The following is a 115053-nucleotide window of genomic DNA, read 5'->3' as shown; positions in this document are numbered from 1 at the left end:
GCAATAGGAAGCAATAACGCGGCAGCAACAGACAAGCCACCAGTCAATGCCGCGCTGCCACCAAGAGCAAGAGAAGCGCCAACACGTCCGGCTAGAAACTTTGGAGCATTCGACGCGAATCGCATTGACGCAGGAACAGAGATAGCACGACCACCAACATTCAGCGATGCAGTGGTTCTGACGGTATTACCAACTAGACTAGAGCCGTTTGCAGCGTTGCCTAAATTAAAAGTGCCAGCAGATCCGCCGACACTAGTGGGACTCCAGCCAACGGGAGGAGCCAATTGTGCGTAGCCAGCTATACACGCCCCCGAAAACGCACATGCGGCCAGAATTACCAACGCCCGCAAATAAGCCATACAGCCCCCAAAACACCGATGAAAGCAGCATAAAACTCAGGTGTTGCCATCATTACCCCCATCACCAATATGGAAGACAGTACGCGCAATGAACATCAAGCCATAAACGACGATCCAGACTCCACCGACCATCCAGCCGAGAGCGAGGCCGTCAGAAGCCTGCAGCAAGCCGCACGGCTGGGCCTCGAATGTGCTGACAACTTCGATCAGCGGGCCACCAGAAACCGGGCGAAGGCCATAAGTAATGGCAGTTGGATTTATTGACCTAATCTCCACAACATGGGCCGAGCCGCCCTGCTGAACAACATTGCCAATCTGTGAGCTAGCAACCGTTTGAGCAGCTTGCAACTGAGTCGGGTAGCACACCGCACCCACTTGATAAGAGGGCATTACAAACTCCGAGATTTAATAAAACGGTGAGCAAACAACGCAACACGCGCAGAAAGCACCGCCGCTGATACCCAGGCGGCATTAATGCCCATTTCGATCAACAGCGGTGCTATCAGATGCATTACAAGTCCCAGCGGATCACAGACCCTTGCGGATGAACTTGAATGCGTAGACCGCGACGATTGCCGCCAGGACGATGCCTGCGACCTTCAGCGCATCCGTCGAAAGGCTGCTGAGCGCGGTTGTGACCTCGGTAGGCAGCTCGGCATGTGCCGTGCTGATGGCACCAGCGACAATCGCGGGAATCGCGATGGCGCGAACGGCCAGAGTACGTGGAACGAGTTTCATGGAAGACCCCTTGAAAACGATGCGGGATTGCATCGTCTAAACCACGGCAAGCCATGGTCTAGGCGCTGAAATCACAGCGAGTAATCAGGCCTTGGGAGCAGCGGGCGCCGCTGCAGATTGACGAGCTGGAGGCACAGGGACAAGGTTGGTCAAAACGCTGACAACATCGCCCTTGTTGTCACCAAAGTCGGGTACTTGGAGAGCGAAGGAAGCCGTGAAAGTGCCCTTCACGACAACTGCCTCGAGCTCACGAGGCACGCGCAGGCGGCCGACAGTCTCGAGCTCACCGTCATCGTTAATCAACGCGACACGGGCCACCTTAAATTCGTAAGGCTTCTGAGTTGAGGGATCAATCTTGCGAGAGAAAACCGATTCGGTTTTCAGGATTTGGATGATGCTGGTGAATGCCATGTGTGTGCCTCTATTGGCTGTGTACGAGCGACAGTGCTCTGCTCTACCCCGCATGCGACGTAGAGAAGAGCGCTGTCACGGTGCATGCCCCACGGATTGCGCCGAGCTGGCCGACTCGGAACTGTCCCGAGAGACTTGCCCGGGGGCATGCAAAGCAGGAACACAACGCCAACCTTGTGACTCATGTCCAACGGGGCACAAACTGCGAAAGTCGGGCACGAAAATGGCCAGCGCAAGCGCAAGACCTAAACCACCGAGGATCAGAGGGACGTCCAACCTCATACGGAGATGCCCCCCACCTGGTCGACCTGGTCTGGAGCCGCCAGGCGCACGGCCAGGCACTTTTGACCAGGTGGAGGACAAACAGACGATCGAGAACGAAAAGGCATGCTGGCGGCTCCTGTTGCTTACGACACACCAGGCGCAAACCTTGAAACGTGGGCTCTTTCACATGCACATGCGCATGACGCCAACGGCCTAAGCCGCCACCCCTGGGAACGCCCTATTCGGACTCGGGGTGCAGTTCGCTTGCCTGGTCAAACTCAGGAGCCGCGTACCTAGCTCGCCAGCTCCGCACATCTCTGGGCGGGTGTCCTAGCCGCTTGCGCGGGCGGGAAATGCTCCTGTTCCAACCCCGCCGCCGCTTCTGGCAGTAGCCCCAAGGGGCGCGACGAGATCGAACTATGTAATCACAGTGATTACAGGCAGCACGGTATCATGTAAGCACGGTCATTACAACAGTAAGCACCGTGATTACTCAGCTTTTTTTATGAGGTAGCCATGCAAACAACACTCAACCTGCTGGACAGGGCGCTAGAAGTGAAGACTGCTGCCGAGTGGTCCAGGCTGATAGGCGTACCGAGAGCGATCTTCACGACAGCGAAGACTCGCGGGAACCTCAGCCCCGTGGTTGCAGGGGAAGTAGCCGCCGAGCTTGGCGAAGACCCCCAGCGCTGGATAGTGATAGCAGTCATGGAGACTGCTAAAGAGAGCGCATGCAAAACCAAGCTTATGAAACGACTCAAAAAAGTGACATCGCTTTAATGATGTAATTTCCAGAAATGACGTCCACGTTTCGCCACGTTGCCTTGATCGGGAAGTACCACGCTCCCAGCGCAAGCGCCCCGTCCGAGAATGCCAGCAACGCGCTTGAGCGCATTGCGGACTTCCTCAGGCGCCAGGGCTGCGAAGTCGTGCTTGATACCCAATCGGCCCTGCACGCAGGGCTCACAGACTACCCCACCCTCGATGTCGATGGCCTGGGCAGGCATTGCGACCTGGGCCTGGTCGTCGGCGGCGACGGCACCATGCTCGGCGTGAGCCGGCACCTGGCGCAATACGGAACGCCCCTGATCGGGGTGAACCAGGGCCGCCTGGGCTTTGTCACCGACATTGCGCTGGAGGACTTCGAGGCCACGCTCACGCCCATGCTGCAGGGCGAATACGAGGAGGACCTGCGCCCCCTGATGTGCGCCCGCGTGATCCGCGACGGCCAGTGCGTGTTCGAGGCCCTGGCCATGAACGACGTGGTGGTCAACCGCGGCGGCACCTCGGGCATGGTGGAGCTGCGCATCGAGGTGGGCGGCCGCTTTGTCTCCAACCAGCGCGCCGACGGCCTGATCGTGGCCACGCCCACGGGCTCCACGGCCTATGCCCTGTCCGCTGGCGGGCCGATGATGCATCCGTCCATACCCGCCTGGGTCATGGCCCCCATTGCGCCGCACAACCTGTCCAACCGCCCCATCGTGCTGTCCGATGCCAACGAGGTCACGATCGAGGTCGTGGCCGGGCGCGATGTCAGCGCCAATTTCGACATGCAGTCCCTGGCCTCGCTGCAGCACGGCGACCGCATCCTCGTGAGCCGCGCCCACCACAGCGTGCGCTTTCTGCATCCCAAGGGCTGGAACTACTTCGCCACGCTGCGCAAGAAACTGGGCTGGAACGAGGGAGGCGCCTGACCATGGCGCTCAAGCGCATCGTTCTGCGCGACTTCGTGATCGTGCAGGCCCTGGATCTGGACTGGCATGCGGGCTTCACCGTGCTGACCGGCGAGACCGGCGCCGGCAAATCCATCCTGATCGACGCATTGCAGCTGGCCCTGGGCGCCCGCGCCGACGCCGACGTGGTGCGCGAAGGCTGCACCCAGGCCGACATCTGCGTGGAGTTCGACGGCTGCGCGCGGCTGCGCCCCTGGCTGGAGGCCGCAGGCCTGGCCTGCGAGGACAGCAGCCTGCTGCTGCGGCGCACGGTGGACACCCAGGGCCGCAGCCGCGCCTGGATCAACGGCACACCAGCCACGGCCACGCAGCTGCGCGCCCTGGGTGAGCAGCTGATCGACATTCACGGCCAGCATGCCTGGCAAAGCCTCACGCGGCCCGACGCAGCACGCGCGCTGCTGGACGCCTATGCGGGCATCGACAGCCGCGAGGTCCAGGGCTGCTGGAGCCGTTGGTCCCAGGCTCGGCAGGCGCTGCAGCATGCGCAATCCGCCCAGGACAGCCTGCAGCGCGAGCGCGAGCGGCTGCAGTGGCAGATCACCGAACTCGACAAGCTGGCCCCGCAGGCCGACGAGTGGGACGAGCTCAATGCCCAGCACACGCGCCTGTCGCATGCCCAGACCCTGATCGACACCGCCCAGACCACGCTGCAGATGCTGGAGGACGACGAGGCCGGCGTGATCACTCCGCTGGGCCGCGCCAGCCACCTGATCCAGAACCAGGAGCACCTGGAGCCCGACTTCCAGAACATTGCCGACGTGCTGGCCTCATGCATGGCCCAGGCGCAGGATGCGCGCCATTCGCTGCAAAGCTATCTGCGCCGCGCCGACCTGGACCCCGAGCGCCTGGCCGAGCTCGATGAGCGCCTGTCGCTGTGGATGCAGCTGGCGCGCCGCTACCGCCGCACGCCCGATGAATTGCCCGCGCTGCTGGCCGGATGGCGCCAGGAGCTGCAGCAGCTGGACGCCGCCGTGGACATCGAGGCCCTGCACGCTGCCGAGCAATCCGCGCAGCAGCATTACCAGGCCAGCGCCCGGGTGCTGTCGCAGCAACGCGCCCTGGCTGCGCCGCGCCTGTCGCGCGCCATCACCCAGGCCATGCAGGGCCTGGGCATGGAAGGCGGCCTGTTCGAGGCCGCCCTGTCCACGGCCGACTCCCCCGGTGCCTTTGGCGTGGACAGCGTGGCCTTTCTGGTTGCCGGCCATCCTGGGGCCAGCCCCAAGCCGATTGCCAAGGTGGCATCGGGCGGCGAGCTGTCGCGCATTTCGCTGGCGATTGCCGTGACCACCAGCGAGCTGGGCGAGGCAGGCACGCTGATCTTCGACGAGGTGGACTCGGGCGTGGGCGGCGCCGTCGCCGAGACCGTAGGCCGCCTCATGCACGCACTGGGCCGATCGCGGCAGGTGCTGTCCGTCACCCATCTGCCGCAGGTTGCCGCCTGCGCCGACCAGCACTACCTGGTGGCCAAGCAGCGCGCCAGGCAAGGCACGCTCAGCACCGTGCAGCCGCTGGACAGCGCCGCACGCGAGGCCGAGCTGGCGCGCATGCTCGGTGGCGAGCGCCAGTCCGAAACCACGATGGCCCATGCCCGCGAGATGCTGGCCATGGCGCGCCAGGCACCTGCACCCCGCCCACCCCCGCGACGGGCCGGCCGGCAGCGGCCACAGACCGATGCCGACCGCACACGGTCCAAGCCGGGACGCGCGGCCAACGGCGCGCGCAACACCAATGGAGGCTGATGCCATGTCGCTTGAGATCGTGCTGATCACCGGGATGTCCGGATCGGGCAAATCCGTCGCCCTGCATGCGCTGGAGGATGCCGGCTACTACTGCGTGGACAACCTGCCCCCCGAGCTGCTGTCCGCCTTCGTCGAACTGGAGCATGGCCGCCACAGCAACAAGGTGGCCATTGCCATGGATGCGCGCAGCGCCGGCGGACTGCCCCACCTGCCCGGCCAGCTGGAACGACTGCAGCGCCAGGGCGTCGTGCCCCATCTGGTCTTTCTGGACGCCACCACCGGCACCCTGGTGCGGCGCTTCTCCGAAACCCGGCGCCGCCATCCGCTGTCGCAGGGGCCGGTCGCCGAAGGCCGCCGCGCCCTGGTGCAGGACATAGAAACCGAGCGCGAACTGCTGGGCGACCTGCGCGAGAAGTCGCATGTCATCGACACCAGCCACCTGCGCTCGTCCCAGCTGCAAAGCTATATCAAGGAGCTGATTGCGGCCCCGGTGGGCCAGATGACCCTGGTCTTCCAGTCCTTCGGCTTCAAGCACGGCCTGCCCTCGGATTCCGACTATGTGTTCGATGTGCGCATGCTGCCCAACCCGCACTACGAACCCCAGCTGCGCCCGCTGACCGGCATGGACGCGCCCGTGGCCGAGTTCCTGCGCCAGCAGCCCGGCGTGGACCAGATGCGCCGCGACATCCAGCAGTTCCTGGAATCCTGGCTGGACATGATGGCCAGCAACCACCGCAGCTATGTCACCGTGGCCATCGGCTGCACGGGGGGCCAGCACCGCTCGGTCTTCCTGGTCGAGGAACTGGCGCGGCACTTTGCCCCGCGCTGGCCCACGCTGTGCCGGCACCGCTCGCTGGACAGCCGGCCCACGCTCAAGCCTGCCGACTTGCTTGCGCACGACGTCTGAGCGCCAGGCCCCGCCTCCGGAACACTGCGATGCAAGGTTTGCCGATGACGAACGCTCCGCGTGTGTTGCTGGTGGAGGACGACCCCGCCATCGCGCGCACCGTCTGCTATGCGCTGGAGCGTGACGGCATCGCCGTGCGCCACTGCCTGCAGTTGGCCGATGCACGCGCGCAATGGCAGGCACAGCCGCCCGATGCCCTGCTGCTGGACGTGGGCCTGCCCGATGGCAACGGCCTGGACTGGTGCCGCGAGCTGCGCCAGGCCGGCGCCGCCGTGCCGCTGCTGGTGCTCAGCGCACGCGGCGAGGAAATGGACCGCGTGCTGGGCCTGGAGCTGGGCGCCGACGACTACCTGACCAAACCCTTCAGCCCGCGCGAGCTGGTGGCCCGCACCCGCGCGCTGCTGCGCCGTGCGCAGCGCCTGCAGCCCGCGCCTACGGCCAGCGCAGCGCCGGCCGATGCCCTGTTCAGCATCGATACGCAAGGCCAACGCGTGCGCATGCAGGGTGTGCCCCTGGAGCTGACGCGGCGCGAGTACCAGTTGCTGCGCTGCCTGCTGGAGCGCCCCGGGCGCATCCTCAGCCGCGAGTTCCTCCTCGACAGCATCTGGGGCCAGGACAGCGACAGCACGGACCGCACCGTGGATACGCACGTCAAGACCCTGCGCGCCAAGCTGCGCGCCCAGGCGCCGCAGCAGGACTTCATCACCACCCACCGCGGCATGGGCTACAGCCTGACGCTGCCGGGCTGAGCCACCGCAGCACGCCATGCGCCTCGGACTGCGGCTGTTCTTCGCCTTTTTCGTCATCAACGGCCTGGCCGCATTCTTCGTGCTGCGCGTCTTCATGGTCGAGGTCAAGCCCAGCGTGCGCAAGGTGACCGAGGACACGCTGGTCGAGACCGCCTACGCACTGGCCGCGCTGGCCAGCGACGACATGGCCAGCGGCGTGCTGCAGCAAAGCCCCGCCGACAGCCGCTTCGCGCACCACATGCAGGCCTATGCCAACCAGACCGTCAAGGTCTGGATCTGGGACACGCGCAAGACCAGCCTGGATATGCGGGTCACCGTCACGGACCAGAAGGGCCTGGTGCTGTTCGACTCCGCCGGCCTGGACCAGGGCGCCGACTACTCGCGCTGGCGCGACGTGTACCGCACGCTGCGCGGCGAATACGGCGCACGCACCACGCGCGAGGTGCAGAACGACGAGGCCAGCAGCGTCATGTATGTCTCGGCACCCATCATGGTCGATGGCCGCGTGGCGGGCGTGCTCACCGCCTCCAAGCCCGCCCACTCGGTGCAGAAGATCGTGGACAGCGCGGAAAGCAAGATGCTGCGCGGCGGCCTGCTGTTCCTGCTGCTGTCGGCCGGCGTGGGCTTTGCCGTCACCTGGTGGCTGGTCATCCATGTGCGGCGCCTGCGCAGCTATGCCCAGCAGGTACAGGCGCCCACGCTCAACGAGGCCGCCTCCCCCACCACCGCCCCCCCCATGCCCGAAGCCCCGCGCATGCCTGGCGAGCTGGGCGAACTGGCCCGCGCCATGGAGAACATGCGCAGCCGCCTGGAAGGGCGCGACTACATCGAAGGCTATGTGCGCGCCCTCACGCACGAACTCAAGAGCCCCGTGGCTGCCATCCGTGGCGCAGGCGAGCTGCTGCAGGAAGACCTGCCCCCGGCCGACCGCGAACTGTTCGCGCGCCAGGTGGTGGACCAGTGCCAGCGCCTGCAAAACCTCGTGGACCAGTTGCTGCGCTTGAGCCAGCTGGAGCAGCGCCGCGCCCTGCACCCGCACACGGCCTGCAGCCTGCAGGCCTGTGCCGAACAGGCCATGGCGCAAGTCCACAGCGCAGCGCACCAGCGCCGCATCCAGCTGGTTCTGCACGGCCAGGACAGCAGCGGCCCCTGGGAGCAGGACCTGGTGGTGCTGGCCCTGAGCAACCTGCTGAGCAACGCCATCGACTTCGCCCCCGAGGGCAGCAGCATCCACGTGGACCTGGAGCCCGGCCGCGTCAGCGTGCGCGACCACGGCCCCGGTGTACCCGAGGCCCTGCTGGGCCGGCTGGGCGAGCGCTTTTTCACCACCCCCCGCCCCAACGGGGAGCGCAGCGGCACGGGCCTGGGCCTGTCCATCGTGCTGCGCATCATGCTGCTGCACGGCGGCAGCATGCAGGCCACCAACGCCCAGCCCGGGCTGCGTGTCACGCTGAACTGGCCACAGCGGGCACACTGACGCCCACCCCCTATCGGCCCTGCGAATCCGACTTCACACCCGCTTCACACACTTCATTCCGGCCACACAGCCCCCGCCCAGACTGCGTCCACGATCAACGAACGGGATGTGGAATGAAGAACCGACTGCTTGCCAAAGGCGTGGCCCTGCTGGTCATGCTGGGCCTTTTGATGCTGGGCCTGGGCCTGATACACGACGTGGTGCGGGACCGCATACGCAACCGCGACAACGCCGTGCAGGGCGTGGTCGCCAGCCTGGCTGGCCGCCAGACGCTGATGGGCCCGGTGCTGGTGCAAAACTGCACCGAGACCACGGGCTTGGAAAAAGGCAGCAAGACCGAATGGACCACGCGCCAGTTCCAGCGCATGCTGCTGCCCGACCAACTGCGCCACCAGGCCACCGCGCGCATGGAGGAGCGCTCGCGCGGCCTGCACCAGGTCAGCACCTATGCCATGCAGGACAGCATCAGCGCCAGCTTCACGAACGCCGCCCAGTACCTGGAAAAGCCCTCCATCGACACGGCGGCCAACCAGACCGTGCGCTGCGGCGCACTGCGGGTGGCGCTGTCGCTCACCGATCCGCGCGGCATACGCTCGGCCACCATCGAAGCCGATGGCAAGAGCCTGGACGTGGGCCCCGGCACATCACTGGAGCGCTACTCGCAGGGCCTGCAGGCGGAACTGGCGCCGGCCCTGCTCAAGAAGGACGGGCCCCTTGAACTGAAGATTGCCCTGGAACTGGTGGGCACCGAAAAGCTGGCCTTCGTGCCGCTGGGAAGCCACAGCCAGGTCCAGTTGTCGGCCGACTGGCCCCATCCCTCGTTCGGTGGAAGCTTTCTGCCCAACCGGCGGGAGATCAGCGACAAGGGCTTCGAAGCCAGCTGGAACCTCTCGGCCCTGGCCTCGTCCGCACGCCAGTCCTTCACTGACCAGCAGCCGCTGTGCCAGCCTGGCCGCCGCGACATGGAGGAATACGCGGCCACCGCCCATGCCCCCAACAGCGGCCCTTGCCTGGAATCGCTGGATACGGACTTCGTGGACCCCATCAACGCCTACTCGTTGAGCGACCGCGCCACCAAGTACGGCCTGCTCTTCGTGGTGCTGACCTTCGTGGCCGTCGGCCTGTTCGAGGTGCTCAAGCAGCTGCGCGTGCATCCCATCCAGTACCTGCTGGTGGGATCGGCGCTGTGCAGCTTCTTTCTGCTGCTGATCAGCCTGTCGGAGCACATGGGATTTGCCAGCGCCTACGGCATTGCCGCCTCGGCCTGCGTGCTGCTGCTGGCCTACTACGCCAGCCACATCCTGGGCAGCCTGCGCCGCGGCCTGCCGTTTGCGGCGGGCATCGCCGCCCTCTACGGCCTGCTGTACGTGCTGCTGCAACTGGAGCAAAGCGCGCTCATCGTGGGATCGATCGCGCTGTTCGCGGTGCTGGCCCTGATCATGGTCTGCACGCGGCATGTGGACTGGTATGCCTTCGGCCGGCAGGATGGCGACCGCGGCGGTGAAGACGCGGGCACCCCACCCACCGTGGGAGCGCTGCAGCCATGAGCACCATCACCGCCATCAGCGATATCCGCAGCCCGGACAATCAGGCGCTGGAGCGCCAGCGCTGCGAGCAGGCCTGGCAACAGGCCGTGCAAAGCGGGGACCGCCATGCCCTTGGCTCACTGCGCCTGCACATTGCCGACGCCACCGCACGCGCCAGGCGCACGCCCGGCGCGCGGGAACAGTGGCTGGCCTGGATGCTGCTGCGCTGCGCCCTGCTGCTGCCGCGCCGCAGGTTCTAGCCAGCCGGGCCGGCCGTGGCCTCAGCCCGCAAATTGCGCATCCAGCAGCTTGCGCACGGGGGCTGGCAGGCCCATGTCGGCCCAGGCCCCGGCATCGGCCCAGCAGCCCTGGCCGTCCGGCGTGGCGGCATCGATGCCGCCGCCCTGCACGCGCACGCGCACCGGATGCAGGTGCAGATCGCGGTGGGTGAGCACATGCAGAAAGGCGGGCAGATCGGTCCAGTCCAGGGCCGCCGTTCCCGGCCAATGCTGTGCCACCGCCTGCTCCAGCGCCTCGCGCCCGTTGCACACGGGCGGCGCATAAAGCCCCGCCCAGATGCCCTGCTGCGGACGGCGCTCCAGCCAGACGCGGCCTTGCCCGTCCACGGCGATCAGCAGCCACCAGGCCTCGGAACTGCGCTTGAGCTTGCGCGTTCGCACGGGATAGTTTTCGGGATTGCCAAAGCGCGCCGCGCGGCACTGCGGCTGCAGCGGACAGACCAGGCAGCTGGGCTTGCGCGGCGTGCAGATGGTGGCACCCAGGTCCATCAGGCCCTGGGTATAGCGGGGCATGGCCTGCTGCAGGTCCTCGGTGGGGCATAGCTGCTGGGCCAGGTCCCACAGTTCGCGCTCATTCCTGGCAACGGCCAGATCCGCATCGAAAGCCAGCACGCGCGTGAGCACGCGCCGCACGTTGGCATCGAGGATGGGCACACGCTCGGAAAAGCAAAAGGAGGCGATGGCGCCCGCCGTGGACCGGCCTATGCCGGGCAGCGTGGCCAGATCCTCGGCCCTGCGTGGAAAGGCACCACCCCAGTCCTGAACCACGGCCTGGGCACAGCGGTGCAGGTTGCGCGCGCGGCTGTAGTAGCCCAGGCCACTCCACAGCGCCAGCACCGCGTCCTGCGGTGCGGCCGCCAGGCTGGCGACATCGGGGAAGGCATCGAGAAAGCGCTGGTAGTAGCCCAGCACGGTACTCACCTGGGTCTGCTGCAGCATGATTTCGGAGAGCCAGACGCGGTAGGGATCGCGCGTCTGCTGCCAGGGCAGGTGATTGCGTCCATGCGACGCCTGCCACTGCACGACGGGCGTGGCAATCGAGGGAAAGGTCAAGATATCAAGCAGTCAGTGAGGTTTCCTGTGCAGCCTTTGCCAGGCCGGGGAAGGCGGGCGTGGGCGACAGGGGTTGCAGCAGTTCCATGGTGGCCTGTCCCAGCTGCAGCTGCAAGGCCGTGAGCTGTTCGTCAGCGGTCTCGATCTCGGCAATGCGTTCCACCAGGCCCGAGGCCGCATTCTGGATGCGGTCCACCGCTTCGATGCGGCGGGCAAAGCTGCGCTTGCGCTCCTTCAATTGGGCATCCAGCTGGGCCGTGGCGGATTTGCTCCACATGTCCACGTCGTTGGCCGCAGACTCGAACACCGTGCGCAACCGCATCGCCAGCGCCTTGATCAGGCGCTGCGCAAACGCAGGATTGCTGCGCCTGAGCGCGTGGCCCAGGCCCAGGTACTGGGTATAGCTGGCCTCGATGCGCTGCAGGTCGCCGCCGAACTCGGCCAGTTCCAGCTGGGCCGGAGCCTGCAGCGAGAAGCCGAACTCGGCATTGAGTTCCTTGAAGGTCGCGCCCAGCATGGACTGGATCTCTCCGGCCTGCGCCTGGGCGCGGGTCGCCACGGTGCGCAGGCGCTCGAAGGTTTCGGCATAGACCTTGCGGGCGCCCAGCTTCAGGCCGCGCTGCTCCAGCGCATCCTTGAGATCGACCAGCTCCTGCTTGAGCGCGCTGGAGCCCAACTGGCGGAAGATGTCGCGCAGCATGCGCATGTGCACCAGCCGCACAGCCTGGATCCTGGCGGCGCTGGCATCGAAATCCTGCTGCTCGCTCTCGATGCGGTGGCGCATGGAGGCGATGACGCTGGCATTCTTGCCGCGCAGGCTGCGCAGCTCGGCCATCTGGTCGTCCAGGTCGCGGCGGCGGATGTTGAGCACGCGCTCCACCTCGACCTGCAACTGCTGCACATTGGCCCTGACGGCCGTCTGCAGCACCTTCTGGCGCTGGCCCATGATGCCCTCGGCCAGCATGTTCTCGAAAACGGGCAGTCCGCTGGCCTGCAGCAGCGCATCGTTGCTGGAGACCTTGGCCACCAGGCCCTTTTGCGCCGACACGGGCAGCACCCGCTCCATGGGCAGGCCCAGCATCTGTGCCGACTCCTGGCGCTGGCGCTGCAGTTGGGCCTGCACCTGCGACGCGGAACTCAGGCTGTCCCAGAGCGTGTCTATCTTGTTGAGCACCACGAGGCGGGAGTCGGCCAGCGCATGCTGGCCCGAAGCCACATCGGGCGGCAGCACATGGTCGCGCCAGATGGCCAGATCGGACTTGGTCACGCCGGTATCGGCCGCCAGCACGAAGACCACGGCATGGGCCTGGGGGATCAGGTTGACGGTCAGCTCGGGCTCGGCGCCCACGGCATTCAGGCCGGGCGTGTCCAGAATGACCAGACCCTGCTTGAGCAGGGGATGGGGCATGTTGATCAGCGCATGGCGCCACATGGGCACCTCCACCAGGCCCTGCTCATCCACGAAGGGATTGCCGCCCTGGTCCTCGTCATGCCAGAAGCCCCAGGTCCGCGCCAGTTCCACGGAAACCTTGCGCACTTCGGCCACCTTGGCCAGCGTGTCGGCGATCTGCTGGGCATTGTTCACGTCGAGCGGCAGTTGCAGCCAGGCCTCGGGACGGGCGCGCCACTGGCCCAGGCTTTCCAGCGATTCGCGCGTATCGATGGGCAGCAGGCGCAGGCTGGGCTGCAGCTCGGCTTCCCAGCCCAGCTCGGCGGGGCACATGGTCGTGCGCCCTGCGCTGGCCGGCATGAGGCGGCGGCCATAGTGGGCGAAGAAGACCGCATTGATCAGCTCGGACTTGCCGCGCGAGAACTCGGCCACGAAGGCCACCATGACCTTGTCGCCACGCACCTGGGCTTCCAGCCGCTGCAGCCGCTCCTGCACCGCGACATCCAGCAGCTCCTGGGACTGCAGCCATTCGCGCAGCGCATGCAATTGCTGCGCAAAGCCGCGGCGCCATGCGCCGTGCTGGTCGAATTGCTCGTTGAATGATGGTCCCACGTGTTTCCCCCGCCATTGCATCGCCAATGTCTGCCGATGCCTAGTGATCGCCTCGACATTGCGCCGCAAGCGTGATGCCTGTTCTCTTCAAAATATAGCACCGTCGCCCCGTTTTGCCTGCTGCGGCGCCCCAAGGCCGGCCCCTGGAGCGGGGGGATTAAGGACAAAATATCGTTTATTTACAAATGAAACAATATTTCACCATCAATCTGCGGCGGTTGGTGCCTGAAATTTACAGAAACAGGCGTTTTCTGCAAGTGCTTCGCGGGACCTGCCGCAATGCAGCCGCAACAGGCGTTACGAGACGTTGAGAATTCGCTCCGTTTTTTGAAGCGATCATCCCGCCTTCTGGCACCGCGCGCAGAAGTAGGTGCTGCGCTGCCCCTGGCGCAGCATTTGCACGGGCGAGCCGCAGTGCGTGCAGGGCAGGCCTTCGCGGCCATAGACCTTGGCCTGCAACTGGAAGTGGCCGGCCATGCCGTCGGGCGCGGAGAAATCGCGCAGCGTCGTGCCGCCCTGCTCCACCGCCAGGGCCAGCACGCGGCGGATCTCCTCGAACAACCGGCGCACCTTGCGCGGCCCGACCTCGCAGGCCGGCTGCGTGGGCGCGATGCGCGCCATGAACAGCACCTCGGACGCATAGATATTGCCCACGCCCACGACCACGCTGCCGTTCAGCAGCAATTGCTTGATGGGCGTGCGGCTGGCCTTCAGGCCGGCCCGGAAGGTTTCGAACGAGAAACTGTCATCCAGCGGCTCCATCCCCAGATGGTCCAGCAGCCTGCGCGCCCAGGGATCGCTCTCGGCCGCCACATACATCACCGCGCCAAAGCGCCGCGGATCGTGCAGCCGCAGCAGGCCCTTGCTGGTCTGCAGGTCGAAATGGTCATGCGTCCCTGCAGGCCCCAGCGGTGCTTCATGGGGGGCCACGAAACGCAGGCTGCCCGACATGCCCAGGTGCAGCATCAGCAGGCCCTCGCTCAGCTCCATCAGCAGATACTTGCCGCGTCGGCGCACGCCGTGCACATCGCGCCCGGCCAGCTGCTCGGGGGCAATGCCCAACGGCCAGCGCAAGGGCTTGCCCAAGGCCACGGATTCAATGCGCGCTCCGGCGATCTGCGCGGCAAAAGCGCGCCGCGTGACTTCTACTTCTGGCAATTCAGGCATGCGATCCGGGTTGTGCTGTAGTTGTGCGAAATGTGGTCTGGGCTTCGATTATTATGGTTCGATGGATCATCGCCTTCGCCTTCAGGGACTTGCCGTGGCAGCAGCCCTGGCCATGGGTTCCGCCACTGCCTGGGCACTCCCGGGCAAGACCGCAGCCACCATCGAGACGGAATCCCCCGAACCTCCCTCGTCCGCCGCCGCCTCTGCGGAGGACGATCGCGCCGCCCTCAACGCCGAGCTGTTCTACGAGATCCTGGTCGGCGAGATCGCCGCCAGCGAAGGTGCGCTGGGCGACGCCCAGGCCATGATGATGGAAGCCGCTCGCACCAGCGGCAGCGAGCAGCTGTACCGGCGTGGCACCGAGCTGGCGCTGCAGTCGCGCTCCGGCGAGCGCGCACTGGCCAATGCCCGCGCCTGGCTGGACGCCTTTCCCCAGTCCCGCGACGCCAACCGCTTCGTGCTCCAGATCCTGGTGGCACTGAACCGCATCGCCGATACCGGCACCTATCTCAAGCGGGAGATCGAGGCCACGCCTGCGCCCTCCAAGCCCGCCACCTACCTGGGCATCACCCAGCTCTACAACAACGCCAGCGACAAGGCCCTGGCGGCCGATGTGGTCGAGCAGGCCATGGCGGGCGAGACCGACAACCCCGCCAGCGGCCCCCTTGCCTGGGCCACCATCGGCCACATGCGCCTGGGCGCCGGGCAGAAGGCTGCCGCCATGCAGGCCGTGCAAAAGGCACAGGCGCTGACACCCGATACCGGCCCCGTGGCCCTGCTGTCCATGGAGCTGCTGGAAGCCGGCATGCCCGAGGCGGAGCCCATCGTCAAACGCTACCTGGCCAAGAACCCTTCAGCCCAGATGCGCATGGCCTATGCCCGCGTGCTGCTGGGCCAGCAGCGCCTGGACGAGACCCGCCAGCAACTGGTCTCCATCACCGTGGATTCCCCCGACTACGCCGAAGCCTGGGCCACCCTGGCCGCGCTGCAGCTGCAGTCCAACGACGTGGATGCAGCCCAGGCGTCCACCGAGCGCTTTGGCAAGCTCGTGCCGCAGATTCCCGCCGGTGTGGCGCGCAGTGCAGCCCAGTCCCAGTACTACCTGCTGCAGTCCCAGATTGCAGAAAAGCAAGGCAAGTTCGCCGAGGCCGACGCCCTGCTGCGCCGTATCGACGACGCGCCTAACCTGCTGAGCGTGCAGGCGCGCCGTGCCGCCCTGCTCGCGCGCCAGGGCAAGCTCAAGGAAGCCCGCGCCCTCATCGAGGCCGTGCCCGCCAGCGGCCCCAGCCAGCAGCGGCTCAAGCGCCTGGCCGAAGTGCAGCTGCTGCGCGATGCCAATCAGAATGCCCAGGCCTACGCGCTGCAGGCCGAGTTGCAAAAGCAGGACCCTGAAGACGCCGAGCTCGCCTATGACACCGCCCTGCTGGCGGAGCGCATTGGCAAGCATGACGAAATGGAGCGGTTGCTGCGCGGCATCATCGCGCGCCAGCCTGATTTCCAGCACGCCTACAACGCGCTGGGCTACTCCTTCGCCGAACGCGGCATCCATCTGGATGAAGCCGAAAAGCTCGTCGGCAAGGCGCTGGAAATGTCGCCCGGCGACCCCTTCATCACCGACAGCCTTGCCTGGGTGAAATTCCGCCGGGGCGACCTGGACGAAGCCCTCAGGCTGCTCGAAAGCGCCTACGCATCACGCCCCGACGTGGAGATCGCCGCACACCTGGGCGAAGTGCTCTGGGCCAAGGGCGATCGCGAACGCGCGCAGAAGATCTGGCGCCAGGGCCTGGCCACCAGTCCCGACAACACGACCCTGCGCGAAACCCTGCGCCGCCTGGGCGTCTCGCTTTGAGCTACCGCGCCGTGCTCGGGTTGCCGCATCCCGCCCTTGCACGCCGGCAGCTGTGCGCCACGGCGGCCGCCGCCGCACTGCTGGCCCTGGCCGGCTGCGCCCTGCCACCCCGCCAGCTGCAGGCCGATGCAACTGCACCCGCCGCTGCAGGCCACTGGGCGGGCCGGCTGGCCCTGCAGGTGGAAGATGCGCAAAACCAATCCTTCAGCGCAGGCTTCGAGCTGCTGGGCACCCCCCAGCGCGGCGAGCTGCTGCTGTTCACGCCCCTGGGCTCGACACTGGCGCGCCTGCTCTGGGAACCGGGACAGGCAAGCTTGCAACAAGGCGAGGAGCGCAAGACCTCGGACTCGCTGCCGGCACTGGTGCAGGAGCTGACGGGCAGCGATCTGCCCATTGCCGCCCTGTTCGACTGGCTGCAGGGCCGGGCCACCGCAGCCGCAGGCTGGCAGGTCGACCTCTCCCGCATGGAGCAGGGCCGCCTGTCCGCCCGGCGCAATGACCCACAGCCGCCGGCCGTGCTGCGCATCGTGCTCGACACGCCCTGATTTCCGCCGGGCGCGCCTGCTCCATCCCCACCTGCCGCCCCTGCCTCTTTTTCCTCATCCTCTCCAGCCCATGCGCTCGCTCCACGACGTGCCGGCTCCGGCCAAGCTCAACCTGTTCCTCCACATCACCGGCCGCCGCGCCGATGGCTATCACCTGCTGCAATCGGTCTTCATGCTGTTGGACTGGCATGACACGCTGCATTTCGACAGGCGTGGCGACGGCCAGATCAGCCGCGAGGACCTGTCGGGCATGGCACTTCCTGCCGACGATCTCATCGTGCGGGCCGCACGGGCCCTGCAGCAGGCCACCGGCTGCAGCGCGGGCGTGCACATCGGCGTGGAAAAGCGCCTGCCGGCGCAGGCCGGAATGGGCGGGGGCTCGTCGGATGCGGCATCGACCCTGATCGCACTGAACCGCCTGTGGCAGTTGAACCTGACGCGGCGCGAGCTGCAGCGCATTGCACTGGACCTGGGCGCCGATGTGCCCTTCTTTCTGTGCGGCAACTCCGCCTGGGTGGAAGGCATAGGCGAGCACATCACGCCACTGGAACAGGCCCACGCCCTGCCGTCCCAGCGGTTCGTGGTGATCAAGCCCGAGGCGGGGCTGGAGACCCTGTCCATCTTCCGCGACGCAACCCTCAAGCGCGATCATGCCCATGCTACAATCGAAGACTTTGCTGCAGATCACTATGGCTTTGGCCAAAACGACTTGCAGCCTGTCGCCGAAAGGCTGCAGCCTGAAGTGAAAAAAGCCATCGATTGGCTAAACTCACTAAAACTGCATGCTAAAATGACGGGCTCAGGAAGTGCAGTATTTGCACCACTGACGCAAACGATTGACTTAAAGGATGCCCCTGGCGCCTGGAATGTCAGAGTTTGCAGCAATCTGCAGGCCCATCCTCTCAAGGATTGGCTGAAAGATGAAAGTTTATAGGCTGTCTGCCTGCGGCAGAAGGCCTGTGTAGGGGAGTCGCCAAGTTGGTAAAGGCACCGGATTTTGATTCCGGCATGCGAGGGTTCGAGTCCTTCCTCCCCTGCCAAACGTCTTTCGCGTCAAGGCAAACCCATCGTACTGGGGCGCTCAATGCATTCACATCATCCTGACATCATGGTCTTCACCGGCAATGCCAATCCTGGCATGGCCACTGAAATCGTTCAGCACCTCGGCACCACGCTGGGCGCAGCCGACGTGGGTCGTTTCTCCGATGGAGAAGTCGCCGTCGAGATCAAGCAGAACGTGCGTACGCGCGACGTCTTCGTCGTGCAATCCACCTGCGCACCGACCAACGACAACCTGATGGAACTGCTGGTCATGGTGGACGCGCTCAAGCGTGCATCGGCCGAGCGCATCTGCGCGGTGATTCCCTACTTCGGCTACGCCCGCCAGGACCGCCGCCCGCGCTCCACCCGCGTGCCGATCACGGCCAAGGTCGTGGCCAACATGCTGCAGGCCGTGGGCGTCGAGCGCGTCCTGACCATGGACCTGCACGCAGACCAGATCCAGGGCTTCTTCGACATCCCCGTGGACAACATCTATGCCACGCCGGTGCTGCTGGGCGATCTGCGCCAGAAGAACTACGAAGACCTGATCGTCGTCTCCCCTGACGTCGGCGGCGTGGTCCGCGCACGTGCGCTGGCCAAGCAGCTCGGTTGCGACCTGGCCATCATCGACAAGCGCCGCCCCAAGGCGAATGTCTCCGAAGTCATGCATGTCATCGGCGACATCGACGGCCGCAACTGCGTGATCATGGATGACATGATCGACACCGCCGGCACGCTGGTGAAGGCGGCCGAAGTGCTCAAGCAGCGCGGCGCCAAGAGTGTCTATGCCTACTGCACGCACCCGATCTTCTCGGGTCCGGCCATCGAGCGCATCGGCAACGGCAACGCCCTGGACGAGGTCGTGGTGACCAACACCATCCCCCTGAGCGCCGAGGCACAGGCCTGCGGCAAGATCCGCCAACTGTCCGTGGCCCCCCTGATTGCCCAGACGATCCAGCGGATTTCCACCGGTGATTCGGTGCTGAGCCTGTTCTCTGAATAAAATATCGGCCCCTGTGGTCGGAACCCAGCAAACCTCCTTCGGGAGGTTTGCGCGTTCCGGAGTGGTTTCAGGACCACCCCGGGACACCGCAAGAGCAGCCTGGTCCGCATCGGACAGGCGTTCTTTTATCAACGGATGAGGCTGGTCGCGGTCCATCCATCTAGGAGTTAGTTATGCAATTCGTCGCTTTTGAGCGCGCCAAGCAAGGTACGGGTGCGAGCCGCCGTCTGCGCAATTCGGGCAAGGCCCCTGGCATCGTCTACGGCGGTGCTGCCGAAGCCCAACTGATCGAAATCGATCACAACGCCCTGTGGCACGCCCTGAAGAAGGAAGTGTTCCACTCCAGCATCCTGGACATGGAAGTCAACGGCCAGACCTCCAAGGTCGTGCTGCGCGACGTGCAATTCCACCCCTACAAGCAGCTCATCCTGCACGTGGACTTCCAGCGCGTTGACGACAAGACCAAGGTTCACCTGAAGGTGCCGCTGCACTTCGAAGGCATGGAACAGTCCCAGGCCGTCAAGGTCGAGAACTGCACGATCACTCCCCTGGTCCATGAACTGGACGTGGTGTGCATGCCCGCCCAACTGCCCGAGTTCATCACCGTGGACCTGAGCGGCCTGACTTCCAAGTCCACCCTGGGCCTGCAAGGCGTCAAGCTGCCCAACGGCGTGAAGGCCGTGGTGCGCGGTTCCAACAAGAACCCCGCCCTGATCTCCATCAAGCTGCCCGAAGTGGCTCCTGATGCATCGGCAGCTCCCGTGGCAGCCCCGGCCGCTCCGGCCAAGAAGGGCAAGAAGTAATTCTTGGCTTTCCCTTGCGGTGGCCCCGGCTGCCGCAAACCTGCAAAAGGCCCACCTCGCGTGGGCCTTTTGCATGGGGAAGCACCCTCGCCCGCCTGCTGCGGCCGCCATGGAGATAATCGCCCGATGATCAAATTGTTTGTCGGCCTGGGCAACCCCGGGCCGGAGTATGAGGACACCCGCCACAACGCGGGCTTTTGGTGGATTGATGCGCTGGCGCGCGAGCTCAAGGTCCATCTGGTGCCCGAGCGCAGCTACTTCGGCCTCATGGCCCGTGCCAGCGTGCGCGGCGAGAACGTCTGGCTGCTGCAGCCGCAGACCTTCATGAACCTGTCGGGCAAGTCGGTGGGCGCGCTGGCGCGCTTCTTCAAGATCCAGCCCGAGGAGGTCCTGGTGGTCCATGACGAACTGGACTTCGAGCCCGGCCAGGTCAAGCTCAAGCGCGGCGGCAGCCACGGTGGCCACAACGGCCTGCGCGATATCCATGCCCAGCTGGGCTCGGCCGACTACTGGCGGCTGCGCATCGGCATAGGCCATCCGGGCCACAAGGCCGAAGTCGCCAACTGGGTGCTCAAGAAGCCCGCACCCGACCAGCGCCAGCTGATCGAGGACAGCATCGCCCACTCCCTCAAGGCCTGGCCCGAACTGCAGGCCGGCAACATGGACAAGGCAACCTTGCTGATCCACACCACCAAGCCGCCGCGCCCCAAGCCTGCACGCCCGGCCACGGCCGAGAGCGACAAGGGCTGAACGTTCAGGAAGAAGCGGGAGCCTGGGACTGCAGACGCAGGTACTTCTGCATCAGCGTCTCGCGGTCTTCCACATGGGCGGGATTCACGGGAATGCAGGCCACCGGGCAGATCTGCACGCACTGGGGCTCATCGAAATGGCCCACGCACTCCGTGCACTTGCTGTGCTCGATCTCGTAGTACTCCTCGCCCATGGAGATCGCATCGTTCGGGCACTCGGGCTCGCAGACATCGCAGTTGATGCATTCGTCGGTGATCATCAAAGCCATGGCAGGTCCCTCGCAAGTGCCAGCCACGCTCCTCCGGGCCGGGCGGGCCCATGCGCCCCGAAGGGGCCTTGCAGCAAGGTGGCATCAGTCATCTCGCCATTATCCTGTCCGCCACATAAGCATGGAGGCTGCACGGGCAAGCCCGGCGCCCTGAAATCGATGGCCGCGTCCCCGTCCATCGGGGCCCTGCCGCTTCAAAGGCCGCTATGCTGCGCGCATGGGCCGTGCGCAGTACCATTCGGGCCCTTCCAAGAACAACCCACCCACTCCGCCGACGTGACCGCCACCCACCCTGCCGAGGCCGATTGCCCATGAGCATCTTTCTGCTCAAGCGCCTGCTGATGCTGGCAGCCACGCTGCTGGGCGCATCGGCCGTGGTTTTCGGCGTGCTGGAAGTGCTGCCCGGCAATGCCGCCCAGACGCTGATGGGCCCCGATGCCGCGCCCGAGGCGGTGCAGGCGCTGGCCGTGCAACTAGGGCTGGACCAGCCGGCCTGGCAGCGCTACCTGCAGTGGCTGCAGGGGCTGCTGCACGGCGACATGGGACTGAGCTACGCCTACAGCACGCCGGTCAGCGAGCTGGTGCTGGAGCGGCTGGCCGTCACCGTGCCGCTGGCCGTGATGGCCATGCTCATCACGACCGTGCTGGCACTGGCCGCCGGCATCTATGCCGCCTCGCGCCACAACCGCTGGGGCGACCTGGGCATCATGGGCCTGGCACAGGTCGGCATCGCCATCCCCAATTTCTGGTTTGCCATCCTGCTGATCCTGGTGTTCTCGGTGAAGCTGCAATGGTTTTCCGCTGGCGGCTTCCCCGGCTGGAGCGAGGCCGACGGCGGCGGCCCGCTGCAGGCACTGCAGGCGCTGCTGCTGCCGGCCATCTCGCTGGCCGTGGTGCAGGCGGCCATCCTGGCGCGCATCACGCGCTCGGCCGTGCTGGAGGTGCTGCGCGAGGACTTCGTGCGCACGGCCCGCGCCAAGGGACTGTCGCGCCGTGCCGTGCTCTGGGACCATGTGCTGCGCAACGCCATGATTCCCGTGCTCACGGTCATGGGCCTGCAGTTCGCCCAGCTGCTGGCCGGCACCATCGTGGTGGAGAACGTGTTCTACCTGCCGGGCCTGGGCCGGCTGATCTTCCAGTCCATCGCCAACCGCGACCTGATCGTGGTGCGCAACTGCGTGCTGCTGCTGGCGGCCATGGTGGTGGTCATCAACTTCATCGTGGACGTGCTGTACGCGGCCATTGATCCGCGCATCGAGGCCAGCGACGTATGAGCCAGCCGCACAGCCCTCCTTCGCCCCCGCCCTCCACCTCGCCAGCGGGCCACCGGCCCACGCGGGCCGTCACCCTGGGCGCGCCCGCCGGAGCGGGCCGGCGCATGCTGGGCCACCGCAGCTTCCTGCTGGGAGCGGTGCTGACCGCGCTGCTGCTGCTCACGGCCCTGCTGTCTTTCTGGTGGACGCCGGGCTCTGCCTACGACATGGACATGGACGCCAAGCTGGCTGCACCGGGCGCCCTGCACTGGCTGGGCACCGACGCCTATGGGCGGGACGTGGCCTCGCTGCTGTTCCTGGGCGCGCGCAGCTCCATCCTGGTCGGCGTGATTGCCGTGGGCATCGGGCTGTCGATGGGCGTGGCGCTGGGCCTGGTCGCGGCAGCCTGCAGGGGCTGGGTGGAAGAGGCCATCATGCGGCTGGCCGATTTCAGCTTTGCCTTTCCCGCGCTGCTGTCGGCCATCATGCTCACGGCCGTGTTCGGCGCGGGCATCGTCAACGCCATCATTGCCATCGGCATCTTCAACATCCCCACCTTCGCGCGCATCACGCGGGCATCGGCCAAGGCCGTGTGGGCACGCGAATACGTGCTGGCCGCACGCGCCTGCGGCCATGGCCGCGCCAGCATCACCTGGCGCCACGTGCTGCCCAACATCCTGCCGGTACTGGTGGTGCAGGCCACCATCCAGTTCGCGCTGGCCATTCTGGCCGAGGCCGCCCTGTCCTATCTGGGCCTGGGCACGCAGCCGCCCCAGGCCTCCTGGGGCCGCATGCTCAGCGAGGCGCAGACCCTCATGTTCCAGGCACCGCTGCTGGCCGTGTGGCCGGGCCTGGCCATTGCGCTGTCGGTGCTCGGGCTCAACCTGCTGGGCGACGGGCTGCGCGATCTGCTCGACCCGCGCCTGTCGCGCCAGCGCTGAGGAAGGCACGCGCCCATGCCCCTGCTCGAAGTCTCCGGCCTCACCATCACCTTGCAGACCCCGCGCGGCCGCGCGCGCGCCGTGCAGAACCTGGAGTTCATCCTGGAGCGCGGCGCCACGCTGGGCCTGATCGGCGAGTCGGGCTGCGGCAAGTCGCTGACCGCCCTGGCGCTGATGGGCCTGCTGCCCGAGCATGCGCAGGTGGACGGCAGCATCCAGCTCAACGGCAAGGAGCTGCTGGACATGGACGAGAACGCGCTGTGCCGCCTGCGCGGCAACCGCATGGCCATGGTGTTCCAGGAGCCGATGACGGCGTTGAACCCCGTGCACGGCATCGGCCGCCAGGTGGCCGAGCCGCTGCGCCATCACCTGCGCCTGGGCCGCCAGGCCGCGCGCGCGCATGCGGTGGCGCTGCTGGAGCGCGTGGGCATTGCCCGTGCGGCCCAGCGCTATGACGACTATCCGCACCAGTTCTCGGGCGGCCAGCGCCAGCGCATCACTATCGCCATGGCCCTGGCCTGCGGGCCCGACCTGCTGATTGCCGACGAACCCACGACGGCGCTGGACGTGACCGTTCAGCAGCAAATCCTGGACCTGCTGCAGGAACTGGTGGCCGAGCATTCCATGGCCCTGCTGCTGATCTCGCACGACCTGGGCGTGATCGCGCAGAACGTGGAGCAGTTGCTGGTCATGTACGGCGGCAGCGTGGTCGAAAGCGGCATGACCGAGGCCATCTTCGCGCGCCGCGCCCATCCCTATACGCGTGGCCTGTTCGCGGCCAGGCCCCAGCTGGACCTGTCCGCCCCAGGCAGCCTGCCGCCTGCACGGCTGCCCACCATTGCCGGCACCGTGCCCGAGCTGGTGGACCTGCCGGCCGGCTGCGCCTTCGCGGGCCGCTGCAGCTTCACCGAGCCGGCCTGCCACAGCGAGCGCCCGCGCCCCGTGGTACTGGAGCGCCCGCAGCGGCCCACGCCCGCATCCCTGCAGGCCTGGGCACAGCCGCATGTGGTGCGCTGCCTGCGCCCCGAGGCCATTGCACAGGGCCTGCCTGCACAGGAATGCGCATGACAGGGCACCCCCTCCAGGCGCCACCGGTCCAGACGCCACCGGCCTCCGATGCACCCCTGCTGCAAGTGACAGGTCTGGCCCGCAGCTACCAGCTGCCGCGCCGGTCGCTGTGGCGCGCGCCGGAGCAGGTGCATGCGCTGCGCGGCGTGGATTTCACGCTGGCGGCGGGGCGCAGCCTGGGCGTGGTGGGCGAGTCGGGTTCGGGCAAGTCCACGCTGGCACGCCTGGTCATGGCGCTGGACACGCCCAGCGCCGGCAGCGTGCGGCTTCTGGGCCAGGATCTGCACAAGTTGGACCGCCAGGCACTGCGGACGGCACGCCGCGACTTCCAGATGGTGTTCCAGGACCCCTACGGCTCGCTGGACCCGCGCATGACGGTGGAGCACATCGTCTGCGAACCCCTGCTCGCCCAGCCTGCGTCGCCCGAACGCAGCGCCCGGCGCGACCTGGCCCGCGCCACGCTGGAACAGGTCGGCCTGCGTGCGCAGGATCTGGACAAGTACCCGCATGAGTTCTCGGGCGGCCAGCGCCAGCGCATCGCCATTGCGCGGGCATTGATCACACGGCCCCGCCTCATCGTGGCCGATGAGCCCGTGAGTGCGCTGGACGTCTCGGTGCAGGCCCAGGTGCTGAACCTGCTGCAGGATCTGCAGCAGCAGCTGGGCCTGTCCTATCTGTTCATCAGCCACGACCTGGCCGTGGTCCAGCACCTGTGCGACGACGCCATCGTGCTGAGCGAGGGCCGCATCGTCGAGCGCGGAGCGCCGCAGCAGCTGTTCCACGCCCCGCAGCACCCGTATACGCAGGCCCTGGTCCGGGCCGTGCCGCGCATCGCCCTGCAGCACCGGGCCTGAAAGCTGACGGCCGCCCGCGCGGACCAGGCCCCCAGGGCCACGCACCCGTGCGCCGTGGTGTAAAAACACTGCTGCAGGCCGCAGACAGCGGCCCGAGAACCATCTGCAAGAATTTCCGGAGACCTGTTCATGTTCAACCGCCGTTCCCTGCTGGCCAGCTCCGCTGCTGCCGGCCTGCCCCTGCTGATGCCCTGGCCTGCGCTGGCCCAGAGCCGCAAGGACAGCATCACGCTGGCGATGACGCTGGAGCCCCCGGGGCTGGACCCCACGGCCGGCGCCGCATCGTCCATCGGCGAGATCGTGCTCTACAACCTGTTCGAGACGCTGACCAAGATCAACCCGGACGGCAGCGTCTCGCCGCTGCTGGCCGAGAGCTGGGAGGTCTCGCCCGACCTCAAGACCTACACCTTCCGCCTGCGCAAGGGCGTGAGTTTTCAGAACGGCGAGCCCTGCAACGCCCACAGCGTGAAGTATTCCTTCGACCGGGCGGGCGACGACAAGAGCACCAACAAGGACAAGCGGACCTTCGCCTCCCTGTCCACGCGCGTGGTGGACGACCACACTGTGGTCGTGATCAACAAGGACATCGATCCCGACTTCCTCTTCGTGCTCGGCCAGGCGACTTCCATCATCGTCGAGCCCAAGAGCGCGGCCACCAACGCCACGCGCCCCGTGGGCACGGGCCCCTACCAGTTGGGCAACTGGAGCAAGGGCGCCTCGGTCACGCTCACGGCCTGGCCGCAGCACCGCATGGCCTCCGGCCTGCGCATTCGCCGCGCCAGCTTTCGCTTCATCTCGGACCCTGCGGCCCAGGTCGCTGCGCTGCTGGCTGGCGATGTCGATGCCTTCCCGCGCGTGACGCCGCGCAGCGTGGCCCAGTTCAAGGCCAACGGGCGCTTCCAGGTCGTGGTCAGCGGCTCGCGCGCCAAGACCATCCTGGCCATGAACAACGCACGCAAGCCCCTGGGCGACGCGCGCGTGCGCCGCGCCATCGCCGCGGCCATCGACCGCAAGGCCGTGATCGACGGCGCGGGCGACGGCTACGGCCTGCCCATCGGCAGCTACTACGTGCCCACGGCCTTTGGCTACGTGGACACCACGGGCATCAACCCCTTCGACGTGGAAAAGGCCAAGGCGCTGCTGGCCGAGGCCGGCGTCAAGACCCCGCTGGAGCTGACCATGACCCTGCCGCCCACGCCCTACGCGCGCCAGGGCGGCGAGGTGATTGCCGCGCAGCTGGCCAAGATCGGCATCCGCGCCAAGCTGCAGAACGTCGAATGGGCGCAGTGGCTGTCGGGCACCTACACCCTCAAGAACTACGACCTGACGCTGATCTCCCATGTCGAGCCCTTCGACCTGGGCAACTTCGCCAAGCCCGATTACTACTGGGGCTACCAGTCGTCCCAGTTCAACGAGCTGTACGACAAGATCAAGAACGCCTCGCGCCCCGCCGACCGCTCGCGCCTGCTGGGCGATGCCCAGCGCCTGCTGGCCCAGGATTGCGTGCACGCCTTCCTCTACACGCCGCAATGGGTCACCGTGGCCAACAAGAACCTGCGCGGACTGTGGAAGGACATGCCCATCTTCGTCAACGATCTCTCGGCACTGTCCTGGGCCACCTGAACCGCGCACCGGCTGAGCCACAGGCGACAGGCGCGCCGGTGGCCCCGGTCCACACTGCGGCAGATCTGCCGCTGAAACCGCCATCCTCGAGGAAGCCGCGATGACTGGAACGACACAGGCCCTGCACGACCTACCCGCCCATGCGCTGCTGCGCGCCTACCGGGAGCGCAGCCTCTCGCCCGTCGAGGTCATGCACGAGCTGCTGGCCCATGTGCAGCGCTGGGAGCCGGCCCTGGGCGCCACCTACCTGCTGCGCCCCGAGGCCGCCCTGGCCCAGGCACGCGCCAGCGAGGCCCGCTGGCTGCGCGGCGAGCCGGCAGGCCTGCTTGACGGCGTCCCCGCCACGGTCAAGGACAACATCGCCACGCGCGGCGACCCCACGCCCGTGGGCACGGCCGCCATGCCGCAGGTCGCGGCCCCGCTGGACGCACCGCCCGCAGCGCGCCTGCGCGAAGCGGGCGCCATCCTCTTCGCCAAGACCACCATGCCCGACTACGGCATGCTGTCCTCGGGCCTGTCCTCGCTGCACGGCAACACCTTCAACCCCTGGGACCTGGACAAGACGCCGGGCGGCTCCAGCGCAGGCGCGGGCGCCGCTGCGGCGGCCGGCTACGGGCCGCTGCATGTGGGCACGGACATTGGCGGCTCCATCCGCCTGCCCGCAGGCTGGTGCGGCATCTTCGGCCTCAAGCCCAGCCTGGGCCGCGTGCCCATCGACCCGCCCTACACCGGCCGCTGCGCCGGCCCCATGACGCGCAGCGTGGCCGATGCCGCGCTGATGATGCAGGCGCTGTCCCTGCCCGATGCGCGCGACAGCATGGGTCTGCCGCACCAGGACATTGCCTGGAGCGGCTTCGACATGGACCCCGCCCAGGTGCGCGGCCTGCGCATAGGCCTGCTGCTGGATGCCGGCTGCGGCCTGCCCCTGCAGCCCCGCGTGCGTGCCGTGGTGGAGCAGGCTGCGGCCTGGCTGGAATCGGCCGGCGCCCATATCGAGATCATCCAGCCCTGGCTCACCCGCGACATGCTCGACGGCCTCGACCATTTCTGGCGTATGCGCTCGCATGTGGAAATGCAGTCGCTGCCGGACGCCCAGCGCCGCGTGGTCCTGCCCTTCATCCGCGACTGGGCCGACAGTGCCGGGTCCATCACCGCCACCCAGCTGTTCGTGGCAAGCCAGCAGTCGCACCTGCTGCGCGTGGCCACGGTGCGTGCCACGGCGGCCTTCGACTATGTGCTGTCGCCCGTGGCGCCCATCACGGCTTTCCCGGCCCACCTGCCCAGCCCCACCAACGACCCGCTGCGACCGCTGGAGCACATTGCCTTCACCGTGCCCTACAACATGTCCGAGCAGCCCGCCGCGTCCGTGCCCTGCGGGCATGACGGTCAGTTGCCCATTGGCGTGCAGATCGCGGGCCGCCGCTTTGACGACCTGGGCGTGCTGCGGCTCAGCCGCGTGCTGGAGCAGCTGCGGCCGCCGCAGCCTGCCTGGCCACAGCCCCTGCCTCCGGGCCAGGGCACTGGCGACAGCGAAGACGGGGCACAGGCGCGGGCACGAGCAGTGCCGGCTACTCCAGCCTGATTCCCGCATCCTTGACGATGCGCGCCCAGCGCGGCAGGTCGCGCGCCATGGCCGCTGACAGCTCCTCGGGCGTGCCGCCCACCGGGCGCAGCCCCATGGCCGCCAGGCGGCCGCTGAGTTCGGGCGAGGCCACGATGCGCCGCACCTCGGCCGAGAGCTTGTCCACGATGGGCCGGGGCGTTCCCGCCGCCACGAAGGTGGCGAACCAGCCATTGGCCTCGAAGCCCGCCAGCCCCAGCTCGGCAAAGGTGGGCACATCGGGCAGCGCCGGATGGCGCTGCATGCCGGTGATGGCCAGGATGCGGATCTTGTCGGACTTCAGGTGCGCATTGGCCGAAGACACGTCGATGAAAGCCGACGACAGCTGCCCGCCCAGCACATCGTTGACCAGCGGTGCCGCGCCCTTGTAGGGAATCAGCGCCAGATCCAGCCCGGCCCTGGCACGCAGCAGTTCGCCATGCATGTGCGAGGAGGTGCCGTTGCCGTAGTTGCCGTTGCTGTACTTGCCCGGATGGGCCTTGACCAGGGCGATGAACTCCTGCAGCGTCGTGGCCGGCACGTCGCGCGGCACCACGAACAGGTCCGAGGACAAGGCCACCTGCGATACGGGGGCAAAGTCCTTGAGCACGTCATAAGGCATCCTGGCGTACAGCGCAGGCGCCTGGATCATGGCCGTGATCCCCAGCAGCAGCGTATAGCCATCGGGCGCCGACTTGGCCACCACATCGCCGCCGATGATGCCACTGGAGCCCGGCCGGTTCTCCACCACCACGGGCTGGCCCCAGGCCTGGCTCAGTTGCTGGGCAATGATGCGGCCGATGATGTCCGTGCCGCCACCCGCCGGATAGGGAATCACCATGCGCAGCGGCTTGGACGGATAGGCACCGCCTGCCGGCTGTGCAAAGGCGATCGGCGATGCCGTTCCCAGGGCAGCGCCCAGTGAGGCGCTGGCAGCGCATGCCAGCGCTGCCCGCAGGCAGCCGCGTCGGCTCGATTCCATGGCTTGTCTCCTTGTCCTTCGGTGCTCCGCCCTCGTTGGCGGGGCGGTGTGCCCTGCCGCAGTGGCAGGGTCCATGGACAGTGTGGCCACCGGGCCTTCAGCCACCAATCGCCGATCGTCTCAAAATGATTGGCAAAAAAGATCAGCGGCCGCGATGCTGGGCCTGCCGGTAGGCGCCCGGCGGCAGGCCGGTCCAGCCCTTGAAGGCGCGGTGAAAGGTGCTGGCCTCCGCAAACCCCACGCGGGCCGCAATGTCGGCCAGGGTCAGATCCGGGCGGTTCAGCAGTTCGATGGCGGCGTCGCGGCGCAGGTCGTCCTTGAGGGATTGGAAGCCCAGGCCTTCGTCGCGCAGGCGGCGGCGCAGCGTCTGCGGTGTCATGGACAGCGCGGCGCCCACCTGCTCCAGCGACGGCAGCTCCCCCGCCAGGTCGCGGCGCAGCAGGCGGCGGATGCGCTCGCCCAAGCGCGTGCGGTCGCGGTAGCGGATCACCAGGCCCATGGCCGCCTGGTCCAGGAATTCGGCCAGGCTCTCCGGGGTCTGCACCACGGGCAGCTCCAGCCAGCGCGCATCGAACTCCAGCCCCGTGAAGTCGCGGTCCCGCTGCAGCGGCGCCAGGAACAGGCGCTGCGCCTCCGTGCCATACGGCATGCTGGCTCCGGCAGGCGCGCACACGCCCGTCAGCTCAATCCTGCGCGACACCAGCCAGGACATGACGCCATAGCCCAGAAAGCAAAAGGAACGCTCGGCATAGGCCAGCGGCGCATCACGCTCGCGCAGCGACACCATGGCGATGCGGGCCACGCCATCCACCACCTGCAGCCGGGGAGCGAAGTCGCGCAGCACCAGGCGGTAGAAACGCAGCCCGCCCTGCAATGCCTCGCCCAGCGTGCGGCAGGGCAGCATGGTGCGGCAGGCCTGGGCAAAACTGCCCACGGGCAGCGGATGGCGGCACAGGCCCCACAGCTCGTCGCGGCAGACGCGGCGCAGCACGCGGATCAGCGCCGCGTACTGCGCCTGGGTCACGCGCGACAGCGGCGCATCCAGCAAGGCCGGCGCAATGCCGGCGCGGCGCAGGATGGCTGGCACATCCATGCCATTGCGCTGCACGCCCTGCACGATCTGCAGGACCTGGGCAATGGCAATGGTGTGGGCCGTGGTCTGTGGCATGGGCTTGGTGGAGACGGCGTCAGATGGGCAGGTCAAGGCCTGCCCGCCATTGTCTCCATCAATGGCCCAGATATCGATCCAGGAATCCCAGCACCCGCTGCTCGTAGGGCTGGGGCGCGTAGTCGTACAGGTCCACATGCGCGGCGCCTTCCACCATCCACAGCGCCTTGGGTTCACGCGCCGCATCGAACAGCTCGCGCGTTTCTGCGGGCGTGGTGTGCCTGTCCTGCAGGCCGGCCGCGATCAGCACGGGAGCGCCCAGCGCCTTCACATGGTCGATGGGACGCAGTTGCGCCAGCTCCAGATGCAGGCGCAGCGGCAGCTGCCACGCCAGCAAGGGCGTGACCACGTCCGCCAGCCAGCCGATGTGCGCGCGCACGCGGTTGTCTATGGCCTGCCGGATGTCGGGGAACACCGACTCCAGCACCACCGCATCCGGCCCCGGCGCCACATGGGACAAAAGCAGGGCCGCACCGCCCAGCGATGTGCCGATCACCGCCACTTTCTCGCCAGGCAGCTGCTGCCGCACATAGGCCATGGCGGCACGCACGCCTGCGCCTTCGACCATGCCGAAGCTGATGCGCTCGCCACTGCTTTCGCCGTGCGCGGGCAGGTCGATCAGGCAGACGGAGTACCCCTGCCGATGGAGCATGCGCGCACGCGCCAGCATGGCCAGCCGGTCTGCGTACACGCCGTGCAGCAGCAGCACGGCACCATGGCCCGGCTGCCCCTTGGCGAACCAGCCCCGGACCTGCCCGCCCTCGTCGGTGGGCAACTGCAGCGTCTGGACCGGCCAGTCCGCAGGCGGCGCGCCGACAGGCTGGTGGTCCGGCTGGCTCAACAGGCTGCCCACCAGCCAGGCCGCCACCATCAGCAGGGCCAGTCCGGACAATCCCGCCATCAGCAAGGCGGCAGGCCATGAAAGATTGCGCAATCGGGAAAGCATGGCGTGGACTGTGCCACGGCCCGGCCCTTGCGCCGTGGCCCGCAGCGAAAAGCAGAGTATTCCTAACGCTGCACCAGGGCCAGCCGCACGGCCATGCCCAGAAAGACCAGACCGGCCACGCGGTTGAGCCAGTTCTGGGCGCGCACGGAGCGCTGAAGCAGCACGCCGAACCAGCCCGAACAGCAGGCGATGGCGCCGAACACCAGCAGCGCCGCCAGCATGAACACGCAGCCCAGCACCATCACCTGGGTGGCCACGCTGCCGCGCGCGGGGTCCGCGAACTGCGGCAGAAAGGCCAGGAAGAAGATCAGCACCTTGGGATTGGTGAGGTTCATCACCACGCCACGCCCCACCCAGCGCAGCGCCCGTGCGGGGGTCAGCGGGTCGGCTGCGCCGGCCTGCGGCATCTCGCCCGGCCGGGCCACGGCGCGCAGCGCGCCCCAGGCCAGCCAGGCCAGATAGGCCGCGCCGCACAGCTTGATGGCGGTGAACAGCAGGGGCGATGCAGCCACCAGCGCCGCCAGGCCCAACGCAACCGCCGCCGTATGCACCACCAGCCCCAGGCACAGGCCCAGCACCACGCACAGCCCCACGCGCCAGCCGCGCTGGGCCGATTGCATAAGCACAAACAGGTTGTAAGGCCCCGGGCTCAGGCCCAGCAGCACGGCCACGCCAAAAAAGGCCAGCAGGGTTTCAAAGGTCGGCATCGCTTCTCTCTTTTCGATTCATCGCATGTTCCAGCGCGGCTTGGGTCAGGCTTGCGCCGTGACGATCCAGCCTTCCAGCGGGTCCAGGTCGTGCGGCAGCCCGTAGAGCGCATCGCCCTGCGCATGGCGGGCCGCAGCCCAGGCGGCCTGCAGCATGCAGATCACGGCGTCCAGCCGGTCTCCGCTGCCGTCCGCCAGCAACTGGTTGCGGGTTTCTTCGCCATCAATCTGCAGGCGCAGCGCCAGCGGGTTGTCGCCGCTCTCCAGCGCCGCCAGCAATTGCACGTGCGCCTGATGGCGTTCGGGCGTTTGCCGTGCGGGCTCGTCGCTTTTGTAGCTGCGGCGGCCGATCACGGCGCGCGCCAGCATGCCCGGGTAGGCTTCCAGCGCCACGCGGCGCGCATCGCCTTCGCCTGGCCGTTGCAGGCCCGGCAGATGCACGCCGGCCGCGCGCAGCAAGGGCAGCCCGGCATGCAGCATGTAGGCCACGGGCGGGTTCACCCATTTCATGGAAGGGCTGGCACCGGCAGGCCCGTCCGTGGCGCGGTGCGCGAACTTGCCGCCTGCGGGCCGCGCCGCGCAAAAGGCCCTGAACTGCTCGCGTATGGCCTGGCGCGTGAGGCCGGCGTAGTGATCCATGCAGGCCGCCCAGTCCATGGGCCAGGCGAGTTGCTCCACCAGTTCGCGCGGCAGGCCAAAAGGCAGGTCGAATCCGCCCACCCAGGCCGACTGCGCCGACTGCGCCGAATCGGCGGGCCGGGCCAGCCAGGCGGCCCATGCGTCCAGCGAGGCGAACTCCAGCAAATCCTGCAGGACCACCGTGTCGCCAGCCAGCAGACGGCCCAGGGCCATGGTGATGGGCTTGCGCGCCGTAGGCCGGCTGCTGAAATCGCAGCCCAACACCCGCATTGCAGCCATGGTGCTCAGCCCAGGCCCAGCGCCGTCACGCCGACGGCAATGCACACCGCGCCCGCAATGCGCGCCAGGCGGTCGCCTTCGCGCAGCATGTGCCCGCCGATCAGCGCCGCGAACAGCATGGAGACTTCGCGCGCAGGCGCCACGTGCGACATGGGCGCATCCTGCATGGCGTAGAGCACCAGCACATAGGCGATGGGACTGATCAGCGCCACCAGGGCCGCGAAGCGCCACTGCGTGCGCCACAGGCTGCGCGCAGTGGGCAGGTCGCGCAGCACCACGGGAGCGAGGAGGAATACGCGCACGAAGTTGCCCATGTAGTCGATGAGGATGGGCGACATCAGCAGCATCTTCACGCCGTAGCCGTCCACCACGGTGTAGCTGGCGATGAAGGCGCCCGTCAGCAGGCCGTACCACAGGCCCAGCCGCAGCCGCTCGCGCGCTTCGGGGTCATGGCGTGCGCGCAGCAGGCCGGGGCCGCCCGCGATCAGGAACACGCCAACCACCACGCCGGCAATGCCCAGCACGCCCAGCGAGGAAATCCGCTCCCCCAGGAAGACCACCGCCACCATGGACGACAGCAGCGGCCCCGAGCCGCGCGCCAGCGGATAGACCACGGTGAGGTCCGCGCTGCGGTAGCCGCGCAGCAAGGTCACGTAGTAGGCCACGTGCAGCAGGCCGCTGGCCAGCACCACCAGCCATTCGTTGCGCCCCCATGTGGGCACCACATCGCGCCCCACCCACCAGCCCAGCGGTGCCCAGATCACCATCATGATGACCGAGGTGAAGAAGGCGAAGCGCGAGTCGCCGCCCGCCTTCTTGGCCACGATGTTCCAGCCGGCATGGATGAGGCCGGCAATGATGATCAGGGCAAAGGCTTGCAGCGACATGGGCAGGTCCGGGGAAAGCGGGGGCTCGGGCTTGGCGCGGGAAAGAAAAAAGGCCGCGCACTGCGCAGCCTGGGGTCTTGTCTGAGGCGTCCGGGGACGCCACCCCGGGGAGTTACCTGCGGCTGGACACCAGCGAGAGGAACTCGCGGCGCAGTTCAGGATTGGTGAGGAAGGCGCCGCGCATGACGGAGTTCAGCATCTTGCTGTCCATCTCGCGCACGCCGCGCCAGGACATGCAGAAGTGCGAAGCCTCCATGACCACGGCCAGGCCGTCAGGGCGGGTCTTGTCGAGGATCAGGTCGGCCAGCTGGATGATGGCCTCTTCCTGGATCTGGGGGCGGCCCATGATCCAGTCCACCAGCCGCGCGTACTTGGACAGGCCGATGACATTGGTGTTCTTGTTGGGCAGCACGCCGATCCAGATCTTGCCGATCACCGGGCACAGATGGTGGCTGCAGGCGCTGCGCACCGTGATCGGGCCGACGATCATCAGCTCGTTGAGGTGCTCGGCGTTGGGGAACTCGGTGATGGCGGGCTGCGCCACATAGCGGCCACGGAACACCTCGTTGACATACATCTTGGCCACGCGGCGCGCCGTGGCGCGCGTGTTGTGGTCGTGCGTGGTGTCGATGACCATGCTGTCGAGCACGCCCTGCATCTTGTCCTGGACTTCGTCGAGCAACAGCTCGAGTTCACCGGGCTCGATGAATTCGGAGATGTTGTCGTTCGCATGAAAGCGCTTTTGCGCCTGCTTCAACCGTTCGCGGATCTTGACCGAGACGGGGGTGCCCTCGGCCTGGCTGTCTTGTTTCATGTCGACGAGTTCTCTGAACATGGCTGGCATGGTAACAGCGAAACCCGCGGCATGGCACGCAAGGGATTTTCCACCCAAACGCAGGTTCTGCCCGCGCTGAAAGCTATCATTTAAATAGCAAAAGAATGGCTTGTGTGACAGAACCCGGGGCTAGAGGCGGAATTCGGCAATCAGCGGCAGATGGTCGGACATGCGCCACCAGATGCGTCCCTTGGGCACATGCAGGCCCAGCGGGGTGAGGCCGCGCACGTAGACGTGGTCCAGCTGGGCCAGCGGCAGGCGCGAGGGATAGGTGGGCACGCTGGGCAATTCGTCGTATTCGTACAGGCCGAAACCGCCAAGCATGCGCTTGATCTGGCCACCCCAGTCGTTGAAGTCGCCAGCTACCACCACGGGCGCGCCGGGCGGCACCTCGCGCTCGATGAAGCGCTTGAGCTGTGAGACCTGGCGCACGCGGCTGCCGGGGATCAGGCCCAGGTGCACCACGATGGTGTGCACGCGCCGGTTCTGCACTTCCACCTCCACATGCAGCAGGCCCCGCTGCTCGAAGCGGTGGTCGGAGATGTCCTCGTGCTGGTGGCCCACCACGGGCCAGCGGGTGAGCAGCGCGTTGCCATGCTCGCCATGGCGCGTGTAGGCATTGGTGCGGTAGACGGCCTCGTAGCCCAGGGGAGCCAGGTACTCCGCCTGCGACACCTGGGGCCAGCGCTCGAAGTAGGCGGCCTCCTTGTGGTTCATCTTGCGCACTTCCTGCAGGCAGACGATGTCGGCATCGAGCTGCTCCACAGCGTGTCCCAGGTTGTGGATTTCCAGGCGGCGCACGGGACCCATGCCTTGCACGCCCTTGTGGATGTTGTAGGTCGCGACGCGCAGTATGGACGGGCCGGGGTCCACCTCGTGGGAGGATTTCACGTTGTCAGTCATAGGCGGTCAGGAACACAGGGATCGGGATCAGTCCAGCTCCAGTGAAGCGAATCGCGGCAGCATCAGGATGGCTTCCGCATTGGACGGGGAGTAGCAGCGCTCGGCAGCGTCATGCCAATGATGCCAAGCAGATGCGGTATGTTCCCTCGGATTCAAGAACACAGGGGTGTAGGACGGAATCCGCAGGCCGAAAACCCTCTCGCGGTTGTGCCATACACCGGGCGCATAGCGGTGCTGCCAAGCCGGGTAGATGGTGTAGATGTTCTCCAGCGCCCAGTCCTGCAGCAGGCAGCCGGGCGCCTCGGGATCGATGCCGGTTTCTTCCCGCACCTCGCGCACTGCGGTCTCGCGCCAGGACTCGCCTTCATGGTCCTTGCTGCCCGTCACCGACTGCCAGAACTCCCCGCCCTCAGGCGCCGGTGCCGTGCGGCGCATCAGCAGCACCTGCCCGTCATCGCGGTAGATGACGACCAGCACCGATTCAGGGATCTTGTAGCCTGGCATGGCAGGCATCAGCCCTTGCCCTGGACCGCTTTGGTCGCCACGGGAGGCGGCAGCTCCTTGGCCTGCAGCGCGCGAACCTGATGCACGAGCTGGTTGTGCGCATCCAGAAAGGCGGCGGCGATGACCTTGCCCTCGTTGGTATTGCTCCAGCCCGCGCCCGCCGCGCCCAGGCGGCCCAGCACCATGCCGCCCACGCCCAGATCGGTGGTGCGGGCGGCGCCCGTGGCAGCGGCCACCTGCTCGGTGGTTTCGTTGTCCGACAGCAGCAGCGCGGTCTGCGCCTCCTTGAACTTGACCTGCTCGACCATGCCGACCAGCCCCGCGATGTCCCGCAGCACCGGAATCATGGCAACCACGCCGGCCAGGCCCCGGCCCGCGTCCTGCTCGCTGAAGGTCAGGCTGGGCGTCAGCGTGTATTGCGCCTCATAGCCACGGCCCTTGCGTACCGTGGAGTTCTCGCGCAGCACGCCGGCGTTCTTCAGGTCCTGCTCCTGCACCGTGCCGCGCAGGCCCGCGCCCCGGTCCACCACACGAAAGCACCCGCTTTGCTGGGCCAGCAGCTTGATCAGCGGCACGGGCGAGGCGGGCAGCTGGTAGCCCGACCCCATGACGTAGCCGTTGGGATTCTCGGCCAGGGCCAGCGTGGCCACGGGCGCGTCGCAGCGCACGAGTTCGCGCGAGCCATTGTTCGCGCCCAGGGGCCCGGCGGAGCCGGTGATCTCCGAGCCGCCCTGCCCCAGCTCGGTCTTCTTTTCCCCGCAGCCGGACAGGCCCAGCCCTGCCAGCACAGCCAGCGCCACCGATGCAATGCCTTGAAAACGCATGAAAGCTCTCCGCAAAAAGAAAAACGGCAGAAGCTGTGCCAGCTTCTGCCGTCCGTATCAAGCCGCCAGGCCCGGTCCTCAGCCCTGGGTGGCCGCCAGCGGGTTGCGCAGGCGGATGTGCAGCTCGCGCAGCTGCTTTTCGTCCACGGGCGAAGGTGCCTGCGTCAGCAGGTCCTGGGCGCGCTGGGTCTTGGGGAAGGCGATCACGTCACGGATGGAGTCGGCACCCGTCATCAGCGTGATCAGGCGGTCCAGGCCGAAGGCCAGGCCACCGTGCGGGGGCGCGCCGTATTGCAGCGCGTCCAGCAGGTAGCCGAACTTGGCGCGAGCGTCTTCGGGCGAGATCTTGAGCGCGTCAAACACCTTGCTCTGCACGTCGGCGCGGTGGATACGCACCGAGCCGCCGCCCAGTTCCCAGCCGTTCAGGACCATGTCGTAGGCCTTGGCCAGGCAGTTGGCCGGGTCGGTGACCATGAGCTCCTCGTGGCCGTCCTTGGGCGAGGTGAAGGGATGGTGCACGGCCGCCCAGCGGTCGTTTTCCTCGTCGTGCTCGAACATGGGGAAGTCCACCACCCACAGCGGCGCCCAGCGGTTCTCGAACAGGCCGTTGGCCTTGCCGAATTCGCTGTGACCCACCTTCAGGCGCAGCGCGCCGATGGAGTCGTTGACGATCTTTTCCTTGTCGGCGCCGAAGAAGATGAGGTCGCCGTCCTGTGCGCCCGTGCGCTTGAGGATCTCGGCAATGGCCGCGTCATGCAGGTTCTTGACGATGGGAGACTGCAGGCCATCGCGGCCCTTGGCCACTTCGTTGACCTTGATCCAGGCCAGGCCCTTGGCGCCGTAGATCTTGACGAATTCGGTGTACTGGTCGATCTCGCCGCGCGAGATCTGCGAGCCGCCGGGCACGCGCAGCGCGACCACGCGGCCGCCCTTGGTCGTGGCGGGGGTGGAGAACACCTTGAAGTCCACGTCCTTCATGACTTCGGTCAGTTCGGTGAACTCGAGCTTGACGCGCAGGTCAGGCTTGTCCGAGCCGAAGCGGAAGGCCGCATCCTGGTACGTCATCATCGGGAACTCGCCCAGATCCACGTCCAGCTGGGTCTTGAAGACCTCGGTGATCATGCGCTGGAAGATGGCGCGGATTTCCTCTTCGCCCAGGAACGAGGTCTCGCAGTCGATCTGCGTGAACTCGGGCTGGCGGTCGGCGCGCAGGTCTTCGTCGCGGAAGCACTTGGTGATCTGGTAGTAGCGGTCGTAGCCGGCCACCATCAGCATCTGCTTGTACAGCTGGGGCGACTGCGGCAGGGCGAAGAACTCGCCATCGTGCACACGGCTGGGCACCAGGTAGTCGCGCGCGCCTTCGGGCGTGCTCTTGCCCAGCATGGGCGTTTCGATGTCGATGAAGCCTTCCTTGTCCAGGAAGTTGCGCACCTGGATGGCCGTGCGGTAGCGCAGCATCATGTTGCGCTGCATGTAGGGGCGGCGCAGGTCCAGCACGCGGTTGGTCAGGCGCACGGTCTCGGACAGGTTCTCGTCGTCCAGCTGGAACGGGGGCGTGACCGAGGCGTTGAGCACGTTCAGTTCGTGGCACAGCACTTCGATCTGGCCGCTCTTGAGCTTGTCGTTGGTCGTGCCTTCGGGACGTGCGCGCACCAGGCCCTTGACCTGCACGCAGAACTCGTTGCGCAGGCCTTCGGCGGTCTTGAACATCTCGGCACGGTCGGGGTCGCAGACCACCTGCACATAGCCTTCGCGGTCGCGCAGGTCGATGAAGATCACACCGCCATGGTCGCGGCGACGGTTCACCCAGCCGCACAGGGTAACGGTTTCGCCCATCAGGGCTTCGGTCACTAGACCGCAGTAATGGGAGCGCATGGCCATGATGAAAAGCTTCCTGCGCCCGGGATGGGCGCGACAGTTTGTTATTTGGATTCCGCGGGCAGTGTGAGATCCGGAGGAGTCACCACGCCCATCGAAACAATGTACTTGAGCGCGGCATCCACGCTCATTTCCAGCTCGATGCAATCGCTCTTGCGAACGATGACGAAATAGCCGCCCGTCGGGTTCGGCGTTGTCGGCACGAAGACGCTCAGGTATTCGTCACGCAGATAGGCGGCGACCTCTCCGCTGGGCGAGCCGGTGACAAAGGCCACGGTCCAGACGCCTTCGCGCGGCCACTGCACCAGCACGGCGGTGCGAAACGCATTGCCACTGTCCGAGAAGACGGTGTCGGACACCTGCTTGACGCTGGAATAGATGGAGCGCACTACGGGAATGCGGCTGACCACCGCATCGCCCCAGGAGACAAGCTTGCGGCCGATGAAGTTGCTGGCCGCAGCGCCAACCACCAGCAGGATCAGCAGCGTGAGCACCACACCGAAGCCGGGAATGTGGAAACCCAGCAGCCGGTCCGGATGCCAGGCCTCGGGCAGGATGGCCAGCGTCTGGTCCAGCGTGCCGATGATCCAGTTGAGCACGCCCAGCGTGATCACCAGAGGAACAATCACCAGCAGGCCGGCGAACAGCCATTTGCGCAGAGCGGACATGAGAAATGCAAGCCTTGATTAATGGCCCGTGGAGGGTGCGGGAGCAGATGCGGGGGCCGCAGCAGGCGCAGTTGCCGCAGGTGCGGCAGATGTATCCGAGGCCTGGGTGTCTGCCGCTGGAGCCGGCGTGGCGGCGCTCTTGCTGCCGCTGTTCTTGAAGTCGGTCGCGTACCAGCCCGAGCCCTTGAGCTGGAAGCCGGCAGCCGTCAGCTGCTTGGAAAAGGCCTCGGCACCACAGGCCGGGCAGGTCGTCAGCGGAGCATCCGAGATTTTCCGCAGCACGTCCTTGGCATGACCGCAGGAGCCACACTTGTATGCATAAATAGGCATGGCGCTAATGCTTATACGAGAGAAGATGCAAAACTTTCGATTATAGGCATCCGCCTGATACTGCGGCTGCCTTGCCCCCAAAGGCCCAGGCCGGAAAGCCGCAAGCCGCATGCATCAGTCGGTACCTGATGGCCCGAAATGCAAAATGCCAGTCGCGGGGACTGGCATTCCATCAGGGCGGTGCCGGCCCCGCTGCCGGGGCGCCTGCCGCATCCATGGTCAGCGCCGTGCCCGGCGCCGCTGCATCCCCATACCGGCCAGCATGACGGCAAGGCCCATCAGCACCAGGGCGGGCACCCCGGTGGCGGGGACCGGCTCCGGCGTCAATGCGGCAGCAACCACCAATTCCTGATCCCGCGAATTGTTGGCCGGCTCCGGGTCCGTGGTTCCACTGACCGCCGTCACGGTGGCTGTCAGGCTGCCCTGCGTGGTGGGCGTGAAGCTCACCGTGCAGGAAATGCTGGCACCCGAGGCCAGCGGCGCGCCTGTCGGCACAGCAGGCGTGCATGAGGTGCTGGCACCTGCCGGCAACCCTGCGATGGAGCAATTGGTAAAGGCCGCCGCATTGGGGCCGGCATTCGTGCAGATGAACGATCCCTTCACGGGAACACCCACGTTGGCGGTGGCCGGCAGCGTGACGCTGGTGGCCTGCATGTCGGCCCGCTCCACGGGGTTGAAGGGGTGGGCCTTGGTGTTGTTGGCCGGCACCGGATCCACCGTGCTGCTGCTCGCCGTCACCAAGGCCGCGATGGTGCCCGTTGTGGTGGGCGTGAACTGCACTGTGCAGGCGATGCTGCCGCCCGATGCCAATGGCGAGGCCGTGGGCACGCTGGGTGTGCAGGACGTGGTCGCCCCGGCTGGCAGGCCGGAGATCACGCACGAGGCCGCCGTGGCCGCACTGGGGCCGGCATTGGTGCAGCTGAAACTGCCGGACACCGGCACGCCCACCGTCATGGTCAGGGGAAGCGTGATGGCGCTGGCCTGCATGTCGGCACGCTCCCCGGGGCTGTAGGGGCGCAAGATCGTGTTGTTGGCAGGCACCGGGTCCTGCGTGCCACTGCTGGCGGAGACCAGGGCCGTGAATGCCCCGCCCGCTGTGGGCGTGAAGCCCACCGTGCAGTCGATGCGGGCGCCCGAGGCCAGCGGCGATCCTGTAGGTACAGCGGGAGTGCAGGACACGGACGCGCCTGCGGGCAGACCTGAAATGGCGCACGAGGCTGCCGCCGCAGGGCTGGGCCCCGCGTTGGTGCAGCTGAAGCTGCCGGATGCTGGCGTGCCCACCGCCATGGAGGCCGGCAGGGTCAGCTCCGTGGCCCTCATGTCCGCCGACTCCCCTGGGTTGTAGGGGAAGGACATCGTATTGTTGCTTGGCACCAGATCTGTCGTTGCACTGCCGGCCGTCACCAGTGCCGTGATGGTGCCCGTGACAGCAGGCGTGAAGCCTACCGTGCAGGCGATGCTGTCGCCTGCGGCCAGCGGCGATCCTGTAGGAACAGCGGGAGTGCAGGACACGGAAGCGCCTGCCGGCAGACCTGAAATGGCGCACGAGGCTGCCGCCGCAGGGCTGGGTCCCGCGTTGGTGCAGCTGAAGCTGCCGGATACCGGTGCCCCCACCGTCATGGACGGCGGAAGATCAACGCTGGCGGCCTGCATGTCGGCCGCTGGCGCAACCGCCAGCACAGCCAGTGTGGCCGGCTGGTTCAGGCCAATAAGACTGAGGTTGGAAGAACCGTTGGTGAAGCTGCCTGTCGCGGTCGGGCGCACGTCGAGGCTCACCTCGCAGAAGGCGGCGCCCTGGGCCAAGTCTCCGTTGGACACGGTCACGGTGCTGCCGCCTGCTGCCGCCTGCACGGTCGTGCCGGGGCAGGTGGTGCTGGCATTGCCCTCGACGACCAGTCCTGCAGGCAGGTTGTCGGTAAACGACCAGCCTCGCTTGCGCAGCAGATCGGTCGTATTGGTGATGGTCATGGTCAGCCGGGAGACCTGGCCGAGTTGGATGCTGGCAGGCGAGAAGGCCTTGTCCAGCTGCGGCGTCACGTCGATGATCTGCGCGTTGTCGATCGACGAATCGTTGCCCATGGAGCCGGTCTGGTCGTTGTGCAGAACAAACCCGACAGAGGCCCCGCTGAAGAGCAGTGCCCCCGGAGAAGTCACCGTCTGGGCCACAGCGGTCTGGGTGTCGGCAATACCGATAGGTGTTGTATTGAATGACTGTCCACCCACGCATGGATTGATCGCGTTCGTGGAGATGGGCAGTTCCGTACCAGCGTCATTGATCAGGGAAAAACGCAGCAGCGGGGCGATAAATGCCGACGAGCAGAAGGTCGCCACCACATCGGTACGGGCAGTGAGGAATCTGCTGCTGGCGCTTTGTGCAATATTGGTGGCGGTGCGAAATGCAATTGCGCCAGCAGGAAAGGTCCCATTCGCTGTAAGCATTGCCATGACATGGTTCTTGCTTGCAGCCGCCGCACTCTGGCCCTGATAGCGCCCGGCGACCTCGGCCATCTGCTGCAGGTTGTTCCAATTGCCTTGGTCCGAGCAGGCCGCAATCATCACCGTCGAATCTGGAGCCTGGCTGAAGGACGTCACTATGCCATTGCACTGGTTGGCGCTCATCCGGTACAGGGGGTCGGCGGTGTACGTCTGCCCCGCAGGGTCCGCGCCCTGGTAGGCCAGCAGATCCCGCCCCTCCGTGGTGATGGGGGGTGTCTGCGGGTTTTCGAAATCCTCGCTCCAGACAATGACCGGCGCGACTGGGATCCTCGGCGCAGCCATTGCCACCTGGCCGCACAGGGCTGGCACAAGCAAGGCGCCTCCAAGCCACCTCCATCGGAACCGGACGCCGGCAACAGGCCGCTGCTTCAGCTGGCGAGCCCTCGCAATCAGTTTGAGTGTTTTCATGACGGTGCTTCCTCCCAAGCGTTTGCTATTCGGAGGTCCGCCGTACTGTCAGGACCTGTGCTTCACACCACCCAAGTCGGCATTCCGGGTCCTCCACAATCCCAGCCGCCGACTATATAGTTAATAACTATTGATGATTTTCATCAATTGTTTTTGCAAATGATGGTGTGACGGCGCTTACCTTTCGGGGCTGAACTCAAGAATGTCTGCGCTGCGATTGGCCAGCCACTGGGGTGCCAATGACCCGGCCACCATCCCCGTCACAGCCGCCAGCAGTCCCGCCAATTGCTGCGGAAATGCCTCGTGCAAAGCCGGCGTGGCCATGAAGACCACCCACACGCCAATGCCCAGTGCCACGGCGCAAATGGCGCCCTGCGTGGTGGCGCGCTTCCAGTACAGCCCGAAGACCAGGGGCACGAAGGCGCCGACCAGCGGCACCTGGTAGGCGCTGGAGACCAGCTCATAGATGGGCGTTCCTTCCATCTTGATCGAGTAGGCCAGCACGCAGATGCTGAAGACGAGCACGCTGATGCGCATGGCCAGCAGCATTTCCCGGTCGCTGGCCTGGGTGCGGAACTGGCGCCAGATGTTCTCGGTGAAGGTCACGCTGGGCGCCAGCAACGTGGCCGAGGCACAGGACTTGATGGCCGACAGCAGCGCGCCGAAGAACAGCACCTGCATGACGAAGGGCATCTTGTCCATGACCAGGGTGGGCAGCACCTTCTGCGGGTCCTGCTTGAGCAGTTCCGCTGCCTCCTGCGGCATGATGATCAGCGCGCTGGCCACGAGGAACATGGGTACGAAGGCGAAGCAGATATAGGCCGAGCCACCGATGACGGTGCCGCGCGTGGCAGCCTTCTCGCTGTGGGCCGACATCACGCGCTGGAACACGTCCTGCTGGGGAATGGAGCCCAGCATCATGGTGATGGCCGCGCCAAAGAAGAAGAGGATCTCATGCCAGCTGGGCTCGGGCCAGAACTGGAACAGATCGCGGCTCACGGCCAGGTCGATGACCTTGCCGGCACCGCCAGCCATGTCGCTGGCAAACCAGGCCAGCACCACCAGGCCGACGACCAGGATGATCATCTGCAGGAAGTCCGTCACCGCCACCGACCACATGCCGCCGAACAGCGTATAGGCCAGGATGGACACCACACCGATGGCCATGCCCATGGAAATGCTGACCATGCCGCCCGACAGCAGGTTGAACACCAGGCCCAGGGCCGTGACCTGGGCCGAGACCCAGCCCAGGTAGCTGAGCATGATGATCAGCGAGCAGACGATCTCGATGGACCGGCCATAGCGGTGGCGGTAGTAGTCGCTGATGGTCAGCAGCGTCATGCGGTAGAGCTTGCCCGCGAAGAACAGGCCCACCAGGATCAGGCACATGCCCGCGCCGAACGGGTCTTCGACCACGCCGCGCAGGCCGCCCTCGATGAACTTGGCGGGCACGCCGAGCACGATCTCCGAGCCGAACCACGTGGCAAACGTGGTGGTGATGATCATGTACATGGGCAGATGGCGCCCGGCAATTGCGAAGTCGGCCGTGTTCTTGACCCGCCTGGCCGCCCACAGGCCGATGGCGATGGTCACGAACAGGTAGGCGATCACCATAGAGAGCAGCACGCTGGCACTCCTGTTTCAAAGTGGGAAAAGGGAGAGGTCCGGAAACCCGTCAGTGTTCTCAGTACCAGCGCAGCCGCACCGCCAGTTGCAGCAGGATCAGCGCTATGACAAAGCCGATACCGGCGCTGACGATGGCCTGCAACAGGCGGTTGGTGAGCTTTTGCTGCTGCAGCAGCTCCTTGAGCAGTTCGTCGTGCTCGCCGGAGTTGCGCGTGAGCCGGCGATGGATCAGGCGCGGCAGCTCGGGAATGAGCTTGGCATAGCGCGGCGCCTCGGCCAGCAGCTCGCGCCACAGCCGTTGCGGGCCCATCTGGTCCAGCATCCATTTTTCGAGGAAGGGCTTGGCCGTGCTCCACAGGTCCAGGTTGGGGTCCAGCTGGCGCCCCAGGCCTTCGATGTTGAGCAGCGTCTTTTGCAGCAGCACCAGTTGCGGCTGGATCTCGACTTGAAAGCGGCGCGAGGTCTGGAACAGGCGCATCAGCACCATGCCCAGCGAAATCTCGGCCAGCGGACGGTCGAAGTACGGCTCGCAGACGGCGCGGATGGCGGCCTCCAGCTCGTCCACGCGCGTGCTCGGCGGCACCCAGCCGCTTTCGATGTGCAGCTCGGCCACGCGCTTGTAGTCACGGCGGAAGAAGGCCGTGAAGTTCTGCGCCAGGTATTCCTTGTCGTACTCGGTCAGCGTGCCGACGATGCCGAAGTCCAGCGAGATGTAGCGCCCGAAGGTCTCGGGCTCCAGGCTGACCATGATGTTGCCCGGGTGCATGTCGGCGTGAAAGAAGCCATCGCGAAAGACCTGGGTGAAGAAGATGGTCACGCCGTCGCGTGCCAGCTTGGGGATGTCCACGCCGGCTTCGCGCAGGCGCTCGACCTGGCTGATGGGCACGCCGGTCATGCGCTGCATGACCATCACGTCGTTGCGGCAGAAATCCCAGTACACCTCGGGGATCAGCACCAGGTCCAGCCCTTCCATGTTGCGGCGCAGCTGCGCGGCGTTGGAGGCTTCGCGGATCAGGTCCAGCTCGTCGTGCAGGTAGTTGTCGAACTCGGCCACAACCTGGCGGGGCTTGAGGCGCTTGCCGTCGGCCGACAGGCGCTCGACCCAGCGCGCCATCATGTGCATCAGCGCCAGGTCCTTGTCGATCACGGTCTTCATGCCCGGACGCAGCACCTTGACGGCCACGTCGCGCTGCACGCCGTTGCGGTCGCTGATCACTGCGAAGTGCACCTGGGCGATGGAGGCGCTGGCCACCGGCTCGCGCTCGAAGCTCACGAAGATCTGGTCCAGCTTCTTGCGGAAGGCGCGCTCGATGGTGTCCACCGCAATCTGCGAATCGAAGGGCGGCACGCGGTCCTGCAACCGGGCCAGCTCCTCGGCCACGTCGGGCGGCATCAGGTCGCTGCGCGTGGACAGCACCTGGCCGAACTTCACGAAGATGGGCCCCAACTCCTCCAGGGCCTCGCGCAGGCGCTGGCCGCGCGGCTTGTCCAGCCGCCGGCCCAGCGTGAGCACCGCGCGTGCGCGGCGCATCCAGGGATGCTCGAAGCTCGACAGCACCAGTTCGTCGAGTCCGTAGCGGAACACCACCCAGAGGATGGTCAGCCCGCGAAGAAACCGGCTCATGGCTTGTCGTTCTCGAAACCGGGCAGGGATACCACGGGGGAACCAACGGGCGCGCTGGCGGGCGCTGCCGCACGTGCGGCCTCGGGGGCGGGGGCATCGGCATCGGGCTTGCCGGCCATGCGGGCGCCCACGAACTGGCGCAGCGCCTGGGCGGCGCTGCGCGCGACCTTGGCCACGGTGTGCGCGGGCGCATCGCCGATGATGCGGGCCAGGTCTTCCTCCACGTCCCATTCGACGTGGTCCACCAGCCAGTTGATGTCTGCGGCCAGTTGCACGTCGCCCTCGATGCGGATGGAGGGCTTGTCGCCGCGCAGGGCCACCTGGGCCAGGGCCAGCGGGGAGGTCTCGGTGACTTCAAGCAGCAGGTCGGGCTGCGCGCCTTCGGGCGCCACGTTGAACAGGCCGGCGGGCGTGATCTGCAGGGCCATGGAGTAGCCGCGCCACTGCACGCGCGCCACGCGGCCCTTTTGCCGCACGAGGCGCTCCATCGCCTCTTTCTCCTGCATCAGCACATGGTTGAGGAACAGCACGAGGCGCTGATGCACCTCGCTGACCAGCCATTGCGGCGGTTGCGGACCGGCCATCACGCGTTCCATGAGACCGTTCAGAAAAGAAAAAGGGGACTGTGTTGCCATAGTCCCCGATTATTCCCGAAGTGAGAGGATGCGGCCGACGCAAATCCGGTCGAGACAAGTGGCCAGCCCATGGCATGACCCCCTGTCGCATCCCTGGCTTGCGCCGGTCCTCTGCAAATTACTGCAGTGCCTGGACGCCAGCGACCAGCCAGCCGCTGCTGCCGCTCTTGGGCTTGGTCATGTTCCAGACCTCGCGGAAGGGCGTGGGGCCTGCCGAGGCGTCCTCGCGGATCATTCCCGAGAATTCCACGCTGGCCATGTAGTCATTGCCCAGATCCTCGATGCCCAGCAGTTGGGCATCGATCATGACCACGTCGGTCTGGTTGGGCTGGCCAGGGCGCTGCACCTCGCGCTCGCTGAGCTGGCCACGGATCTCGGTCAGCATCTCGTCGGTCATCATGGCGCGCAGCGAAGCGATGTCCGAGCGGTCCCATGCCGATTGCAGGGTGACGAAGTTGCGCTTGGCAGCCGTCAGGAAGCCTTCGGTATCGAAGCCTTCAGGCACACCCCAGTTCTGCGAGCCTGCCAGGGCAGAGCCGATCTGCACGCCGGAACCCGAGGCCAGGGCGGCCGGCTGGTGGTTCTGCTCCCAGGGACGGGCCGAGGCGTCGTTGCCGACCTTCTCGGGGTTGTACTGGCGTGCCAGCGGTGCGCTGTCCACGTTGCCACCCATGTTGCCCGCGCCCGCAGGGGCCGCGTTCTGGAAGGCGAAGGGGCTGGACGATGCCTGCTGCGCGCCGGCCGCTGCACGGCGCGAGCGCATGACCATGCCCACCACGACCATGATGACCAGGGCCAGCAGGGCGATCAGCAGGAACTGGCCGAAGGCGGCGCCCAGACCCAGCGAGTGGGCCAGCCATGCCAGACCCAGGCCGGCGGCCAGGCCGCCGAGCATGGCGCCCCAGGGCTTCTTGGCCGGAGCGGCTGCAGGCGGCGTTGCAGGCTTGCCCGCAGCGTTCTGTGTGGCGGCGTTCTGCGGCGGCGTGTTCTGCGCCGGCGCGCGCGTAGCTTCACGCTGCGTCACATTGCTCGACTGCTTGCCCACCGATCCGCCACCGCCCATGCGCTTGGCGTCGGCCGTGCCGTGGACCACCACCAGCATCGCGACCAAGACCATAGACCATAGCTTTTTCATGTCATCTCCTCGAATAATCGTGTTGCCGTCACCTCGCCGAACGCCTCACGCGCTCAGCACTTGATTCCCACATGCAGAGCCGCAATGCCGCCCGTCATGTTGTGATAGTCCACATGGCCGAAGCCGCATTCCTGCATCAGGCGCTTGAGTTCCTCCTGGCCGGGGTGCATGCGGATGGATTCGGCCAGATAGCGGTAGCTGGCGTCATCGCCCGCCACGAGCTTGCCCATGGCCGGAAGAATCTTGAAGGAGTACCAGTCGTAGGCTTTCTCCAGGGGCTTGGCCACCTTGGAGAACTCCAGCACCAGCAGCTTGCCGCCGGGGCGCAGGACACGGTTCATTTCCTTGAGCGCCGCATCCTTGTGCGTCATGTTGCGCAGGCCGAAGGCCACGCTGACCAGATCGAAATGGTTGTCGGGAAACGGCAGGGCCTCGGCATCGCAGACCATGGTGGGCAGGATGACACCCTTGTCGATCAGGCGGTCGCGGCCCACGCGCAGCATGGCTTCGTTGATATCGGTGTGCACCACCTGGCCGGTGGAGCCGACCTTCTTGGCGAAGGCCAGGGCCAGATCGCCCGTGCCACCCGCGATGTCCAGCGCCTTGTCGCCTTCCTTGAGGTTGGCCACCATCACCGTATAGGCCTTCCAGGCACGGTGCAGACCACCCGACATCAGGTCGTTCATGACGTCGTAGCGCGAAGCGACCGAGTCGAACACGCCGCGCACGCGGCTGGCCTTCTCGCGCTCGTCCACCGACTGGAATCCGAAATGTGTGGTGCTCATAACAACGATGCTAAGCAAGCAGTAGTAATGCGTACAGCGACAACCCCGTGTGGCCACGGGCTTTGCCGGGCAAGGGTTATCAAGAACAAACAGCTTGAAACGCCTTCAAACAAAGACTTTCAAGCTATTTTAAATATAGCACCACCCCCAATAACCCTGTGCCGTACAGAGGTCCGGAATGTGGTGCGAGGGGAACGGCGCCATACAGCGCGCACCCGTGCGCGGCGTCAGTGGCTGCCGCAGCCGTGTCCGCCGCCGCTGGCCTTGCCGGGCATGGGCGTGTCGCGGTCCATGCCGGACTCCTGCAGCCGGTCCAGGTACTGCGCCCAGAACTCGTCCTGGCGGCGGCCCAGTTCGTAGAGGTATTCCCAGGTGTACAGGCCGCTTTCATGCCCGTCGCTGAAGAAGGGCTTGATGGCGTAGTTGCCCACGGGCTCGATGGCCGTGATGGACACCTCGCGCTTGCCCGTCTGCAGCACTTCCTGGCCCGGGCCGTGGCCCTGGACTTCGGCCGAGGGCGAGTACACGCGCAGCAGCTCGAAGGGGATGCGAAAGCTTGCGCCATCGGAGTAGGCGACTTCCAGCACACGCGATGCGCCGTGCACGGTCAGGGCTTCGGGGGTTGGGGTGTCAGGGGTCAGGCCGGCCATGCGGTGCTCCTCATTCAGTGGCGGGGTGCTGCTGCCAGGCATCGAGTGCCTGGACCAGCGCCGTATCTATGGCGGGCAAGTGCGCTGCCACCTCGGCCTCGCGCTCGCCATTGCGCGGGCGCTGGGCCGGGGCCCAGACCGCGCCCGGGAAATGGCTGTCCCAGTCAAAGCGTGCAATCACATGCCAGTGCAGGTGCGGCACCATGTTGCCCAGTGCCGCCAGGTTGATCTTGGCCGGCGCAAGGCGCTCACGCAAGACGCGCTCGACCACGACCACGGCATCCATGCAGTGCTGGCGGTCGGCGGCGTCCAGGTCGGAGAACTCGGCCGCATGCGCATTCCAGACCACGCGGTAGAAGGCTGGAAAGCCCTCTTCCTGCGCGCGGATAACTCGCAGGCGCCGGCCGCGCCAGACGGGCAGGCCGCCTTCTTCGGCGCACAGGGGGCAGGTTGCAGCCGTAGCCATCACACCAGCACCCGTTCGATGCCGCCAGCGTTGGCGCGCTGCACGTACTCGGCCATCCAGTTCTCGCCCAGGATCTGGCGCGCCATCTCGACCACGATGTAGTCGGCTTCCAGCAGGCCGTTGTTCATATCGCCACCGTAGCGCGACAGGCCCTGCAGGCAGCTGGGGCAGCTGGTGAGGATCTTCACGTTGTCCTTCTCGGCCAGGGCGCCGCTGGCGCGCAGCGCGGCCTCGCCCTTCTTGAGTTCCTCTTCCTTGCGGAAGCGGATCTGCGTGGAGATGTCGGGGCGCGTGACGCCCAGCGTGCCCGATTCGCCGCAGCAGCGCTCGCTCTTGACCACGCCCTCACCCACCAGCGCCTTGACGGTCTTCATCGGGTCCTGCAGCTTCATGGGCGAGTGGCAGGGGTCGTGGTAGAGGTAGCCCTCCTTGCCCTGCAGCGTCACGCCCTTTTCCAGCAGGTATTCGTGGATGTCGATGATGCGGCTGCCCGGGAAGATCTTGCCGAACTCGTAGCCCTGCAACTGGTCGTAGCAGGTGCCGCAGCTGACCACCACGGTCTTGATGTCCAGGTAGTTGAGCGTGGTGGCGACGCGGTGGAAGAGCACACGGTTGTCCGTGATCATCTTCTCAGCCTTGTCGAACTGGCCGCTGCCGCGCTGGGGATAGCCGCAGCACAGGTAGCCGGGTGGCAGCACGGTCTGCACGCCAGCATGCCAGAGCATGGCCTGGGTGGCCAGGCCCACCTGGCTGAACAGGCGCTCGGAGCCGCAGCCAGGGAAGTAGAACACCGCCTCGGTGTCCGCGCTCGTGGTCTGCGGGCTGCGGATGATGGGCACGTAGTCCTTGTCCTCGATGTCCAGCAGGGCGCGCGCCGTCTTGTTGGGCAGGCCGCCCGGCAGCTTCTTGTTGACGAAGTGGATCACCTGCTCCTTGAGGGGAGCGCGCCCCACCGAGGCGGGCGGACGCTGGGTCTGCTTCCTGGCCAGGCTGTGCAGCACGTCGGAGGCCAGGCGCTGGGCCTTGAAGCCCACGCCGACCATGGCCGAGCGCATGAACTTGATGGTGTCCGGATTGGTGGCGTTGAGCATGGCCATGGCCAGCTTGTTGCCGGGCCGGAAGCTCTTCTTGTCCATCTTGCGCAGCAGGTTGCGCATGTTCATGGTCACGTCGCCGAAGTCGATCTTCACCGGGCAGGGGTTGAAGCACTTGTGGCAGACCGTGCAGTGGTCCGACACGTCCTCGAACTCCTGCCAGTGGCGCAGCGACACGCCGCGGCGCGTCTGCTCCTCGTAGAGGAAGGCCTCGACCAGCAGCGAGGTCGCCAGGATCTTGTTGCGCGGGCTGTACAGCAGGTTGGCGCGCGGCACGTGGGTGGCGCACACGGGCTTGCACTTGCCGCAGCGCAGGCAGTCCTTGACCGAGTCGGCGATGGCGCCGATGTCGCTCTGCTGCATGATCAGCGACTCGTGCCCCATCAGGCCGAAGCTGGGTGTGTAGGCGTTGGTCAGGTCGGCGAACATCAGCGATTCGCGCGGCGAGCGGCCGTCATGGCTCTGGCCTACCACGGCCTGCAGCTTCTCGTTGCGGATCAGCTTGCCCTTGTTGAAGCGGCCTTCGGGGTCCACACGCTGCTTGTAGGCGGCAAAGGGCGCCAGCTCGTCGTCGCTGAGGAATTCCAGCTTGGTGATGCCGATGCCGTGCTCGCCCGAGATCACGCCGTCCAGATGGCGTGCCAGCACCATGATGCGCGCCACGGCCTCATGGGCGGTCTGCAGCATCTCGTAGTCGTCGCTGTTGACCGGAATGTTGGTGTGCACGTTGCCGTCGCCGGCGTGCATGTGCAGCGCCACCCAGACACGGCCCTTGAGCACGCGCTGGTGGATGGCGTTGACTTCGGCCAGCAGCGGCTGGAAGGCCGCGCCCGCGAAGATCTGGGCCATGGGCGCCTTCAGCTGCGTCTTCCAACTGGCGCGCAGCGTGTGGTCCTGCAGCTGCGGGAAGAGGTTCTCGACATCGTCCAGCCAGCCCTGCCACAGCGTGCGCACGTCGGACACCAGGGCCTGGGCCTGCTGCACGCGGTCCTCCAGCAGCTCGGCCGAGGGGATGTCGCCCGCATCGTCCTGCTTGCCCAGCGGCAGGTCGCCGTGCTGGAAGAAGTCCGTCAGCGCGTCGCACAGCTTGAGCTTGTTGCGCAGCGACAGTTCGATGTTGATGCGCTCGATGCCGTCCGTGTACTCCCACATGCGCGGCAGCGGGATCACCACGTCTTCGTTGATCTTGAAGGCGTTGGTGTGGCGCGAGATGGCGGCCGTGCGCTTGCGGTCCAGCCAGAATTTCTTGCGCGCCTCGGCGCTGACGGCCGTGAAGCCTTCGCCGTTGCGCGAGTTGGCGATGCGCACCACCTCGGCGGCCACGCGGGCCACATCGTCGGCGTTGTCGCCGGCAATGTCGCCCAGCAGCACCATCTTGGGCAGATGGCCGTTGCCCTTCTTGCTCTTGGTGGCGTAGCCCACGGCCTTCAGGTAGCGGTCGTCCAGGTGCTCCAGGCCGGCCAGCAGCACGCCCGAGCGCTTTTGCTCGGCGAACATGAAGTCCTTGATCTCGACGATGCTGGGCACGGCGTCCTTGGCGTTGCCGAAGAACTCCATGCAGACCGTGCGCGTGTGCTCGGGCATGCGGTGCACCACCCAGCGCGCGCTGGTGATCAGGCCGTCGCAGCCTTCCTTCTGGATGCCGGGCAGGCCCGACAGGAACTTGTCGGTCACGTCCTTGCCCAGGCCTTCCTTGCGGAATTTCTGGCCGGGAATGTCTAGGCGCTCACTGCGGATGGGGGTCTTGCCGTCTGCCTCGAAGTACTGCAGCTCGAAGCTGGCCATCTCGGCGTCATGGATCTTGCCGAGGTTGTGACCCACGCGCGTGACTTCCAGCCACTGCGCATCGGGCGTGACCATGCGCCAGGACACCAGGTTGTCCAGCGCCGTGCCCCAGAGCACGGCCTTCTTGCCGCCCGCATTCATGGCGACGTTGCCGCCGATGCACGAGGCCTCGGCCGATGTGGGGTCCACGGCGAAGACGAAGCCCGCGCGCTCGGCCGCATCGGCCACGCGCTGCGTGACCACGCCGGCTTCGGTGAAGATGGTGGGCACCTCATGGTCCACGCCGGGAATGCGGCGCATCTCCACCTCGGTCATGGCTTCGAGCTTTTCGGTGTTGATCACCACGCTGCGCCAGGTCAGCGGGATCGCACCGCCCGTGTAGCCCGTGCCGCCGCCGCGCGGAATGATGGTCAGGCGCAGCTCGATGCAGGCACGCACCAGGGCGGCCATCTCGGCTTCGGTATCGGGGGTGAGCACCACGAAGGGGTATTCGACGCGCCAATCGGTGGCGTCCGTCACGTGGGCCACGCGCGACAGACCGTCGAACTTGATGTTGTCCTTGGCCGTGTGGCGGCCCAGGCTTTTCTGCACGCGGCGGCGCAGTTGCTCGGCCTCGACGAAGGTGGCGTTGAACTCATGCACGGCGCGGCGCGCCGCATCCACCAGCTGGCCCACCAGCGCATCGCGCACGGGGTCCTGCTGCGGAGCACGGCGCTTGTCGATCTCGCCCAGGCGGTGCTCCAGGGCCTCCACCAGCGACTTGCGGCGGTCGGGACTGTGCAGCAGGTCATCCTGCAGGTAGGGATTGCGCTGAACGACCCAGATGTCCCCCAGCACCTCATAGAGCATGCGGGCGGAGCGGCCCGTGCGCCGCTCCTGGCGCAGCTGGTTGAGCACATCCCACATGGACGTGCCCAGCAGGCGGATCACGATCTCGCGATCGGAAAACGAGGTGTAGTTGTAGGGAATCTCTCGCAGACGTGCAGGTTCGGCAGCCTGTGCCTGCAGGGCTGCCAACGCAATCGGTACATTCATGGGGTAGACCGTGTCTGGCGCTCTCGGGGCGCCGCTAAGCCAAGTGGGAGCGCAATTTTAAGCGAGCGCCCCGAGGATGCGCTTCCCACGGGGCTCTGGACGGCGCGCCGTCTTGGCCCGCGAAGCCAGCCCTCGCCAACGTGGCGGGATCTTGCGGAGCCCGGTGAAGGTGTCTTATACAGAAAGAGCACAAACGAGCCAATACGAACAACCCGGCTTTTGAAACGAAATGGTATTGACCTAAAATAGCGCCGCTTCGCGTGTCATTTTTTGTCACACGACTGACATACGGGACCAGCGGCTCACCGGGTTTGGCCTGTAGTGCGGTACGAAGCATCCGAAAACAATGACACAGACATGTCATGCCCCTGCCTTACCGTGGCAGCGGTCTGAAACCGTCACCGAACTAGAGGAGTCCTCATGCAACTGAAGCAACTGGCCATGGCAGCCGCGATCGCGGCCACCACCATCTCGGCACAAGCCCAAACCGAAATCCAGTGGTGGCACTCGATGAGCGCAGCCCTGGGCGACTGGGTGAACGACCTGGCCAAGGAGTACAACGCCAGCCAGACCCAGTACAAGATCGTGCCGACGTACAAGGGCCAGTATGACGAGTCGATGACAGCCGCCATCGCCGCGTTCCGCGCTGGCAACGCGCCTGACATTCTGCAGGTCTTCGAAGTGGGCACGGCCACCATGATGGCCTCCAAGGGCGCCGTGGTGCCCGTCACCAAGATCATGAACGACGGCGGCTTCAAGTTCGACCAGGGCGAGTACATCTCCGCCGTGGCCGGCTACTACACCGCCCCCAACGGCCAGATGATGAGCTACCCGCTCAACAGCTCGACCACCATCTTCTACTACAACAAGGACGCCTTCAAGAAGGCAGGCCTGGACGAGAACAAGCCGCCCAAGACCTGGCCCGAAGTGTTCGCCGCCGCCGAAAAGCTCAAGGCCTCGGGCCACCGCTGCGCACTGACCACGAGCTGGATGAGCTGGACCCAGCTGGAGAGCTTCTCGCTGTGGCACAACACCCTGTACGCGACCAAGAACAACGGCTTTGACGGCACCGATGCCAAGTTGGTGTTCAACTCGCCGCTGCACGTCAAGCACTTCGAGAACCTGGCCAAGGCCGCCAAGGATGGCAGCTTCGTCTACAAGGGCCGCGGCAACGTGCCTGACGCCGCCTTCGCTTCCGGCGAGTGCGCGATGATCACCGGCTCCTCCGGCCTGTATGCCCGCGTGGTCAAGGAAGGCAAGTTCGCCTTCGGCCAGTCGCAACTGCCCTACTACGCCGATGTGAAGGGCGCGCCCCAGAACACGGCCATCGGCGGTGCCTCCCTGTGGGTGATGGCCGGCAAGAGCGCCGAACGCTACAAGGGCGTGGCTGACTTCTTCAACTTCCTGAACAACACCAAGATCCAGTCCGCCAGCCACCAGCGCACCGGCTACCTGCCCGTGACCACCGCTGCGTACAAGCTGACCGAGGCATCGGGCTTCTACGAAAAGCATCCCGGCACCGACACCGCCGTGACGCAGATGATCCGCAAGACCACCGACAAGTCGCGCGGCATCCGCCTGGGCAACTTCGTTCAGATCCGCACCATCATCGATGAGGAAACCGAACAGATCTGGACTGGCAAGAAGACTCCCCAGCAAGCCCTGGACACCGCTGTCACCCGTGGCAACGAGCAACTGGGCCGCTTCGCCCGGGCCAACAAGTAATCCTCCCATGTGATCTGCGGTGTGGCCGCTGCGCAGGCAGCCCGCACCGTGCATCACAGGCCCGCAACCGGCGGCCCCACGGCCATCCGGTTTGCGGGCTGTTTTGTTCTACCGAGTTCCGTCATGGAAAAACGCGTTCTTTTTCGATCCGCCTGGCTGCCTTGGTTGCTGATAGCACCACAGATGGTCATCGTGCTGGTCTTCTTTTTCTGGCCTGCAGGCCAGGCCATCGTGCAGTCGTTCCAGGCGCAGGATACGTTTGGCTTCTCCACCGAATGGGTGGGGTTTGCCAACTTCCAGCACCTGCTGGATGACCCTGCCTACCTGGCCTCGTTCAAGACCACGGCCATCTTTTCCGTGCTGGTGGCGGTGTTCGGCATTGCGCTGTCGCTGATGCTGGCCATCTTTGCGGACCGCGTGATCAAGGGCGCGCTTGCCTACAAGACCGCCTTGCTGCTGCCCTATGCCGTTGCGCCCGCCGTGGCGGGTGTGCTGTGGGTGTTCATGTTCTCGCCGTCCATCGGCGTCGTGGCCTATGCGCTGCGCATGATCGGCTATGACTGGAACCACCTGCTGAACTCCGGCAACGCCATGACGCTGATCGTCATCGCCGCGATCTGGAAGCAGATTTCCTACAACTTCCTGTTCTTCCTTGCGGGCCTGCAGTCCATCCCCAAGTCGCTGATCGAGGCCGCCGCCATCGACGGCGCGGGCCCCATGCGCCGCTTCTGGGACATCCAGTTCCCGCTGCTGTCGCCCACCACCTTCTTCCTGCTGGTGATGAACGTGGTCTACGCATTCTTCGACACCTTCGGCATCGTGGACGCCACGACCCAGGGCGGTCCGGGACAGGACACCTCCATCCTGGTCTACAAGGTCTATCACGACGGCTTCAAGGCCATGGACATGAGCGGCTCGGCTGCCCAATCCGTCGTGCTGATGGTGATCGTGGTTGCACTGACCGTGATCCAGTTCCGCTATGTTGAGAAGAAAGTGCAGTACTGATCATGGTTGAACGCAGTCCCCTTCTCTCCTTTTTCTCGCACCTGATCATGGTGCTGGGCGTGGTCATCGTCGGCTTTCCGCTGTACCTGGCCTTCGTGGCCTCCACGCACACGCCGCAGGACATCATCCAGGTGCCCATGCCCCTGGTGCCCGGCAGCAACTTCTGGGAAACCTACAAGGCCGCGCTGTTCGGTGGCTCGGGCCCCGGCTCCAGCGCGCCCGTGGCACGCATGATGTGGATCAGCTTCGTCTCGGCCATGGTGATCACCGTGGGCAAGATCGCGATCTCGCTGCTGTCGGCCTTCGCGCTGGTGTACTTCCGCTTCCCGTTCAAGAAGATCTGCTTCTGGCTGATCTTCGTGACCCTGATGCTGCCCGTGGAAGTGCGCATCGGCCCCACCTACGAAGTCGTCTCCACGCTGGGCATGCTCAACAGCTACGCCGGCCTGACGATTCCGCTGATCGCCTCGGCCACGGCCACCTTCCTGTTCCGCCAGTTCTTCCTGACGGTGCCGGACGAGCTGGTGGAGGCCGCCCGCATCGACGGCGCAGGCCCCATGCGCTTCTTCAAGGATGTGCTGGTGCCGCTGTCCAAGACCTCGATCGCGGCGCTGTTCGTGATCCAGTTCATCTACGGCTGGAACCAGTACCTGTGGCCGCTGCTCGTGACCACCTCGGAAGACATGTACCCCGTGGTCATCGGCATCAAGCGCATGGTGGCCAGCGGCGATACCGGCAACGACTGGAACGTGGTGATGGCGACGGCCCTGCTGGCCATGCTGCCGCCCGCCGCCGTGGTGATCCTGATGCAGCGCTGGTTCGTCAAGGGCCTGGTGGACACCGAAAAGTAAACCGCCCGCCGCCGCCCCAACCCACCGTATAGAACCCCGCAGAGCAAGCGCCAGCGCCCTTCGCTCTGCGACTCAACCAGAATCTTCGTATGGCATCCATTTCCTTTCGCAACCTGATCAAGCGCTACGGCCAGGGCCCGTCGGCCAACCAGGTACTGCACGGCGTCAACGCCGAAATCAAGGACGGCGAGTTCGTCGTCATCGTCGGCCCTTCGGGCTGCGGCAAGTCCACCCTGCTGCGCATGGTGGCGGGCCTGGAGGAGATCTCCGACGGCCAGCTGCTGATCGGCGACAAGGTGGTCAACGACGTGGAACCGGCCAAGCGCGACATCGCCATGGTGTTCCAGAACTATGCGCTGTACCCGCATATGTCGAACTACGAGAACATGGCCTACGGCCTGAAGATCGCCAAGGTGCCGCCCGAGGAGATCAAGCGCCGCGTGGACAAGGCCGCCAAGATCCTGGAGCTGTCGCACCTGCTGGACCGCAAGCCGCGCCAGCTGTCGGGCGGCCAGCGCCAGCGCGTGGCCATGGGCCGCGCCATCGTGCGCCAGCCCAAGGTCTTCCTGTTCGACGAGCCGCTGTCCAACCTGGACGCCAAGCTGCGCGGCCAGACCCGCATCGAGATCCAGAAGCTGCACGCCGAGCTGGGCATCACCAGCCTGTTCGTGACCCACGACCAGGTCGAAGCCATGACCCTGGCCCAGCGCATGATCGTCATGAACGGCGGCGTGATGGAGCAGTTCGGCACGCCCGAAGAGGTCTACCACACGCCCGCCTCCACCTTCGTGGCCAGCTTCATCGGCTCGCCCCCGATGAACCTGCTCAAGAACGCGCCCGGCGGCACGGCCGGCCGCATCCTGGGCATCCGCCCCGAGCACCTGGTCGTCGTCAGCGAAGGCGGCTGGGAAATCAAGGTGGACACCGTTGAAATGCTGGGTGCCGAGCGCCTGGTCTATGGTTCGCTCAATGGCGAGACGATGACGGTACGCATCGACGAAGGCGCGCCCTTCCCCAAGTCCGGCGAGACCATGCGCGTGCGTCCTTCCGAAGAGCGTCGCCTGCACTGGTTCGACGCAGAATCCGGAAAGCGGATCTGATCCCCTGAAGGCCGGCTCTCCGACCTTTTCCAAGAGAGCCCCAGAGGCTCTCTTTTTCCATCCAAGCTCCCTTCTTTTGACGGACTCGCCATGACCGAGAACCTGAAATCCTGGCCCTACCCACTGTGGGTGGCCCACCGTGGCGCCGGCAAGCTGGCGCCCGAGAACACCATGGCCGCCTTCCGCCTGGGCGCCGCGCATGGCTATCGCATGTTCGAGTGCGATGCCAAGCTGTCTGCCGACGGCGTGCTGTTCCTGATGCATGACGCCACGCTGGAGCGCACCACCAACGGCCACGGCACGGGTGGCGACCTGTCCATGGGCGAGATCGCCCAGCTGGACGCCGGCAGCTGGCACTCGCGCGCCTTTGCGGGCGAGGCCCTGCCCACGCTGGAAGCCCTGGCCCGCTGGTGCCTGGCCAACCACTTCTTCCTGAACGTGGAGATCAAGCCCACGCCCGGCCAGGAAGAGGCCACGGGCCGCGCCACGGGCGAGCTGATGAACCGCATCTGGCCCAGGGACCGCATCCAGCCGCTGTTCACTTCGTTCAAGACCGATGCGCTCAAGGGCGCACGCGACACGGCACCGCACATTCCGCGGGGCCTGCTGGTGGACAAGCTGGCCGATGCCACGGGCGATGCCGACCTGCGCACCGCGCTGGACCTGGGCTGCGCGGCCGTGGTGCTCAACCATGCGCTGTGGGATGCCGCTCTGGTCGCCAAGGTGCATGGCGCAGGCCTGCGCTGCAGCAGCTATACGGTCAACGATGAATGGGCCGCGCAGCGCCTGATCGACCTGGGCACGGACGGCGTCATCACCGACCGTGTCGATATGTTCAGTCCCGCATCGCGCTGAGACGGCTGCCGGCTGGCGGGGCCGGACCTTTGGAAACAACCGTCGCGGCGGCCCGCCGCACAATGTGCGTCCATGACACCGCCCCGCCCGTGCCCTCTCCCGCTGCGCCCTACGTGGGCGCAGGCCTTGCGCCAATGCCTGGCCACCGGCCTGATGGTCCTGGCCATGCTGGTCCTCACTGCGCCCGCTCCGGCCCATGCGCAGGACCGCACGGCAGCGGAGGCCACGGCGGCGCCCGACGGCCGGCCCGCCCTGCCCAGCGTGGACGATCTGCGCAAGCAGCTGGACGCCATTCCCCGCAAGCTGGCCGAGGACGATGACGGCCGCAAGCTGCTGGACGAGGCTGCGGCCATTGGCACGGCGGCCGACCAGGTGGCGGCCCGCCGCACCGAGGAACTGGCCGACATCGATTCGCGCCTGGCCGGCCTGGGCCCCGCGCCCGAAAAAGGCGCCCCTGCCGATGCGCCCGATGTGGCCGAGCAGCGCGCCAGCCTGGCCAGGCAGCGCAGTGCCGTGGATTCCGAACTCAAACTCGCGCGGCTGGTGTCGGTCGATGCCGACCAGCGCGGCAACGAGCTGATACGCCAGCGCCGCGAACAATTCCAGGCCGCGCTGACGGCCCGCACCGACTCGCCGCTGGGCCGGCCCTTCTGGCGCAACCTGCGCGCTGCCGCGCCTTTGGACGCGGCGCGCCTGCAGGGCCTGGGGCGCGAGCTGCGCCAGGCCGTCGCCTCCACCATGGCGTCCGATCGCCGGGGCGGCTTCATCGCCAGCCTGGCCGCCGCCTTGCTGATCGCCCTGCTCGGCCCCTGGCTGGCCGAGCGTCTGCTGGTGCGCGCCGCGCCCGCGCGCCTGCCCAGCGGCCGCCTGCGCCGCTCGTTGCGCGCGGCGGCCACCGTGCTGATCAACACGCTGCTGATCGGCCTGGCAGCGCAACTGGCCTGGAGCGTGCTCAAGGCCGGCGATGGCTTCAGCGAATCGCTGGACGCGCTGGCCAAGGCCAGTGTGCAGGTCACGCTGTTCGGCGCCTTCGTGGTGTCGCTGGGCCAGACCCTGCTGTCGCGCAGGCGCAGTTCCTGGCGCCTGCCCGGCGTGTCGGACGAGCTGGCCGAGCGGCTCAGCCCCTATCCCTGGTGGATTGCCGCCGGAGCCGCGCTCAACGGCCTGGTGACCGAAGTCAACGCCATCATCGGCGCCAGCCTGGCCGCCGAGGTCACGGTGCACGCCCTGTCGGCCCTGCTGATTTCGGCCGTGGTCATGCTGGCCCTGCGGCATCTGCGCGCGCCGGCGCCGGTCGCGCAGGAAGACGGCGCCCAGGCCGAGCCCGCACCGCCCCGGCCCTTGTGGGTGGGCCTGCTCGTGGCCTGTGCGGCGGTGGCCAGCATTGCCACCATTGCGCTGGCCGTGACCGGCTACGTGGCGCTGGCCGGAACGCTGGCGCGCCAGATGGTGTGGACCGGCGTGGTCTTTGCCACCACCTACCTGCTGTTCCAGCTGGGCGACGATCTGTGCGAGGCCCTGCTGTCGTCCAAGGGCAGCTTCGGCACCCGGCTGAACCAGAGCCTGGGCATCGAGGGCCGGCTGCTCGACCAGGCCTCGGTGCTGGTCTCGGGCCTGCTGCGCGTGGCCCTGTTGTTCTACATGGTGATCGCCCTGCTGGCCCCGCTGGGCACGGGGCCGGACGAGGTATTTCGCCGCGGCAGCACGGTGAACCACAGCCTCAAGGTGGGCGACTTCACCATGGCGCCGCAGGCCCTGTTCACCGCATTCGCCGTGATCGTCACGGGCCTGATCGTGATCCGCGTGATCAAGCGCTGGCTGACGGACCGCTACTTCCCCAACACCTCGCTGGAGCCGGGCATGCGCAGCTCCATCACCACGCTGCTGGGCTATGTGGGCGGCATCTTCGTGGTGGCCGTGGCGCTGGCGGGGCTGGGCATCAGCGTGGAGCGCATTGCCTGGGTGGCCAGCGCGCTGTCGGTGGGCATTGGCTTTGGCCTGCAGGCCATCGTGCAGAACTTCATCTCGGGCCTGATCCTGCTGGCCGAGCGGCCCGTGAAAGTGGGCGACTGGGTGGTGCTGGGCGATACCGAAGGCGACGTGCGCCGCGTCAACGTGCGCGCCACCGAGATCCAGCTGGGCGACCGCTCCACCGTCATCGTGCCCAACTCGGAATTCATCACCAAGACCGTGCGCAACATGACGCTGGCCGGCGCGCCCGGGCGCGTGCTGCTGCGCCTGCCCGCACCGCTGGACACCGATGCCGAACGCATGCGCACCCTGATATTGGAGGCCTTTCGCACGCATGAAGGCATCCTGGACACGCCCGAGCCTCTGGTGCAGCTCGAAGGCATTGCCAACGGCACGCTGACCTTCCTGGCCATCGGCTACGTGGGCAACCCGCGCAATGCGGGCGGGGTGCGCAGCGATGTGCTGTTCAGCATCCTGGCATCGCTCAAGGGCGCGGGCCTGTACCTGTCGCCACCGGCCACCACCTCGGTGGCGGCACCGGTGGTGACAGGCATGCCGGGCTCGCCAGGCACGCCGCCCATGCCCGGCGACCCCGCCAGCCCGGCCTAGCCTCGCCCGGCCATTTCAGCGCGCACATGCGCCGCGACCACGGCCATCAGCTCACGCAGATGGCCGCGCAGCGGCTCGAAGCCCGCGTTGGGCTCGCGCGTGTCCTCGTCCATATAGACCGGACGGCGGATCTCGATCTGCAGGCTGTGCCGGCCCAGGTGCGGCTGGCCTATGCGGCCGATCAGCTCCACGCCCTTGTAGGGCTCGTTGTAGGCCACGCTGTAGCCAAAGCCCGCCAGCGTCTCGCCCACCAGCTGGATGAACTCGGGCGCGCAGGTCGTGCCGTCGCGGTCGCCCAGCACGAAGTCGGCCAGCGGCGGCGCGTCGGTACGGCCCAGGCGCTTGTAGACATCATTGGGCATGGAGTGCAGGTTCAGGTGCCAGACGCCGCCAAAGCGCTGCACGCTGTCATCGATGGCCTGCGCCAGCGCCGCATGGTAGGGACGCCAGTAGCGCGCGATGCGGTGCTCCACCTCGGCCACCGTGCGCGGGCGTTCATACAGCGGCGTGGCCACGCCGTCCCGGCTGATGCGCTGCCAGATCAGGCCCAGGCCCTGGCGGGTCTTGACGCTGGGCGCCAGGGGCACGGGCCACTGGCCGTCGATCTGGGCGGGGTCCAGGTCGGCCTCGCTGCGGTTGGGGTCGATGTAGGTGCGCGGAAAGGTGGCCTCGATCAGCGTTGCGCCATGCGCGGGCCACTGATCCCAGAGCGCGGCCACATGCGTGTCCTCGCCACGGCGCAGCAGGGACATGGGCACGGCATGGCCGAAATCCTCGGGATAGGACGTGCCGCTGTGCGGCGAGTCGCAGACGATGGGCAGCACCTCGCCGGTGGCGGGATGCACCACGACCGGGGTGTCCGGCCGGGGGCGCAGAAAATCGGTCTGTGCCATGCGGTCCATCAGTCGAGCTTGATGTTGGCGCGCTTGGCCACGGCCGTGTAGCGCTCGATGGCGGCCTTGATCTGCTTGGCAAATTCCTCGGGCGTGTTGCCCATGGACTCGCCCGAGATGGATTTTTGCTTTTCCAGGTAGTCAGGCATGGCCATGGCCTTGTGCGCAGCCGCATTGAGCTTGTCGATGATGGGGCGCGGCGTGCCGGCAGGTGCGACCAAGCCGAACCAGCCGCCGTCGCCCATCTGCGGGAAGCCCAGCTCGGTGTAGGTGGGCACGTCGGGCAGCACGTCGGCGCGCTTGAAGGCCAGCACGGCCAGCGGGCGCAGCTTGCCGTCCTTGATGTGGGGCAGCGTGGAGGGCAGGTTGTCCGTCATGGCATTGACCTGGCCGCCCAGCGCGTCGGTGATGGCCTGGCCCGCACCCTTGTAGGGGATGTGCAGCAGGTCGATACCGGCCAGGTTCATGAAATTCTCGATGTTGGCGTGGCCCAGGGAACCTGTGCCCGGCGAGGCAAAGCTGTACTTGCCCGGGTTGGCCTTGGCCAGGGCGATGAACTCCTTCATGGTCTTGGCGGGCACGCTGGCGTTGATCACGAACACGCTGGGCACGGACATCACATTGGTGATGGGCGCGAAGTCCTTGATCGGGTCGTAGGGCAGCTTGCGGAAGATGGCCGGGTTGGAGCCATGCGTGCTCACCGTAGCCATGCCGATGGTGTAGCCATCGGCCGCAGCACGCGCAATTTCGGAGGCGCCAATGGAGCCGCCCGCCCCGCCCCGGTTGTCCACCACCACGGACTTGCCCAGGATCACGCTCATCTTCTCGGCCAGCAGACGCGCCACCATATCGGTGGAGCCGCCCGCGCCAAACGGCACGACCAGGCGGATCGGCCGGCTGGGATAGTCGGCAGCCGGGCCCTGGGCCCAGGCGACGGGAGCCAAAAGAGCAGTGGCGGCGCAGGCGGCCAGGCTGGACAACAGGGTGCGGCGCATTGCCATGGTGTGTTTCCTCTCGTGATGGATGAAAGAGCGGCCTGCTGCGGGCAGGGCTTCGCGGAACAGGCGCCGATTCTGGACAGCCGCCGCACGCGCGAAAAGAGACAAGACGGCAAGCAACTATGACAAACCGTCATAATTGCATCCGTCATGCGCATGCACTCTCCCTCGCTTTCCGAGCTGCACGCCTTTGCGGCGGCGGCGCGCCTGGGCAGCTACTCGCTGGCAGCCCAGGAGCTGTATGTCACCCAGGGCGGCATCAGCCGCGCCATCGCCCGGCTGGAAGAGCACCTGGGCTTTGCCCTCTTCGAGCGCCAGGGCCGGCGCAGCGTGCTGACCGAGGCTGGCCGTGAATATCTGCAGGCCGTGGAGCCCTCCGTACACGCCATCGAATCGGCCTCGGCCGCCGCACGCAGGCGCCACTTCGGCCCGCAACTGCGGTTGTCGGTCGTTCCCACGCTGTTCAGCCACTGGCTGATTCCACGCCTGCCGCGATTCAATGCCCTGCATCCGGGCATCGTCCTTTCGTTCGCCCCCTACCGGCGCGATGACCCGCTGTCCGCCGCCGAGATCGACGGCTGGCTGCGCGTGGGCAGCGAGCCCTGGCCCGCCCATGTGGTGGCCGACTATGTGGTGGGCCGCGATCTGGTGCCCATCTGCCATCCGCGCGAATTGCAGGGCCCGCAAGCCATTCGCAGCGCAGCGGATGTGCTTGCGCGCCCCTTGCTGTTTCACACCAACTACCCTGGCAACTGGGCGCGTTGGATGAGCCACCTCGGCCTGCCTGGGCCCTGCCCCGCGCCTGCGGCGGACTTCGAACTGGTGGCCCTGCTGGTCCAGGCCGTGGCCGCTGGCATGGGCGTGGCCCTGGTGCAGCGCTGCCTGGTGGAGGAAGACCTGGCCGCCGGCCGCGTGGCCCTTGCCTTGCCTGCACCCGTCCACATCGAACGCGGCTACTTTCTGTGCCGGCCGGCCGCGCGGGCGCCTTCCGAAGCGTTTGTGCAGTTCCGCGCATGGCTTCTGGAGCAGGCCGCGCCGGGTGCCGTGCCTGCGCAAACGGTGACCCCCTCGCCATGAAAAAGGCCCCGGGGCCCGCCACACATTCGGCGGGCTCCGGGGCTGGCAGGCTCAGTCCAGAGAGCTGGCTTACCCAGGCCGTCGGGCAGACCTGCCGCGCAGTTGCAGCGCGGCAAAGGCTGCCAGCGCCATGCCCAGCAGACCCAGCATGCTGCGCGAGTCCACCGGCACCGGCCTCGCGCCGGGCGCGGGCAGCGAGAAGCTCGCGCTCGCTGAGCAAGGCGATGCCTCGGTACACGCGGGATCTCCGCCGCCCCACACCTGGACCGTATTGCCGCCCGAAGTCGCGCCAGGTGTCACGGTCACGGGAATGGTGAACCTGATCTCTGCCGCCCGGCCAACCGCAGTGACTGCACCTGGCGCCCGCCCAGGCAGGCCCGCAGCGATCTCGCAGCTCACCGTCTGCCCGCTCGCCGTGCAACCGGCAGGCAAGCTGCCGAGAGTCAGCCCTGCAGAGACCACATCCCTCACCTGGATGGGAGCCGTTGTCGCCACCGGCCCGGCATTGCCCACGGTGATGACGTAGTTGACCGTCTTGCCGGGTTCGGAGTGCTTGGCGCTGGCCTCCAGCCCCACCACCAGCTTGGGCGGCCTGGCCGTGCTCACCACGGTGCAGTCCAGCAAATCGCCTGCGGCAGGCGTGATGGCGGGCCATTGCAGCGCGGAGGCCGTCGCCGTGCCGGCCCCGCTCGGCAGCGCCGTGGTGGAGCCTGCCGAGCCGTTGGTGCAGCTCAACTCAGCTACGTAGCCATCTGGCACCAGATCAGGCCCGGAGCCATTGGCCTTGAGCACCTCGGTGAACTGCAGCGCCGCGCCCGCAGGCACCACGATTTGCGCGGTGGATGCGCTGGTAGCAGCACCCGCCGTGGTTGCCATGCCGGCTGTGGCGCCGCCCGAGGTTATCTTCACCTGGAACTGGTCCGTGGATGCGACCCGGCTTGCCACCTGCTGCGTCAGCATGACGCGCGCAGTTGGCGGCGTATCGACGCAGGCCTCGGACTGCACGCTGGCTGGCGTGCCATTGAGAACGGTGGCCGTTGCCAGCCCGAACAAGCCGGTTCCCGCACCCGCGCAGGCCCGCACGCCAGCGGCCGGCAGGACGCTGAAGCGCACGACCAGGGTGTAGGTATCCACAGCCCCGCTCTCCAGTGAGCGCCGCGTCTGGTTCAGCTTCCATGGGCCCGCGCCTGCCGGCAGCTTGCCAGGCAGATTGTCGCCACAACTGGAAACCGAACCCGAGCTGGAACAGGACAAGGACTGCACGCTGACGGAGCCGATGCCGGGATCCGTGGCCAGGGCATCGCTCAGGTCATAGGCCAGTTCGGCACCCGTTGCATTGCTGGCCCTGACCGTGTAGGCAACGTCGTACTGGGACAGCGATCCGGCAACCGGCACAGGCTCGCCAACGGCTCTGGCAAGATCCAGCCCCCCGTCAATGATGGTGTACTCGGACTCCACCACCGGTGCATCGCCGCAGGCCGCATTCGACGCACGCAGGTAGCTGGGAAGCGGGCCGGGAGCTTCCTGGATCGCGAAGCGGATGGTCTTGCCGGGCTCCGCGACCGAATCCTTGATGATGCTCACCGGCAGCGCGATCAGCGATCCGGCGCCGGCGCCGTCGTACAGGCCCGCCGGTATGCGGATGGTCAGCGTATCCGTTCCACTCGGCGTGGAATAGTCCACCGCCGCTCCGGTGGCGCCACCGGGGCCGATGGCCGTTCCGCCCACAATGCGCACGACGACGTCGAAGGCCGTGGTCACGTTGCCGTTGATGCGCAGCCGGGGCAGGTTGTTGCCCTCCGATTCGCGTGCCGCCGTGGCGGCGCTGACGAAGTCGACGAAGGGCGTGATGCCAATCTGCACACCGTCGAGGAAGTTGCCGTAGGCCTTGTCTCCACCGGCAGCGCTGATGGATTCAAATCCCAGGCTTGCCGCGCCCGTCTCCCCTCCATAGGCGAAACTGCCGGCGTAGTCCACCCAGCCAGTGGGGTTGGCGCCTGCCATGTGGGGCTGCGCAGACACATCATGATGGAAAAGCACCAAGTTGTTCTGGTGCTGGGTGGGTACCTCAAACGTGCCGTCCGTTCCGGAAGTGATATCTACCACCGGCTCTGTCGACGAATTGCCACTGGTAATGTTGAGTTGTGCCACATCGGTGCCCAAGCGACCGCGGTGGCTGAATTGCCAGCGGATGGTTTCACCCTTTTGCAGGCAAATGTTCTGATAGATCCGTGATGGCACTGCCGCATTCAATTCGGCATACGCGGCCCCCTGTCGCGCTACCACGCCGGAACTGGAGCCCTTGCGTAATTCGATCAAGCGGCCGCTCTTGTAACTGGGGCTGGCGCAGTTTCCGCGCCCCGTCATGTCAGGATGCGTCGTCTCCCAGCCCGGCACCTCGTCGCTGGAGGTTTCCACGGAACACTCGGCTGCGGCCGTGTCCGAGCTCAGTACCGGCAATTCAAAGCCTTCATTGATGAAGCTGCGCTGCACTTGCGCCCAGCCCGGTGACGCCACGCCGGACAAGACCATTGCGAGCAAGAGCACACAGCGGCGCGAAGCCGCATTCCCACAAAAATACCGTTGAGGCATTGACCCTCCCATGAGTCGATTCAGATCCAAAAGGAATCCATCGATGAGAGGCTGCGCCCCGCAGTGCGGCATTTGCCCATCCACCCAGTACAGCCTGGCACTACCGAATTCGGGAGAGACGATGCGGGGATGGCAGATAGAAGAGCTGCTGATGTGCAGCAAGCGTGCGCTACTGTGCGCCTAGCGCCACTCATCGATAGAAAAAGGCTTTCGATAATCAATGAGCGGCGCAAGAAAATCTATCAGACTGCTCTGAAAATAACTCTAGGAATGCTCCGGGCCTGCAGTGCTGCGCCATGGACCCGGCAAAGTGGCTGCGGGCGCATGGCCGGCCGCCCCACGGATCCGTTGACCTGGATCAATCTTCTGTGTCGGGGTTTGGTCTCGCTGATCAGCGCCAGCCGCGCGAAAGCACCCACTGGCAAAGCGCCATCACGAGGACCAGGGCGGTGTAGGTGGCCATCTTTGCATCGCGCCCGAACCACCACAAACCGGCCAGCAACACCAGCGCACCAACAACCAAATTGATAGCAACCTGCAACCACCAGACAAGGGATTGCTGCGATTTTCCATAGATCAAAAGCGCGCAGAACATCAGGGCCGGCGACAGGAAAAGTGCAGGCGCCAGGAAGTTCAGCCAATGATTCGTACTCGCAATCCATCCCATGTGCGGGCTCCGATTCCAGGGTGTTGTACTCAGGGATGCCTGAAACTGCGCGAAATTTTATAATCCCGGGTTATGGCAGTCTGGGCACTCGGCATCAACCACCACACGGCTCCGCTTGATATGCGGGGTCGTTTCGCGTTCGCGCTCGACCAGATCGTGCCCACGCTGCAGGGCCTGCGCGAATCGCTGACCGGCCCCGGCCGCCAGCACAGCGCCGTCGAGACCGCCATCCTCTCCACCTGCAACCGTACCGAGATCTACTGCGCGGCCGAAATGCCGGCCATGGACCACACCCTGCACTGGCTGGCCAACAGCGGCGGTATTTCGTCCGAATTGCTGCGCTCGCACTCCTATCTGCTGGAAGACGGCCATGTGGCGCGCCATGCCTTCCGCGTGGCCAGCGGGCTCGATTCCATGGTGCTGGGCGAGGCCCAGATCCTGGGCCAGATGAAGAATGCCGTGCGCGCCGCAGAGAACGCAGGCGCCCTGGGCAGCACGCTGAACCAGTTGTTCCAGCGCAGCTTCGCGGTGGCCAAAGAAGTGCGCAGCTCCACCGAGATCGGCGCCCACAGCATCAGCATGGCTGCTGCCGCCGTGCGGCTGGCCGGCCAGCTGTTCGAAGACCTGTCCCAGATCCGCGTGCTGTTCGTGGGCGCGGGCGAGATGATCGAGCTGGTCTCCACCCACTTCGCGGCCCGCCACCCCAAGCAGATCATGATCGCCAACCGCACGCTGGAGCGCGGCGAGAAGCTGGCTGCCCAGTTCGGCGCCGGCACCATGCGGCTGGCCGACCTGCCCGACCATCTGCATGAATACGATGCCGTGATCAGCTGCACGGCGTCCAGCCTGCCCATCATCGGCCTGGGCGCCGTGGAAAGCGCGCTCAAGAAGCGCAAGCACCGCCCCATGTTCATGGTCGATCTGGCCGTACCGCGCGATATCGAATCCGAGGTCAAGGACCTGCGCGACGTCTACCTCTACACCGTGGACGATCTGGCCACCGTGGTGCGCACGGGCCAGGCCCAGCGCCAGGCAGCGGTCGAGCAGGCCGAAGTCATCATCGACCACGGCGTGCAAAGCTTCATGCACTGGCTGGACCAGCGCCGCCCGCAGGCCGGCGTGGTGCCGCTGATCCGCCAGCTCAACACCCAGACCGATGAATGGCGTGCGCTGGAGATTGCGCGCGCCAAGAAGCTGCTGGCCAAGGGCGAAGACATCGACACCGTGCTGGAAGCCCTGTCGCGCGGCCTCACGCAGAAAATGCTGCACGGCACCCTGGCCGAGCTGCACAAGGGCGATGCCGACCAGCGCAGCCAGACCATGGACACGGTCTCGCGCCTGTTCCTGCGCTCGGCCCAAAGCGGCCCGCGCGGCACGGCCCCCGACAAGGCTCTCTAGCGGCGCTCGCCGCCCCTGCGCAGGGCCGCGCGCCAGCGGGCCTCTGGCGCCCCGGCTGCACTTGCGGCCCCTCCCCGCCTCTCCCGGTTTTTACGGCCCATCCGCCCTTCCAGGCCCCCACGTTTCCCGCCGCAGTGCTGCCCGAGCAGCCCTTCGCACCACCGCCCCACACCATGCAAGACTTTCTGCGCCAACAACTGGAGCGCTACGCCCAGCGCCTTGAAGAACTCAACTTCCTGCTTTCGCGCGAAGACATCATGGGCGACATGAAGCAGTACCGCGCCATCTCGCGCGAGCACGCGGACGTCACCGCCATTGCAGGCCGCTATGCGCGCCACCGCCAGCGCGAGGCCGATCTGGCCGCCGCGCGGGACATGCTCTCCGACCCCGACATGGCCGACATGGCGCAGGAGGAAATCGCCAGCGCCGAGGCCGAGCTGGTCCAGCTTGAGGACGAGCTGCAGCGCCTGCTGCTGCCCAAGGACCCCGACGACGCGCGCAACGCCTACCTCGAAATCCGCGCAGGCACGGGCGGCGACGAATCGGCCCTGTTCGCAGGCGACCTGGCCCGCATGTACACGCGCCACTGCGACGCCGTGGGCTGGAAGGTCGAGATCATGAGCGCCAACGAGAGCGAGCTGGGCGGCTACAAGGAAGTGGTGCTGCGCGTGGAAGGCACGGATGTCTACGGTCGCCTGCGCTTCGAATCCGGCGGCCACCGCGTGCAGCGCGTGCCGGCCACCGAGACCCAGGGCCGCATCCACACCAGCGCCTGCACCGTCGCCGTCATGCCCGAGCCGGACGAAACCCAGGCCATCACGCTCAACCCGGCCGACCTGCGCATCGACACCTTCCGCGCCAGCGGCGCCGGCGGCCAGCACATCAACAAGACCGACTCGGCCGTGCGCGTGGTCCACCTGCCCACGGGCATCGTCGCCGAGTGCCAGGACGGCCGCAGCCAGCACAGCAACAAGGCCAAGGCCCTGCAGGTGCTGCAGGCGCGCCTGCAGGAGAAGGAACGCAGCGAACGCGAAGCCAAGGAGGCCGCACTGCGCAAGGGCCTGATCGGCAGCGGCGACCGCAGCGACCGCATCCGCACCTACAACTTCCCGCAGGGCCGGCTCACGGACCACCGCATCAACCTCACCATCTACAAACTGCTGGCCGTGATGGAAGGCGACCTGGGCGATGTGCTCGACGCGTTGCAGGCCGCACGCGAGGCCGAACTGCTGGCCGAGCTGCAGGTCAACAACTGAGGCCCGGGCCATGGCCAATCCACCCATCGTCAAAGAAGCGCTGCAGCAGGCCCAGACCCTGGGGCTTGCGCGCATCGACGCGCAAATGCTGCTGCTGCACGTGCTCGGGCGCCGGTCTGGCGGCCGCGCCTGGCTGCTGACCCATGACGAGGACATGCTGACCGCCCCCCAGGCCGAGGCCTATGCCGCGCTGTGTGCACGCCGCCTTGGCGCGGAACCCGTTGCCTACCTGCTCGGCCACAAGGAGTTCTACGGGCTCGATCTGGCCGTGGACGCGCGTGTGCTCGACCCACGCCCCGATACCGAGACCCTGGTGGACTGGGCGCTGGAGCTCATGCCTGCCCTGTCCCAGGCAGCCCCCGCTTGCCGCGTGGTGGACCTGGGCACCGGCAGCGGCGCCATAGCGCTGGCCCTGCAAAGCCAGCGCCCCGGCGCCACGGTCTGGGCCGTGGATGCCAGCGCCGACGCACTGGCCGTGGCCAGCGCCAATGCCACACGCCTGCAACTGGGCGTGCAGTTCGCGCATGGCAGCTGGCTCCAGCCGCTGGCAGGGCAGGCACCGTTCGACCTCATCGTCAGCAACCCGCCCTATATCCGCGACGACGATCCGCATCTGCAGGCCTTGGCGCATGAGCCACTGTCGGCGCTGGCCAGCGGTGCCGATGGCCTGGCCGATATCCGCGCCATCATCGCCCAGGCGCCCGCGCTGCTGGCCAGCGGCGGCTGGCTGCTGATGGAGCATGGCTGGGACCAGGCCGATGCCGTGGCCGCCCTGCTGTGCCATGCCGGCTTTGGCGACGTGCAGCATCGCCACGACCTGGGCGGCATTGCCCGCTGCACGGGCGGGCAATGGCAAGGGCAGGCCTGAGCGCTGGCCTGGGCGCAGCAATCCCGCATGCTTTCAAAGTCCGCGCCGAGAGTGAAATAATCCCATCCATGCCGCCGCGCCTGCGGCGCCCACCACGACCCCGGAGCACCACACAGATGAGCGACACCCAGCAACGCATCGACCAACTGGTCAAGAGCAACAACATCCTGCTGTTCATGAAGGGCAGCGCCAGCTTTCCCATGTGCGGTTTCTCTGGCCGCGCCATCCAGATCCTCAAGGCCTGCGGCGTGGAAACCAAGGACATCTCCACCGTCAACGTGCTGGAAGACCAGGAAATCCGCCAGGGCATCAAGGACTACAGCAACTGGCCCACGATCCCCCAGCTCTACGTGCAGGGCGAGTTCATCGGCGGCTCGGACATCATGATGGAGATGTACGAGTCGGGCGAGCTGCAGCAGTTGCTGGCACCCAAGGCCTGAGCCTTATCGCACCACGCGCCTTCGGCGCAGCATCGAGCCACCTTCGGGTGGCTTTTTTTCGCCTGTGCCGCGCTGCCGGCAGACTCCCCTGGCATGCCTCAGGGCCAGGGGCATGCGATGTGTGGTCGAATGGTCACATCTTTCACATCCGGAAAAGCGCGCCTGCGCCCGCTTCTCCGCCCTGCCTATGAGTCTGTCCCAAAGTCTGCTGTTGATCGTCACACTGATATTGACCAGTGCCTTCTTCTCCGTGGCCGAGATCTCGCTGGCCGCCTCGCGGCGCCTGCGACTGCGGCAGATGATGGAGGACGGCGAACCCCGCGCCGAACTGGTCATGAAGATGCAGGCCCAGCCGGGCGAATATTTCACGGTCACGCAGATTGGGCTCAATGCCGTCGCCATCCTGGGCGGCGTGGTGGGTGAAGGGGCATTGACCCCCTATCTGGCCGAGCTGCTGATGCTCTGGCTGCCCGACAGCCGTGCGCAGACCGTGGGCTTCCTGCTCTCGTTCGCCAGCGTCACCTCCCTGTTCATCCTGTTTGCCGACCTGCTGCCCAAGCGCCTGAGCATGGCCGAGCCCGAGGCCCTGGCCATCCGCGTGCTGCGCCCCATGCTCTGGTGCATGGCCGTGCTCAAGCCCCTGGTCTGGTGCTTCAACCACCTGGCCGACGCCGTTGCCAAGCTGTTCGGCCTGCCCACGGTGCGCGATGACCGCATCACGCACGAAGACATCCTGGCCATGACCGAAGCCGGCGCGCGCGCCGGCGTGCTGGCCGCGAAGGAGCAGCAGGTGATCGCCAACCTGTTCGAACTGGACTCGCGCACCATCGGCTCGGCCATGACGCAGCGCGACCGCATCGCCTACTTCCACCGCGACGACCCCGATGAACTGATCCGGGTCCGCATTGCCGAGGAGCCTTTTTCCACCTACCCCGTCTGCGACGGCGACATCGACCACATCGTCGGCTATGTCGATGCCAAGGACCTGTTCCAGCGCGCGCTGAACAACCAGTCCCTGTCGCTCATGGACGACTCGCTGGTCCACAAGGTGCTGGTCGTGCCGGACCGCCTGACGCTGGCCGAGGTGCTGGAGCAGTTCCGCCAGGTGCATGAGGACTTTGCCGTCATCGTCAACGAATACAGCCTGGTGGTCGGCGTGGTCACGCTCAATGACGTGATGAGCACGGTGATGGGCGGCCTCGTCAGCCCCGGCGACGAGGAGCAGATCCTGCGCCGCGACGAGAACTCCTGGCTGATCGATGGCGTCACGCCGGTCGAGGATGTGATGCAGGCCCTGGAGCTCGACGAGTTGCCGCATTCCGAGGACTACGAAACCTTGGGCGGCTTCCTCATGGTGATGCTGCGCCGCATTCCCAGGCGCACGGACACCGTGCAATGGGGCGGCTACCGCTTCGAGGTCATGGATGTGGACAGCTACCGTATCGACCAGGTGCTGGTCACACGCATGTCCGGCAGCAGCCCGGCCGCGCCGCCCAATGCAGGCGACACGGCCGCCGCCGTGGCCAAGGTGTCCAGCATGTCGCCGGACACGTCGTCCTGAAAACGCATCAAGGCAGGCCTGCAGGACTGCCGCCAGGCGCCAGCCTGCGGCTCCTCAGGCCGAGCGCGAGGGCTCGATCTCCCAGCGGCGCTGCGCAGCAAACACCGCATTCGGATACTGGGGCTGGCCGCGGCTGCCGTTGTAGCGGCCCAGCGCCATGTAGGCATCGCCGTTTTCACGGTCCAGATAGTGGCGCAGGATGACGCAGCCAAAGCGCAGATTGGTCTGCATGTGGAACAGCTTGCCGATGTCGCCATCGCCGATCAGCCGCATCCAGAACGGCATGATCTGCATATAGCCGCGCGCGCCCACGCTGGAGATGGCGAACTTGCGGAACGCGCTCTCCACCTGCACCAGTCCCATCACCAGCGAGACTTCCAGGCCGGCGCGCTTGGCCTCGTACCAGACGGTCTGCAGGAACTCCAGCCGTGTTGCAAGTTCGGGCTTGCGCGAGCGCAGGCGCTCGCTGCTGGCCGTGAGCCAGCGCAGGTAGTCCATGCGGGCCTCGGTGGAGGCAAAGCGCAGCTCGGGCGGCGCCGATCCCGTGACGGCCGAACTCAGCGCGGTGCGCACCGAATCGGCCAGCGGCTCTTCCAGCTGCCCGCCAGCCCAGGCGGGCGCGGCCACCGCGCCCAGCAACGGCGCAGCACCCAGCGAAGCCGCCAGGCGCAGGCAATCACGGCGCGCTATCACGGGGGCCTGGCTCACAGACCCAGCCTCTGCTTGAGATGGCCCAGCACATCGGCAGCGGCCATCTTGGTCGCTTCCGTGTCGCGGCGATGCTGGTACTCGACCTGGCCTTCCTTGAGGCCCCGGTCGGACAGCACCACGCGGTGCGGCACGCCAATCAGTTCCCAGTCGGCAAACATGGCGCCCGGGCGTTCGCCGCGGTCATCCAGAATCACGTCCACGCCCAGTGCCAGCAGCTCGGCATGCAGCTTCTCAGCGGCTTCCTTCACGGGCTCGCTGCGGTCCATGCCGATGGGGCAGACCACCACGGTGAAGGGCGCAATCGCGTCGGGCCAGATAATGCCGCGCTCATCATGGTTCTGCTCAATGGCGGCAGCGGGCAGGCGCGTCACGCCAATGCCGTAGCAACCCATTTCAAACAGCGAGGGCTTGCCGTTCTCGGCCAGGAAGGTGGCGTTCATGGCCTGGGAGTACTTGGTACCCAGGTAGAACACATGGCCCACTTCGATGCCGCGCTCGATGGCCAGCTCGCCTGCGCCATCGGGGGACTTGTCGCCGGCCACCACATTGCGCAGGTCGGCCACGACATCGGGCTCAGGCAGGTCACGGCCAAAGTTCACGCCGGTGATGTGGAAGTCGGCCTCGTTCGCGCCGCAGACCCAGTCGGCCATCACGGCCACCTCGCGGTCAACGACCAGCTTCACGGGCTTCTTCAGGCCGATGGGCCCCAGGTAGCCGGGCTGGCAACCGAAGTGCTCCTCGATCTCGGCCACCGTGGCAAAGCGGAAGCCCACGTCCAGGCCAGGCACCTTGGCCACCTTGATCTCGTTCATCTCATGGTCGCCACGCAGCAGCAGCAGCCAGACCTGGCTTCCCGCCACATCGCCCTTGTCGTCGAGCTTGTCGGTGGCCAGCACCAGGGACTTCACCGTCTGCGACAGCGGAAGGCCCAGCTGGGCAGCCACGGATTCGCAGGTGCTGTTGCCCGGCGTTGCCACACGGGCCATGGCCTGGGCTGCAGCGGGACGGGGGGCTGCAGGCGCCAGGGCCTCGGCCTTCTCGATATTGGCGGCGTAGTCGCTGCTCGGGCAGTAGACGATGGCGTCTTCGCCCGTGGAGGCGATCACCTGGAATTCCTCGCTCAGATCACCGCCGATGGCGCCGCTGTCGGCACGCACGGCACGGTACTGCAGGCCGAAGCGATCGAAGATGCGCTTGTAGGCCGCGCGCATGGTCTGGTAGCTGATCTGGGCGGTGTCGCGGTCCTTGTCGAAGGAATAGGCGTCCTTCATGATGAACTCGCGGCCGCGCATCAGGCCAAAGCGCGGGCGGCGCTCATCGCGGAACTTGGTCTGGATCTGGTAGAAATTCTTGGGCAGTTGCTTGTAGCTCTTAAGCTCCTGGCGCGCAATGTCCGTCACCACCTCTTCGCTGGTGGGCTGGATCACGAAGTCACGGCCATGGCGGTCCTTGATGCGCAGCAGCTCGGGGCCCATCTTCTCGAAGCGGCCGGTCTCCTCCCACATCTCGGCAGGCTGGACCACGGGCATGGTCACTTCCACGGCACCGGCACGGTTCATTTCCTCGCGCACGATGGCCTCGACCTTGCGGATCACGCGCAGCCCCATGGGCATGTAGTTATAGATGCCTGCGCCCAGCTTCTTGATCAGGCCGGCCCGCGTCATGAGCTTGTGGCTGACCACTTCGGCATCGGCCGGAGCTTCCTTGAGGGTGGAGATGAAAAATTGGGAGGCTTTCATGGATCAGGGGCTTCGCGGGAATCGGGGCAGCGTGCTTGCCGCTGGCAAGGCACCGTGCATAATGGACACAATTCAGAAAATTGGGGTTCGATTATGCTTGACCGGGACGGATTTCGCCCGAACGTCGGCATCATCCTGCTCAACCAAAAGAACCAGGTGTTCTGGGGCAAGCGCATCCGCACCCACAGCTGGCAGTTTCCACAGGGCGGCATTGACCGGGGGGAGACACCCGAACAGGCCATGTTCCGGGAACTGCATGAGGAAGTGGGGTTGATGCCCAACCACGTTCGCGTGGTCGCCCGCACCCGGGACTGGTTGCGCTACGAGGTGCCAGACCGGTACATCCGCCGCGATGCGCGCGGACACTACAAAGGCCAGAAGCAGATCTGGTATTTGCTGCAACTCATGGGTCACGACTGGGATTTGAACCTGCGTGCCACCGACCACCCCGAATTCGACGCCTGGCGCTGGAACGACTACTGGGTGCCACTGGATGTGGTGGTGGAGTTCAAACGCGGCGTCTACGAGATGGCCCTGACCGAGCTGGCACGCTTTTTGCCACGGGGCGAGCAGCAGCGCAACCGCTATCTTCGCAGCGGCATGCGCCCCAGGGAAGCCCATGAAACAGGCCCCGAAACCTATGGCGCCCCAGGCTTGCATCCGGCGCGCTCAGGCAGCTTTCGCGTCAATCCCGGCATGGAGTTGCCGCCTGGTGCCTGCTTCGATCCTGATCCACAGTCAGGGCAGCAGCAGGTCTTGCACCCCGATCCAGGCAAGGCCTGAAGCCAAAGGCTCCATGCAAAAGCGCACCCGAGGGTGCGCTTTTTCTTTGCCCCGATTGCGCAGGCATCAGTGCCCGGCAATCACCATGTTGTCGCGGTGCACCATCTCCGGGCCTGCGGAATAGCCCAGCAGGCGCTCGATCTCCACCGAGCTCTTACGACAAAGCAGACGCGCCTCGGCACTTGCATAGTTGGCCAGACCACGCGCCACCTCGATGCCCAGCGCATCGCGCACGGCAATCACATCGCCGCGGGCGAATTCGCCATCCACATTCACCATGCCGATGGGCAGCAGGCTCTTGCCTTCGTCGCGCAGCTTGGCCACGGCACCGGCATCCACGGACACAGAACCGCGCAGTTGCAGATGGTCAGCAATCCACTGCTTGCGCGCCTGGTTCTTGTGGGTCTGCGCCACGAGCAGCGTGCCAATGGACTCGCCCGCAGCCAGACGCACCAGCACGTCCTGTTCACGGCCCCAGGCGATGACGGTTGAAGCACCCGACCCCGCCGCACGTTTGGCCGCGAGGATCTTGGTGATCATCCCACCCTTGCCGATGGACGAGCCCGCACCGCCCGCCATCTCCTCCAGTGCAGGATCGCCGGCATTTGCCACGTCGATGAAACGCGCATCGGGATTGCTGCGCGGATCTGCGCTGTAAAGGCCTCGCTGATCGGTCAGGATGACCAGGGCATCGGCTTCGATCAGATTGGCCACCAAAGCACCCAGGGTGTCGTTGTCGCCGAACTTGATCTCATCGTTGACCACGGTGTCGTTCTCGTTGATCACCGGCACGATGCCCAGCTCCAGCAGCGTCAGCAAGGTGTTGCGCGCATTCAGATAGCGCTCGCGGTCCGCCAGGTCGGCATGCGTGAGCAGCACCTGGGCACTGCCCATGCCCTGCTCGCGCAGCTTGGACTCGTACATCTGTATCAGCCCCATCTGGCCCACGGCTGCAGCGGCCTGCAGCTCATGGATCTCCTTGGGCCGCGCGGCCCAGCCAAGGCGCTTCATGCCTTCAGCCACCGCCCCGCTGGAGACCATGATCACCTCGCGCCGCTGACCGCCATGGCTCTCATCCCCGCGCACCAGGGCCGCCAGCTGGCGGCTCCATTCCTGGATGGCGGCTTCGTCAAGACCGCGACCTTCATTGGTCACTAGGCTGGAGCCGACCTTGACCACGATGCGATGGGCATCACGCAACAAGTTGGAAGACATGGATGGATAGTGATTCTTGCAGCGCAGGCCCAGGCAGGCCGCGCCGCTGTTGTGATCAAGGCGATGGGAGCGGCAGGCGGCTCTTACTCGGAATCGCGGGGGGCAAAACGCGGATCGGTGAGATCCACGCCATCACCCTCGACTTCGACGAAGCGCGGATCGATTTCCTTGGGACCGGCCTCGATCTGCTGCTGCTCATGCACATGTTTGTAGATGGTGCGGATCAGCACTTCACAGCCTTCGCGCGTCAGGGCGGAAATCTCGAAGACCGGCCCCTTCCACTTGAAGCGCTTGACGAAGTCCTTGACGCGTGCGGCGCGCTCCTCGGCCGGCACCATGTCCAGCTTGTTGAGCACCAGCCAGCGCGGCTTGTTGTACAGCTCGGCATCGTACTTCTGCAGCTCGCCCACGATGGCCTTGGCCTGAGCCACAGGATCCACGCTGTCATCGAACGGCGCCAGGTCCACCACATGCAGCAGCAATCGGGTGCGCTGCAGATGGCGCAGGAACTGGTGACCCAGGCCCGCACCTTCCGAGGCGCCTTCGATCAGGCCAGGGATGTCGGCCACCACAAAGCTCTGCTCGGCAGCGACGCGCACCACCCCCAAATTGGGATGCAGCGTGGTGAACGGGTAGTCGGCAATCTTGGGACGCGCATTGGAGACCGCGGCAATGAAGGTGGACTTGCCCGCATTGGGCATACCCAGCAGACCCACGTCGGCCAGTACCTTGAGCTCCAGCTTGAGATTCTTGCGCTCGCCAGGCCAGCCCGGTGTCTTTTGCCGAGGCGCGCGGTTGATGGCGCTCTTGAAGCGCAGGTTGCCGTAGCCGCCGTCGCCACCCTTGGCAATGGTGACCACCTCACCGGCCGTCAGCAGCTCGTAGAGCACCTCGCCGGTTTCGGCATCACTGATGATGGTGCCAACCGGCATGCGCAGCGTGATGTCGTTGCCCGCCGCACCAAACATGTCCGAGCCCTTGCCGTGCTCACCGCGCGTGGCATCGTGCCGGCGCGAGAAGCGGTAGTCCACCAGAGTGTTGAGGTTGACATCGGCCACCGCGTAGACATGGCCGCCACGGCCACCGTCTCCACCATCGGGACCGCCAAATTCCTTGTATTTTTCGTGCCGGAATGACACGCAGCCATTGCCGCCGTCACCGGCGGAAATGTCGATATAAGCTTCGTCGACGAACTTCATGAGGCATCCAGTTTACAAAAAGCAGTGTGCACCAGACAGCCCCAGGCCACACCTCAGAGACGGAAAAGAGGGCGAAGGCACGATGCACAACCCTCCTGAAACGACAAAGCCCCGACAGGTCGGGGCTTCGAGCGTCGAAGTGACAGGGCTTAGGCAGCCGTCACATTGACCGTGTGCTTGGACAGTGCACCCTTGACAGCAAACGACACGTGGCCGTCCACCAGAGCGTACAGGGTGTGGTCCTTGCCCACGCCGACGTTGTCGCCGGGATGGAACTTGGTGCCACGTTGGCGCACGATGATCGAGCCGGCCGTGATCAGTTCACCACCGAAAGCCTTCACGCCGAGCATTTTGGGCTTGGAATCGCGCCCGTTTCGCGTAGAGCCGCCGCCTTTTTTCTGTGCCATGACTCAGCTCCTGAATTAAGCAGCGATCGCCACGATCTGCAGCTCTGTGAACTGCTGGCGATGGCCTTGGCGCTTCTGATAATGCTTACGACGGCGCATCTTGAAGATGTGCACTTTGTCGTGCTTGCCGTGAGCAACCACGGTTGCCTTGACAGACGCACCGGACACCAGAGGTGTGCCGACCTTGATTTCAGCGCCGTTGCCGACTGCCAGAACCTGATCGATCACAACTTCTTGGCCTACGTCCGCAGCAATCTGTTCTACCTTGATCTTTTCGCCAGCTGCAACGCGATACTGCTTGCCGCCGGTTTTTATGACTGCGTACATTTAAACCTCTTGAATTTGAGAGTTCCGCGAACGAATTTCCACGGAAGCCGAGGATTCTAGCACGCACTCACATTCTTTGCATGAAGCGCTCCCACCCCGCGCCCAAACAACCGCCAGGGCCGGCCGCAGGCGGGATCGCTCTTCCTATAATTGCCGATCCACTTGGCGGCCACAGTACCTTGACCACAGCTCTCTCCACCCCCAATCCGCTTGCCCTGATCACTGACGACATGCGCGAGGTGGATCATGTGATCGCCCAGCGCCTGACGACCACCGTCCCGCTGATTGCCCAGATCTCCCAGTACATCATCGCTGCCGGCGGCAAGCGGCTTCGCCCGGCCCTGCTGCTCATGGTCTGCAATGCGCTGGGCTACGAAGGCAGGGACAGGCATGTCCTGGCGGCCGTGGTCGAGCTGATTCATACCGCCACTCTGCTGCACGACGACGTGGTGGACGAGTCCACCCTGCGCCGTGGCCGCCCGACGGCCAACGAGACCTTCGGCAATCCGGCCAGCGTGCTGGTCGGGGACTTCCTGCACTCGCGCTCCTTCCAGATGATGGTGGAAGTGGGCAGCATGCGTGTGCTCAAGATCCTCTCGGACGCCACCAACGTGATCGCCGAGGGCGAGGTGCAGCAGTTGATCAACACGCATGATGCCTCGCTGGACGAAGCCGGCTACCTGCACGTCATCCGCTCCAAGACCGCCCAGTTGTTTGAGGCCAGCGCGCAGCTGGGCGCCGTGCTGGCCGACGCCCCCCGCGAGATCGAACAGGCCTGCGCCATCTATGGACAGGCCCTGGGCACCGCCTTCCAGATCATTGACGACGTGCTCGACTACACAGGCGACACCCAGGAAATGGGCAAGAACCTGGGAGACGACCTGCGCGAAGGCAAGTGCACCCTGCCGCTGATTGCCGCCATGCAGCGCGGCACTCCGGAGCAGGCTGCCATCGTGCGCAACGCCATCGAGCAGGGCTCAACCGAGCAGTTGTCTGCCGTGGTGGATATCGTGCGCAGCACAGGTGCGCTGGACGTGGCACGCGAGGCTGCACACGCCGAGGCACGCCGCGCCATCGACGCAATAAATGTGCTCCCGAGCAATTTGCATACGGCAAGTTTGCTACAATTAGCCTCTCAGCTTTTGGAGCGACGCACCTGATTTCAGGCTGCATTGCTTTGTCTAAAAAAGCAACGGGGTGTAGCTTAGCCTGGTAGAGCGCTACGTTCGGGACGTAGAGGCCGGAGGTTCGAATCCTCTCACCCCGACCATTTCTGGTCACTTCATCACCACGCCACCATTGAGCCAGGTTCAAGACCTGGGTGCGCAATAGTGCGTCTGGCCTTTCAAGCCTTCAGGGATGATAGGATAAATGTCCTTTCCTCTCAAACGTCTTGCTACATGGCTGTTGCTGACTCCTCGCTCAAGAATGCTTCCGCTGTTGCATCGCTCCCCGGCATCGGGCGAGCCCTGATATCAGCAGGCAAGGTATCGCAGCAGGCAGCGGAAGCCGCCGCCAGCAAGGCCGGCGCCAACCGCACCTCGTTCATTGCCGAGTTGAGCAACGCGGGCATCCTCTCGGCCCTGGAAGTGGCCGAGACGGTCTCAACCATGTTCAGCGCACCGCTGCTCGATCTAGATGCCATCAACGCCGCGCGCCTGCCGCATGAGTTGCTGGACGCCAAGATCATCAGCTCCTATCGCGTCCTCCCCTTGAGCAAGCGCGGCAACCGCATCACGGTGGCCACGGCCGACCCGACACAGCAGGAAGCTGCAGAGCAGATCAAGTTCACCACCCAGCTAGGCGTGGATTGGATCATCGTCGAGGCCGACAAGCTGGAGCGCCTGATAGCTCAGCAGAGCAAAAGCGCCAGCGAAGCCATGGAGAGCTACAGCGGGGGCGGCGATTTCGAGTTCGGCGACCTCAAGCCCGACGAGGTTGCCGAGGAGAAAGACAACACGGCGGCAGCGGACGTCGAGGACGCGCCCATCGTCAAGTTCCTGCACAAAATGCTGCTCGACGCCTTCAACATGCGCGCGTCGGACCTGCATTTCGAGCCCTACGAACATCAATATCGCGTACGCTTCCGCATTGACGGCGAGTTGCGCGAAATCGCATCACCGCCCATTGCCATAAAGGAGAAGTTGGCCTCGCGCATCAAGGTGATCTCGCGCCTGGACATCTCGGAAAAACGTGTTCCTCAAGATGGCCGCATGAAGCTCAAGGTCGGCCCGGACCGCGTCATCGATTTTCGCGTGAGCACCCTGCCCACGCTCTTTGGCGAGAAGATCGTGATCCGTATCCTTGACCCGAGCTCGGCCAAGATGGGCATTGATGCCCTGGGTTACGAACCCGAGGAAAAGGCACGTCTGATCGAAGCCATCGGGCGCCCCTACGGAATGATTCTGGTGACAGGCCCCACGGGCTCGGGCAAGACGGTGTCACTGTACACCTGCCTGAACATGCTGAACAAGGCCGGGGTGAACATCGCGACGGCAGAAGACCCCTCGGAAATCAACCTGCCCGGCGTCAATCAGGTCAATGTGAACGAAAAGGCGGGCCTTACCTTTGCGACGGCGCTCAAGGCCTTTCTGCGCCAGGATCCCGACATCATCATGGTCGGCGAAATCCGCGACCTGGAAACCGCCGACATCTCGATCAAGGCCGCACAGACCGGCCACTTGGTGCTGTCCACGCTGCACACCAACGATGCACCGACCACGTTGACGCGCATGCGCAACATGGGCATTGCCCCCTTCAACATCGCATCGAGCGTGATTCTGATCACCGCCCAGCGGCTGGCCAGGCGCCTGTGCCCCCAGTGCAAGGAGCCTGCGGATATCCCGCAGGAGGCGCTGCTGGAGGCGGGCTATGACGAGGCGGACATTGATGGCAGCTGGGTCACCTACAAGCCCGTGGGCTGCCAGGCATGCAACAACGGCTACAAGGGACGCGTCGGCATCTACCAGGTGATGCCGATCAGCGAGGAAATCCAGCGCATCATCCTGCAGGACGGCAGCGCGCTGGAGATCGCGGCACAGGCCAAGCGTGAAGGCGTGCGGTCTCTGCGCGGATCCGGACTGCACAAGGCCAGACTAGGACTGACCTCGCTCGAAGAAGTGCTGGCAGTCACCAATGAGTAAATAGCGCGGACAGCGCAGACAACAAAAGAGGGAGCACGATGGCCACAGCCGCGTCCAAAGGAATCAAGGAATTTGTCTTTGAATGGGAGGGCAAGGATCGCAACGGCAAGATCGTCCGCGGCGAAACCCGGGCCGGGGGCATCAATCAGGTCCAGGCCATGCTGCGCCGTCAGGGCGTGCTTCCCAGCAAGATCAAGAAGCGCCGTACGCGCGGCGGCAAGAAGATCAAGCCCAAGGACATCGCGCTGTTCACGCGCCAGATGGCCACGATGATGAAGGCTGGCGTCCCTCTGCTGCAGGCCTTCGACATCGTCGGGCGCGGCAACACCAACCCCAGTGTGACGCGCCTGCTGGCCGATATCCGCTCCGACGTGGAGACCGGCACCTCACTGAATGCGGCCTATCGCAAGCACCCCCTTTACTTCGACAGCCTCTACTGCAATCTGGTAGAGGCAGGCGAAGCTGCCGGTATCCTGGAAGCCCTGCTGGACCGCCTGGCCACCTACATGGAGAAGACCGAAGCCATCAAGTCCAAGATCAAGTCGGCGTTGATGTATCCGATTTCGGTGGTCGTTGTGGCCTTCATCGTCGTGACCATCATCATGCTTTTCGTGATCCCGGCCTTCAAGGACGTGTTCAGCTCGTTCGGTGCGGATCTGCCGGCCCCGACTCTGTTCGTGATGGGTGTCAGCGACATCTTTGTCCAATGGTGGTGGGTAATCTTCGGCGTGATCGGAGGCGGCTTCTACTTCTTCATGCAGGCCTGGAAGCGCAATGAGCGCATGCAGCAGTTCATGGATCGTGCAATGTTGAAGATGCCGGTCTTTGGCGCATTGATCGAAAAGTCCTGCGTTGCACGCTGGACGCGCACGCTGTCGACCATGTTTGCTGCAGGCGTTCCGCTGGTCGAAGCACTGGATTCCGTCGGCGGCGCCTCCGGGAATGCCATCTACGCCAATGCCACCGAGAAGATCCAGCAGGAAGTCTCCACCGGCACCAGCCTCACGGTAGCCATGACCAATGCCAACGTCTTTCCCTCCATGGTGCTGCAGATGTGCGCCATCGGCGAGGAATCCGGCTCCATCGACCACATGCTTGGCAAGGCAGCCGATTTCTACGAAGAGGAAGTCGATGACATGGTGGCTGGCCTGTCCAGCCTGATGGAGCCCATCATCATTGTTTTCCTGGGCACCCTCATCGGCGGCATCGTGGTTTCGATGTATCTGCCCATCTTCAAGCTGGGTCAGGTGGTCTGATGGTTTTGGAACTCTGGATGCAGGCTGCATTGGGCGGCCTGCTGGGCCTGTTGGTTGGCAGCTTTCTCAACGTGGTGGTGCATAGGCTGCCCCGCATGATGGAGCAGCAATGGAATGCGGAATGCGCCCAATGGGCGCAAGAGCAATCTTCATCCTCCGCCACGCCATCGCCCGCCACAGCGCTGCCGCCTGCCGAGCCGCCCCTGAGCCTGAGCCGCCCCCGCTCGCGCTGCCCGCATTGCGGCCATGCCATCCATTGGTACGAGAACATTCCCGTGCTCAGCTATCTGGCGCTGCGGGGCCGTTGCTCCGAATGCAAGGCATCGATCAGCATCCGCTACCCGCTGGTGGAACTGGCCTGCGCTGCGCTATTCGCCTACTGCACGATGCAATGGGGCATCACGCCCACGGGCGCCATCTGGTGCCTGTTCAGCGCCGCCTTGCTGAGCCTGGCATTGATCGACTGGGATACCACACTGCTCCCCGACGACATCACCCTGCCCTTGCTGTGGGCCGGGCTGCTTTCATCGGCACTGCACTGGACCGCCGTGCCTCTGGCCGACGCGGTCTGGGGTGCCGCAGCGGGCTATCTTTCGCTGTGGCTGGTCTACTGGGCCTTCAAGCTGGTCACCGGCAAGGAAGGCATGGGCTACGGCGACTTCAAGCTGTTTGCCGCGCTGGGGGCCTGGTTCGGCTGGCAGGCTCTTGTGCCCATCATCCTGATCTCGTCCGTGATTGGCGCCATCGTGGGCATTGCGCTGAAGATCAACAGCCGCCTGCGCGAAGGTGGCTATGTTCCCTTTGGCCCCTTTCTTGCGGGCGCCGGCTTTGCCGCCATGGTGTTCGGACCCCAGCAGATGCTGCAATCCCTGTTGGCGGCCATCGGTCTTTGATCCGACACTGCGGCATGGAATCCAGCAACGCCCCGCCACCACGTCCGCGTCCGTTCCGGCTGGGCCTGACCGGCGGCATCGGCAGCGGCAAGAGCACCGTGGCCGCACAGCTTGCCTTGCGCGGAGCAAGCATCATCGATGCCGACCAGATCTCGCGCAGCCTCACCGCCCCGGCAGGTGCCGCATTGCCCGAGATTGCGCGCAGCTTCGGACCTGAACTGATCGACGCGAACGGTGCTCTGGACCGTGCGCGCATGCGAGAACTGGTCTTCCAGCAGCCTGCAGCACGCCAGCAGCTGGAAGCCATCATCCACCCTCTGGTGGCTCGGCAAACGGCCCTTGAAGTCCAGCAGGCCACCGATGGCGGATGCGCGCTCATCGTGCATGACATCCCGCTGCTTGTGGAATCCGGCCGCTGGCCTGCCCTGCTCGATGCCGTGCTGGTCGTGGACTGCCGGACGGAAACACAGATCGCACGCGTCATGGCCCGCAACGGATTGCCCCGCGATGCTGTGCAAGCCATCATCGCCGCCCAGGCCACCCGCGCGGCACGGCTGGCGGCAGCCGACTGGGTGCTCTACAACGACGAAGCCATGACGATAGAGGCTTTGCGCGCATGCAGCGATCGAATCTCGGCATGGTTCGGGCTATGATGCACGCCATGGCTTGGCCTGTGCGTGTAATTCAGCATGTGCACGACGTAGACAGCTGATTCCTGAGCACCCCGAGGAGCCCAGCAAGCGTGATCCTGTACGAATATCCTTTTAATGAGCGCCTGAGGACCTACCTCAGGCTGGAGCAGCTGTATCGCCGCCTGGGCGAGCTGCTGTCGCGCGCTCATTCCATCGATCACCATTTCGCGCTGGTCACCATCTTCGAGATCATGGACGTGGCAGCACGCACCGACTTGAAGACGGACGTGCTCAAGGACCTCGAACGCCACAAAAGCCTGCTCGACAGCCTGCGCGGCAACCCCGATATCGCCGAGCACATGCTCGACCAGGTGTCCCGCCATGTGGAGCAGTGCTTTGCCCAGCTCAATGCCCAGAACGGAAAGGCCGGCCAGTCCCTGACCGACAACGAATGGCTGATGGCCGTGCGCAGCCGCATCGGCATCCCTGGCGGCACCTGCGGTTTCGATTTGCCGGCCTATCACGCCTGGCAGTTCCATGACCCCCAGGTGCGCCTGCGTGATCTGGAGGACTGGGCCAGCACACTGACCCCGCTGGGTCAGTCGCTGCAACTGCTGCTCAAGATGCTGCGCGAAACCGGTGTCCCGCAATGGGTGGCCGCAGAAAAGGGCGTATTCCAGCAGGCCATGCCGCCCGGTCGCAGCTTCCAGCTGCTGCGCCTTCGCATAGACCCTGCGTTGAATCTTGTCCCGGAAATCAGCGGCAACCGCCTGCTGGTTTCGGTGCGCCTGCTTCGCCCCGAGAGCGGCGCCAAACCCCAGCCTTGCAGCGAAGATGCCTCGTTCGAGGTCACGCTTTGCAGCTGATGAAAAAGACTGCCGGCATGTCCACGAAAGCCACGCCCTCTGTCGATGCATCATCCGCATCCGCAGGGCCCACGGTGCGCTGCCCGACCTGCAGCGGCCCCAGCCTGTTCGCGCCGGCCAACCGCTTTCGGCCCTTTTGCAGCGAGCGCTGCTACCAGATCGACCTGGGCGCCTGGGCCAACGAGGAATTCCGCGTGCCTGCGCCCATACCTCCCGAGGATTCGCCCTTCGGCGATCCTCGTACTGAACCCTGATCAGGCCTGATCAGACTTTCGGTTGGCCTGCCTCGTAGAAGCCGGCATCAAAAGGCAGCCCGCGTTCCTCGCTGAGCCATTGCAGCACCGGATAGGCGCCAGGCAGCACCGGCTGCACCTGCAGCGGAAGTTGCTGCCAGGCCATCTGCTGGCCTTCTCGCATCTCGAACTCCCCGCTCCAACGCGTGATCTTGCACCAGTGCAGGCGCACCAGGGCATGCGGATAGTCATGCTCGGTCACCTTCCAGACGGGGGCTGCTGCGATCTCGACGCCCAGCTCTTCCTGAAGCTCGCGACGCAATGCCTGCTCCACGGTCTCGCCGGATTCGATCTTCCCACCAGGGAACTCCCAATAGCCGGCATAGGGCTTGCCCGGCGGCCGGCTGGTGATCAGCAGCGCACCATCGGACTCGCGCAGGAGCACGCCAACGGCGACTTCGGTGTGCTTGCGCCGGGCCGGCGCTTGAGACGGCGTTTGAGACTGGGCAGCATCGGCGCCGGTGTTCAAGGAGATTTCTTTTTCAGTCACTTGATCTTTCGCAAAAAACCGCCCGGCCCCAAGGCCGGGCAGCAGGCTGGTCAGAGCTCGGCCTCTTCGGCCAGCCCTTGGACATCGGCGATGCCAGTCTGGCGCTGGTTCGGGCGCTCGGCGCGGCCCGCATAGTCACGGGCGAACTGATGGGCCACGCGGCCGCTGCGCGAGCCTCGTTCCAGTGCCCAGACCAGGGCCTCAGGACGCGCGGCCTCGATCGTGGCCTGGTCCAGTCCCAGGGCCTCCAGCCATTGAGCCACCACGCGCAGGTACTCGTCCTGGCTGAAGGGATAGAAGCTCACCCACAGGCCGAAGCGCTCGGACAGGGAGATCTTTTCCTCAATCACCTCGCCGGGATGCAGCTCCCCATCCTCGCCGCGCTGGTAGGTCAGATTCTCGGACTGGTACTCCGGCAGCAGGTGGCGGCGATTGCTGGTCGCATAGACCAGCACGTTCGGGCTGGCGGCGCTGACCGATCCATCCAGAATGGACTTCAGGGCCTTGTAGCCAGGCTCGCCTTCCTCAAAGCTCAGATCGTCGCAATAGATGATGAACTTCTCGGGCCGGCCGGCCACCACATCGACGATGTCGGGCAGGTCCGTCAGATCGGCCTTGTCCACTTCGATCAGGCGCAGGCCCTGCGAAGCAAAGGCATGCAGGCAGGCACGGATCAGCGAGGATTTGCCCGTGCCGCGCGCGCCGGTGAGCAGCACGTTGTTGGCCGTGCGGCCGGTCACGAACTGCTCGGTGTTGCGCGCGATCTTGTCCTTTTGCACGTCGATGTTCTGCAGGTCGGACAGTTGCATGGCGCCGACGTGGCGCACGGGCTCCAGCAAACCGCAGCCGTTGGCGCGCTTGCGATAGCGCCAGGCGATGGCGGTATTCCAGTCTGCGGGGGATTGCAGCGGCTGGGGCAGGATGGCCTCGATGCGCTGCATCAGCTGCTCGGCGCGCTGCACGAGTTGCAGCAAGGGGGCGGCGGCGGCTTCTGTGGGCAATGTCATGGATGTCTCTCGAATACGGATCTCACGGCCACCGACGCTGGATATGCCCGGGAATCGAGATGGATCTCATGCCAACGCCAGAGCTTTTGCGCGCCGGCCGCCATTGAAAGCTGGCAGCAGCCAGGCACAAGGCCTGCGGCTGCCGGCGGCACGGTGGGTGAAGAGTCAGGAGCGGTAGTCGGCGTTGATGCTCACGTAGTCGTGGCTCAGATCGCAGGTCCACACGGTCTGCTCGGCCTCCCCTCGGCCCAGTAGCACGCGCACGATGATCTCCTGCTGCTTCATCACGCGCTGGCCGTCTTCCTCCTGATAGGCAGGGTTGCGGCCGCCATTGACTGCGACATGCACATCGTTCAGGTACAGGTCGATCTTGGTCTGGTCCAGATCGTCGATGCTAGCATAGCCAACCGCCGCGAGGATGCGGCCCAGGTTCGGGTCGCTGGCAAAGAACGCCGTCTTGACCAGGGGCGAATGCGCGATGGAGTAGGCCACCAGGCGGCACTCGGCCTCGGTCTTGCCACCCTCCACCTTGATGGTGATGAACTTGGTGGCGCCTTCGCCGTCGCGCACGATGGCCTGGGCCAGCAAACGCGACACATCCAGCAATGCAGCCTTCAGGGCCTGGCCTTCGGCGCTGGACAGCGAAGTGATCTGCGCGTTGCCGGCCTTGTGCGTGGCCACCAGCACAAAGGAATCGTTGGTCGATGTGTCGCCGTCGATGGTCACGCGGTTGAACGAGCCGTCGGCCAGTTCCTTGACCAGGGGCTGCAGCAGCTCGGGAGCGATGGCCGCATCGGTGGCCAGAAAGCCCAGCATGGTCGCCATGTTGGGGCGGATCATGCCCGCGCCCTTGCTGATGCCGGTGATGCTCACGCGCTTGCCGCCAATGTCCACGGCCCGGCTGAAGGCCTTGGGCAGGGTGTCGGTGGTCATGATGCCCTCGGCAGCCGTGCCCCAGTTGTCGGCCTTGGCTGCGGCAATGGCGGCCGGCAGGCCGGCTGCAATGCGGTCCACAGGCAGCTCTTCCATGATCACGCCAGTGGAGAACGGCAGGATCTGCTCGGGCTTGAGCTGCAGCAGCGCTGCCAGATCTGCGCAGGTACGGCGCGCACGTGCCAGGCCGTCGGCGCCGGTGCCTGCATTGGCATTGCCTGTGTTGATGACCATGGCACGGATGGCGCCCGCTGTCTGAACCAGATGCTCGCGGCTGACCTGCACAGGCGCTGCGCAGAAACGGTTCTGTGTGAACACGCCAGCCACCGAAGCGCCCTCGTCGAGCAGGAACACGGACAGGTCCTTGCGGTTGGCCTTGCGCACACCGGCTTCGGTGACGCCGATGCGAACGCCGTCGATCGCCAACAGGTCGGCGTGCACGGGAGCGGAGAGATTCACAGGCATTGAGGGGCTTCCTACAGTGAAAGAAAAACGCGCTCCATTATCGGAACAAACCAGGGCCGTGCGTATTTCAGAGCATCACAAACACACCCCAATGCAAACACGGGCCGAAGCCCGTGTTGTCAATTGAAGCTTGCTGTGTGCAGTGAATCCCAAAACAGCATGCCCCAGCTCAGGGACACCAAGGAAGGGCCTACGCCGGCCGCGCCGCCCCGCACCAAGGGTGTCGTCCCCCTCCCGCGAAGCGAGAGAGGGGGAAGGCGCGAAGCGACTCAGGGGGAGCTTTAGGACAGCTTGCCGTGGCACTGCTTGTACTTCTTGCCGCTGCCGCAGGGGCAGGGATCATTGCGGCCCACGCGAGCGCCTTCGGGCAGCTCCAGCGGCTCGTCTTCGACGGAGCCACCGATGTCGCCATCCGACGGAGCGCCATAGGTCATGTGCTCCAGGCTGTGGGCGCTGCGCTGCTCCAGGGCCTCGGTGGCCTGCTCCACCTGTTCGCGCGACTGCACCTGCACGGTCATCAGCACGCGCGTGACTTCGGTCTTGACCTGGTCGATGAGCTGGCGGAACAGCTCGAAGGCCTCGCGCTTGTATTCCTGCTTGGGCTGCTTTTGCGCATAGCCGCGCAGGTGAATGCCCTGGCGCAGATAGTCGAGTGCAGACAGGTGGTCACGCCAGTTGGTGTCGAAGCTTTGCAGCAGGACGGCGCGCTGGAATTGCGTGAAGTTCTCGCGGCCGATCAGCTCGACCTTGGCATCGAACACTTCGCGGGCGGCCTGCAGCACCTTTTCGAGGATTTCCTCGTCGGTGATGGCGTGCGCGGACTGCACCTGCGACTGCAGCGGCAGCTGGATGCGCCATTCGCTTTCCAGCGCCTTTTCCAGACCGGCCAGGTCCCACTGCTCTTCCATGGACTCGGCAGGAACGTACTGGCGCACCAGATCGGACACCACGTCGTCGCGCATCACCGTGATCATCTCGTACAGGTCCGAGGCGTCGAGGATCTCGTTGCGCTGCTGGTAGATCACCTTGCGCTGGTCGTTGGACACGTCGTCGTATTCGAGCAGCTGCTTGCGGATGTCGAAGTTGCGGGCCTCGACCTTGCGCTGCGCACCTTCGATGGAGCGGGTCACGATGCCGGCTTCGATGGCTTCGCCATCGGGCATCTTCAGGCGATCCATGATGGCGCGCACACGGTCGCCCGCGAAGATGCGCATCAGCGCATCGTCCAGGCTCAGGTAAAAGCGCGAGGAGCCGGGATCGCCCTGGCGGCCCGAACGGCCACGCAGCTGGTTGTCGATACGGCGCGATTCATGGCGCTCGGTGGCGATGATGCGCAGGCCACCCAGGGCCGAGACCTTGTCGTGCTCGATCTTCCAGTCGGCGCGCATTTGTTCGATGCGCTGCTGGCGTTCGGCTTCGGACAGGGATTCATCGGCCTCGACAGCAGCCACCTGCTTTTCGATGTTGCCGCCCAGCACGATGTCGGTGCCGCGGCCGGCCATGTTGGTGGCGATGGTGATCATGCCGGGACGACCGGCCTGGGCCACGATGTCGGCCTCGCGCTCGTGCTGCTTGGCGTTGAGCACCTGGTGGGGCAGGTTTTCCTTGTTGAGCAGCTCGTCGATGATTTCGGAGTTCTCAATCGAAGTCGTGCCCACCAGCACGGGCTGGCCGCGCTCATGGCATTCGCGGATATCGCGGATCGCCGCCTCGTACTTCTCGCGCGTGGTCTTGTAGACACGGTCGAGCTGGTCGTCGCGCTTGCTGGGACGGTTGGGCGGAATCACCATGGTCTCGAGACCATAGATTTCCTGGAATTCGTAGGCCTCGGTATCGGCCGTGCCCGTCATGCCAGCCAGCTTGCCGTAGAGACGGAAGTAGTTCTGGAAGGTGATCGAGGCCATGGTCTGGTTCTCGGCCTGGATGGTCACGCCTTCCTTGGCCTCGACCGCCTGGTGCAGGCCGTCGCTCCAGCGCCGGCCAGCCATCAGGCGGCCCGTGAACTCGTCAACGATGACGATCTCGCCGTTCTGCACCACATAGTGCTGGTCACGGTGGTAGAGGTTGTTGGCACGCAGCGCCGCGTAGAGATGGTGGACCAGGGTGATGTTGGCCGGGTCGTACAGCGAGGCACCCTCGGCAATCATGCCGGCGTGGCCCAGCAGGCGCTCTGCGGCCTCGTAGCCCTGGTCGGTCAGGAACACCTGGTGGCTCTTCTCGTCCACGGTGAAGTCGCCGGGCTTGGTCACGCCTTCGCCGGTGCGCGGGTCGGCCTCGCCTTCCTGGCGCACCAGGTTGGGAACGATCTTGTTCATGGCCACGTACATGGCCGTGTGGTCTTCGGCCTGGCCGCTGATGATCAGCGGCGTGCGGGCCTCATCGATCAGGATGGAGTCCACCTCGTCGACGATGGCGTAGTTGAGCACGCGCTGAACGCGGTCGCCCGACTCGTAGACCATGTTGTCGCGCAGGTAGTCGAAGCCGTACTCGTTGTTGGTGCCGTAGGTGATGTCGCTGTTGTAGGCGGCCTGCTTTTCCTCGCGCGGCATGTTGGGCAGGTTGATGCCCACCGACAGTCCGAGGAAGTTGTACAGCTTGGCCATCCAGGTCGCATCGCGATTGGCCAGATAGTCGTTCACGGTCACCACGTGCACGCCATTGCCCGACAGTGCGTTCAGGTAGACCGGCAGCGTGGCGGTCAGCGTCTTGCCTTCGCCGGTGCGCATTTCGGCGATCTTGCCGTAGTGCAGCGCCATGCCGCCCAGCAGCTGAACGTCGAAGTGGCGCATCTTCATGACGCGCTTGGAGCCCTCGCGCACCACGGCGAAGGCTTCGGGCAGCAGGTCGTCCAGCGACTCGCCCTTGGCCACACGTTCCTTGAACTCCTGCGTCTTTGCACGCAGAGCCTCGTCGCTGAGCTTCTCGTAGTCGGGCTCCATCGCATTGATGCGAACAACCGTCTTGCGGTATTGCTTGAGAAGCCGATCGTTTCGGCTGCCGAATAGTTTGGTGAGGAAGTTGGTGGCCATGCGAAAAAGACACACCGCCGCCCGCTGAAGCGGACTGCGGTGTGCCTGGAATCCCTAGATTGTTGGATTTCAGATGGGGCCGCTCCACCTGCCTGCAAGTGCTCTTCTGAAGAACACATGCGACCGGGCCGAAGCGAGAACCGAACAATTGATTCTAACTGCCTCTGTCCAACCCTCTTTCAGGCAGGCCGACGCATGCAGTCGCACAGCCCCGAACCCGAATCCCCGGACCCGCGCCACCCCGCAGATGCTGCTATAACGACCCTCCGGGCCGGCGCATGCCAACGCTGCCAGTCCAGCCCTTCAAGCCCATGACCTTCACACGCCGCCACCACGCCGTCACCGCCCTGCACGCCGTCGAGAACTCGCCCACGCTGGCGCGGCTCGCACAGCTCACCCGGGACTCCAGCAATCGCCTGACGGCCATCCTGCCCCTGGTGCCGCCGCTGCTGCGCGCCAGCCTGCAGGCGGGCCCCATCGAGGGCAGCACCTGGTGCCTGCTGGTGCGAAACAATGCGGCCGCCGCCAAGATCCGCCAGTTGCTGCCCGCCATGGCAGCCCACCTGCGCACCAAGGGGTGGGATGTGACCGAGATCCGGCTCAAAGTGCAGGCCTGATCGGCCGCTGAAAAAAACGCGGCCGGAAATGAAGAAAGCAATGAAAAAAGGCCTCCGAAGGAGACCTTTTGGTGCCGGTTGTCGGATTCGAACTGACGACCTACCGCTTACAAGGCGGGTGCTCTACCAACTGAGCTAAACCGGCGAAGCACGAATTCTAGCGCAGAAAAAGACTGCTTCAGCCGTTCCTGGCGCTTGCGAGCCCGCTTGCACGCGTGATCACAGGCCCAGGGTACGAAAAACCTACTTCACCAGCTTCAGCGAGGGCCGCGTGCCCGAGGGCGGCGGCGTGCGCGGGGGCTCTTCATCATCACCCTCGCTCTGGATACTCACCAGCTGCACCACGCGTTCGTCGGCAGCTGGCTCGGCCGGCACTTCAGCAACTGCGCCCTGCGACACAGGCTCATCGGATTCCTGCTCGACCGAAACTTCGTTGTCGTTGTCGTTGTCGGCATCCGACTCCGGCGCCGGGAAAGCCATGCCTTGGCCGGTCTCCCGTGCGTAGATGGCCATCACCTGCTCGACAGGCACCATGATTTCGCGTGGCTTGCCGCCAAAGCGGGCCGTGAAGCTGATGAAGTCATTGCCCATTTGCAGGCCGCTGGTGGCGTCGTAGCTGACGTTGAGCACGATCTCGCCGTCGCGCACGAACTCGCGCGGCACCTGCACGTTGCGGTCCACGCGCACTGCGATGTGGGGTGTGAAGCCGTTGTCGGTGCACCACTCGTACAGGGCCCGGATCAGGTAGGGGCGGGTGGAAGTTGCTTCGGGGGCAGTCATGACGATCCCAGGAAAAGAGTGGTCGTAATACGAAAACGGGCAGGATATGGCGATCGGTTGACCGCCTTCCCTGCCCGCGCAATCAGTCGTCAACCGATGCGAATTACTTGCGCATCACCTTCTCGGAAGGCGTCAGCGCTTCGATGTAGGCAGGGCGCGAGAAGATGCGCTCGGCGTACTTGAGCAGCGGGGCGGCGTTCTTGGACACCTCGATGCCGTAGTAGTCCAGGCGCCACAGCAGCGGGGCAATGGCCACGTCCAGCATGGAGAAGTTCTCGCCCAGCATGTACTTGTTCTTGAGGAACACGGGAGCCAGTTGCGTCAGGCGGTCGCGGATGTGAGCGCGCGCCTTTTCGATGGCCTTTTCGTTGCCCTTGACGTTGCGCTCCTCGAGCGTGCTCACGTGCACGAACAGTTCCTTCTCGAAGTTCAGCAGGAACAGGCGCACGCGGGCGCGGTCCACCGGGTCGCCGGGCATCAGTTGGGGATGCGGGAAGCGCTCGTCGATGTACTCGTTGATGATGTTCGATTCGTACAGGATCAGGTCGCGCTCGACCAGGATGGGCACCTGGCCGCACGGGTTCATCACGCTGATGTCTTCAGGCTTGCTGAACAGGTCCACATCGCGGATCTCGAAGTCCATGCCTTTTTCGAACAGGACGAAACGGCAACGGTGTGAAAAGGGGCAGGTCGTTCCCGAATAAAGCACCATCATGGTGGAGGCTCCTAAAAATCAAAAAGAGTGGGTCGCTCGCGGCGCCCACTCTGCACACAGTTCAGCCGCGCAATCGCTTGCACGACCTTCTGCAGTCACGGTTTTATTTGACGTCTTTCCAGAACGCGGCGTTGAGGCGCCATGCAATGAAGATGAAGACCGCCAGGAAAAGCAGCACGCCCACGCCAATGCGGATGCGGCTGTTCTGTGCCGGCTCACCCATCCATTGCAGGTAGTTCACCAGATCGCCAACTGCCTGATCGTACTGCACTGGGCTCATGGAGCCGGGAGAGACCTGCTCCCACCCCTTGAAAACCTGGGTCTTCACGCCGTGCTCTTCGGCTTCTTCGAAGATGGCACGGCGCTCGCCCTGCAGTTGCCACAGTGCATGGGGCATGCCCACGCTGGGGAAGGCCAGGTTGTTCCAGCCCGTGGCCTTGGTGTCATCGCGGTAGAAGGTGCGCAGGAAGGTGTAGAGATAGTCGGCACCCGTGCCGTTGTGGCCTGCGCGCGAGCGCGCGATCACCGTCAGATCCGGTGGATTGGCACCGAACCACTCCTTGGCTTCCTTCGGGTTGATGGCCGCCTTCATGGTCTCGCCCACCTTGTCGGTGGTGAACAGCAGGTTGTCCTTGATTTCCTGCTCGGTCAGTCCGATGTCCTGCAGCCGGTTGAAGCGCATGAATGCAGCCGAGTGGCAGCTCAGGCAGTAGTTGACGAACAGCTTGGCGCCGTTTTGCAGCGATGCCGTGTCATTGGTCTTGCCCGGGGCCTTGTCCCAGGCGATGCCGCCTTCGGAAGCCTGTGCACCGGTCATGATGCCCAGGGCCGCGATCAACGTGAGAATCAGTTTCTTCATTGTTGTTCTCTCCAGCTTCAGTGCGGCTTGAACGTCACACGATCGGGAACGGGTTTGGTCTTGCCCAGGCGGCTCCACCAGGGCATCAGCAGGAAGAAGCCGAAGTAGAACAGCGTTCCGACCTGGGACACGCGCTCGCCGATGGGCGACGGCGGCTGCACACCGAGATAGGCCAGGATCACGAAGTTGATCACGAAGATGCCGTAGAGGTACTTGTGCCAGCTCGGACGGTAGCGGATGGACTTGACCGGGCTGCAATCGAGCCAGGGCAGCGCGAACAGGATGATCACGGCGCCACCCATCACCAGCACGCCCCAGAACTTGGCGTCGATGGACAGCATCATGGCGATGACGCCCAGGGCCACGATGGCGACCACGCCCTTGACGGCGGCCGGCAGGCGCGACTTGAGCACGCCAAAGCCCGCACCCAGCAACACGCAGGCGATCAGCACATACATCATCTCGCTGGTGATGGCACGCAGCATCGAGTAGAACGGCGTGAAGTACCAGACCGGCGCAATGTGCGAAGGCGTCTTCAGCGGATCGGCCGGAATGAAGTTGTTGTACTCCAGGAAGTAGCCGCCGAACTCGGGCGCGAAGAACACCACGGCCGAGAACAGGAACAGGAACACCGTCACGCCGAAGATGTCGTGCACCGTGTAGTAGGGATGGAAGGGGATGCCGTCCAGCGGATGACCCTTGGCGTCCTTGGGCGCGTTGGGGCCCTTGATCTCGATGCCGTCCGGATTGTTGGAGCCCACGTCGTGCAGCGCCAGCAAGTGGGCCACGACCAGGCCCAGCAGCACCAGGGGCACGGCGATCACGTGGAAGCTGAAGAAGCGGTTGAGCGTGGCATCGCCCACCACGTAGTCCCCACGGATCAGCAGCGCCAGGTCAGGGCCGATGAAGGGGATCGCCGAGAACAGGTTCACGATCACCTGTGCGCCCCAGTACGACATCTGGCCCCAGGGCAGCAGGTAGCCCATGAAGGCCTCGGCCATCAGCACCAGGAAGATGGCGCAGCCGAAGATCCAGACCAGTTCACGCGGCTTGCGGTACGAACCGTACAGAAGGCCGCGGAACATGTGCAGATAGACGACGACGAAGAAGGCCGACGCGCCCGTGGAGTGCATGTAGCGGATCAGCCAGCCCCAGGGCACATCGCGCATGATGTACTCGACCGAGGCGAACGCCTTCTCGGCGTCCGGCTTGTAGTGCATCACCAGGAAGATGCCGGTGACGATCTGGATCACCAGCACCAGCAGCGCCAGCGAGCCGAAGATGTACCAGAAGTTGAAGTTCTTCGGAGCGTAGTACTCCGACATGTGCACACGGTAGGCGTCGAAAGCCGTTGGAAAACGGTTCTCGAACCAGTTCGTGAGCTTGGCGCCCGCAGGCGCGTTCGGATCGATGTCCTTGAATTCGTGGGCCATTGTTCTTGTCTCCCTCAAGCCTTGTCTTCACCGATGAGGAGCTTGGTCTCCGACAGGTACATGTGCGGTGGCACCTGCAGGTTGTCGGGGGCCGGCTTGTTCTTGAAGACACGGCCAGCCATGTCAAAGGTCGAGCCATGGCAGGGGCACAGGAAGCCGCCCTTCCAGTCATTGGGCAGCGAAGGCTGCGCGCCGGGCTGGAACTTGTCGGAAGGCGAACAGCCCAGGTGCGTGCAGATGCCGACGACGACCAGCACTTCGGGCTTGATCGAGCGGGCTTCATTCATCGCGTAGGGCGGCGTGAACTCTTCAGGGTGGCGCTTGGACTGGGGATCGGCCAGCTGGCTGTCCAGCTCGGGCAGTTCCTTGATCTGTTCCGGCGTGCGCTTGATGATCCAGACTGGCTTGCCGCGCCACTCGACCGTGAGCTTCTCGCCGTCCTTGAGTGCGGAGATATCGACCTCCACTGCAGCCCCGGCGGCCTTGGCCTTCTCGGATGGCTGGAAGGTGCTCACGAACGGGACGGCTGTCGCCACGCCGCCCACCGCGCCAGCACACGCCGACGTGATGATCCACGTCCGCTTGCTGGAGTCGATTGGAGTGTCACTCATGGGGTTCCTCGAACTACGTCGCTTGAGTTGGGGTCAACAATAAATTGTAGCGGGGCGAGTATGGTTATTCCATACCGACTCCGACATTGACAGGCTCCAAAGCCGCGCAATACTGCGCTATCTCAAACTCTTTCCAGATGGAGCCAGCCATGGGCATGATGCAGGAATTTCGTGAGTTCGCAGTTAAGGGAAACGTGGTAGATCTCGCCGTGGGCGTCATCATCGGCGGAGCGTTTGGCAAAATCGTCGATTCCGTGGTAAACGACCTGATCATGCCGGTCGTTGGCCTGGTTTTCGGCAAGCTGGACTTCTCCAATCTGTTCGTCGTACTGGGCAGCGTGCCCCCCGGAACAGCGATGACGCTCGATGCCCTCAAGAAGGCCGGCGTCCCCGTATTTGCCTATGGGAACTTCATCACGGTGGCGGTGAATTTCATCATCCTGGCCTTCATCATTTTCATGATGGTCAAGCAGATCAACCGCCTGCGCCGCGAGGCCCCGGCCGCCCCCGCGCCGGCCCCCGTCACACCTGAAGACATCGTGCTGCTGCGCGAGATTCGCGACAGCCTCAAGCGCTGAAATTCGTGTTTTGACGCAAATCAAAACGCCCGTGGCATGGTTGCCACGGGCGTTTTCCATTACTGCAGATTCCCGATGCTTGGGCTAGCCATTCAAGCCGCCAATTTGCGCGCCATTCGCACGGACTCAATCAGGCTGCTCGCCTCTGCAAGGCCCTGCCCTGCAATATCGAAAGCCGTGCCGTGATCCGGACTGGTGCGCACCAGCGGCAGCCCCAATGTGACATTCACGCCCTTTTCCACGCCCAGGTACTTCACGGGAATCAGTCCCTGGTCGTGGTACATGGCCAGCACCACGTCGAACTCGCCGGGGTGGCCGGGCGCATTGCGGGCGCGCATGAACACCGTATCGGGCGCAAAAGGTCCATGGGCGTCCAGGCCCTCGGCACGCGCCTGGGCGATGGCCGGGGCAATGATCTCCACCTCCTCGCTGCCGAACAGGCCGCCCTCGCCCGCATGCGGGTTCAGCCCTGCCACACCGATCCGCGGTGGGCGGCCCAGGCTGCGCGACAGGGCCTCATGCGTGATGCGCAAGGTCTGCAGCAGGTTGTCCTTCGTTACCGCATCGATCGCCTTGCGCAACGAGGTATGGATGCTGACCAACACCGTCCGCAACTCATCATTGGCCAGCATCATGCGCACCGGCATGCGGTCAAGGCCCACACCCGCATGCTGCGCAGCCTCGAACTGCAGCAGCTCGGTATGACCAGGAAAGTCCACGCCCGCAGCATGCAGCGCCTCCTTGTGCAGGGGCGCCGTCACAAGAGCCGCGATTTCGCCTCGCAAGGCAGCCCGCGCGGCCCAGACCACGCAGCGCGCAGCCGCGTCACCGGCGCTGGCACTCACCTGGCCCCAGGGCGCAGGACCGGGCAGCCCGGGCAGCTCCAGCAAAGGAATGCACTGGGGCGGAACCTGCCACAGTTGCTCAGCCGACTCGATGACGGCCACGGGCATGGGAATGGCGTTGTCGCCATCGCGCGCACGCGCCGCCACGGCGGCTGCCCGGCGCAGCGTCTGCAACTCGCCGACGACGAAGCAGCCGCGCATCTGCTCGGGCGCGCCCATGAACGCCTTGGCGATGGTCTCGGGCCCCACCCCGGCAGAGTCGCCCTGGGTGATGGCCATCAAGGCCGTGGACTGTGTGGAATCAGGCATTTTCAGTATCCGGGTCAGGCAAGCCGGTCATTCGCACCACGCTTGCAGCAAAAGGCCTCGACCCCTGGGCGGGCCAATAGTGGGCCACTAACAGGCCAGCATCAGGCCGGATTGTCGATCTCGATGAAACGGTGCTCCAGCCCCAGCTCCAATGCCACCTGCCCCGCCAGGGCCGGCGCACCATAGCGCTCGGTCGCATGGTGGCCGGCAGCCAGGAAGGCCACGCCCGTCTCGCGCGCCAGGTGCGCCTGCGGCTCGGAAATCTCGCCCGTGATGAAGGCATCGGCCCCAGCGGCAATCGCGGCCTCGAAGAAACCTTGCGCGCCGCCCGTGCACCATGCAATGCGGCGAATGGGGTGAATGGAGCGCAAGCGCTCTCCCCCCACGCAGACAGGCGTGCGCCCCAGCGCCTGCTCCACATGCCTGCCCAGCGCCGCCGCGTCGGCAAACTCCGCCGCGGCCATCCAGCCCAGGTTCTGCTCGCCAAACGTTGCCTGGCCCTCAAGCCCCAGCTGCACACCCAGCTGCGCGTTGTTGCCCCATTGCGGATGGGCATCCAGCGGCAGGTGGTAGGCAAAGAGATTGATGTCATGGGCCAGCAGCAGGCGGATGCGCTCCTTGAGCCAGCCCGTGATGCGGCCATCCATGCCGCGCCAGAACAGGCCGTGGTGCACGAAGATGGCATCGGCCTGCGCCTCGATGGCCGCCTCAATCAGCGCCCGGCTTGCCGTCACCCCGCTGACGATGCGGCGGATCTCGCCGCGCCCCTCCACCTGCAGGCCGTTGGGACCGTAGTCCTTGAAGCGCTCGGGCTGCAGCAAACCGTCGAAGTGGGCCAGGAGTTCTTGTCGCGTGGTGCTCATGAAAGGATTGTCAGCGATCCATGCGGCGCCCAAGAAAAAGGGCAGCCATGCTGCCCTTCATTCCACTGCCAAGCTCAGCCGCGCCTGGGTTGCCAACCATGGCAGGCCAGGGGCCAGAAGCCGATGGCCGCGCCCAGGATGCCCATGGCCGCCACATAGTGGGCCGGCGCCATCACATCCACCTGCTGCCACACGGACACCAGCATGGGCGTCATGCCGCCGAACACCGCATAGGCCATGTTGTAGGCAAAGGACAGGCCCGTGAAACGCACCTCGGCCGGGAAGGCGCGCACGCCCACCACCGGCAGCAGCGCAATGCTGCCCACGAAAAAGCCCACCAGCGCGTAGCTCCACACCAGCGAGGACGCCGTGCCCGGCAGGTTCAGATAGAACGCATAGGCCGTCACCGTCATGCCCAGCCAGCCCGTGACCATGGCCACACGCGTGCCCATCCGGTCGGACAGCCAGCCCCAGAACACACAGCCCAGCGTCAGCGTCACCGTGGCCACGGCATTGGCCTTCATGGCCAGGGCCGCGTCGATGTGGAAGACCTTCTGCAGATAGGCCGGCGTGAACAGCACCACCACCACGATGGCCGTGGACAGCACCCAGGTCATCAGCGCCACCAGCACGCAGGCCTGGCGGTGGTCGCGCACGATGGTCTTGAGCGGCAGTTCGCGGTCGGCCTGCTTGCGTGCCATCAGCTCCTGGAAGATGGGTGTCTCGTGCAGGAACTTGCGCAGGTAGACCGATACCAGGCCAAACACGCCGCCCAGGATGAAGGGCATGCGCCAGGCCCAGTCGTGGATCTCCTCGGCGCTGTAGGTGCTGTTGAGCCAGACACCGATGATGGAGCCCAGGAAGATGCCGCCCGTGATGCCCGAAGTCAGCGAGCCGATGGCAAAGCCATAGTGGCGCGCCGGCGCATGCTCGGCCACGAAGACCCAGGCGCCCGGCATCTCGCCACCAATGGCCGCGCCCTGCAGCACGCGCATGGCCAGCAGCAAAATCGGCGCGGCAATGCCGATGGCGGCATAGGTGGGAAGCAGGCCGATCACCAGCGTGGGCACGGCCATCAGGAAGATGGACAGCGTGAACATCTTCTTGCGGCCCAGGATGTCGCCAAAGTGCGCAATCAGAATGCCGCCGATGGGCCGGGCCAGGTAGCCCGCCGCAAAAATGCCCAGCGTCTGCAGCTGGCGCAGCCAGTCCGGCATCTCGGCCGGGAAGAACAGCTTGCCGATGACGTTGGCGAAGAAAACGAAAACGACGAAGTCGTAGAACTCCAGGGTGCCGCCCAGGGCCGACAGGCCCAGGGTCTTGTAGTCCTGTCGGTTGAGAGGACGTGCGGTCGCAACAGCAGGGGCCATGCCCGGCTGCGCTTGGTCAAGCGTAGTCATGGTTTTTTTCCAGGGATCGAACAGCAGGACGGCGCGGTGGATGCCACGGCAACGGATGAGCGTGCAGCGGCAGATCGTTCTGCAAGACTTCGGGATCGGAGGACTTGGCTCTCTCTTGGGGCCGGCTTGTGGGCCGGCGCAACAGCGAACGCGGCGTGGCGCAGTCGTCGGGGGATTCTAGGGTTTGTACTGTAGCTGTGTGGAGAGCGCGGCTTTGGCGCCCTTGGGCGCAACATCACGGCGGACCGTCTACCCGCTCTGGCATACGGATCATGGAAGGGCAGGCGTGCTGGCAGGCGAGCAAACGCCCTTCAACAGTGCAGCGCTTGCATCGCGCCAGCCAGATGGAATTGATCGTTCATAACCCTTGCGGCGTCTGTTGCGGGTCGCAGGCAAGGAGCCTTTGAATCGGCCCTGGATCGGCTTCCTTCACAAGCCCTCCAGACTCTGCCCGCGAAAAGGCATGACGGTCAGACCAATCCTATTTTTGCGGACATGAACAGGCTGCTGCGTGAGCATCTGGTTCGCTGATCACCGCCGCTCGCCGACGCAGGTATTCCCGATGAAGGGTCACGGCCGTCAATTTCACTCTTCAAGAAGTCCGGCCCAGCCGATTCCGGCGGAACGCAAAAGCCATGGCCCGCATATTGCAAAAAAACGACAACCAACAAATACCAAGAATGGGTATGTGGACTGTACTTCATCCATACTCGCGTTCCGGTTGGTTCAACACACAGAGGTCGTGCGGTGAGTGAATTGTTCAAAGTGAAGCGCATAGCCCGTCAAGCTGGCGCTAAATTTCTTTTGCTGCTCGCAATGCTGGCGAGCAGCAGTCAATCTATAGCCCAAAGCCTCACAGAAATCACTGGCCGCATTGAAAGCAATATCACACTGCGCGCCGCACAGTCGCCTTATACATTCCAAGGCGCCGTCGTGCTGGGCAATGACGCAACCATGAACGTCGAGCCCGGTGTGACGATTCGCATGGCACGGGATGCCAGCTTCACTCTTCAAAAAGGTGCTTTCAACGCTGTTGGCACCTCAACCAAACCGATCGTGATTACCTCCGCCGAAAGCACTCCCGCTGCAGGGGATTGGGGGACATGGCGTTTTACTGCTGGCACCGACAATTCGCTGACACGGTTGGTCTATGTACATTTCGAATATGGTGCGGGTATCGCCATCGAGGCGTCGTCCCCACAAATATCCAATACGATCATTCATCATCACAACGCGCCTGCAGTGATAATGGATCTGGAGTCTTCTCCCGTGGGAAACGGCAACTCGGCTTACGGAAATCTTCTGAATGCGATCGTTGTGCCATCTGGCCATATCCGAAATTCAATAACTTGGGGTTTGCTGGGCATTCCCTATCTCGTACAACAGGGCTTGATTCATGTGGGTCAAGAGGCTCTTGCTATTAAGCCCGCCAGCCTCAAACTCAATCCTGGTACTGAAAGCTCTCTTCAGATATCAATCGATACAGCGGCGCCTTCTGGCGGCGTAACCCTGGACGCAGGCAGCAGCAATCCTTCAGTTGCCTCAACAAGCACCAGCATCTTCATTCCGGAGGGGCAACATAGCGCGGATCTTAAAGTTCAAGCAAACAATCTTGGCCTCGCGAAAATCACCGTCAGTCATGCCAGTCTGGGCATTGCGGAGGCTCAGGTTGAAGTGCGAGATATGCCTTTGCTAAGTCTGGCGCCTTCGAGTGCCGTGCTCAATCAAGGCGTTCGCACTACCATGACTGTGTGTCTGCCGAATCCCGAAGCTCGCGACGTCCCCGTTCAGCTGACAGTGGTAAATCCTTCAATACTGAATGTCTCTGCATCGGTTGTCGTGCAGGCTGGACAGCAATGTGCGAGTTTTGATGTGACCGGTCTGGCTGCCGGTGCGACCCGTTTGACCGCTCACGCCGAGAACTTCTCCTCTGTACTCGCAACCCTCGTCGTGCGTGGCGAGACGACAGTGTCGGTGCCGACGGACAAGCGCCTTCTGGTTTCTGCGGCACGGGGAGAGAGCTATTTCAGCCAGCTTTCCGGCCAAGTTGTTTCGTCTGCATCTTCTTCTGTTGTCTGGATGCTTGCTGCAGGAACACTACCGGACGGGCTGACGCTGAATGCGCAAGGCCTCATCAGCGGCGTGAGTACCGCTGCCAATGGGTACTACAAGTTCTCGGTTCAGGCTTTTGATCCCGACAGCAATGTATTGGAGTCATTTGACGTCGAAATGGGGGTTGGTGCAGTCGTACTGCTGATGCATTTTGACGGCGAGAATTCTGGAACCACCTTTTTCGAAGAGACGGGGAAAAATGTATCCAGAAGCGGTACGGTGCTCACGATGGGGGATGTTAAAAAAGTAGGCACTGCGAGCGTGCGCTTTAATGGCAGCGGATCGATGTTGCATGTTCCATATTCGGAAGACATGAATCTCTCCAGCTCAGACTTCACCATTGAGTTTTGGCTGTATTTGCGAGCCTGGAGTGGAACGTCACTGTACGGCACGGTGCTTTCCAAAAGAACCAGCGGAGCCGATCATGACTACAGCATCATCAACAACGATGCAGAAATTGGTTTTCAATATGCCAGTCCAACAGCGGGCAACGCATGGTTTAGCATGGGGCTGCATGATGTGGCACAGAATCAATGGGCTCACTTTGCCGTTTCGCGCCTAGGCAATCAGCTCTACAGCTACCGCAATGGAGTAGAGATGAATCGATTGACACTTTCACGTGATTTGAACAACTCAGCCCTCATTACGCAGTTTGGGCAAAGTCTTGGGTATGGTGATTCGTACCTAAATGCCAATGTGGATGAATTGCGCATCACGAAAGGAGTGGCTCGCTACATCGGTGGCTTCCCCCCCCCCCCACTCGGGCGTCGGATTTTCCGCGATGAGATTTATCGCTGGCATTTCCCACATATTAGGTCGCTTCAAAACTGGAGTTGAGCGACTTTCCATTTTTTGATCCAACCTCTTTTTGACGAATTCGCTTAGAGTCAGGTGGCCAAGCAAACCGTGCGGGCGATGATGGTTATAGTCATGCTGCAAGCCTTCAATTTATCCTGCGCATCCTGCATGGTAATGAGTCCCCGTCTCTTAGAGTGGCTAACACCACTTCGTCACAGGCCCCCGCAGAGCAGTTATGCTCGCTGCCCTCATGGCAAGACGACCCGTTAGCAAAGAACTGTGGCGACAGCTACAACCCCTGATCCCAGCCTTCGTGCCTTCTGCCAAAGGCGGTGCGCGCAAACTCGCAGTCAGCGATGAAGCTGCCCTCAACGGCATCTTGTTCGTGCTGCAAACAGGCATTCCATGGGAAGACCTTCCCCAATCCCTGGGCTACGGCAGCGGCATGACTTGCTGGCGGCGGCTGCGCGACTGGAATGCCGCTGGTGTCTGGGAGCAGCTGCACCAAGCCATGCTGACTCGCTTGCGTGAACATGACCAAATCGATTGGAGCAGGGCCAGCATTGATGGCTCCTCGGTACCAAGCCCCCGGGGGGCCAGGAAACGGGCCCAAACCCCACGGACAGAGGCAAGCTTGGCTCCAAGCGTCACATCATCGTAGATGCCAGAGGCATCCCGCTGGTGATCAGCGGCGCGAACCGGCACGACTCCAAGATGTTCGAGAGGTGCGTGGACGCAATTCCTGCGATTGCTGGCCTGCCAGGACGTCCCCGTAGAAAACCGGCAAAGCTGCACGCCGACAAAGGCTACGACTTCAAGCGATGCCGAGCCCACCTGAGGCAGCGGGGCATCATTGGCCGAATTGCCAGACGAGGCATTGAGAGCAGCGAGAGGCTGGGCAAACACCGGTGGGTGGTGGAGAGGACGCACAGCTGGTTTGCAGGCTTTGGCAAGCTGCGAATCCGCTTTAAACGACGGCTGGATATCCACGAAGCGCTGCTGAAATTGGCGGCAGCGATCATCTGCGCGCGCTTCGTGGATCGGTGGCGTTAGCCAGTCTAAACAGGTTGTGCTGGCAGTCCTTTTGTTCGTAGGCCGTGAGAAGGCCGTCGGCATCGTATTGGTAGCTGATATGTCGGTCTCGGTTTCCGCTCACTAGGTGAGCATATCAATTACGCAGAACAAACGCAACCACTATGCCAACAATGCCCCCCACATAAGACAAGAAGAACTCAATAACCATCAATTTGGATGAAACAACAAGATTTCCATCATATAAATATTTTAAGAATTTGATATTCACCAAAAGATTCCCCTTAAATCTATCAGCAACATTATTCAAACCAACTATATAGCCTGACAAAAAATGCGCATAATAAAATGGAACTACACAGCATCCGAGCAAGAATATCAAAAGACTAGAATCACTATTTACCTTATGCAAGAAAATTGCAAATATAATCGCCGCCAAATATATCAGAAAAACGAGAATACCATACTTAACTCTATTCATACGCCTCCCGTACATATAGCCGCTGGACCTTTATCATTAATTTCCTTAATAATCTTCAGAACATCAGCTCCGAACTTCAAGTATCCAGACGAAGCAGCCCCCTCCGCCATAAGCATGGCCATCATTCCTTTTGGTCCAAACCACGCAGATACAGGATTAAACCCGATTGGAACTGTAAAATTCCTGGAAACAGGGACATCAATGGTAACCAGACTTCTGCTTTCTTGACCACAGCAATCCTGCACACATGTTACGTGTGCAACAACTCTGGCTTTCGCGTTAAAAATCCCCTCAAACATATATATTGTCAGCATGTTTGAAATCTTTGGAGAGTGGATCTCTGAAACTCCCACAAAAGAGATTGAGCGCTGAAATGTAGTCGGCCTTGTTGCCCAATATGCACTCTTTAAAGTGCACAGCCCTTCGGCATCCCCATTGGACAGAGGGTTCCCATGCGCATACAAATACAAATTCACCCCGCCCATAAGCCCTATTGGATCAGCCTGATAATAACCACCAGTCCATGGTCGGTAATTTCTATTAAAATTATAATACCCCCCATTTTCTCTATCAAAATAATGACCTGAAAATCTCAGATTCATTTCCACCCCTCCGGCCAACACTCCTGCAGCACCATACGCCTCTGATACAGAACGCCATGCAACCGAGCCATATTGATCCGTACCTAAAATTGGCGTAGCCAAGTGATCTGTATGCAGATAAATAAATTCAGTTTTGCCGGACTCTAAACTCTGACCATCCAAATTAGCTTGCCAAATCGGATCTGTACTCCAAAGTCCATTCTGAATCGCCAAAGGATTGAATCCGTATGCTTTAACAAAATCTCCATCTTCATCAGCCTCTCCCAACAAGCCCGTGTCTCCATAAATAAAGTAATCTACTTTTAGATTTCCACCTTCATCAACTTTCTTACTAATTCGTCGACCAAAAGGATCGTAGCGATAATGCGATTTAATGTGCGGCACGTTTAAATCTTTAGATGCACTGACGTACTGCGTCAATCGCTCCGCGGCATTGTAAATATAGGCAATCGCTCCTTCAGAGTTTATTTCCTTTGCCACATGTCCTTGAGGGGTGTAACTAACCTCAGTCTGAGTAGGTTGTTGCGATTTTTTGAAAGGCAGCAACCTTGGGTAAGCAATTAACTGGTTGTCCGCATTGTACTTCCATTGGCCAGGCTGGTGAGTGCTGTAAGTTCGGTTATACAAGGCATCATATTGGTATGCCTCATTCGGAACACCTAAATCCTGTAATTCTTTCTGCGGTACTGCACTAGCGACTCTGTCCAAAGCATCATAGCTATATTTTGTCGCACCCAAGTCGCTTTTTATTCCTGATACATTACCCGCCACATCATATTCATAAATAAGGCTAGTCAATGGCCGATCCATAGACCCATATATCTCTATAGACAATGGTCTTTGCAGCACATCCAATTTAATCTTCTTCACCGCACCTGGCATTGTCGTCTTCAGCGGAAGCATCCATTGATAATCTTCGTAGATGATTTTCTTATGATTCGGCAGATTAATATTTATCAATCTACCTTCTTTGTAATTAAAAAGGCTTTCACTCCCATCTGGATATACATTTCCCGATAAATTACCATCAGCGTTGTATCTCTGCCCCACCGTGAAGCTGAAGCTGCCCGTGTTGTCCACCTTGCCGTAGGTCACCTTGTTCTGGGTGGTTCTTCCTTGCGCGTCCTTGTCGTAGGTGGCGCTGCTGATCAGGTTCTGCTGGCCGTCCTTTTGTTCGTAGGCGGTGAGCAGGCCGTCTGCGTCGTATTGATAGCTAATCTTCTGGTCTGTTTCCTTGCCTTGGAGCCTGTGCTCTTCCTGCCCCATGCGGCCAGCCTTGTCATAGGCGTAGCTACGCGTGTTGCCGCCTGCGTCCGTGCGTTGTGTCAGTTGGCCTGCGGCATCGTAGGCATACAGAATGGCGCCGCCCATGGGGCGGGTTTCCTTGATCAGGCGCCCTGCCTTGTCGTATTCGAATTTGTGGGTGTTGCCCTTGGCGTCGGTCAGGCTGGTGAGCTGGTCATGGGCGTTCCAGGTCTGCTTGGTGGCCTGGGCCATGGGGTCGATGGTTTTGACGAGGCGAGCCAGGCCGTCGTATTCATAGACAGTGGAGCGGCCTGCCGGGTCGATGCTGGCGACCCTCTGGCCCAGGTTGTCGTATTGCTGGTGTTGGGTGCGGGTCTGGTCCGGCGTCGAGGGATTCGCCAGGTGTTGGGTGACGGCGGTTTGCCGTCCGTTCTGGTCGTACTGGTAGGTCTCCTTGTACGTGGGGTACTGGGTGGCGATGAGCAGGCCGGCCAGCGGACTGCCGTCTTCCCCATATTCGTAGCCGATGGTGTTGCCTGCCGCATCGATGCTGCTGGCGATGCGGCCCCGGCTGTCATAGGTGGTCTGCGTGACAAGGCCGCTGGGGCTGGTGGTGCTCAGGGGCAGGCCCGTGCTGTCATAGGTGATGCGTGTGCCTGCACCTTGGGTCTGGCCGGGGGCAATGGTTTCGATGACCCGGCCTTGCGGGTCGTAGCGGGTTTGCTGGGTTCTGCCTGCTGCGCTAATGCTCTGGGTGCGTCGCCCCCTGGCGTCGTATTGGTGGACTGTGCTCTGGCCGAGGGCGTTCGTAGTCTGGGTCAGCCGGCCTGCGGCATCAAAGCTCAGCGTGGTGGTGTTGCCCAGGGCATCGGTCTGCGTGGCGGGCAGACCTGCTGCGTTGTAGCTGGCTTTGCTGCTGTGGCCCAACGGGGCGGTGGCTTCGATCAGGCTGCCGTTGTTGTCGTAGCGGTAGGTGGTCGTTCTGCTGTCTTCGCCTGTGCCGTCGCCCGCGCCCGTGCTACGGCTGGTCAGTTGACCGTAGCTGTCGTACTGGTAGCGCGTGGTGCGTTGTTCGGGCCGACCCAGGGCTTCGGTCCAGCTGGTGACGCGGCCTTTGTCGTCATGGGTCCAGGTGCTGGTAATGCCGCCCTGGTTGATGTGCTTTGTCCTGAGGCCGCGCACGGGCTCGTATTCGTATTGGTCCCGGCTGCCATCCGGGTAAATGATCTGCAGCGGCTGGTAGTTGTAGTCGTAGTGGGTGGTGGTGGTCAGGCCCCGCGTGTCGATGGCGCGGGTCTGGTAGTTGCCGTCCCAGAGGTTTTTTGCTGCGGGTTTGCCGTTGAAGGTTTTTTCGAGCTCGTTGCCTTCACGGTCGTAGAGGTAGACGGTGGTGTTGCCCCGGCAGTCCAGGTAGGTGACGAGGAACTGGCGTTTTTCTCGCAGGTACTGGTTCTTGCCGGTGGAGGCGCAGCCCTGTCCATCGAATTTGCCGACACGGCCACCGCCCCAGAGGTTGGCGAGTTTGCTGGTGGTGCCGCTGGTGCCCGTGGGGTCCAGGACCTTGCCGGCGGCGCCCAGGGTGAGCAGCGGTGCGGGGGCAGGGATGCTTTGGCTGTACTGGACCGTGACCTGGGCGCCCAGGGGGTCGGTGCGGCTGGTGAGCTGGCCGTTGCCGTCGTAGGTGTAGCTCCAGCGCTGGCCCATGACGTCGGTGGCCTGGGTGAGCAACTGCCCATTCCATTGGTAGCTGACGCTGCGCCCGGCCCGGTCTTCGATGCGGGTGATGAGGCCATTGGTCAGGGTGGCCGTGTAGACGGTACCGCCATGGTGGTCCAGGATGCGGGCCCGCGTGGCGCTGTCGTAGGCAAAGCGCACGCTGATGCCGTTAGTGTTGGCGTAGCCCAGGATGCGGCCCTGTGCGTCGTAGTCGATGCTGTTGCCCAGGCGGTCGTACCAGCGCCACTGTGCTTGCGGGTTCTGGGCACTGCCGCCTTCGGCAAGCCGCTTGATGAAGACGGGCGCGTTGTTCTTGCCCTTGGCGATGTAGAGGTCGGCCTGGCCGCTGCGCTCGTAGAGGACGCCTGCGCGTTCGATGAGCCGGGCGTCACGGCCCAGCGGGTCGAGTTCGAAGTTCAAAGGCGCCCAGGCCGGGTTGAGCCACCAGCGGCCCTGGCTCCAGCTGCGCGCGATGTCCAGCGGGCCGCCCAGGACCTGTACGCGCAGGTCGATGTGGGTTTCGGTGTATTCGCCGTTGATCCAGCGCACCTGGGGTTCGCTGGCCTGGGTGGTGAGGGAGTAGCCGGGATCGCCCGGGCGGGTGAAGGCACTGGGACTGGAGTAGTCCTGCGCGTTGACCATCGATGGCAGCAGGCTTGCTGCTGCAAGGACTGCGCACAGCCAACCGTGCACAGCATGTTTTCTGTTTCTCATTTCTTCCCCTCTCGTCTCGCGAATCGTTTGCCTTGTTGAATGCATCTCTTGGGCTGACGGCCGGGCGATGCCCGGTCGTGGCTGATGTGTGGTGAATACTTTTTGCATTAGCGGAAGTCGCCTCCACCTCCTGCGCCTCCGCCGCCCGAACCGCCTCCGCCCGAGCCTCCCCCACCGGGGCCCGCGCCACCGCCTGCGCAGCACTGGCCACGGCAGGTGGGCGTGCATTCGGGGGCCAGCGGCAGCGGGGTTCCTTGCGCACCGCCGCCTGCCCCGCCCCAGCCCGGGTAGCCTGGGCCGCAATACTCACGGCCATTGATCACCTGGCATCTGGTGTCGGGCTGCCAAGGAGGAGTTGCACCAGAGCCACCGCCACAAGCCCCCCCGACCAGCCGACCGAATGTGGAGGAAACCGTGCGCGTTTCTTCCTCTCCATTGGCACAGACCCAGCCACATTCCGCCGTGGCCCACTGCGCATAGGACGAGCAGCTGCCTGCATTGCGCGCATTCACCACGATGCTCTGCACGGCACCCATCTCCGCCGAACGTGCCTGCCTGAAGCCCATGCTGCGCGGGTGCAGCTTGACGGCCGTGATGCGGTAGGGAATGACCACGCGCTGCTTGGCGGCCAGGGTCTTGGGGATGTCCGCCAGGAATTCGTAGCGGTAGTACTCGTCGGACTGCGGCGGTGTGAAGACGACCTTGTCGGCCTGGATCAGGCCGTAGTTGGTCAGCGTCAGCTCGCCCGTGAATTCCTCGCCCACCTGCAGCTCGGGCAGGCTGATGGACAGGGGCTCCAGCAGCACCACGGGGGCCGGTACCTGGGTCTGGAAGGTGGCTTCCAGGGTGATCTGGTACTCGTCCTTGATGGTGGTTTCCGTCACGCTGAAGTCGATGCTGATGGTCTGGTACTGCAGGTGCACGCGCTCCGAGGTGGTGACGCCCGGGCGCACGAAGATGCGGCCCGACCTGTCGGCATGGCGCGGGCCGCTGGCGCGGTAGGTGTAGGTGCCGGGCGGCAGGTCGGTGAGCACGGCCTTGCCCTGCGCGTCCGTAGTGAGGGTGCGCAGATAGGTGAGCACGGCATCGTTTTGCAGGCGGATGCGCACGTTGGCCACGCCCGGTATGGGCTTGCCGCCCGCGTCCAGCGTTTCCGTGAACAGGTCGGTGGCATGGAAGCTCAGCCCGCCCTGCCCGCTTTGCGTGACGGCCACCGAGACGGGTATGGTGCCCGTGCCCTGGTTGCTGGCCGTGATCTGCAGTCGGTAGTTGTAGATGCCGTCGGCCACGTCCTTGCCCGGGCTGGCCGTGACCTGGATGGGCACCTGGGCGCCCACGTCCACGGCGCCGATGTGGCTGGCGCTGGACAGGAAGATCCAGGAAGGCGCGGCCCGGCCATCCTTGTCCACCAGCTGAACCTTCACGTCCTGGGCCGCCACCAGGCCACGGTTGCCGATGGTGATGCTTTCGGTGACGGTTTTTTCCTGCTGTACCCCGGTTTCTATGTAGGTGGGGTTGGCAAACAGCTCGGGCAAGGCTTGCACCAGCCGGTAGTGGATGGTGAAGCTGCCCCGGGGCGTGTCCCCTGTCTCGCTGGCGTAGGCCGTGAGCACGACGGTGCCCGTCTCCCCGGCCGATGCACTGCCCGTGAAGCGGATAACCATTGGCACCGAGGCGCCTGCTGCCACATTGACCGGCGCACCCGGCTCCACGCTGATGCCCGGCGGCAGGCTGCCGCTGGGCTGCTGTGCCGGAACCACGGCCCAGCGCACGCCAGTGGCGCCCGTGCCCGCGCTGGCACGCGCGTTGACCGTGATGCTGGCGGCAAAGCCGCGCGGCGCGGTGAGCTGGTAGCTGGCCAGGTCGAAGCTCAGCCGGTTGATGGTGAAGCGCCCCTGCTCGGTGGTGGTGGCCTCTTCCGGATGGATGACGGAGACGATGTAGGTGCCGTTGTCATTGGCCGTGGGCACGAATTCGTAGCGGTACTGGCCGCTGTCGTCGGTGGCGATGCCTATGCGCCGCTTGAAGCCCGAGATGTCCAGCACCATGCGCAATGCTGCGTTGGCCATGGGCTGCCCGCTGGCGCGTGATACGGCGGCACCGGCAATGACGACGCGCTGCGCGCCGTACGAGACCGCCGGGCTGACGGAGCTGACCGTGCCCGTATAGGGCGTCTTGGGCTGCTCCGGCTCGGGCGGCTTGTTGTTCACGGTGACGGCGCGCGTGGCTTCGCCGGTCTTGCCTGCCTTGCTGGTGGCCACGGCCCTGAGCGTGAGGGCACCGTTGGCCACGCCCGACGTGTCCCACTGCACGCTGAACGGAGCCTGCGTGGCCGAGCCGATCAGGCTGCCATTGGCGAAGAAATCGACCTTGGCAATGCCGTCCGGTGCCGAGGCGGCGACACCTACGGCCGTGCTGCCGACAACAGTGGCATCCTGGCCCGGCACGGTGAAGTTCACCGTCGGAGCCGCGATGGCATAGGTCACGGCAACCGCCGCGCTCCTGGGACTGGTGCCGCGCGCATTGCTGGCCGTCGCTTCGATGCGGTGCGCGCCTTCGGCTGGCAGGGTCAGGCTGCCGGAAAAGCCGCCATTGGCTGGCACGGCCATCGGGCTGCCCACGGCCTGGCCGCCCAGATACAGCTGCACCTGCGAGCCCGCCATGGCCGTGCCGGAGACGGCCAGTTGCGGCGTGGACACCTGTGCGTTGTTGACGGGCTGCGCAATGACCGGGGCAGGTGGTGCGCTGAGACTGAGCGTGAACGGTATGTCCAGCACGGCCGCAATGCCGTCCGAGTCGGTGGCGGTGATGCTGAACCGATGCGCGCCATTGGGCAGTTGTGCAAAGTCGATGAACTGGCTGTGGTTGAAAGGGCTGGTGTTGCCACCGCTGCGCTCGAAGATCTGCAGGCCGTTGATGGTGGCCTTGACGTTGGCAATGCCGATGGGGCTTTGCGCGGACACGGCCAATTCGCCTGCGGCGGAAATGGTCGCATCGGGCACAAGCGCCGCGCCTGCCAAAGTGGCGGTGATGACCGGACCTTGACCACCCTTTTTCTGCACTTGCACGGGGCGCGTTGCCGTGTTGCTCAGGCCTATGCCATTGGTGGCCCTGGCCTGCAGGGTGTAGTTGCCGTTGCGCACGGCAGCCAGCGCCCAGGTGGTCTGGAAAGGTGCTTCGGTCAGCAGGGCCAGGCGCTGGCCATCCACCAGGATTTCCACCTGCTGCACGCCTTCAGGATCGGTCACGTTGATGGCGATGGTCGTGTCCTGCTCCAGCACGGCACCAGCGGCTGGCTGGTCGAACTGCACCAAAGGGCCTTCAGGTGCGTAGGCAATGGGTTGTGCCAGCGAGAACTGGTTGACGCCGCCCTGTGCCGTACGGAACTGCACATGGATCATCTTGTCCCCCGCCCCCAGGGACAGCGTGTAGCTTGCCAGCATGGGGTGGCCCGTCATGCTCTGCCATGCAGCACTTTCGAACTGATCGCTTTCCTGCAGACGGAATTGCGAGGCCTGCGGGCAGTCAAGACGCAGCTCCACGGCACGCACGCGCGTGGCATAGCCTTGCGTGGGAACGATGGTGCAGGCCAGTACGGGCTCGGCCGTCAGGTAGGCGCCATAGTCCACTCCCGTGCTGACGGCATTGCCCTGGCCTGCAGGGTTGGCCACCGCATCGCGCGGGCCGCTAGCATGGCCCCACCAGTTACCCTTGGCCTGAACGATGCTGGACGGACTGGTGTTGCGTATGCCGAACTGGGTGTTGCCCGAAATATCGGATTCACCGATGTACGGGGTGGCCCCCTGCTCGGCCAGCAGACCCACGCCGTTGCCTGTGATACGCGAGCGTGTGATGCGGGGGATGCCGCTGCCGACGATGCGGATGCCAACGGCGTTGCCAGCAAGTTGCAGCCGGTCGAAGCTGTAGCTGGCGCCCGCCAGCACCAAACCCGCACCTCCTGCCATATGGGTTGGCAAGCCATCGGTACCACCGGCATGGTGGATGGACAGGCCATCCAGCTTCAGGTTGGCGGGAAGGGCTTCAGGTGCCACCAGCACACCCAGCCAGTCGCCGGCCTGCGGCGCCCGGGTTTGCGGCCCCTGCGGCTGCACCGGGCCCAGTTGCGAGTCGTCGTGACTGCTGGTCAGCACAACGGCAGATCCCGTGTGCAGGCCGCCGCGCACGCTGATGCCGGCGCCCTGGCCGAATTTGACGATCACGCCATCGGCAATGGTCAGCTGGGCCGTATCGGCTGCGATGGCCGTGCTCATGCCCAGGACGACGGCCAATGCCGCCACGGACCGCCGCTGCAGCACTGTCAGCGGGTTGAGCCAGCCGGGCTCCGACAGGACGGAGCGGGCATGTTGGAAAAATCGGGAGCGTTGCATGGTCATCTCCTTCTTATGGATTCACCGTGATCGACGCACTGATGGCAGGCGTGAACCCGGGCGAACTGGCCGTGATCTGGGTGGTACCGGGGGCGACGGCCGTGAAGGTGGCGTAGGTAGAACTACCAGTGTTGGCGTTCCAGGTCACGGTGTCTGTGACGTTGCCTATGGAAGGAACGGAACTGGTGAAGGTGATGGTCAGGGGATTTGACGGATATTGGCTTGTTGACCAATAGGCTCCGGGTACTTCGGCAGACACATAGATGGAATTCGCTTTCTGCCCGGCTTTCAACGAAGCCGGAACTGACTGCAGACGCAACGTCGGTGCCACTGTTTCCACGTTGATATAGATGGAATCCATACCTGCAGCAGAGGCCTCGATCTGCGTGG

At 64.8% G+C, this 115053-nt stretch carries 100 protein-coding genes and 3 tRNA genes (1 of these 103 running past the window's edge); 46 read left to right on the top strand and 57 right to left on the bottom strand.

Annotated features, from left to right (window positions below; all coding sequences use genetic code 11):
- The 4 genes from KDK82_RS01805 to KDK82_RS31680 all read right to left on the bottom strand — a co-directional run.
- On the bottom strand, positions 1-359 hold the 5' end (the start) of the coding sequence (locus KDK82_RS01805) for a virulence factor TspB C-terminal domain-related protein (RefSeq protein ID WP_088163894.1). 928 nt of this gene lie to the left of the window's left edge; 359 of the gene's 1287 nt are visible here — the first part of the coding sequence; it begins with the start codon at positions 357-359; its stop codon lies off the left edge, out of view.
- A 36-nt stretch (positions 360-395) separates the two neighbouring features.
- Positions 396-749, bottom strand: coding sequence for a hypothetical protein (locus tag KDK82_RS31685; RefSeq protein WP_143343379.1), 354 nt, complete (start codon positions 747-749; stop codon positions 396-398).
- A 138-nt stretch (positions 750-887) separates the two neighbouring features.
- Positions 888-1097 (bottom strand): major capsid protein, encoded by a 210-nt coding sequence (locus KDK82_RS01800; RefSeq protein WP_088165412.1) that lies wholly within the window; start codon positions 1095-1097, stop codon positions 888-890.
- A gap of 84 nt (positions 1098-1181) precedes the next feature.
- Entirely contained in the window at positions 1182-1508 is a 327-nt protein-coding gene (locus KDK82_RS31680) for a hypothetical protein (RefSeq protein ID WP_143343378.1), read from the bottom strand.
- Positions 1509-2288: 780 nt separating this feature from the next.
- Here KDK82_RS31680 and KDK82_RS01790 point away from each other — a divergent pair.
- The 8 genes from KDK82_RS01790 to KDK82_RS01755 all read left to right on the top strand — a co-directional run bounded on the left by KDK82_RS01790 (position 2289) and on the right by KDK82_RS01755 (position 10163).
- Positions 2289-2552, top strand: coding sequence for a hypothetical protein (locus KDK82_RS01790; RefSeq protein WP_088163892.1), 264 nt, complete (start codon positions 2289-2291; stop codon positions 2550-2552).
- 17 nt (positions 2553-2569) lie between these two features.
- Positions 2570-3466, top strand: coding sequence for an NAD kinase (locus KDK82_RS01785; RefSeq protein WP_012207218.1), 897 nt, complete (start codon positions 2570-2572; stop codon positions 3464-3466).
- A gap of 2 nt (positions 3467-3468) precedes the next feature.
- Positions 3469-5244, top strand: a complete 1776-nt coding sequence (gene recN / locus KDK82_RS01780) for a DNA repair protein RecN (RefSeq protein ID WP_088163891.1) — start codon at positions 3469-3471, stop codon at positions 5242-5244.
- Between the two features lie 4 nt (positions 5245-5248).
- Positions 5249-6151 (top strand): RNase adapter RapZ, encoded by a 903-nt coding sequence (rapZ, locus tag KDK82_RS01775; RefSeq protein ID WP_012207220.1) that lies wholly within the window; start codon positions 5249-5251, stop codon positions 6149-6151.
- Positions 6152-6195: 44 nt separating this feature from the next.
- Positions 6196-6900, top strand: a complete 705-nt coding sequence (gene creB / locus KDK82_RS01770; RefSeq protein WP_230354958.1) for a two-component system response regulator CreB — start codon at positions 6196-6198, stop codon at positions 6898-6900.
- A gap of 16 nt (positions 6901-6916) precedes the next feature.
- Positions 6917-8377 (top strand): two-component system sensor histidine kinase CreC, encoded by a 1461-nt coding sequence (gene creC / locus KDK82_RS01765; protein WP_088163889.1) that lies wholly within the window; start codon positions 6917-6919, stop codon positions 8375-8377.
- A 113-nt stretch (positions 8378-8490) separates the two neighbouring features.
- Complete coding sequence (gene creD / locus KDK82_RS01760; protein ID WP_088163888.1) at positions 8491-9924, top strand: cell envelope integrity protein CreD; 1434 nt, start codon at positions 8491-8493, stop codon at positions 9922-9924.
- Positions 9921-10163 (top strand): hypothetical protein, encoded by a 243-nt coding sequence (locus tag KDK82_RS01755; RefSeq protein ID WP_012207224.1) that lies wholly within the window; start codon positions 9921-9923, stop codon positions 10161-10163. The genes creD and KDK82_RS01755 overlap by 4 nt, the downstream gene beginning before the upstream one ends.
- A 21-nt stretch (positions 10164-10184) precedes the next feature.
- Here KDK82_RS01755 and mutY read toward each other — a convergent pair whose 3' ends face one another.
- From mutY to mutM, 3 genes are all read right to left on the bottom strand, one after another.
- Entirely contained in the window at positions 10185-11255 is a 1071-nt protein-coding gene (gene mutY / locus KDK82_RS01750; protein WP_088163887.1) for an A/G-specific adenine glycosylase, read from the bottom strand.
- Between the two features lie 4 nt (positions 11256-11259).
- A complete protein-coding gene (locus tag KDK82_RS01745) occupies positions 11260-13257 on the bottom strand; it encodes a dynamin family protein (RefSeq protein ID WP_013800863.1) in 1998 nt (665 codons plus the stop codon).
- 336 nt (positions 13258-13593) lie between these two features.
- A complete protein-coding gene (gene mutM / locus KDK82_RS01740) occupies positions 13594-14424 on the bottom strand; it encodes a bifunctional DNA-formamidopyrimidine glycosylase/DNA-(apurinic or apyrimidinic site) lyase (protein WP_065345770.1) in 831 nt (276 codons plus the stop codon).
- 61 nt (positions 14425-14485) lie between these two features.
- On the opposite strand from mutM, the gene KDK82_RS01735 reads away from it, so the two are divergent.
- From KDK82_RS01735 to pth, 7 genes are all read left to right on the top strand, one after another.
- Positions 14486-16273: a tetratricopeptide repeat protein gene (locus KDK82_RS01735; RefSeq protein ID WP_179217835.1), complete on the top strand. Its 1788-nt coding sequence runs from the start codon at positions 14486-14488 to the stop codon at positions 16271-16273.
- Entirely contained in the window at positions 16270-16818 is a 549-nt protein-coding gene (locus KDK82_RS01730; RefSeq protein ID WP_256974385.1) for an outer membrane lipoprotein LolB, read from the top strand. The genes KDK82_RS01735 and KDK82_RS01730 overlap by 4 nt, the downstream gene beginning before the upstream one ends.
- A 70-nt stretch (positions 16819-16888) precedes the next feature.
- Positions 16889-17752: a 4-(cytidine 5'-diphospho)-2-C-methyl-D-erythritol kinase gene (ispE, locus tag KDK82_RS01725; RefSeq protein ID WP_088163884.1), complete on the top strand. Its 864-nt coding sequence runs from the start codon at positions 16889-16891 to the stop codon at positions 17750-17752.
- A gap of 29 nt (positions 17753-17781) precedes the next feature.
- Positions 17782-17858, top strand: a tRNA-Gln gene (locus KDK82_RS01720).
- Between the two features lie 44 nt (positions 17859-17902).
- Entirely contained in the window at positions 17903-18862 is a 960-nt protein-coding gene (locus KDK82_RS01715) for a ribose-phosphate pyrophosphokinase (protein ID WP_012207231.1), read from the top strand.
- A 173-nt stretch (positions 18863-19035) separates the two neighbouring features.
- Positions 19036-19665 carry a 50S ribosomal protein L25/general stress protein Ctc gene (locus tag KDK82_RS01710; protein ID WP_013800859.1) on the top strand — a complete coding sequence of 210 codons (630 nt, stop codon included), beginning with the start codon at positions 19036-19038 and terminating at the stop codon, positions 19663-19665.
- Between the two features lie 126 nt (positions 19666-19791).
- Complete coding sequence (gene pth, locus KDK82_RS01705) at positions 19792-20415, top strand: aminoacyl-tRNA hydrolase (protein WP_013800858.1); 624 nt, start codon at positions 19792-19794, stop codon at positions 20413-20415.
- Between the two features lie 4 nt (positions 20416-20419).
- Here pth and KDK82_RS01700 read toward each other — a convergent pair whose 3' ends face one another.
- On the bottom strand, positions 20420-20683 hold the full coding sequence (locus tag KDK82_RS01700) for a YfhL family 4Fe-4S dicluster ferredoxin (RefSeq protein WP_012207234.1): 264 nt from the start codon (positions 20681-20683) through the stop codon (positions 20420-20422).
- Between the two features lie 311 nt (positions 20684-20994).
- On the opposite strand from KDK82_RS01700, the gene KDK82_RS01695 reads away from it, so the two are divergent.
- The 6 genes from KDK82_RS01695 (at position 20995) to KDK82_RS01670 (ending at position 28004) form a co-directional block, all read left to right on the top strand.
- Positions 20995-21957, top strand: a complete 963-nt coding sequence (locus KDK82_RS01695) for an ABC transporter permease (RefSeq protein WP_088163883.1) — start codon at positions 20995-20997, stop codon at positions 21955-21957.
- A complete protein-coding gene (locus KDK82_RS01690; protein WP_012207236.1) occupies positions 21954-22877 on the top strand; it encodes an ABC transporter permease in 924 nt (307 codons plus the stop codon). Before KDK82_RS01695 ends, KDK82_RS01690 begins: the two co-directional genes overlap by 4 nt.
- A gap of 15 nt (positions 22878-22892) precedes the next feature.
- Positions 22893-23945, top strand: coding sequence for an ABC transporter ATP-binding protein (locus KDK82_RS01685; RefSeq protein ID WP_063328213.1), 1053 nt, complete (start codon positions 22893-22895; stop codon positions 23943-23945).
- Positions 23942-24799, top strand: coding sequence for an ATP-binding cassette domain-containing protein (locus tag KDK82_RS01680; RefSeq protein WP_088165411.1), 858 nt, complete (start codon positions 23942-23944; stop codon positions 24797-24799). Before KDK82_RS01685 ends, KDK82_RS01680 begins: the two co-directional genes overlap by 4 nt.
- A 129-nt stretch (positions 24800-24928) precedes the next feature.
- Entirely contained in the window at positions 24929-26422 is a 1494-nt protein-coding gene (locus KDK82_RS01675) for an ABC transporter substrate-binding protein (RefSeq protein ID WP_012207239.1), read from the top strand.
- Between the two features lie 100 nt (positions 26423-26522).
- Entirely contained in the window at positions 26523-28004 is a 1482-nt protein-coding gene (locus KDK82_RS01670; RefSeq protein ID WP_088163882.1) for an amidase, read from the top strand.
- Here the strand turns inward: KDK82_RS01670 and KDK82_RS01665 are convergent.
- The 22 genes from KDK82_RS01665 to KDK82_RS01560 form a co-directional block, all read right to left on the bottom strand.
- The gene (locus tag KDK82_RS01665; RefSeq protein ID WP_088163881.1) at positions 27991-29004 is read right to left on the bottom strand and encodes a tripartite tricarboxylate transporter substrate binding protein; all 1014 of its coding nucleotides are present in this window, start codon (positions 29002-29004) and stop codon (positions 27991-27993) included. The genes KDK82_RS01670 and KDK82_RS01665 overlap by 14 nt on opposite strands.
- Before the next feature lie 142 nt (positions 29005-29146).
- A complete protein-coding gene (locus tag KDK82_RS01660) occupies positions 29147-30172 on the bottom strand; it encodes an AraC family transcriptional regulator (protein WP_088163880.1) in 1026 nt (341 codons plus the stop codon).
- Positions 30173-30230: 58 nt separating this feature from the next.
- Positions 30231-31118, bottom strand: coding sequence for an alpha/beta hydrolase (locus KDK82_RS01655; protein ID WP_088163879.1), 888 nt, complete (start codon positions 31116-31118; stop codon positions 30231-30233).
- Positions 31119-31180: 62 nt separating this feature from the next.
- Complete coding sequence (locus KDK82_RS01650) at positions 31181-31825, bottom strand: LysE family translocator (RefSeq protein ID WP_088163878.1); 645 nt, start codon at positions 31823-31825, stop codon at positions 31181-31183.
- A 45-nt stretch (positions 31826-31870) separates the two neighbouring features.
- Positions 31871-32734 carry a DUF429 domain-containing protein gene (locus tag KDK82_RS01645; RefSeq protein ID WP_088163877.1) on the bottom strand — a complete coding sequence of 288 codons (864 nt, stop codon included), beginning with the start codon at positions 32732-32734 and terminating at the stop codon, positions 31871-31873.
- 14 nt (positions 32735-32748) lie between these two features.
- The gene (locus KDK82_RS01640) at positions 32749-33630 is read right to left on the bottom strand and encodes an EamA family transporter (RefSeq protein ID WP_088163876.1); all 882 of its coding nucleotides are present in this window, start codon (positions 33628-33630) and stop codon (positions 32749-32751) included.
- Positions 33631-33742: 112 nt separating this feature from the next.
- On the bottom strand, positions 33743-34465 hold the full coding sequence (folE, locus tag KDK82_RS01635; protein WP_013800846.1) for a GTP cyclohydrolase I: 723 nt from the start codon (positions 34463-34465) through the stop codon (positions 33743-33745).
- A gap of 129 nt (positions 34466-34594) precedes the next feature.
- Positions 34595-35368, bottom strand: coding sequence for an endonuclease/exonuclease/phosphatase family protein (locus tag KDK82_RS01630; protein ID WP_012207248.1), 774 nt, complete (start codon positions 35366-35368; stop codon positions 34595-34597).
- A gap of 27 nt (positions 35369-35395) precedes the next feature.
- Positions 35396-35881, bottom strand: coding sequence for a dihydroneopterin triphosphate diphosphatase (gene nudB, locus KDK82_RS01625; RefSeq protein ID WP_012207249.1), 486 nt, complete (start codon positions 35879-35881; stop codon positions 35396-35398).
- A complete protein-coding gene (locus KDK82_RS01620; protein WP_088163875.1) occupies positions 35881-36696 on the bottom strand; it encodes a CsgG/HfaB family protein in 816 nt (271 codons plus the stop codon). Before KDK82_RS01620 ends, nudB begins: the two co-directional genes overlap by 1 nt.
- 78 nt (positions 36697-36774) lie before the next feature.
- Positions 36775-38577, bottom strand: a complete 1803-nt coding sequence (gene aspS / locus KDK82_RS01615; RefSeq protein ID WP_043824963.1) for an aspartate--tRNA ligase — start codon at positions 38575-38577, stop codon at positions 36775-36777.
- 41 nt (positions 38578-38618) lie between these two features.
- Positions 38619-39242, bottom strand: coding sequence for a DUF502 domain-containing protein (locus KDK82_RS01610; RefSeq protein ID WP_012207252.1), 624 nt, complete (start codon positions 39240-39242; stop codon positions 38619-38621).
- An 18-nt stretch (positions 39243-39260) separates the two neighbouring features.
- Positions 39261-39572, bottom strand: a complete 312-nt coding sequence (locus KDK82_RS01605; RefSeq protein ID WP_034396889.1) for an FmdB family zinc ribbon protein — start codon at positions 39570-39572, stop codon at positions 39261-39263.
- A gap of 219 nt (positions 39573-39791) precedes the next feature.
- The gene (locus tag KDK82_RS33065; protein ID WP_256974383.1) at positions 39792-41651 is read right to left on the bottom strand and encodes a DUF11 domain-containing protein; all 1860 of its coding nucleotides are present in this window, start codon (positions 41649-41651) and stop codon (positions 39792-39794) included.
- Positions 41652-42653: 1002 nt separating this feature from the next.
- The gene (locus tag KDK82_RS01595) at positions 42654-44102 is read right to left on the bottom strand and encodes a sodium:solute symporter family protein (RefSeq protein ID WP_088163874.1); all 1449 of its coding nucleotides are present in this window, start codon (positions 44100-44102) and stop codon (positions 42654-42656) included.
- 58 nt (positions 44103-44160) lie between these two features.
- Complete coding sequence (gene ubiB / locus KDK82_RS01590) at positions 44161-45726, bottom strand: ubiquinone biosynthesis regulatory protein kinase UbiB (RefSeq protein ID WP_088163873.1); 1566 nt, start codon at positions 45724-45726, stop codon at positions 44161-44163.
- On the bottom strand, positions 45723-46361 hold the full coding sequence (locus KDK82_RS01585; protein WP_065345757.1) for an SCP2 domain-containing protein: 639 nt from the start codon (positions 46359-46361) through the stop codon (positions 45723-45725). Before KDK82_RS01585 ends, ubiB begins: the two co-directional genes overlap by 4 nt.
- Before the next feature lie 118 nt (positions 46362-46479).
- Positions 46480-47496, bottom strand: coding sequence for a Tim44 domain-containing protein (locus KDK82_RS01580; RefSeq protein ID WP_012207258.1), 1017 nt, complete (start codon positions 47494-47496; stop codon positions 46480-46482).
- A 53-nt stretch (positions 47497-47549) separates the two neighbouring features.
- The gene (ubiE, locus tag KDK82_RS01575; RefSeq protein WP_088163872.1) at positions 47550-48281 is read right to left on the bottom strand and encodes a bifunctional demethylmenaquinone methyltransferase/2-methoxy-6-polyprenyl-1,4-benzoquinol methylase UbiE; all 732 of its coding nucleotides are present in this window, start codon (positions 48279-48281) and stop codon (positions 47550-47552) included.
- Between the two features lie 227 nt (positions 48282-48508).
- Positions 48509-48931, bottom strand: a complete 423-nt coding sequence (locus tag KDK82_RS01570) for a gamma-butyrobetaine hydroxylase-like domain-containing protein (protein ID WP_013800837.1) — start codon at positions 48929-48931, stop codon at positions 48509-48511.
- Between the two features lie 10 nt (positions 48932-48941).
- Positions 48942-49397 (bottom strand): HIT family protein, encoded by a 456-nt coding sequence (locus KDK82_RS01565; protein ID WP_088163871.1) that lies wholly within the window; start codon positions 49395-49397, stop codon positions 48942-48944.
- Complete coding sequence (locus KDK82_RS01560; RefSeq protein ID WP_088163870.1) at positions 49397-53311, bottom strand: DUF3683 domain-containing protein; 3915 nt, start codon at positions 53309-53311, stop codon at positions 49397-49399. The genes KDK82_RS01565 and KDK82_RS01560 overlap by 1 nt, the downstream gene beginning before the upstream one ends.
- Before the next feature lie 420 nt (positions 53312-53731).
- Here KDK82_RS01560 and ugpB point away from each other — a divergent pair, with 420 nt between their 5' ends.
- From ugpB to KDK82_RS01530, 6 genes are all read left to right on the top strand, one after another.
- Complete coding sequence (ugpB, locus tag KDK82_RS01555; protein WP_013800834.1) at positions 53732-55036, top strand: sn-glycerol-3-phosphate ABC transporter substrate-binding protein UgpB; 1305 nt, start codon at positions 53732-53734, stop codon at positions 55034-55036.
- 123 nt (positions 55037-55159) lie between these two features.
- Positions 55160-56041, top strand: a complete 882-nt coding sequence (gene ugpA / locus KDK82_RS01550; RefSeq protein ID WP_012207264.1) for a sn-glycerol-3-phosphate ABC transporter permease UgpA — start codon at positions 55160-55162, stop codon at positions 56039-56041.
- 2 nt (positions 56042-56043) lie between these two features.
- Entirely contained in the window at positions 56044-56892 is an 849-nt protein-coding gene (ugpE, locus tag KDK82_RS01545; protein ID WP_088163869.1) for a sn-glycerol-3-phosphate ABC transporter permease UgpE, read from the top strand.
- An 89-nt stretch (positions 56893-56981) separates the two neighbouring features.
- Positions 56982-57992, top strand: coding sequence for a sn-glycerol-3-phosphate ABC transporter ATP-binding protein UgpC (gene ugpC, locus KDK82_RS01540; RefSeq protein ID WP_034396898.1), 1011 nt, complete (start codon positions 56982-56984; stop codon positions 57990-57992).
- A gap of 90 nt (positions 57993-58082) precedes the next feature.
- Complete coding sequence (ugpQ, locus tag KDK82_RS01535) at positions 58083-58847, top strand: glycerophosphodiester phosphodiesterase (protein WP_088163868.1); 765 nt, start codon at positions 58083-58085, stop codon at positions 58845-58847.
- A 153-nt stretch (positions 58848-59000) separates the two neighbouring features.
- The gene (locus KDK82_RS01530; RefSeq protein ID WP_088165410.1) at positions 59001-61427 is read left to right on the top strand and encodes a DUF3772 domain-containing protein; all 2427 of its coding nucleotides are present in this window, start codon (positions 59001-59003) and stop codon (positions 61425-61427) included.
- On the opposite strand, the gene KDK82_RS01525 is transcribed toward KDK82_RS01530, so the two are convergent.
- Positions 61424-62329, bottom strand: coding sequence for an N-formylglutamate amidohydrolase (locus KDK82_RS01525; RefSeq protein WP_013800830.1), 906 nt, complete (start codon positions 62327-62329; stop codon positions 61424-61426). The two genes, KDK82_RS01530 and KDK82_RS01525, sit on opposite strands and share 4 nt — an antisense overlap.
- Positions 62329-63321 (bottom strand): tripartite tricarboxylate transporter substrate binding protein BugE, encoded by a 993-nt coding sequence (locus tag KDK82_RS01520; RefSeq protein WP_012207270.1) that lies wholly within the window; start codon positions 63319-63321, stop codon positions 62329-62331. Before KDK82_RS01520 ends, KDK82_RS01525 begins: the two co-directional genes overlap by 1 nt.
- Before the next feature lie 147 nt (positions 63322-63468).
- Between KDK82_RS01520 and KDK82_RS01515 the strand changes: the two genes are divergently transcribed.
- Positions 63469-64395, top strand: coding sequence for a LysR substrate-binding domain-containing protein (locus tag KDK82_RS01515; RefSeq protein ID WP_088163867.1), 927 nt, complete (start codon positions 63469-63471; stop codon positions 64393-64395).
- A 69-nt stretch (positions 64396-64464) separates the two neighbouring features.
- Here the strand turns inward: KDK82_RS01515 and KDK82_RS01510 are convergent, their stop codons facing one another.
- Positions 64465-66942: a DUF11 domain-containing protein gene (locus KDK82_RS01510; RefSeq protein WP_179217834.1), complete on the bottom strand. Its 2478-nt coding sequence runs from the start codon at positions 66940-66942 to the stop codon at positions 64465-64467.
- 436 nt (positions 66943-67378) lie between these two features.
- Positions 67379-67654 carry a hypothetical protein gene (locus KDK82_RS01505; protein WP_088163865.1) on the bottom strand — a complete coding sequence of 92 codons (276 nt, stop codon included), beginning with the start codon at positions 67652-67654 and terminating at the stop codon, positions 67379-67381.
- A gap of 72 nt (positions 67655-67726) precedes the next feature.
- On the opposite strand from KDK82_RS01505, the gene hemA reads away from it, so the two are divergent.
- The 5 genes from hemA (at position 67727) to KDK82_RS01480 (ending at position 73177) form a co-directional block, all read left to right on the top strand.
- Positions 67727-69052, top strand: coding sequence for a glutamyl-tRNA reductase (gene hemA / locus KDK82_RS01500; RefSeq protein WP_012207273.1), 1326 nt, complete (start codon positions 67727-67729; stop codon positions 69050-69052).
- Between the two features lie 173 nt (positions 69053-69225).
- Entirely contained in the window at positions 69226-70308 is a 1083-nt protein-coding gene (gene prfA / locus KDK82_RS01495; RefSeq protein WP_063328226.1) for a peptide chain release factor 1, read from the top strand.
- Positions 70309-70318: 10 nt separating this feature from the next.
- Complete coding sequence (gene prmC / locus KDK82_RS01490) at positions 70319-71176, top strand: peptide chain release factor N(5)-glutamine methyltransferase (protein WP_088163864.1); 858 nt, start codon at positions 70319-70321, stop codon at positions 71174-71176.
- 116 nt (positions 71177-71292) lie between these two features.
- Positions 71293-71616: a Grx4 family monothiol glutaredoxin gene (gene grxD, locus KDK82_RS01485; protein WP_012207276.1), complete on the top strand. Its 324-nt coding sequence runs from the start codon at positions 71293-71295 to the stop codon at positions 71614-71616.
- Positions 71617-71803: 187 nt separating this feature from the next.
- Entirely contained in the window at positions 71804-73177 is a 1374-nt protein-coding gene (locus KDK82_RS01480) for a hemolysin family protein (protein WP_088163863.1), read from the top strand.
- 54 nt (positions 73178-73231) lie between these two features.
- Here the strand turns inward: KDK82_RS01480 and KDK82_RS01475 are convergent, their stop codons facing one another.
- Together KDK82_RS01475 and KDK82_RS01470 are read right to left on the bottom strand one after the other, a co-directional pair.
- Entirely contained in the window at positions 73232-73885 is a 654-nt protein-coding gene (locus KDK82_RS01475) for a lytic transglycosylase domain-containing protein (protein ID WP_034396910.1), read from the bottom strand.
- On the bottom strand, positions 73882-75627 hold the full coding sequence (locus KDK82_RS01470; RefSeq protein WP_088163862.1) for a proline--tRNA ligase: 1746 nt from the start codon (positions 75625-75627) through the stop codon (positions 73882-73884). Before KDK82_RS01470 ends, KDK82_RS01475 begins: the two co-directional genes overlap by 4 nt.
- A 93-nt stretch (positions 75628-75720) precedes the next feature.
- Here KDK82_RS01470 and KDK82_RS01465 point away from each other — a divergent pair, with 93 nt between their 5' ends.
- The gene (locus KDK82_RS01465) at positions 75721-76410 is read left to right on the top strand and encodes an RNA pyrophosphohydrolase (RefSeq protein WP_012207280.1); all 690 of its coding nucleotides are present in this window, start codon (positions 75721-75723) and stop codon (positions 76408-76410) included.
- Positions 76411-76476: 66 nt separating this feature from the next.
- Here the strand turns inward: KDK82_RS01465 and proB are convergent, their stop codons facing one another.
- The 4 genes from proB to rplU form a co-directional block, all read right to left on the bottom strand.
- Positions 76477-77625 carry a glutamate 5-kinase gene (gene proB, locus KDK82_RS01460; protein ID WP_012207281.1) on the bottom strand — a complete coding sequence of 383 codons (1149 nt, stop codon included), beginning with the start codon at positions 77623-77625 and terminating at the stop codon, positions 76477-76479.
- Between the two features lie 83 nt (positions 77626-77708).
- Positions 77709-78824: an Obg family GTPase CgtA gene (gene cgtA, locus KDK82_RS01455; RefSeq protein WP_012207282.1), complete on the bottom strand. Its 1116-nt coding sequence runs from the start codon at positions 78822-78824 to the stop codon at positions 77709-77711.
- A gap of 149 nt (positions 78825-78973) precedes the next feature.
- Positions 78974-79231 (bottom strand): 50S ribosomal protein L27, encoded by a 258-nt coding sequence (gene rpmA, locus KDK82_RS01450; RefSeq protein ID WP_012207283.1) that lies wholly within the window; start codon positions 79229-79231, stop codon positions 78974-78976.
- Between the two features lie 15 nt (positions 79232-79246).
- Entirely contained in the window at positions 79247-79558 is a 312-nt protein-coding gene (rplU, locus tag KDK82_RS01445) for a 50S ribosomal protein L21 (RefSeq protein WP_012207284.1), read from the bottom strand.
- Positions 79559-79788: 230 nt separating this feature from the next.
- On the opposite strand from rplU, the gene KDK82_RS01440 reads away from it, so the two are divergent.
- From KDK82_RS01440 to KDK82_RS01405, 8 genes are all read left to right on the top strand, one after another.
- Positions 79789-80718 carry a polyprenyl synthetase family protein gene (locus KDK82_RS01440; protein ID WP_034396917.1) on the top strand — a complete coding sequence of 310 codons (930 nt, stop codon included), beginning with the start codon at positions 79789-79791 and terminating at the stop codon, positions 80716-80718.
- Positions 80719-80751: 33 nt separating this feature from the next.
- Positions 80752-80828, top strand: a tRNA-Pro gene (locus KDK82_RS01435).
- A 130-nt stretch (positions 80829-80958) separates the two neighbouring features.
- Positions 80959-82701, top strand: a complete 1743-nt coding sequence (pilB, locus tag KDK82_RS01430) for a type IV-A pilus assembly ATPase PilB (protein ID WP_088163861.1) — start codon at positions 80959-80961, stop codon at positions 82699-82701.
- A 38-nt stretch (positions 82702-82739) separates the two neighbouring features.
- On the top strand, positions 82740-83957 hold the full coding sequence (locus tag KDK82_RS01425; protein ID WP_012207287.1) for a type II secretion system F family protein: 1218 nt from the start codon (positions 82740-82742) through the stop codon (positions 83955-83957).
- Positions 83957-84850: an A24 family peptidase gene (locus KDK82_RS01420; RefSeq protein ID WP_088163860.1), complete on the top strand. Its 894-nt coding sequence runs from the start codon at positions 83957-83959 to the stop codon at positions 84848-84850. The genes KDK82_RS01425 and KDK82_RS01420 overlap by 1 nt, the downstream gene beginning before the upstream one ends.
- A 14-nt stretch (positions 84851-84864) precedes the next feature.
- On the top strand, positions 84865-85503 hold the full coding sequence (gene coaE / locus KDK82_RS01415) for a dephospho-CoA kinase (RefSeq protein ID WP_088163859.1): 639 nt from the start codon (positions 84865-84867) through the stop codon (positions 85501-85503).
- A gap of 89 nt (positions 85504-85592) precedes the next feature.
- Complete coding sequence (gene zapD, locus KDK82_RS01410; RefSeq protein ID WP_012207290.1) at positions 85593-86348, top strand: cell division protein ZapD; 756 nt, start codon at positions 85593-85595, stop codon at positions 86346-86348.
- 17 nt (positions 86349-86365) lie between these two features.
- Positions 86366-86602: a DNA gyrase inhibitor YacG gene (locus tag KDK82_RS01405; RefSeq protein WP_088165409.1), complete on the top strand. Its 237-nt coding sequence runs from the start codon at positions 86366-86368 to the stop codon at positions 86600-86602.
- A gap of 10 nt (positions 86603-86612) precedes the next feature.
- Here KDK82_RS01405 and KDK82_RS01400 read toward each other — a convergent pair whose 3' ends face one another.
- The 4 genes from KDK82_RS01400 to secA all read right to left on the bottom strand — a co-directional run bounded on the left by KDK82_RS01400 (position 86613) and on the right by secA (position 92565).
- On the bottom strand, positions 86613-87110 hold the full coding sequence (locus KDK82_RS01400) for a (deoxy)nucleoside triphosphate pyrophosphohydrolase (protein ID WP_256974382.1): 498 nt from the start codon (positions 87108-87110) through the stop codon (positions 86613-86615).
- Positions 87111-87181: 71 nt separating this feature from the next.
- Positions 87182-88138, bottom strand: a complete 957-nt coding sequence (locus KDK82_RS01395; RefSeq protein ID WP_088163857.1) for an ATP-binding protein — start codon at positions 88136-88138, stop codon at positions 87182-87184.
- A gap of 165 nt (positions 88139-88303) precedes the next feature.
- A complete protein-coding gene (argJ, locus tag KDK82_RS01390) occupies positions 88304-89536 on the bottom strand; it encodes a bifunctional glutamate N-acetyltransferase/amino-acid acetyltransferase ArgJ (protein WP_088163856.1) in 1233 nt (410 codons plus the stop codon).
- A gap of 281 nt (positions 89537-89817) precedes the next feature.
- The gene (gene secA / locus KDK82_RS01385; RefSeq protein ID WP_013800813.1) at positions 89818-92565 is read right to left on the bottom strand and encodes a preprotein translocase subunit SecA; all 2748 of its coding nucleotides are present in this window, start codon (positions 92563-92565) and stop codon (positions 89818-89820) included.
- Between the two features lie 311 nt (positions 92566-92876).
- Here secA and KDK82_RS01380 point away from each other — a divergent pair, with 311 nt between their 5' ends.
- The gene (locus tag KDK82_RS01380; RefSeq protein ID WP_034396930.1) at positions 92877-93182 is read left to right on the top strand and encodes a hypothetical protein; all 306 of its coding nucleotides are present in this window, start codon (positions 92877-92879) and stop codon (positions 93180-93182) included.
- 69 nt (positions 93183-93251) lie between these two features.
- Here KDK82_RS01380 and KDK82_RS01375 read toward each other — a convergent pair.
- The 6 genes from KDK82_RS01375 to petA form a co-directional block, all read right to left on the bottom strand.
- Positions 93252-93327 (bottom strand) — tRNA-Thr (locus KDK82_RS01375).
- A gap of 98 nt (positions 93328-93425) precedes the next feature.
- Positions 93426-93962 (bottom strand): ClpXP protease specificity-enhancing factor, encoded by a 537-nt coding sequence (locus KDK82_RS01370; protein ID WP_088163855.1) that lies wholly within the window; start codon positions 93960-93962, stop codon positions 93426-93428.
- A gap of 103 nt (positions 93963-94065) precedes the next feature.
- Positions 94066-94677 (bottom strand): glutathione S-transferase N-terminal domain-containing protein, encoded by a 612-nt coding sequence (locus tag KDK82_RS01365; RefSeq protein WP_088163854.1) that lies wholly within the window; start codon positions 94675-94677, stop codon positions 94066-94068.
- Positions 94678-94780: 103 nt separating this feature from the next.
- Positions 94781-95536, bottom strand: coding sequence for a cytochrome c1 (locus KDK82_RS01360; protein ID WP_012207299.1), 756 nt, complete (start codon positions 95534-95536; stop codon positions 94781-94783).
- Positions 95537-95553: 17 nt separating this feature from the next.
- Positions 95554-96969 (bottom strand): cytochrome bc complex cytochrome b subunit, encoded by a 1416-nt coding sequence (locus KDK82_RS01355; protein WP_013800811.1) that lies wholly within the window; start codon positions 96967-96969, stop codon positions 95554-95556.
- A 14-nt stretch (positions 96970-96983) separates the two neighbouring features.
- The gene (gene petA / locus KDK82_RS01350) at positions 96984-97580 is read right to left on the bottom strand and encodes a ubiquinol-cytochrome c reductase iron-sulfur subunit (protein ID WP_012207301.1); all 597 of its coding nucleotides are present in this window, start codon (positions 97578-97580) and stop codon (positions 96984-96986) included.
- A gap of 149 nt (positions 97581-97729) precedes the next feature.
- Between petA and mscL the strand changes: the two genes are divergently transcribed.
- The gene (mscL, locus tag KDK82_RS01345; RefSeq protein ID WP_012207302.1) at positions 97730-98158 is read left to right on the top strand and encodes a large conductance mechanosensitive channel protein MscL; all 429 of its coding nucleotides are present in this window, start codon (positions 97730-97732) and stop codon (positions 98156-98158) included.
- Between the two features lie 92 nt (positions 98159-98250).
- Here the strand turns inward: mscL and pdxA are convergent, their stop codons facing one another.
- The 3 genes from pdxA to KDK82_RS01330 form a co-directional block, all read right to left on the bottom strand.
- Positions 98251-99312 carry a 4-hydroxythreonine-4-phosphate dehydrogenase PdxA gene (pdxA, locus tag KDK82_RS01340; protein ID WP_088163853.1) on the bottom strand — a complete coding sequence of 354 codons (1062 nt, stop codon included), beginning with the start codon at positions 99310-99312 and terminating at the stop codon, positions 98251-98253.
- A gap of 101 nt (positions 99313-99413) precedes the next feature.
- Entirely contained in the window at positions 99414-100175 is a 762-nt protein-coding gene (locus KDK82_RS01335; protein ID WP_088163852.1) for a Nif3-like dinuclear metal center hexameric protein, read from the bottom strand.
- Between the two features lie 74 nt (positions 100176-100249).
- Positions 100250-101575, bottom strand: a complete 1326-nt coding sequence (locus tag KDK82_RS01330) for an MFS transporter (protein WP_088163851.1) — start codon at positions 101573-101575, stop codon at positions 100250-100252.
- Between the two features lie 747 nt (positions 101576-102322).
- Here KDK82_RS01330 and KDK82_RS01325 point away from each other — a divergent pair.
- Together KDK82_RS01325 and KDK82_RS01320 are read left to right on the top strand one after the other, a co-directional pair.
- Positions 102323-104524, top strand: a complete 2202-nt coding sequence (locus tag KDK82_RS01325) for a LamG domain-containing protein (RefSeq protein ID WP_143343375.1) — start codon at positions 102323-102325, stop codon at positions 104522-104524.
- 211 nt (positions 104525-104735) lie between these two features.
- A protein-coding gene (locus tag KDK82_RS01320) for an IS5 family transposase (protein WP_088163849.1) occupies positions 104736-105538 on the top strand; the annotation gives its coding sequence in 2 pieces (ribosomal slippage) (positions 104736-105066 and positions 105066-105538; 804 coding nt in all).
- A gap of 115 nt (positions 105539-105653) precedes the next feature.
- On the opposite strand, the gene KDK82_RS31670 is transcribed toward KDK82_RS01320, so the two are convergent.
- The 4 genes from KDK82_RS31670 to KDK82_RS31660 all read right to left on the bottom strand — a co-directional run.
- Positions 105654-105998, bottom strand: a complete 345-nt coding sequence (locus KDK82_RS31670) for a hypothetical protein (RefSeq protein ID WP_143343374.1) — start codon at positions 105996-105998, stop codon at positions 105654-105656.
- Complete coding sequence (locus KDK82_RS01315; RefSeq protein ID WP_143343373.1) at positions 105995-110383, bottom strand: RHS repeat-associated core domain-containing protein; 4389 nt, start codon at positions 110381-110383, stop codon at positions 105995-105997. Before KDK82_RS01315 ends, KDK82_RS31670 begins: the two co-directional genes overlap by 4 nt.
- Positions 110383-114663, bottom strand: coding sequence for an Ig-like domain-containing protein (locus KDK82_RS31665; RefSeq protein ID WP_179217833.1), 4281 nt, complete (start codon positions 114661-114663; stop codon positions 110383-110385). The genes KDK82_RS01315 and KDK82_RS31665 overlap by 1 nt, the downstream gene beginning before the upstream one ends.
- A gap of 13 nt (positions 114664-114676) precedes the next feature.
- On the bottom strand, positions 114677-115053 hold a 377-nt coding region (locus tag KDK82_RS31660), incomplete at its 5' end, for a hypothetical protein (RefSeq protein ID WP_218827061.1).

Source organism: Delftia sp. K82, from assembly GCF_002193035.1.
Lineage (GTDB): Bacteria > Pseudomonadota > Gammaproteobacteria > Burkholderiales > Burkholderiaceae_C > Comamonas > Comamonas acidovorans.
The sequence above is the reverse complement of the archived record's forward strand: the minus strand, read 5'-3'. Positions and strand labels throughout refer to the sequence as shown.

What these genes read in the sequence shown, in the direction of transcription:
- KDK82_RS01790 (WP_088163892.1), top strand. Translation starts at nt 2,289, where the DNA reads ATGCAAACAACACTCAACCTGCTGGACAGGGCGCTAGAAGTGAAGACT.
- ubiB (WP_088163873.1), bottom strand. Translation starts at nt 45,726, where the DNA reads ATGAGCCGGTTTCTTCGCGGGCTGACCATCCTCTGGGTGGTGTTCCGC.
- KDK82_RS01675 (WP_012207239.1), top strand. Translation starts at nt 24,929, where the DNA reads ATGTTCAACCGCCGTTCCCTGCTGGCCAGCTCCGCTGCTGCCGGCCTG.
- KDK82_RS01715 (WP_012207231.1), top strand. Translation starts at nt 17,903, where the DNA reads ATGCATTCACATCATCCTGACATCATGGTCTTCACCGGCAATGCCAAT.
- KDK82_RS01695 (WP_088163883.1), top strand. Translation starts at nt 20,995, where the DNA reads ATGAGCATCTTTCTGCTCAAGCGCCTGCTGATGCTGGCAGCCACGCTG.
- mutM (WP_065345770.1), bottom strand. Translation starts at nt 14,424, where the DNA reads ATGCCTGAATTGCCAGAAGTAGAAGTCACGCGGCGCGCTTTTGCCGCG.
- creB (WP_230354958.1), top strand. Translation starts at nt 6,196, where the DNA reads ATGACGAACGCTCCGCGTGTGTTGCTGGTGGAGGACGACCCCGCCATC.
- KDK82_RS01580 (WP_012207258.1), bottom strand. Translation starts at nt 47,496, where the DNA reads ATGAAAAAGCTATGGTCTATGGTCTTGGTCGCGATGCTGGTGGTGGTC.
- KDK82_RS01480 (WP_088163863.1), top strand. Translation starts at nt 71,804, where the DNA reads ATGAGTCTGTCCCAAAGTCTGCTGTTGATCGTCACACTGATATTGACC.
- coaE (WP_088163859.1), top strand. Translation starts at nt 84,865, where the DNA reads ATGGAATCCAGCAACGCCCCGCCACCACGTCCGCGTCCGTTCCGGCTG.
- KDK82_RS01380 (WP_034396930.1), top strand. Translation starts at nt 92,877, where the DNA reads ATGACCTTCACACGCCGCCACCACGCCGTCACCGCCCTGCACGCCGTC.
- KDK82_RS31680 (WP_143343378.1), bottom strand. Translation starts at nt 1,508, where the DNA reads ATGGCATTCACCAGCATCATCCAAATCCTGAAAACCGAATCGGTTTTC.
- KDK82_RS01505 (WP_088163865.1), bottom strand. Translation starts at nt 67,654, where the DNA reads ATGGGATGGATTGCGAGTACGAATCATTGGCTGAACTTCCTGGCGCCT.
- KDK82_RS01785 (WP_012207218.1), top strand. Translation starts at nt 2,570, where the DNA reads ATGACGTCCACGTTTCGCCACGTTGCCTTGATCGGGAAGTACCACGCT.
- KDK82_RS01670 (WP_088163882.1), top strand. Translation starts at nt 26,523, where the DNA reads ATGACTGGAACGACACAGGCCCTGCACGACCTACCCGCCCATGCGCTG.
- KDK82_RS01710 (WP_013800859.1), top strand. Translation starts at nt 19,036, where the DNA reads ATGCAATTCGTCGCTTTTGAGCGCGCCAAGCAAGGTACGGGTGCGAGC.
- rapZ (WP_012207220.1), top strand. Translation starts at nt 5,249, where the DNA reads ATGTCGCTTGAGATCGTGCTGATCACCGGGATGTCCGGATCGGGCAAA.
- KDK82_RS01630 (WP_012207248.1), bottom strand. Translation starts at nt 35,368, where the DNA reads ATGACTGACAACGTGAAATCCTCCCACGAGGTGGACCCCGGCCCGTCC.
- KDK82_RS01395 (WP_088163857.1), bottom strand. Translation starts at nt 88,138, where the DNA reads ATGACATTGCCCACAGAAGCCGCCGCCGCCCCCTTGCTGCAACTCGTG.
- KDK82_RS33065 (WP_256974383.1), bottom strand. Translation starts at nt 41,651, where the DNA reads ATGGGCAACGATTCGTCGATCGACAACGCGCAGATCATCGACGTGACG.
- KDK82_RS31665 (WP_179217833.1), bottom strand. Translation starts at nt 114,663, where the DNA reads ATGCAACGCTCCCGATTTTTCCAACATGCCCGCTCCGTCCTGTCGGAG.
- petA (WP_012207301.1), bottom strand. Translation starts at nt 97,580, where the DNA reads ATGAGTGACACTCCAATCGACTCCAGCAAGCGGACGTGGATCATCACG.
- argJ (WP_088163856.1), bottom strand. Translation starts at nt 89,536, where the DNA reads ATGCCTGTGAATCTCTCCGCTCCCGTGCACGCCGACCTGTTGGCGATC.
- KDK82_RS01700 (WP_012207234.1), bottom strand. Translation starts at nt 20,683, where the DNA reads ATGGCTTTGATGATCACCGACGAATGCATCAACTGCGATGTCTGCGAG.
- KDK82_RS31670 (WP_143343374.1), bottom strand. Translation starts at nt 105,998, where the DNA reads ATGAATAGAGTTAAGTATGGTATTCTCGTTTTTCTGATATATTTGGCG.
- KDK82_RS01315 (WP_143343373.1), bottom strand. Translation starts at nt 110,383, where the DNA reads ATGCAAAAAGTATTCACCACACATCAGCCACGACCGGGCATCGCCCGG.
- KDK82_RS01405 (WP_088165409.1), top strand. Translation starts at nt 86,366, where the DNA reads ATGTCCACGAAAGCCACGCCCTCTGTCGATGCATCATCCGCATCCGCA.
- ugpQ (WP_088163868.1), top strand. Translation starts at nt 58,083, where the DNA reads ATGACCGAGAACCTGAAATCCTGGCCCTACCCACTGTGGGTGGCCCAC.
- KDK82_RS01690 (WP_012207236.1), top strand. Translation starts at nt 21,954, where the DNA reads ATGAGCCAGCCGCACAGCCCTCCTTCGCCCCCGCCCTCCACCTCGCCA.
- KDK82_RS01665 (WP_088163881.1), bottom strand. Translation starts at nt 29,004, where the DNA reads ATGGAATCGAGCCGACGCGGCTGCCTGCGGGCAGCGCTGGCATGCGCT.
- grxD (WP_012207276.1), top strand. Translation starts at nt 71,293, where the DNA reads ATGAGCGACACCCAGCAACGCATCGACCAACTGGTCAAGAGCAACAAC.
- secA (WP_013800813.1), bottom strand. Translation starts at nt 92,565, where the DNA reads ATGGCCACCAACTTCCTCACCAAACTATTCGGCAGCCGAAACGATCGG.
- KDK82_RS01515 (WP_088163867.1), top strand. Translation starts at nt 63,469, where the DNA reads ATGCGCATGCACTCTCCCTCGCTTTCCGAGCTGCACGCCTTTGCGGCG.
- KDK82_RS01755 (WP_012207224.1), top strand. Translation starts at nt 9,921, where the DNA reads ATGAGCACCATCACCGCCATCAGCGATATCCGCAGCCCGGACAATCAG.
- KDK82_RS01650 (WP_088163878.1), bottom strand. Translation starts at nt 31,825, where the DNA reads ATGCCGACCTTTGAAACCCTGCTGGCCTTTTTTGGCGTGGCCGTGCTG.
- recN (WP_088163891.1), top strand. Translation starts at nt 3,469, where the DNA reads ATGGCGCTCAAGCGCATCGTTCTGCGCGACTTCGTGATCGTGCAGGCC.
- KDK82_RS01655 (WP_088163879.1), bottom strand. Translation starts at nt 31,118, where the DNA reads ATGCTTTCCCGATTGCGCAATCTTTCATGGCCTGCCGCCTTGCTGATG.
- KDK82_RS01620 (WP_088163875.1), bottom strand. Translation starts at nt 36,696, where the DNA reads ATGCGTTTTCAAGGCATTGCATCGGTGGCGCTGGCTGTGCTGGCAGGG.
- creD (WP_088163888.1), top strand. Translation starts at nt 8,491, where the DNA reads ATGAAGAACCGACTGCTTGCCAAAGGCGTGGCCCTGCTGGTCATGCTG.
- ispE (WP_088163884.1), top strand. Translation starts at nt 16,889, where the DNA reads ATGCGCTCGCTCCACGACGTGCCGGCTCCGGCCAAGCTCAACCTGTTC.
- ugpA (WP_012207264.1), top strand. Translation starts at nt 55,160, where the DNA reads ATGGAAAAACGCGTTCTTTTTCGATCCGCCTGGCTGCCTTGGTTGCTG.
- proB (WP_012207281.1), bottom strand. Translation starts at nt 77,625, where the DNA reads ATGTCTTCCAACTTGTTGCGTGATGCCCATCGCATCGTGGTCAAGGTC.
- KDK82_RS01520 (WP_012207270.1), bottom strand. Translation starts at nt 63,321, where the DNA reads ATGGCAATGCGCCGCACCCTGTTGTCCAGCCTGGCCGCCTGCGCCGCC.
- KDK82_RS01735 (WP_179217835.1), top strand. Translation starts at nt 14,486, where the DNA reads ATGGATCATCGCCTTCGCCTTCAGGGACTTGCCGTGGCAGCAGCCCTG.
- KDK82_RS31685 (WP_143343379.1), bottom strand. Translation starts at nt 749, where the DNA reads ATGCCCTCTTATCAAGTGGGTGCGGTGTGCTACCCGACTCAGTTGCAA.
- KDK82_RS01360 (WP_012207299.1), bottom strand. Translation starts at nt 95,536, where the DNA reads ATGAAGAAACTGATTCTCACGTTGATCGCGGCCCTGGGCATCATGACC.
- ugpB (WP_013800834.1), top strand. Translation starts at nt 53,732, where the DNA reads ATGCAACTGAAGCAACTGGCCATGGCAGCCGCGATCGCGGCCACCACC.
- KDK82_RS01660 (WP_088163880.1), bottom strand. Translation starts at nt 30,172, where the DNA reads ATGCCACAGACCACGGCCCACACCATTGCCATTGCCCAGGTCCTGCAG.
- KDK82_RS01355 (WP_013800811.1), bottom strand. Translation starts at nt 96,969, where the DNA reads ATGGCCCACGAATTCAAGGACATCGATCCGAACGCGCCTGCGGGCGCC.
- KDK82_RS01800 (WP_088165412.1), bottom strand. Translation starts at nt 1,097, where the DNA reads ATGAAACTCGTTCCACGTACTCTGGCCGTTCGCGCCATCGCGATTCCC.
- prfA (WP_063328226.1), top strand. Translation starts at nt 69,226, where the DNA reads ATGCAAGACTTTCTGCGCCAACAACTGGAGCGCTACGCCCAGCGCCTT.
- ubiE (WP_088163872.1), bottom strand. Translation starts at nt 48,281, where the DNA reads ATGAGCACCACACATTTCGGATTCCAGTCGGTGGACGAGCGCGAGAAG.
- KDK82_RS01585 (WP_065345757.1), bottom strand. Translation starts at nt 46,361, where the DNA reads ATGGCAACACAGTCCCCTTTTTCTTTTCTGAACGGTCTCATGGAACGC.
- rpmA (WP_012207283.1), bottom strand. Translation starts at nt 79,231, where the DNA reads ATGGCACAGAAAAAAGGCGGCGGCTCTACGCGAAACGGGCGCGATTCC.
- KDK82_RS01530 (WP_088165410.1), top strand. Translation starts at nt 59,001, where the DNA reads ATGGTCCTGGCCATGCTGGTCCTCACTGCGCCCGCTCCGGCCCATGCG.
- aspS (WP_043824963.1), bottom strand. Translation starts at nt 38,577, where the DNA reads ATGGCCATGCGCTCCCATTACTGCGGTCTAGTGACCGAAGCCCTGATG.
- KDK82_RS01610 (WP_012207252.1), bottom strand. Translation starts at nt 39,242, where the DNA reads ATGTCCGCTCTGCGCAAATGGCTGTTCGCCGGCCTGCTGGTGATTGTT.
- KDK82_RS01645 (WP_088163877.1), bottom strand. Translation starts at nt 32,734, where the DNA reads ATGCGGGTGTTGGGCTGCGATTTCAGCAGCCGGCCTACGGCGCGCAAG.
- ugpC (WP_034396898.1), top strand. Translation starts at nt 56,982, where the DNA reads ATGGCATCCATTTCCTTTCGCAACCTGATCAAGCGCTACGGCCAGGGC.
- mscL (WP_012207302.1), top strand. Translation starts at nt 97,730, where the DNA reads ATGGGCATGATGCAGGAATTTCGTGAGTTCGCAGTTAAGGGAAACGTG.
- folE (WP_013800846.1), bottom strand. Translation starts at nt 34,465, where the DNA reads ATGTTCAGAGAACTCGTCGACATGAAACAAGACAGCCAGGCCGAGGGC.
- ugpE (WP_088163869.1), top strand. Translation starts at nt 56,044, where the DNA reads ATGGTTGAACGCAGTCCCCTTCTCTCCTTTTTCTCGCACCTGATCATG.
- creC (WP_088163889.1), top strand. Translation starts at nt 6,917, where the DNA reads ATGCGCCTCGGACTGCGGCTGTTCTTCGCCTTTTTCGTCATCAACGGC.
- KDK82_RS01470 (WP_088163862.1), bottom strand. Translation starts at nt 75,627, where the DNA reads ATGAAAGCCTCCCAATTTTTCATCTCCACCCTCAAGGAAGCTCCGGCC.
- rplU (WP_012207284.1), bottom strand. Translation starts at nt 79,558, where the DNA reads ATGTACGCAGTCATAAAAACCGGCGGCAAGCAGTATCGCGTTGCAGCT.
- cgtA (WP_012207282.1), bottom strand. Translation starts at nt 78,824, where the DNA reads ATGAAGTTCGTCGACGAAGCTTATATCGACATTTCCGCCGGTGACGGC.
- KDK82_RS01330 (WP_088163851.1), bottom strand. Translation starts at nt 101,575, where the DNA reads ATGACTACGCTTGACCAAGCGCAGCCGGGCATGGCCCCTGCTGTTGCG.
- KDK82_RS01420 (WP_088163860.1), top strand. Translation starts at nt 83,957, where the DNA reads ATGGTTTTGGAACTCTGGATGCAGGCTGCATTGGGCGGCCTGCTGGGC.
- hemA (WP_012207273.1), top strand. Translation starts at nt 67,727, where the DNA reads ATGGCAGTCTGGGCACTCGGCATCAACCACCACACGGCTCCGCTTGAT.
- KDK82_RS01440 (WP_034396917.1), top strand. Translation starts at nt 79,789, where the DNA reads ATGCGCGAGGTGGATCATGTGATCGCCCAGCGCCTGACGACCACCGTC.
- KDK82_RS01605 (WP_034396889.1), bottom strand. Translation starts at nt 39,572, where the DNA reads ATGCCTATTTATGCATACAAGTGTGGCTCCTGCGGTCATGCCAAGGAC.
- KDK82_RS01335 (WP_088163852.1), bottom strand. Translation starts at nt 100,175, where the DNA reads ATGAGCACCACGCGACAAGAACTCCTGGCCCACTTCGACGGTTTGCTG.
- KDK82_RS01640 (WP_088163876.1), bottom strand. Translation starts at nt 33,630, where the DNA reads ATGTCGCTGCAAGCCTTTGCCCTGATCATCATTGCCGGCCTCATCCAT.
- KDK82_RS01560 (WP_088163870.1), bottom strand. Translation starts at nt 53,311, where the DNA reads ATGAATGTACCGATTGCGTTGGCAGCCCTGCAGGCACAGGCTGCCGAA.
- nudB (WP_012207249.1), bottom strand. Translation starts at nt 35,881, where the DNA reads ATGCCTGCCATGCCAGGCTACAAGATCCCTGAATCGGTGCTGGTCGTC.
- KDK82_RS01565 (WP_088163871.1), bottom strand. Translation starts at nt 49,397, where the DNA reads ATGGCTACGGCTGCAACCTGCCCCCTGTGCGCCGAAGAAGGCGGCCTG.
- KDK82_RS01425 (WP_012207287.1), top strand. Translation starts at nt 82,740, where the DNA reads ATGGCCACAGCCGCGTCCAAAGGAATCAAGGAATTTGTCTTTGAATGG.
- KDK82_RS01680 (WP_088165411.1), top strand. Translation starts at nt 23,942, where the DNA reads ATGACAGGGCACCCCCTCCAGGCGCCACCGGTCCAGACGCCACCGGCC.
- KDK82_RS01570 (WP_013800837.1), bottom strand. Translation starts at nt 48,931, where the DNA reads ATGGCCGGCCTGACCCCTGACACCCCAACCCCCGAAGCCCTGACCGTG.
- pth (WP_013800858.1), top strand. Translation starts at nt 19,792, where the DNA reads ATGATCAAATTGTTTGTCGGCCTGGGCAACCCCGGGCCGGAGTATGAG.
- KDK82_RS01685 (WP_063328213.1), top strand. Translation starts at nt 22,893, where the DNA reads ATGCCCCTGCTCGAAGTCTCCGGCCTCACCATCACCTTGCAGACCCCG.
- KDK82_RS01465 (WP_012207280.1), top strand. Translation starts at nt 75,721, where the DNA reads ATGCTTGACCGGGACGGATTTCGCCCGAACGTCGGCATCATCCTGCTC.
- KDK82_RS01525 (WP_013800830.1), bottom strand. Translation starts at nt 62,329, where the DNA reads ATGGACCGCATGGCACAGACCGATTTTCTGCGCCCCCGGCCGGACACC.
- pilB (WP_088163861.1), top strand. Translation starts at nt 80,959, where the DNA reads ATGGCTGTTGCTGACTCCTCGCTCAAGAATGCTTCCGCTGTTGCATCG.
- pdxA (WP_088163853.1), bottom strand. Translation starts at nt 99,312, where the DNA reads ATGCCTGATTCCACACAGTCCACGGCCTTGATGGCCATCACCCAGGGC.
- KDK82_RS01370 (WP_088163855.1), bottom strand. Translation starts at nt 93,962, where the DNA reads ATGACTGCCCCCGAAGCAACTTCCACCCGCCCCTACCTGATCCGGGCC.
- prmC (WP_088163864.1), top strand. Translation starts at nt 70,319, where the DNA reads ATGGCCAATCCACCCATCGTCAAAGAAGCGCTGCAGCAGGCCCAGACC.
- KDK82_RS01365 (WP_088163854.1), bottom strand. Translation starts at nt 94,677, where the DNA reads ATGATGGTGCTTTATTCGGGAACGACCTGCCCCTTTTCACACCGTTGC.